The organism is Dactylosporangium sp. NPDC006015 (genome assembly GCF_040614215.1).
In the GTDB taxonomy this organism is placed as follows: Bacteria; Actinomycetota; Actinomycetes; order Mycobacteriales; family Micromonosporaceae; genus Dactylosporangium; species Dactylosporangium maewongense.
In genome coordinates this window covers 123711-234352 of record NZ_JBEXUD010000010.1, presented here as the reverse complement: position 1 = coordinate 234352, position 110642 = coordinate 123711, and the positions used below count along the sequence as shown (strand labels likewise).

Here is a 110642-nt window from a genome sequence, read left to right as displayed (position 1 = left end):
ACCGGAGTTGACGCCCTTCGCGAACGTGATCAGGTCCGGCACCACACCCCACCGGTCGACGGCGAACCACTCACCGCACCGGCCGAACCCGCTCATCACCTCGTCGCAGATCAGCAGCGCCCCGTGCCGGTCGCACAGCTCGCGGACCCCGGTGAGGTACCCGGGCGGCGGCACGAGGATCCCGTTGGTCCCGACGACCGTCTCCAGCACGACGGCGGCGATCGTGCCCGGCCCCTCGAACATGAACACCTCCTCGAGGTGCTGCAGGGCGCGCTGGGTCTCCTGCTCCGGGCTGTCCGCGTGGAAGGAGGAGCGGTAGGGGTACGGGCCGAAGAAACGCACGACGCCCGGCATCGCGGGCTCGTTGGCCCAGCGGCGCGGATCGCCGGTGAGCGTGATCGATCCGGTGGTCGCGCCGTGGTACGACCGGTACGCGGCCAGGATCTTGTGCCGGCCGGTCGTCAGCCGCGCCATCTTGACGGCGTGTTCGTTGGCCTCGGTGCCGCCGTTGGTGAAGAACACGTGCGACAGGTCCCCGGGCGCCACCTCCGCGATGAGCCGCGCGGCCTCGCTGCGCGCCGGGTTGGCGAAGCTCGGCGCGACCGTGCACAGCAGCGCCGCCTGCTCCTGGATCGCGGCGACGACCCGCGGGTGCTGATGCCCGAGGTTCAGGTTCACCAGCTGTGAGGAGAAGTCGAGGTACCTGGTGCCGGCGGCGTCCCAGAACGTGCTGCCGAGGCCGCCGGTGACGACGACCGGGTCCAGCGCCCGCTGCGCCGACCAGGAGTGGAAGACGTGCGCGCGGTCGTCACGGTAGGCGTCCGCGTCGGAGATGTGTCCGGTCATGAGCCGACGCTAATCGCACACGTCCGGCCGTACAATAGCTTCATCGTTACAGGTTGTTACGGGTCCTATGCTGAGGACCATGCAGATCACCTCGACCGCTGAACTGGAGGACCTGCTCGGGTCGCCGATGCCCCGGGCCGCGAGCAAGGAACGCAGCACCCTGGCACAGACCGACCGGGACTGGCTGGCGCTGTCGCCGTTCGTCCTCGTCGGCACCTCCGACGCCGACGGCAACTGCGACGTCTCCCCGAAGGGCGACCCGCCCGGCTTCACCCACGTCATCGACGAGCGGACCATCGCCCTGCCGGAGCGCCCCGGCAACCGGCGCGCCGACAGCTTCCACAACATCCTCGCCAACCCTCACGTCGGCCTGATCTTCCTGATCCCGGGCCGCCGCGAGACGCTGCGCATCAACGGCCGCGCCCGCCTGCTCACCGACGCCCCGTGGTTCTCCTCGATGGTCGTCGAGGGCCACCGGCCGATCCTCGCCCTCGTCGTCGACATCGACACCATCTTCTTCCACTGCCAGAAGGCCTTCATGCGCTCCAACCTGTGGAAGCCCGAGACCTGGACCCCCGAGGACCTGCCGTCCCACGCGAAGCTCATCAAGAGCGTCCTGAACACCAACGAGTCGCTCGAGCAGCTCGAGGAGTACTACGCCGAGGACCGCTACAGCCGCGGCCTCTACACCTCCTGACCCTTCCCCGCCCCCGCGAACAGTTCGGTGAGGTCCGGGTACAGCTTCTCCAGCCGCCCGGCCTCACCGAACCCCGCAGGCCACCGCGCGCCGGGAATCCCGCGCGGCCTGCGCTCGAACGCGTCCGGAAGCTCCACGAGCGCCGCGTACGTCGGATGCAGCTTGGCGAGGACGAGCTCGAACGCGGCCTCACCCACGCCGAGCAGCTCCTCCGCGTGCGGATAGTCCTCGTCCGACCAGCGCTCACCCCGCATGCCCGCCAGCCGCCGCACCTGCGGATGCTCGGCCAGCAGGTCAGGATCGTCCAGCACCCACTCGAACATCTCCCGCCCCAGCGCCACCACCCCCGGCCGGAAGCAGTAGAAGTTGTCCTCCGACACCTCGGCCCCGGTGATGATCTGGGCCGCCTCCCACAGCTCGCAGGTGAGCAACTGGTCGCACTTCTCCACCATCATCGTGTGGAACCGCACGATCTCCGCGACCGGCAACCGCGCCAGCCGCGCCTCCAGCGCCCGGAACCGCCGTTCCCCGGCCGACTCGACCGCCTGCCAGAACGTCTCCTCATCCACCGCCCCATGATCCAGCAGCCCTCGACACAAACCCGCTGGTGTCGGTCGATCATGGTCGCGATACTGCGCGGATGAGCAGATTTACCGAGGTCATCGTGCTGGCGAAGGAAGCGGAGCAGGTGATGGAGCCGCTCACGCTGCCCGACCCGCAGCGGGGCTGGCACCAGTGCTTCGGTCGCGTCGACGAGAACCAGTTCTACGGCACGAACTTCGGCTCGTCCGAGTGCTACGCCTGGGTCATCCAGTTCCAGCGCCAGACCTGGGCGGGGTTGCTGCCGCTCCTCGAGTCGCTGCCCTGGCCGCGGCCGGAGTCGGTGCAGGTGCTCATCCGCGACGAGGAGGACGACTGTTTCGGCCTGTGGATGCTGTACGACGGCAAGCTGGCCGAGGTGCCGCTGCCTCACACGGACCGCTACAACAACGGCCGCACCATCACGGGCGTCCTGTCCCGCACCGACCGGACATGACCCCCTGCGGACTCGTATACGGCCGCGGTCAGGTGGTGGCGTCGTGCATGGACTTGGTGAAGATGGACTCGGCGTCGGCGTGTTCTTCGCTCTGGGGGCCGTTGCGCACCTCGACGAGGGTGCCGTCGTGGAGGGTGAGCTGCCAGTGGAAGCGGAGCTTGGTGGTGCGGACGGCGGCGGTGATCTCCTCGTACGGGATGAAGCGCGCGCCGGGGGTGGTGGCGAGTTCGCGGGGGTTGCCGTCGGCGAGCCAGCGGCGCATCCGGTAGCGGGCCATGCCCGTCTTGTACCGCGGCATCCCCGGCATCACGAGCAGCCCGTGGCTGAGGATGAGCAGGTCCGCGCGGGAGCCGTCGACGATGGCGGTGGTGATGCCGGCGAGGATGCCGGCGTGCTCGGTGCCGACGCGCTGGCGGACGTGGCGGGCGGTGGTGACGTCGACGCCGCGGGCGTGCAGCTGCCGGCGGGCGAGGGCCACGGTCGCCGGGTCGCAGGCGAGGCCGGCGGGCTGGGAGAGGTCGAGGCGGGCGCCGGAGAGGTCGACCAGGAAGGCGGACGCGGTCCAGGACACCTGCCAGCGGGCCACGCCGGAGCGGACGGCGGCGAGGCGGAGCAGGGTCTCCAGCGGCGCGGCGAAGCGGGTACGGGCCTCGCGGCGGGTCGCGTCGGGGAAGAGCGGGCCGGCGAGGTCGTCGAGGCGGCCGGCGGCGACGAGGTCCAGGACGGCGCCGACGTCGGGGACGGGCCGGCCGACGGCGCGGCTGAACGCGCGGAGCATCGTGTCGGACTGCTCCTGCAGGTCGGAGGTCTGCACGGCGGCGCGGAACTCGTCCCAGGGCAGGACCATGGCGGCCGGCAGCGCCACGGCCTGCAGGGCGCGGCCGGCGGCGGCCAGGTCCGCGACGAGGACGGCGGCGGGTCCGGCGGCGGCGGCGGGTCCGGCGGCGGCGGCGGGTCCGGCGGCGGCGGCGAAGGAGGACTCCGGCGCCGCCATGACGGCCTCGACGCGGGCGGCCAGCGGCGGGTGGGTGTCCCAGCGGTCGTGCGGGCGCGCCGCCGTGACGAGCCGGGCGCGCACCGCCGAGACCTCCTCCGCGCGGGCGCGCAGCAGCGGCGGGAAGCCGCCGAACACGTCGTCGGGCAGGTAGCCGGCGTCCAGGCCGGGGCGCACGACGGTGCCGAGATAGAAGCCGAACACCTGGTCCAGGACCTCGACCTCGCGCAGGGCGCTCGCCGCCGGCAGCCGGCCCGCCACCCGTACCGCGGCGAGATCCGCCTCGAGCTCCTGGCGGCGGCTGACGGCGTTGTGCACGAGCAGGAACAGCGCGGCGTAGGCGCGGAAGACCCAGCCGGCGACGTTGGACGTGCCGAGGTGGCCGATGGTGCGGGCGAGGGCGAGGCGGCCGCGGTACGAGATGCCGGCGAACCTCGTGTGGCTGCCGGAGTAGTGGCCGAGCTCGTGCGCGAGGACGAACCGCAGCTGCGCGACGGTCAGCGTCTGCAGCAGCGGCATCCCCACGTACAGGTGGCGGCGCCCGCCGATCAGCCCCATCAGGTGGGCCCGTTCGCTGACGGCGGCGTTGACCTCCGGCACCAGGTGGATCTCGTCTGGGGCGCGGGTGCCGACCGCCGCGGCCAGCTCGCGCACCGTCTGCCACAGCCCGGGCGCGTCGTGCGGGGTGAGCGGGATGCCCTGCGGGCCCGCGCCGTCGGCGCGCAGCGCCTTCCAACTGCCGTAGCCGACGGCCCACACGTTCGCGACGAACACCGCCACGCCGAGCTTCACGCCGATGAAGCCGGTGGTGACGCTCGCCACCCAGATCGCGAGGGCAAGCCCGGCCGCGAACTGTACGAGAGCGAGGACGTAGAAGCCGGCCAGCATGATCAGCGACAGGAAGGCGCGGACGGCGACGGTCATCGTCAGGCCGTGCTGTCTCTGGCGCGCGCCGTCGACCGGGCCCTGGTGAACGCGACGTCGGGGGTCGCGAGGTACGACCAGGGCCAGCGCGTCACCCGGTCGCCGAGCACGTCGAAGCGCTCGGCGGCGGCGGGCCGGTCGCCGTTGAGCGTGAACGCCATCGCGAACGCGTTGTCGCCGGCGGCCCAGCCGGGGCGCCGCTCGTAGCGGTTGTGCCGCACGGAGCGGTCCGCGGCGAGGCGCAGCCGCTCGCCGACCTCGGGGCTGTGCATGTACTCGCCGTCCTCGCCCTCGGGCAGGTCCAGCCAGTGCTCGATGTGCGCGTCGGCGACCAGGACCCCGAGCGGCGAGCCGGGCGGTGCGGCGGCGGCCGCGGACTCGGCGAAGTCGTGCATCAGCTCGTGCGAGCCGCTCCACTTGCGACACAGCTGCTGCAGCATGTGCGAGTGGGCGTCGCGGTGCCACGGGTGCCGGCGGACCGCCTCGTCGAACCGGCGGCGGGTCTCGTCGAGGCCGAGCTGCCTGGCCCGGCCGAGTGTGACGAGCCCCACCCAGGGCGTCGGGTCGTCGGCGTCGAGCTCGGTCGCGTCGTCGAGGCAGTCCTCGGCGAGCTTCAGCCGGCGGAAGAACACCTTGAACGCGTCCTCGCTGACCGTCGAGGCGCTGCCGTTGCCGCGGGCCTGCCACGCCCAGTCGATCGCGTGCAGCCCCTTGACGGTGAGCGGGGTCGCCTTGCCGGGCACCGCGGCGATCCACTCGTCGATCCACGCACCGTCGCCGGCGTGCTCGCCGAGGACGCGGCAGTAGAAGTACCGGTCGTCGGGGTGTTCGACATCACGCAGCGTCTCCGCCGCCGCCTGCCAGTCGCCGCGCTTCGCGGCCGCGATGAGCCGGGTCGCCTCAGGGTCGCCCTGTGCCGGGTCGATGTCCAGGTGTTCGATCCTGTCTGCGGCTCTTCGCCGGAATGGCCACATCGAACCTGTTCCTCCCCGTGACGGTCAACGGCCCAGAACTATAGGGTCCGCCGTCCACGGCTGCTATCGGCCCCGCGACGGTAGGGCTAGGCCCACTGTTTCCGGGCCGGGGCGCCGCGAGAATGGCGACATGAGGGTGAAGGCGTTCGTGCGGGCCGGGGCCGTCGCGATCGGGCGGGTCGCGCTGCTCGGGCTGCTGTCGCCGCCGGTGAAGCTGGTGCTGCTCATCCTGTCCGTGGTGTCGCTGGCGCTCAGCGTGATCGGGCTGGGGCTCGTGCTGGCGCCGCTGGTGGCGATGCTCGTGCGGGCGTACGCCGACCTGCACCGGCGGGCGGCACGCGACTGGTCGTGGGTCGACATCCCCCGGCCGTACCGGCCGCTGCCCGCGGGCGCGTTCGTCGGGACCCCGCGCCGGTGGTGGTGGCTGGTCCGCGACCCGGCGACGTGGCGGGACCTGCTGTGGCTCCTGGCGGGCGCCCCCGTGGGGCTGCTGCTGGGTCTCGCCGGTCCGGTGCTGCTGGTGTACGGCCTGGAGGGGCTCCTCGGGGTGGCGATCATCATCGACGCCGCGACCGGCCGGTACGGCTACGGCGTCACCTGGCCGATCTCCGACACCCTCGACGTCGTCAGCGTCCCGCCGCAGGGTGCGCTCGTCACCGCCGGCGCCCTGTACGCGGGACCGTGGCTGCTGTGGACGCTGGCGCACTTCGACCGGCTGCTGCTCGCCCCGACCCGCGGCGCCGCGCTCGCCACGCTCGCCGAGCGGGTCGACCGGCTCACCGAGACCCGCACCCACGTCGTCGACGCGCAGGCCGCGGAGCTGCGCCGGATCGAGCGGGACCTGCACGACGGCGCGCAGGCGCGGATCGTGTCGCTGTCGATGAGCCTCGGGATGGCCGAGGACCTCGTCGCCCGCGACCCGGCCGCCGCGCAGGCGCTCATCGCCGAGGCGCGGGAGGCGAGCGGGCTGGCGCTCGCGGAGCTGCGGCACCTGGTGCGCGGCATCCACCCGCCGGTCCTCGCCGAACGCGGCCTCGACGGCGGCGTGCGGGCCCTCGCCCTGACGCTGCCCCTGCCGGTGACCGTCACCGTCGACCTGGCCGGCCGCCCCGACGCGCCGGTGGAGTCCGCGGCGTACTTCGCGGTCGCCGAGGCCCTCACCAACGTCGTCAAGCACGCGCACGCGTCGGCGGCCTGGGTATCGTTGACCCACCTCGGCGGCGCGCTGCACATCACCGTCGGCGACGACGGTGTCGGCGGCGCCGAGGAGCGAAGCGGCTCCGGGCTGACCGGGGTCGCGCGCCGGCTGGGCGCGTTCGACGGCGTCCTGCGCGTCGACAGCCCGCCCGGTGGCCCGACCGTGCTGACCATGGAGCTGCCGTGCGCGTTGTCATCGCCGAGGACCTCGCCCTCCTCCGCGACGGGCTGATCCGGCTGCTCAGCTCGTACGGCTTCACGGTCGCCGCGGCCGTCGACACCGGCGAGGCGCTGCACGAGGCGCTGCTGGAGCACCGGCCCGACGTGGCCGTCGTCGACGTGCGGCTGCCGCCGACCTTCACCGACGAGGGCCTGCGCGCGGCGATCGCCGCCCGGGCCGCGGTGCCGGGCCTACCGGTGCTGGTGCTGTCGCAGCACGTGGAGCAGCTGTACGCGCGGGAGCTGCTCTCCGACCGCCGCGGCGGCGTCGGCTACCTGCTGAAGGACCGGGTCGCGACCGTCGGCGAGTTCGTCGACGCGGTCCGCCGGGTCGCCGGCGGCGGCACCGCCATGGACCCGGAGGTCGTGTCCCAGCTGCTGGCCCGCAGCACCCCGACCGCGGCCCTCACCCCGCGCGAGCGCGAGGTGCTCGGCCTGATGGCGGAGGGCCGCTCCAACGCCGCGATCGCGTCCCGGCTCTTCGTCACCGACAAGGCCGTCGGCAAGCACATCAACAACATCTTCGCCAAGCTCGGCCTGCCCCAGTCGGAGGACGACAACCGCCGCGTCCTCGCGGTCCTCGCCTACCTCAACGCGTAGTGCGATCGGGCGCTCGACAACGGGTGATGGGCGGCGCGGCCTGCCCTGATTCGGCGTACATTCACGCTGAGCGACGGGAGGTGACGCGATCGGAGATCGATTAGGAACGCTCCTGTACCGTGCCAAGAAGACGGCCGCGCGGCACCGCCCCCCGTCCGTGACGGTCAACCGGCGGGCCGCGTCAACCGGCGGCCGCGTCAACCAGCGGCCGCCGGGGTAACGGACGCGGCATGGGTGCGGTGGTGGTCGGGCAGCTGGCCCGCGATCTCGTGATGGTCATGGAACGCCTGCCGGACGTGCACGCGTCGGGGGCGGTCCGGCAGCGGCTCGAGCAGCTCGGCGGGAAGGGCGCCAACCAGGCCGTCGGCCTGTCGCAGCTCGGCGTCGCGACGGCGCTCGTCGCGGTGGCCGGCGACGACCCGGTCGGCGACGCGCTGCTGGCCAGGGCCGCGCTCGACGGCATCGACGTGACGCACGTGGTGCGGCGGCCGGGCACGGCGACCGGGCTGATCGTCGAGGCCCTGGAGGACGGCGGCCGGTGGCGCTACCTGGAGCACCTGCCGCAGGGTGTCCTGCTGACCGAGGCGGACGTGCGGGCCGCCGAAGACGTGCTGCGCGCCGCCGGCGCGGTGCTCGTGCAGCTGCAGCAGCCCCTCGACGCGGTCCGTGCCGCCGTGGAACTTTCAGGCGGGCTGACCGTCCTCGACGGTGCCGTCACCGACCGGTCGCTCCTGCACGGCGCCGACGTCCTGCGCGCCGACGCGCACGAGGCGGAGCTGCTGCTGGGGGTGCCGGCGCGGGAGAAGGACGTCCTGGCGGCGGCGCCGGCGCTGCTGGACGCCGGGCTGCGGCTGCTCGCGTTCGCGCTCGCGGACGGCGGTGACCTGTTCGTGTGGCGCGACGGCCACGAGCGGGCCCCCCACGCGGCCGGCAACGCCGTCGACACGACCGGCGACGGCCACGAGCTGGTCCCCCACGCGGCCGGCGAGGCCGTCGACACGACCGGCGGCGGCGACGCGCTCACGGCCGCCCTGACCGCCGCGCTGCTGGACGGGGCGACGCCCCGGGAGGCGGCGCGGGAAGCGGTGGCGGCCGCCGGGCGCGTCGTCACGCACGCCGGCGGCCGCCCGGGACTCACGCCCCGCCGGCGGTCAGCGTGACCGTCTGCGGGGTGAACGAGGTGCCGAGGACGTCGACGCCGGCGGCCTTGGCCGCGTCGATCGCCTTCTGCATGTAGTCGTTGGTGTAGGCCAGGCCTTCGGGCTTCTTCTTCAGGACGGTGTCGCCGACCTGGTTCTTCGTCGTCATCGAGATGTCGACGGTCTGGTTCCAGGCGGCCTCGTCGACGAGCCCGACGCCCTTCGCGGCGGGCCAGACGAGCTTGTTGACCTCGTTCATCTGCCACAGCTGGTGGCTCTTGCCGAGCTTGGAGCCCTTCGCGACGACCATGTCGCGGCACTCCTCCGGCTTGTCGCGGCAGTACGCCCAGCCCTTGATGGTCGCGGTGAGGAACTTGACCGTCTGGTCCTGGTACGCCTTGTCCTTGAGCTTGTCGGTGTTGGCCCAGACGGCGTCCTGCAGCATCGAGGTGCCGACGGTCTTCCAGTCGATGATGGAGAAGTCCGAAGCCTGGTACAGCGCGCCGGTCGCCGGGTTGGTGGCCTCGAGCAGCTGCGCGTACTCGTTGTAGGACATGGCCTGCGCAACGTCGATCTCCTTCTTCAGCAGCGCCTGCATGTCGAACTGCTGCTGCACGAGGGTGACGTCCTTGCCGGGGTCGAGGCCGGCCTTCGTCATGCCGGCGAAGAGCTCGAACTCGTTGCCGAAGCCCCAGTTGCCGACCTTCTTGCCCTTGAAGTCGCCCGGGGACTTGATGCCGCTGCTGGCGAACGCGACCTGGTAGGTGCCGGAGCGGGCGAAGATCTGCCCGACGTCGGTGATGCCGGCGCCCTGCTCACGCGAGGCGAGGGCCTTCGGCACCCAGGCGACGGCGTAGTCGGCCTTGCCGGTCGCGAGGACCGTCTGTGGCACGATGTCGACGCCGCCCTCGATGAGCTGCACGTCGAGGCCCTGCTCCTTGTAGAAGCCCTTGTCGGCGGCGGCGATGTAGCCGGCGAACTGGGCCTGGAAGAACCACTGCAGCTGCAGCTTCACGGTGGTGACGCCGCCGCTGCCGGTGGTGGTCGTCGTCGGTGTGTCGGCGGTGCCGCAGCCGGCGAGCGCGAGGCTCGCGACGGCGGCGCCGGTGATGAGGGACCTGATCCGCATGGGCGCTCCTCGAAAAAACTACGAACGAACTACGAACGGGCCTTCCAGGGCATTGCGAGACGCTCCAGGAGGAGCGTGGTCAGGTAGAAGACGAGGCCGAGGGCGCAGGCGCCGACCACGAACGCCCACGCTCGGGGATACGCGGTGAACGCGGCGGCGGAGGTGATCCGCGCCCCCAGCCCGTCCTGCAGGCCGCCGAAGTACTCGGCGACGACCGCGGCGATGACGGCGAGGGAGGACGCCTGCCGCAGTCCGGTGAACACGTAGGGCAGCGCGCCGGGCAGGCGCACGAGCCGGGCGAACGTCCAGCCGCCCGCCGCGTAGCTGGCCATCAGCTCGCGGTGGGTGGGGTCGACCTCCCGCAGCCCGCGCAGCGTGTTGATGAAGACCGGGAAGAACACGATGATCCCGGCGACGACCCGCCGCGGCAGGCTGCTGGTGGAGTCGAACATGTTGTTGAGGATCGGGGCGAGGGCGATGATCGGCAGCGCGTTGACGACCGCCGCGTACGGCACGGCGACGTCGCTGAGCAGCTTCGACCGGCTGGTGGCGAGCGCGGCGAGGATCGCGACGGCGGTGCCGCCGACGAGCCCGACGAGGGCGTTGGCGCCGCTGGCGAGCGCGGCGTCGAGCACGTTGCCGCGCTGCTCCACCAGCTGCGCCCAGATCGCCGACGGCGCCGGCAGGATGAACGGCGCGATCCGTCCGGCCGTGACGACGACCTCCCAGAGCACGATCGCGACGACGCCGACCAGCACCGGGGGCAGGACCGATCGGAGGTATCTCATGCCCGCAGCGCCTTCCGGACCGCGGTGACGTGCTCGAAGTAGGCCGGGGACTGCCGGGCCGCCTCGTCGCGGGCCGGCAGGTCGATGTCGACGGTCGCGGTGATCCGGCCGGGCCGGGCGGACATGACGACGACCTTGCCGGACAGGAACACCGCCTCGGAGATCGAGTGCGTGACGAAGACCGTGCTGGTGCCGGTCTTGGCACAGATCTGCAGCAGCTCGCCCTGCAGCCGCTCCCTCGTCATCTCATCGAGGGCGCCGAAGGGCTCGTCCATGAGCAGCAGCGGCGGGTGTACCGCCAGGGCCCGCGCGATCGCGACCCGCTGCTGCATGCCGCCGGACAGCTGAGCCGGGTAGTGCCCGGCGAAGTCGGCGAGGCCGACGAGCGCGAGCATCTCCTCGGCCCGCTGCCGGCGTTCCGCCTTGGGCACCTTGCGCAGTTCGAGGGGGAGCTCGACGTTGCGCCGCACGGTGCGCCACTCGAAGAGGCCGGCCTGCTGGAAGGCGATGCCGTACTCCTGGTCGCGGCGGGCCTGCGCGGCCGGTTTCCCTGCGACGGTGACGGTGCCCGCGGTAGGCTCGATGAGGTCGGCGATGAGCCGCAGGAGGGTGCTCTTGCCGCACCCGGACGGCCCGATCAGCGACACGAACTGTCCACTGTCGACGGTCAGGTCCACGTCGGACAGCGCGGTCACCTCGTCGGGGCGACCCGCGTTGAACACCTTGCTGACACCAGCGATCGAGACAGCGCTCATACGACGTTCACCTCGACCCTACGCCTGTGCCGCATGAGGGGAAGCTCGAGCAGGCTGACGGTGCCGGCGACGACGAGGCCGAGGACGGCGGCGCCGAGCATGGCGGTGTAGACCTTCGCGGGGTCAGAGGTGGCCTCCCTGGAGTACTCGATGACGAGCCGGCCGATCCCGCCGCGGGTGCCGGTGGAGATCTCGCCGACGACCGCGCCGACGACCGCGGCCGCACCGGCGAGGCGCAGCGCGGGGAACAGGAACGGCAGCGCGGCGGGCAGCCGCAGCTTCAGGTACGTGCGCCACCAGCCGGCGGCGTAGGAGCGCATCAGCTCCACGCCCGACGCCGACGGGGACTGCAGGCCGCGCAGCAGTCCGACGGCGACGGGGAAGAACGCGAGGTAGGAGGCGATGACGGCGACCGTCATCCAGTCCTGCCACGGGTACGGGCCGAACGACAGGGCGCCGCTCCAGCCCGCGACGAGCGGCGCGAGCGCCACCAGGGGCACGGTCTGCGACAGCACCACGTAGGGCAGCAGGCCCCGCTCCACGACCCGGAACCGTTGCATCAGCGTGGCGAGGACGAAGCCGATCGCCGTACCGGCGAGAAAACCGACGGCGGTGACACCCAGCGTGAACAGGCAGGCGTCGGCGACGACCTGCCACACGGGACGGCCGCCGGTCAGCTCCGGCCGCCCCAGCCGCTGCGCGACCGTCCACAGGTGCGGCATCGACAGGTCGTCGGCGCGGGGCAGCACCTTCACGCCGAGGACCGCGGTGCCCTCGGGGTCGCCGACCGCCTTGTACCCCTCCCACAACAGGGCGAAGACGACCAGCCCCCCGAGAGCACCGAGGACCTTCTTCATGACAGCGCCGGGATGATCTGCTCGCCGTAGGCGCGCAGCGTCGATTCCTTCGCGTCGTGCTGCAGGTACACGGCGAACTGGTCGACGCCGAGTTCCTTCAGCTCGTTGAGCCGTTGCAGGTGTTGCTCGACCGGGCCGAGGACGCAGAACCGGTCGATGATCTCGTCGGGCACGAAGTCGGTGTGCGGGTTGCCGGCCCGCCCGTGCTCCGCGTAGTCGTAGCCCTTGCGGCCCTTGATGTAGTCGGTGAGGGCCGTCGGGACCGCGCCGTCGCTGCCGTACCGCTCGACGATGTCGGCGATGTGGTTGCCGACCATACCGCCGAACCACCGGGTCTGGTCCCGCTGGTGTTCGAGGTCGTCGCCCACGTACGCGGGCGCCGCGACGCAGAACTTGATCGCCGCCGGGTCGCGGCCGGCCTTCTCCGCCGCGTCCCGCACCGCCTTGATCATCCAGGCGGCGATGTCGGGGTCGGCGAGCTGCAGGATGTACCCGTCGCCGACCTCGCCGGTGAGCGCGAGGGCCTTCGGCCCGTACGCGGCGACCCACACCTCGAGGCGGCTGTCGGGCGCCCACGCGAACCGCAGGTCCCGGTCGCGCAGGTGCACCTCCCGGCCGTTGCCGAGCTCGCGGATGACCTGCACGCACTCGCGCAGCTCGGCGAGGGTCGTCGGCCGGCTGCCGAGGACCCGCACCGCGGAGTCGCCGCGGCCGATGCCGCAGACGGTGCGGTTGCCGTACATCTCGTTGAGGGTGGCGAACAGCGACGCCGTCACGGTCCAGTCGCGGGTGCCGGGGTTGGTGACCATCGGCCCCACGATCACCCGCTCGGTGTCGGCGAGGATCTTGCTGTAGATGACGAACGGCTCCTGCCACAGCACGTGCGAGTCGAACGTCCACACGTGGCTGAACCCGGCCGCCTCCGCCTGTTTCGCGAGCTCGACCGTTTGCGTCGCAGGCGGGTCACACTGGAGCACCACCCCTACATCCATACGTCACCTCACCTTGGGGAAGCCCAGGTCGACCTCCGACGTGGCCGGGTCGGGCCAGCGGGAGGTGACGACCTTGCTGCGCGTGTAGAACTGGATCCCTTCGGGGCCGTACATGTGCAGGTCGCCGAAGAGCGAGGACTTCCAGCCGCCGAAGCTGTAGTAGGCGACGGGGACCGGGACCGGGACGTTGACGCCGACCATGCCGCAGACGACGTCGTACTGGAACTGCCGGGCGGCGCCGCCGTCGCGGGTGAAGATGGCGGTGCCGTTGCCGTACTCGTTGTCGTTGACGAGCTTCAGGGCCTCGTCGTAGGAGTCCACGCGGACCACGGACAGGACCGGGCCGAAGATCTCGTCGGTGTACAGCGGGGAGTCGGTGCTGACCTTGTCCACCAGTGACGCGCCGAGGAAGAACCCGGGGCCGCTGCTGACCGGGGCGTCGCGGCCGTCGACGACGACCTCGGCCGTCCCGGGCTCGCTCAGGTAGCCGGCGACCTTGTCGCGGTGTTCGCGGGTGATGAGCGGGCCCATCTCCGCGGCCGGGTCGCTGGCCGGGCCGACCGCGATCCGGCCGATCCGTTCGCTGATCGCGTGCACCAGCGGGTCGGCGACGGCACCGACGGCGACGACGACGGAGATCGCCATGCACCGCTCCCCCGCCGAGCCGTACCCGGCGGACACCGCGGCATCGGCGGCGGAGTTCACATCCGCGTCGGGCAGGACGACCATGTGGTTCTTCGCGCCGCCGAGCGCCTGGACCCGCTTGCCGGCCCTGGTGCCGGCCTCGTAGACGGCCTTGGCGATCGGGGTGGAGCCGACGAAGCTCAGCGCCTGCACGTCGGGGTGGGCCAGGAGGGTCTCGACGGCTTCCCGGTCGCCCTGCACGACGTTGAACACGCCGTCGGGCAGCCCGGCCTGGCGGAGCAGGTCGGCGAGGAGCAGCGAGACGGACGGGTCCTTCTCGCTCGGCTTGAGCACGAACGTGTTGCCGCAGACGAGCGCGTTGGCGAACATCCACATCGGGACCATCGCCGGGAAGTTGAACGGGGTGATGCCGGCGACCACCCCGAGGGGCTGGCGGATCGAGTACACGTCGACGCCGTTGGACGCCTGCTCGCTGTAGCCGCCCTTGAGCAGGTGCGGGGCGCCGGTGGCGAACTCGACGTTCTCCAGCCCGCGGGCCACCTCGCCGGCGGCGTCGGCGACGGTCTTGCCGTGCTCGGCGCTGACGAGCGCCGCGATCTCCTTGCGGTTGGCGTCCACCAGCTCACGGAAGCGGAACATGACCTCGGCGCGCCGGGACAGCGACGCCGCCCGCCACGCCGGGAACGCCTTCAGGGCGCTGGCGACCGCCCTGTCGGTCTCCGCTTTCGTGGCGGCGACGACGTACGCCTGCTGCTCGCCGGTCGCCGGGTCCCAGACCGGCAGCCGGCGGCCGCTGGTGCCTTCCACGGCGGCACCGTCGAGCCAATGCTTGATCTCACGCATGTCTTGTTGCCTCGGTTTCAGATCAGGTAGTCGGAGAGTCCGCGGCGGACGAACTGCCCGTGGCCCTTGCCGCCGTGATACGCGCCGTCGGCGACGATCACGCGGCCGCGGGACATGACGGTGTCGACCTTCCCGGCGATCTCGTAGCCTTCCCAGGCGGAGTGGTCCATGTTCATGTGGTGCGTCTCGACGCCGATGCGGGTGCGGGCCGCCGGGTCGTACAGGACGATGTCGGCGTCGGATCCGGGCGCGATGATGCCCTTGCGGGGGAACAGGCCGAACATGCGCGCGGGGGTGGTCGCGATCGTCTCGACCCAGCGGGCGAGGCTGAGCTTGCCGTCGACGACGCCTTGGTACAGCAGGTCGACGCGGTGCTCGACACTGCCGATGCCGTTGGGGATCTTCGAGAAGTCGCCGATGCCGAGCTCCTTCTGGTCCTTGAAGCAGAAGGGGCAGTGGTCGGTGGACACGACGGACAGGTCGTTGGTGCGCAGCCCCTGCCACAGGTCGGCGCGGTGCGTCTCGTGCTTGCTGCGCAGCGGCGTCGAGCAGACCCACTTGGCGCCCTCGAAGCCGGGCGCGCCGAGCTGGTCCTCCAGCGTCAGGTACAGGTATTGCGGGCACGTCTCGGCGAAGACGTTGCGGCCGAGGTCGCGGGCGGCGGCGACCTGTTCGAGGGCCTTGCTGGCGGACAGGTGCACGATGTAGAGCGGGCAGTCGGCGGCGACCCCGGCGAGCCAGATCGCGCGGCTGGTCGCCTCCGCCTCCAGGGCCTCGGGGCGGGTGAGGCCGTGGTGGATCGGGTCGGTCTCGCCGCGTTCGAGGGCCTGCTTGACCAGGACGTCGATCGCGGGCCCGTTCTCCGCGTGCATCATGATCATGGCGCCGTTGTCGCGGGCCTTCTGCATGGCGCGCAGGATCTGGCCGTCGTCGCTGTAGAAGACGCCGGGGTACGCCATGAACAGCTTGAAGCTGGTGATCCCCTCGTCGGTGACGAGGGTGTCCATGGCCTTGAGCGACTCGTCGTCGACGCCGCCGAGGATCATGTGGAACGCGTAGTCGATGTGGCAGTTGCCCATCGCCTTGCCGTGCCAGGCGGCGAGCCCGTCCTGCACCACCTCGCCGGTGCGCTGCACCGCGAAGTCGATGATGGTGGTCGTGCCGCCCCAGGCGGCGGCGCGGGTGCCGGTGTCGAACGTGTCGCTGGCGAACGTGCCGCCGAACGGCAGCTCCATGTGGGTGTGCGCGTCGACGGCGCCGGGGATGACGTACTTGCCGGTCGCGTCGATCGTCTCGAAGTCGCCCTCGGTCGGCCCCTGCCCGGGAGAGAAGATCGCCGACACCTGCTCGCCGACGACGAGCACGTCGGCGGGGAGCGCACCCGTGGGACCGATCACGGTCCCGCCCTTGATGAGGATCACGGTTTCACCAGGTCCCCGTACGCGTCGGGCCGCCGGTCCCGGTAGAACTGCCATCGGTCCCTGACCTCGGCGAGCAGGCCCATGTCGAGGTCGCGGACGATCAGCTCCGGGTTGTGCGAGTCGCCGACCTCGCCGACGAACTTCCCCTCCGGGTCCACGAAGTACGAGGTGCCGTAGAAGTCGTTCTCGCCCAGGTCCTCAATGCCGGTGCGGTTGATCGCGCCGATGAAGTACTCGTTGGCGACGGCGCTCGCCGGCTGCTCCAGCTGCCACAGGTACGCGGACAGGCCGCGGCTGGTCGCGGACGGGTTGAAGACGATCTGCGCGCCGTTGAGACCGAGCGCCCTCCAGCCCTCCGGGAAGTGCCGGTCGTAGCAGATGTAGACGCCGACCTTGCCGACCGCGGTGTCGAAGACGGGGTAGCCGAGGTTGCCCGGGCGGAAGTAGAACTTCTCCCAGAAGCCCTTCACCTGCGGGATGTGGTTCTTGCGGTACTTGCCGAGATACTTCCCGTCCGCGTCCACCACGGCCGCGGTGTTGTACAGGACGCCGGGCTGCTCCTGCTCGTACATCGGCAGCACCATCACCATGCCCAGCTCGGCGGCGAGGGCCTGGAACCGTTCGGTGGTGGGGCCGGGGATGGACTCGGCGTACTCGTAGTAGGCCTTGTCCTGCACCTGGCAGAAGTAGGGTCCGTAGAACAGCTCCTGGAAGCAGATGACCTTGGCGCCCTGCGCCGCGGCCTGCCTCGCGTACTCCTCGTGTGCCTTGATCATCGACTCTTTGTCGCCCGTCCAGCTCGTCTGGACGATGGCGGCCCGGATCACGTCTGCCATGGCTGCCCCTCTCTGGGCTTCTGCGGCTTCAACAGTGCTGGGCTTTACGTTGACCTTGTCTCGGGTCGGATGCCGTAGGACACTAACGACACAAATCTAGGCGGACAATGGTCCAAGCGTTACAGAATGTTTCGGAGATGTAATTTGCTCGCGCTCATCGCCGGGGCGGTCGACGACCGCAGCGCCCGGGGAATCGCCGCCGCCGTCAGCCGACTGGTGACCGCCGGGACGCTGCCCGCGGGCTCCCGCCTGCCGACCGTGCGGGACGTCGCGCGCGAGCTCGGCATCAGCCCCACCACCGTGTCCGAGGCGTGGCGCAGCCTTGCCCGGGCCGGCGCGATCCAAACCCGGGGCCGCTCCGGCACGTTCGTGGCCACGCCCTCGTTGCCGCGCCAGCGTCTGCGGTACGCGCAGCTCGGCGGCCGCATCGGCGAGCTCGGCCCCTCGGAGCTGCTCCGCGACTTCTCGACCGGCGTGCCCGACTACGACCTGCTGCCGTCGCTCACCGAAGCGCTGCGCCGCATCGGCGACGCCCGCCTGACGACCAGCTACCTCGACGGCGCGGTCCTGCCCTCGCTGGAGGACGTCCTGCGGGCCCGGTGGCCGTTCCCCCCTGACCAGCTCACCGTCGTCGACGGGGCGATGGACGCCCTCGACAGGATCACCGGCACCGTGGTCCGCTTCGGGGACCACGTCCTGGTGGAGAACCCCGCGTTCCCGCCGATGCTGGACCTCCTCGAAGCCGTCGGCGCAACGGTCGTCGGCGTCGCCATCGACGAGCACGGCATGCGCCCCGACGCCCTCGCTCTTGCCTTGACGCAGTGCGAGCCCGTCGCCGTGTACCTGCAGCCGCGCGCCCACAACCCGACCGGCGCGAGCATGACCCAGGCCCGCGCCGACAAGCTCGCCCGCGTCCTGGCCCGCCACCCGGGCGTCACCGTCATCGAGGACGACCACGCCGGCGACATCGCGACCGCTCCCCCGGTCAGCCTCGGCCGCCGCCTGCCCGACCGGACCGTCCACGTGCTCAGCTTCTCCAAGAGCCACGGCCCCGACCTGCGCCTCGCCGCGATCGGCGGCCCCGCCGCCGTGGTCACCGCCGTCGCCGACCGCCGCCTGCTCGGCCCAGGCTGGTCCAGCCGCCTCCTGCAGGCCGTCCTCGTCGAGCTCCTCACCGACCCGTCCACAGTGGACGCCGTGGTCCACGCCCGCGACGAGTACGCCCGCCGCCGCACCGCCCTGCTCGACGCCCTCGACACCCGCGGCGTCACGGCCACCGCCGCCGACGGCATCAACCTCTGGATGGCCGTCGCGAACCAGCAGGTGGCCATGCTCACCCTGGCGGCGCACGGCATCGCGGTCGCCCCCGGCGCCCCCTTCGAGGTGAGCCACCTCGACAGCGACCACGTCCGGATCACGGCCGGCCTGGTCCGCGACGGCTTCGACGACCTCGCCGACATCCTCGCCGAAGCCGCGGGCGCCACAACCCGCGGCAGCGGCCCCCGCACCGCCAACCACCCCCGCGGCTGGCGTTGAGCGCTGTAATACTCCGCGCCTCCCGGCGCGGGGCGGGGGTTCCCACCCGCGGCCCCCATGCTCGCTGCGCTCGCACGGCCTGCGCTGGCGCGCGCCCGCTTCTGCGCATGCGCGGCATCCGGTGGTCGCCCTGGCCAGGAGCGCCCACCCGCCACCGCACCCCCGGCCACACCACCATGCGGCGGCCCTCCCGCCCTTGTGCCGAACGGCCTGGTTCTGCCGGCATCCGAAGGCCCGGCCGCCGCGGCGGTCCCGGAACCCCGCCTGGCCGGTCACGGCGAACACCGTGGACCCGGGTCACGCCCGCCCGCGACGATCATGCACAACAGGCAGCGGCGAAGCACCACCGCGGCCGTCGTTCACGCCTGCTCTAATGTGCGCATGTTGAGCCTGCCCGAGCCGGGGACGCCGTTCCACCGCCTCGCCCGCACCGAGGCGCACCGGTGGTGGCGGCCGGTCGTGGGCACGCTCATCCTGGCCGTCGCCTGGTTCGGAAGCCTCCCCGCCCTCGCCGTCGCCGTCGACGCGGTCAGCCTCATCGTGCACGAGCCGACCGGCGTGAACGGCGCGTTGAGGTTCAGCCCGACCAGCGCGGCCTGGCTGTCCGTGCTGACCGTCGGCCTGCTCCTGCCGGCGGCGCTGTTGGCCGCCCGCGACGTGCAGAACCGCCCGGTCGGCACGCTCGCGTCGGTGACCGGCCGGGTCCGCCTGGGCTGGCTCGGCGGGTGCCTGCTTGTGGCGGCGGTGACGACGGTCGGGTGGATCGCCGGGGGCGAACTCGTCTACGAGGCGATGGGCGACGGAGACAACGGAACGCCGGTCGGCGCCGGCAAGTTCGGGCGCAACGTCCTGATCTTCCTCGCGCCCACGGTGCTCATGGCCGTCGCCCTGGAGTACGCGTTCCGGGGCTGGCTGCTGCAGGCCGTCGGAGGGTTCAGCAAGAAGCTGTGGCCGGCGATCGCCGTCCAGGCGGTCCTCTACGCCGCCGCATTCGGCACCGACGGGCCGTGGTCGTTCGCGGACTGGCTGGTCACCGGGGCAGTGCTGGGCTGGCTGGCGGTGCGCACCGGCGGCCTGGAGGCGGGCATCGCCCTGATGACGTGCCTCTACCTGACCGGCCTCGGCTACGACGCGCTGTACGGCTGGCTCACCTATTTCGGGCCCTATGACGACCTGGACTGGCAGATCTTCGTGCTGAACCTGGTCGTGAACCTGGTGTACGCCGCGGTCGTCACCCGGCTCGCGCGCCGCCGGGGCATCGTCACCGTCAGCGCGGAGCCGGCCGCGGGGTCGTACACCGTGGGGTCGAACGTCGTGGAGCCGGAGCCGGTCTAAAGCCCGTCTGACGCGGTCACGGCCCGGACCTGTTCGGCGATCGCCAGCTCCTCGTCGGTGGGCACGACGCACACCGTCACGCGGGCGCCGTCCGGGGAGATGATCGGGGCGTGGGCGGCGTTGCGGGCCGGGTCGACCGTGATGCCCCAGATGTCCAGGCCGTCGAGGGCGGCGGCGCGGACCGGGGCGGCATGCTCGCCGACGCCCGCCGTGAACGTGATCGCGTCGAGGCGGCCCAGCACCGCGTGGTAGGCGCCGACGTACTTGCGGATCCGGTGGCAGTACACGTCGAAGGCCAGCGACGCGTCGGGGTCGCCTGACGCGCGCCGGGCAAGGACCGTGCGCATGTCGTTGGCGCCGGACAGGCCCTTCAGGCCGCCGTGGCGCTGGAGCTGGTCCTCGGCCTCGGCGGCGGAGAGGCCGGCGGCGCGGTGCAGGTAGCTCAGGACCGCGGGGTCGACGTCGCCGGAGCGGGTGCCCATCACGAGGCCTTCGAGCGGGGTGAGGCCCATCGACGTCTCGACGCTGCGGCCGCCGCGGATCGCCGTGGCGCTGGCGCCGTTGCCCAGGTGCAGCACGATCATGTTCAGGGCGGCGAGCGGGCGGCCGAGCAGCGACGCGGTACGCCGGGAGACGATGTCGCACGAGGTGCCGTGGAAGCCGTACCGCCGGATCCCGAACCGACGAGCGAGGTCGCGGTCCAGGGCGTAGGTGCGCGCCTCCGCGGGCAGGGAGGCGTGGAACGCCGTGTCGAACACCGCGACGTGCGGGACGCCGGGCAGCGCCGCGCGGGCCGCCTCGATGCCGACGATGCCACCCGGGTTGTGCAGCGGCGCGAGGGGCGTGAGCTCCCGCAGTACCGACAACATCGCGTCGTCGACGAGGGCCGGCTCGGTGAAGGTGGAGCCGCCGTGCACGACCCGGTGCCCGACGGCGACGATGCCGGCGGTGTCCAGGCCGCCGAGGATCTCGCCGAGCGCGGCCGTGTGGTCCGCGACCCCGCCGGGCTCGCCGATCCGCTCGACGACACCGTGGGGTCCGGCGGCCGCGGGGTCGGACAGGTCGACGACACGGAACTTCACCGACGACGAGCCGCTGTTGAGCACGAGGATCATGACAGGCAGACTAGCGGTGTGGCTCGCATCGTGTACCTGGTCGAACACGGACCTGGATCCGGCAAGTCCGCCGTGGCGCTCGGCCTCGCCGAGCTCCTGTCGCGGAAGGTGCCCAGGATCGGGGTGTTCCGCCCGTTCGTCGACGGGACGGCGAAGGACTCGACCCTGGCGCTGCTGTGCGAGCGGTACCACATCGACAGCGACCATCAGGAGCTCTTCGGCGTCACGGCGGCCGAGGCCGCGCAGATGCTGTCCGCGGGCGACGGCGAAGGCCTCGTCGGGCGGATCGTGGAGCGGTTCCGGCCGATCGCCCGCGACCACGACGCCGTCGTCGTCATCGGCAGCGACCTCGACGACGAGCAGTCGCCGAGCCTCGCGCTCAACGCCCGCCTGGCCAACGAGTTCGGCGCGGTCGTGGTCGCCGTCGTCAACGGCGCCGGCCTGGACGCCGACACGGTCGAGTCGGTGGCGCGGCAGGCGTACCACGGGCTGGTCGAGCACGACGCCACCGTCGCCGCGGTCGTGGTGAACAAGTCGTCGGAGAAGCCGCCGGCGCTGCCGGTGCCCTGTTACACGATCCCGAACGTGGCGACGGTCGCGGCGCCGACGGTCGCGGAGGTCGCCGCGTCGCTGGGCGCGACCGTCGTCAGCGCCGGCCCCGCGTCGCTCGAGCGTGACGTGCTCGACTACGTCGTCGGCGCCGCCCAGGTGCCGGCCGTGCTCGACCACCTGACCGCCAACTGCCTGCTGATCACCCCCGGCGACCGGGCCGACCTGCTCGTCGCCGCGGCCGCCGCGCACGCGTCGGGGACGGTGCCGCTCGCCGGGATCGTGCTTACGCTCGGGATCGCGCCCGACCCAGCGGCCCTCGCCCTGTTCGAGCGGCTCAACACCGGTCTCGCCGTGTTGTCGGTACCGGCGGCGAGCTATGACACGATCGCGGCCTCGACGCGGATGGAGCACCGGCTCGGCCCCGCCAACCCGCGGAAGGTGGCGGCGGCGCTCGGGGCGTTCGAGTCGAACGTGGACACGGCGGCCCTCGAGGCGGCCCTCGAACTGACGGCGTCGACGCGCGTGACGCCGCTGATGTTCGAGTACGACCTGATCGACCGCGCGCGGGCCGCGAAGCGGCACCTGGTCCTGCCGGAGGGGACGGAGGAGCGGATCCTGCGGGCGGCGGACATCCTGCTGCGCCGTGGCGTGGCGTCGCTGACGCTGCTGGGTGACCCTTCGGTGATCGCCGCGAAGGCGCGGGACCTCGGTCTGGACATCTCGGACGCGGCCGTGATCGACCCCGCGACCTCCCCGCTCCTGGAGCGCTTTGCCCCGGTTTACGCGGATTTACGGGCACATAAGGGTGTAACGCTGGACCTGGCCCGGGACGTGGTCCGCGACGTCAGCTACTTCGGCACGATGATGGTCCACCTCGGCCTCGCCGACGGCATGGTCTCGGGGGCGACGCACACCACCGCCGCCACGATCCGGCCCGCGTTCGAGATCATCAAGACGGTGCCGGGCCTGAGCGTCGCCTCCAGCGTCTTCTTCATGCTCCTGCCGGATCGTGTGCTGGTGTACGGCGACTGCGCCGTCAACCCGGACCCCGACGCGGAGCAGCTGGCCGACATCGCCCTGTCGTCGGCGTCGACCGCGGCACAGTTCGGCATCGACCCGCGGGTGGCGATGCTGTCGTACTCGACCGGGACGTCCGGCGCCGGAGCCGACGTGACGAAGGTGGCCTCGGCGACCTCGCTCGTCCGCTCCCGCCGCCCCGGCCTTCCGGTCGAGGGGCCCATCCAGTACGACGCCGCGATCGACCCCTCCGTCGCCGCCACCAAGCTCCCGGGCAGCGCCGTCGCCGGCCAGGCGACCGTGTTCGTGTTCCCCGATCTCAACACCGGCAACAACACCTACAAGGCCGTCCAACGCTCCGCCGGCGCCGTCGCCGTCGGCCCCGTCATGCAGGGCCTGCGCAAACCCGTCAACGACCTGTCCCGCGGCGCCACGGTCAAGGACATCGTCAACACCGTCGCCATCACGGCGATCCAGGCCCAGGGTTTTTTGTCATACCCGTCGGGCACGATGGAGGCATGACGGCGAAACTTACCTCGGTGGTGCTCGACTCCCCTGATCCGCATGCGCTCGCCCGGTTCTATTCCGAGCTGCTCGACCTGCCCATCACCCGTGTCGACGGCGACTGGGTCGACATCGGCGACGGCACGACGAAGCTCAGCTTCCAGCACGCCCCCGAGTTCCGCCCGCCGCTGTGGCCCGACCCCAACTTCCCTCAGCAGATCCACCTCGACATCCAGGTCGACGACATCGACGCCGCGGAGTCCAAGGCCCTGCGCATGGGCGCCACCCTGCTCTCGACGAAGGAGGCCGGCTTCCGCGTGTACAGCGACCCGTCGGGCCACCCGTTCTGCCTCTGCTACGACTGACCTTCCGCCACGGCGAGGCCCATCCACCCTCTGCGGTGTTGGAGCGGTCCACCGCGACTCCGCCCGGGGTGTGGTCCTGAGCGGCGGGACACCCGAGCGCGGCCTGCCCGGCCTCCGTCCAGGGCTCCGCGACGTCCACGCCTGCTCCTGGATAGTGCCATGCCGAGGACCCGCTCACGACCGCGCTGCAGTGGACTCCCGCGCTGCCCGCCCAGCTCAGTGCCGGGCCATTCCCGCGCCGCACGTCCGCGCAGTTCCGCCTGTGCGATCTCGCCTGCACCGCCCTGCCTGTGCCGCCCTGCCTGTGCCGCCCTGCCTGTGCCGCCCTGCCTGTGCCGCCCCGCCTGCACCGCCCCGCCTGCACCGCTCGCGCGCGTCGCCTCGCTCGTTTGCCGCGTCTCCTGCCGACGCTCCGCCTGCCTGGCCGGCCGGCATCCTGGATGCCACCCACGTCCACACCTGCATCCGGAAAGCTCCGCCCGGCGACTCTTCCTCTGGCGGCCTCCGCGACCTGCATCCGCCCTGGTCGGGCTCATCCCGAAGACATCTGTAGGGCTACTCCCGCGGCCGACTCATACGCCGTCCCGCTCGCCTACTCCCGCAGCTGACTCTCTACAGCCGCTCGCCCATGCCGCCCGCTCGCTCGCCCCTGCTACCCGCCGGCAATCGGCCTGCGTCATCGACTCCCGGGCGCCAACCACGTCCACACCTGCATCCGGAAACCTCGGCACCCCCTCCACCCGGCAGCCTCTGCGACCTCCACCTGCCCCAGGGCGAACTCATCCCGAAGGCACCCTCAAGGTCACTCCCGCAACCGGCTCCCAGGCCGTCCACCTGCACAACCTGATCCTCGCCGGGCCGCGACACGCCAGAGCACCGTCCGGGCAGATCTCGCGCCGGCCTCCCGCGCCGCCTGCGCACCCACACCGTCAGCCGGCCCGCCCCGCCGCCACCTCGGGCGCGGCCGGTGTCCTGGGCGCCGCGAATGTCGACGCCAGCTTCCCGGCAAGTTCGTCCGGACCACCACTGCCGCGACCTGAACCTGCCCCGGACGGCGACCTGCAGAAGTCGCCCCGGGGCCGCTCCCACAGCCAGGCGCCGCACCGCGTCCGCCCGCAGCGCCGCCCGCCTGTCCTGCCTGCCTGCGTGCCTACGCCACACGGCCGACCGCGCCATCTGACCCGCGTCGCCCGCACTGGCTGCCCGGCCTCGTCGCCGCGCCGGCCGCCCACGCAACCACTCCGCGCTCGCCGGCGCCGCCTGCCCGCATCGCCTCCCGCTGCCGCCCGCCAGCGCATTCACGCCACACGCTCGCCCACGCCAGACCAACCACACCGTCCACACCACGCGCCCGACCGCGCCACACGCCCGGCCACACCGCACGCCCGACCGCGCCACACGCCCGACCGCGCCACACGCCCGACCGCGCCACACGCCCGACCGCGCCGCACGTCCGGCCCCGGCGCCATGCTGCCTGCCGCGTCGCACGTCCGGCCCGTGGCCGTGCGGGCTGCCTGTGTCGTCTGGCCGCTCGGCCCGCTCTCGCTCGCTCCCCGCACCGCCTGGCCGTGCCGCCCGCACACCCACACCGCGCGCTCCCCGCGTCGCCTGGTCGCGCGGGGGGCCTTCGCCGCTCCCGTGGATGCTGGCCGTCTCCCGCCGGACGGTGGCGCCGTCAGGCAGTCGGTGCGGCCAGGGGCCGGTGGTGGGGAGGGCGACGGGCCGGGGCTACGGGTTGACCAGGGGTTTGGTGGGGCAGCCGTGTTGTTGCTGCCACTGCTCAACGTCGGCTACCGGGGACTTCTCGGTGCCGGCTTTCCAGGCGTCGAGGTAGGACCAAGGCCAGATCGCGCCGCGGCGGGTCCACCAGTCGGTGGTCTTCTGGCAGGCCGGGGAGATGCCGAAGTGGATGTGGCAGGCGCTGGCGTCGCCGGTGCGGCCGACCTTGGCCACCGGCTGGCCGGCCTTGACCGGGGTGCCGGCCTCGATGCCCTGGTCGATCGTGGAGAAGTGGGACATGTAGTAGCGGATGCCGTCGCCGCCGAGGATGTTGACGGAGAGGCCGCCGCGGGTGGCGCCGTCGTTGACCTTCGCCTGGTAGGTGTCGGTGCGGGTGACCTCCAGGACCGTGCCGTCGACCGGGGAGACGGCGGTGAGGCCGCAGGCGGCCATGATGTCGCTGGCCGGGTAGTCGTGGTGGGTCCGCGCGTAGGAGGCCTTGCCCTGCACCGGGAACGCGTGCTTGACCGGCTGCCCGGCGGCGGCGCCCGCGGTGGAGCCGGCGCTCGGCGCTGCTGCCTGCGAGGACGACGGACCGGATCCCACCTGGCGGCCGGGTGACTCCGACGCGGCCGGGGTCGGCGGGGCGGTCGAGGGGGCGGGGTCGCCGCCGCAGCCGGCGGCGCCGAGCGCCACCAGCGCGACGACACCGGCGAGCCTGGTGCGCAGCGCGAACATCGTCAGCCACCCTACGCCCCCTCGACAACCACCCGCGTCACGGCGCCCGGCCGTGGCGCTTCGAGCGTTCAGACGGGCGCGGGAAGGATGGCGAGGAGCTGGGTGGGGGGTTCCAGGGCGTCGACGAGGGTGTCGCCCTCGAGCCAGAGGCCGCCGGCGCGGCAGACGAGCGCCGCGGCGGCCTCGACGGGACAGGGCAGGAGGGCGCCGCAGGCGCCGCAGCGGGCCGGGTCGTCCGGGTCGCGTTCGAGGTGGCGCGTCTGGAGTTCCGCGGCGGTGGTGACAAGGACGCTGTCAGGGTCGAGGTGCAACATGTCGATGATCGTGCCGCCGGTACCGGCGACGACAGCGCCACAAAACGGGTGAAAAGCCTGCGGAGGGCGGGTCACCCGGGCAGATCAACGGGAGGGCTGGCCGGTCCCGTCGCACTGGCTCGCGGCGCCGGTGACGCCGTCGGGCTGGTGGGCCGGGGTCGGGGAGCCGGCGTTGACGTGGACGCGCGCGCCGCAGACGGGGCAGCGGCTCATGGCCTCGGAAGACATCTCGCTCACCTCACGCAGACAGGAAGGCCGGACGAGGGAGTGATTCCCCCCGTCCGGCCTCTTGGAACATGTCAGCCGCTGACGAGCGCCAGCATCTGGCTGATCTGCTGCGTGCGGGACAGCTCGATACGCTCCGCGAACTGCTTGACGGTGCTGTTCTGGCCGTTCGCCTTCAGCTGCTGCGCCATCTCGACCGCGTTGTGCTGGTGGGCGATCAGCAGGTTGAGGAACTTGGTCTCGAAGTCGGCGCCGGACGCGTCCCGCAGGGCCTTGATCTCCGCCTCGCCGGTGGCGGGCTGGCCGCCGTGCGCGGCGTGGCTGCTGTGGTCGTCGCTGCCGGTGGCCTGCTCGTTCCAGCCGGTGAGCCAGCCCTTCATGCGGTCGACCTCCTCGGCCTCGACGACGTCGATGGCGCCGGCGAGGTTGACGACGTCCTCGCGGACGCCCTTGGCCTTGCCGAGCTTCAGCATCTCCAGGCCCTGCCGCTGGTGGCCGATCATCATCTGCAGGAACAGCACGTCGTAGGCGTTGTGCGGGCCTTCGGCGACGGCGGCGACGCCCTGCGGCGCGGCCGCGGCACCCCGCTGCGGGCCGCCGGCGGGCTGGTCGACGTCCTTGCAGCCGGTGAGCAGGAGCGCGGCGCCGACCAGCAGCGCGACGGCGGTGCGGAAACGCGTCACGGCGGTCACACCGGCAGCCAGAGCGCGAGCGTGTAGATCGGCTCCCAGCTGTAGATCGCGGTGTGGGCCTGGCGGCACTGGTACTTGCGGCCGTCGTACGTGACGACGTCACCGACGTGGTAGGTGACGTCGGCGGCCCAGGCGGCCCCGCCGGGGGCGGGCGTGGTGGTGGGCGGCTTCGAAGCGGTCGGCTTCGGGGAGGCGGACGCGGTGGGTTTCGGAGAAGAGGTGGCGGTGGCGGTCGGTTTGGGAGTCGCCGTGGGGGTGGAGCCGCCGCCGGAGCCGATCTGCAGGTCGACGCAGTTGTAGAACGCGTTCACCGTGTCGGCGATGTTCCACACCGCGAGGACCGTCTGCCGGCCCGAGTACCCGGCGAGGCTCACCTGGTGCGACACGGTCGCGTTCGGCTGCTTGCCGCCGTCGTTGAACTGCGCGATGCGGGTGTTGCCGATGAAGTAGTCCCACGTGCTGGTGGAGTGCCGGGCGGTCAGGACCCAGTTGAAGGTGACCGAGGTGCCGACCTGCGTGGCGGGCCAGTTGCGGCTGTTGTCGTTGAGCACCGCGAACTCGGGCTTGCCGGCGTTGCAGTTCTTCTGCCCCTTCGGGCCTTCGACGCTCTGCGGCTCGTACTGGATGGGACCGCAGTCGGCGACCTTCTTCTGCGCGCACAGCGCCTGCCGGCTCGGCGGTGAGGATACGTATCCGTGCGCCGAAGCGGGCGAGCCGAACCACAGAGTGCCGGCCGTCGCACCCAGTGCGACCAGCGGATACAGCACGGATCTACGCATCGCCAATTTTCCTTCCACACCTTTGTCGAGCAGGTGCGGAAAAACGTATCGGAGGTGCGCTTAACGAGCCCTTCTGCGATTTGCAAATCCCGCCTAACGCGTATTTATGGCGTCGTTAAGCGAGACGGGGGAGGCGAGGCCGAGGCCGACGGCGGGCGGGTGCGAGGCGACGAGCCAGTCGGCGGCGACCCGCGCGCGGTTCGCCGGCAGGGACAGCAGATGGTAGGCGCGGGTGACGGCCTTGGCGGGCAGGCCGGACAGCGGGACCCGCAGCGGGTTCGCCGCGGCGTCCGGGCCGCCGAGGTCGACCAGGAAGCCGAGGTCGTGGTGCTTGTACCGGCGCCGTTTCCCGATCCCGAAGGAGGCGACCACGTTGCGCGCGGCGAGCGCGCCCTGGCGGACGGCGTGCTGCGCGGTCATCGGGGTCAGCCGGCCGGGCCGGGTCAGGTCGGGCACGGCGGCGGCGTCCCCGCAGGCGAACACGTCCGGGAACCCGGGCACCGTCAGGTACTCGTCGACGACGAGCCGCCCCTGCTCGGTGCGTAGCCCGAGGTCCTCGACGAGCGGGTCCGGCCGCACCCCCACGCACCAGATGAGGGTGCGGGTCGGCACGACCCGCCCGTCGGTGAGCCGGACCCGGTCCGACTCGGCGGCGGCGACGGACGCGCCGGTCAGCACCTCGACGCCGCGGGCGCGCAGCACCCGGTCCGCGGTGCGGGAGAGGCGCGGCGACAGCTCCGGCAGCACCCGCGGCGCGGTGTCCAGCAGCAGCCAGCGCACCGGCACGCCGGCGAGGGACGGCTGGTGGCTGACGATGTCGGCGACGGCGAGCCGGCAGTGCGCGGCGACCTCGGTGCCGGTGTAGCCGGCGCCGACCACGACGAACGTCAGCCTGGCCGCGCACTCCGCCGGGTCGTCGGCGGACGCGGCGAGCTCGACCTGCCGGATCAGGTGGTCGCGCAGGTACAGCGCCTCCGGGATGCCGCGGAAGCCGTGCGCGTGCTCGGCAACGCCGGGGATCGGCAGGAGCTTGTTGACGCTCCCGACCGTGATGACCAGCCGGTCGTACGTGAGCTGCCGGGTCCGCGCGGCGCCGTCCTCGAAGCGGACCGTGCGCCGGTGCGGGTCGACGTGCGTGGCGTTGCCGAGCACGAACCGCACCCCCGGCAGGGCGGCGGGCAGCGACACCGCCACCCGGCGGGGCTCCAGGACGCCGGCCGCCACCTCCGGCAGCAGCGGCAGGTACAGGAAGTAGTCAGTCGGGTTGAGCAGCGTGATCCGCGCCCGCCCGCGGGTCAGCCGGGTCAGCCGCCGGGCCGCATGGAACCCCGCGAACCCGCCGCCGACCACCACGATGTGGGGTGCCATACAAGCCTCCGTCGTGAGCGTCACACCGCGATACCCAGCTCGACCCGGGTCACGCCGGGCGCGCATGATCGCTGGCATGCTCACCGTCGTGCTGCGGACCGCTCAGGTCGCCAGGGTCCTTGCCGCGAGCTTGCTGGGCCGGCTGCCGCTCGGTGCCGCACCCGTCGCGCTGCTGCTGTTCGCCCGCGAGACGCTGTCGATCGGCGCGGCCGGCGCGCTCGTCGGCGTCTACACGGCGGGGGTCGCGGTCGGCGGGCCGGTCCTCGCCCGCGTCGCCGACCGGTTCAGGCAGCCGCCGGTGATGCTGGCCGGCGCGGCCGTGTCGACCGCCGGGTTCGTGCTCCTCGCGTCGGGCGTGCCGCTGTGGGCGGCACTGTTCGCGGTGCTCCTGGCGGGCCTGGGCGCGCCGCCGTTCGAGGCGGGCCTGCGGGTGCTGTGGCGGTCGCTGCTGCCGGAGGAGCAGGTGCCCACCGCGTACACCCTGGACATCGCGGTGCAGGAGCTCATCTTCATCTTCGGTCCGCTGGTCGCCGGCGCGTCCGTCGCGGCCGGCGGTCCCGTCACGGGCCTGTACGTGACCGCGGGCCTGCAGTTGGCCGGGACCGTGTGGTTCGTCACGACGCCCGTGGTGCGCGGGTGGCGCGGTGAGCACGCGGAGCGGCACTGGGCCGGGGCGTTGCGCTCGGGCCGGCTGAGGCTGCTGCTCGTCGCGGTGGTCCTCGTCGGTACGGGTGTCGGCAGCCTCCCCGTCGCGGTGATCGACTACGCGGAGTCGGTCGGCGGCCGTGGCTGGTCGAGCTGGATCCTGGCGGCGCAGGCGACCGGTGCGCTCATCGGCGGGCTCGTCAACACCCGGGTGAAGGTCGACGGGCGGCGGCTGCCGCTGCTCGCCCTGTGTCTCGGCCTCGGGTATGCGCCGCTGCTGCTCACCCCGTCCCAGCCGGTCCTGCTGCTGCTCCTCGCGGTCCTCTCGGGGCTGTTCCTGCCGCCGTTCCTGGCCGCGACGTTCGTCACCGTCGACCGGATCGCGCCGGCTGGCACGGCGGCGGAGGCGTTCGCGTGGGTGGCGACGGCGTTCTCGGTCGGCGCCGCGGCGGGCGCCGCCGTGGACGGCGCGATCCTGGACGCGACGACCGGGCCGCGGATCGGGTTCCTCCTGTCGCCGCTGGTCATCGCGCTCGCCGCGCCGCTGCTGGTGCCCCTGGCCAGAAACCTCCGCACGGGCGGCGACCCGGCACCCGCCGAACACGTTCGGGCGGAGACCCCCTGATTTGTCCGAAATAACCGGAAAATCGGGTTTACTGACTAGTGTCGAAAGCAGCGCGACGGCCACCGGTTGAAATCAACGGGGGACGGGGGACGTCGCGGCAGCGGCGGGTCCGGGGCGGCAATGGCGCCACCCGGACCCGTTCGACGTTTCGCGTACAGTTCCGGGGTGACCCCGCACGACCCCACTCTCGTCTCCGCCCCTGCTCCGAGGGCCGGCCACTCCCCCGCCGACGCTCCGAAGGACACCATGCCCCGCCGTGCCGCCGACGCCCCTGTGGGCGTCCCGGTCGACAGCGAGGGCGTGCCGTTCGGGCCCGGGATCGACCCCGACCGGCTCGCGATCTGCCTCGCCGTCTTCGAGGAGCTCGACGAGCTCCCACCGGACCACCCTGACGTGGTGCGGGTGCGCAGGGCGACGTCACACCTGTACAAGAGCGTCAAACGCCAGCGGCGCAGCGACCGCCGCGCGGCCATCACCGAGAACGACCGCATCGTGACGTCCGCCACCGCGACCGGTGCGCCCGGCCGCATCGACGACGAGACGCAGGGCATCGCCCTGGTCTCACCGACCATCGGCGCGACCGCGGGCCGGCTGCTGCGGCCGAGGTCCTGCTACACCTGCAAGAACCGGTATGTCGACGTCGACGCGTTCTACCACCAGCTCTGCCCGGACTGCGCGCGCCTCAACCGGCAGCGCCGCGACGCCCGCACCGACCTCACCGGCCGGCGGGCGCTGCTGACCGGCGGCCGGGCGAAGATCGGCATGTACATCGCGCTGCGCCTGCTGCGCGACGGCGCCCACACGACGATCACGACCCGGTTCCCGAACGACGCGGTGCGCCGCTTCGCGGCGATGCCCGACAGCGCCGACTGGCTGCACCGGCTGCGGATCATCGGCATCGACCTGCGCGACCCGGCCCAGGTCGTCGCGCTCGCCGACGACGTCGCCGCGCAGGGCCCGCTGGACATCCTCATCAACAACGCCGCGCAGACCGTGAAGCGGGCGCCCGGCTCCTACTCCCACCTCGTCGCGGCGGAGTCCACGCCGGTCGAGCTGGACGGCCCGATGCCGGAGCTGCTGACGTTCCACAAGGCCGACCCGCACGCGGAGCTGACCCTGGAAGCCGGCTCGTCGCCGCTCATCCCGCCGGACGCGCTCACGGCCCTGGCCCTGACGAGCCGCAACACCACCGCGGAGAAGGTCGCCGCGCTGACCGCGATCGACGCCGGCGGGCTCGTGCCGGACCTCGCCTCGATCAACAGCTGGACCCAGCGGGTGCACGAGGTCGACCCCCTCGAGCTGCTCGAGGTGCAGCTGTGCAACGTGACGGCGCCGTTCATCCTCGTCAGCCGGCTGCGCCCGGTCATGGCCGCGGCGCCGGCCCGCCGCAAGTACGTGGTGAACGTGTCCGCCATGGAGGGCCAGTTCAGCCGCCGCTACAAGGGGCCCGGCCACCCGCACACCAACATGGCGAAGGCCGCGCTCAACATGCTGACCCGCACCAGCGCGGAGGAGATGCTGACCGAGGGCATCCTGATGACCGCGGTGGACACCGGCTGGATCACCGACGAGCGTCCGCACCCGACGAAGATGCGCCTGCACGAGGAGGGCTTCCACGCCCCGCTCGACCTCACCGACGGCGCCGCTCGCGTGTACGACCCGATCGTGCGCGGCGAGCAGGGCGAGGACCTCTACGGCTGCTTCCTGAAGGACTACAACCCGTCCGCCTGGTGAGGCGGGCGGGTCGCGGCGGGGGTCGCGGACCGGGTCCGGGTCAGCGCAGCTGGTAGGACAGCGTGAACTTGCCGACCTGGACCTCGTCGCCGTCCTTCAGCGTGGCGCTCTTGACGCGCTCGCCGTTGACATACGTGCCGTTGAGGCTGCCCAGGTCGAGCGTCGAATAGCCGAAGCCGCTCGGGTTGCGGTGAAACTCGACGTGCTTGCGGGAGACCGTGTTGTCGTCCAGGACGATCTGGTTGGCGGCGTCGCGGCCGCAGCGGACGATCTCGCCGTCGAGGGCGAACTCGGCGCCCGCCTCGGCGCCCTTGCGGATCAGCAGGGTCGCGCGGCCCGACGGCAGCTTCTCCATGTGGGCGGTCAGGTCGAGCGGCTGCGTGGCGCCCTCGGGGGCGTCGACGGACGCCTGGGCGAGCAGCTCCTCGCTGGCCACGATCGGCACCCGCCAGTGGCGGGCCAGGCCGATCGCCTCCAGGGGAGCGGCCGGCACGCGGATGCCGTCGCCGAGCACCAGCTGGAACGGGCCCGTGGCCGCGACGACCTCGATCGCCCGCAGCGGGGCGCGCAGCGCGGTCAGCGCCCGCTGGAACAGCTCGGCGCTGACCGGCTCGACCATGTCCCGCGGGCCGCCCTCGACCACGAACTGCAGGTGGCGGCCGGTCTGCTCGTCCTTGAGCAGCACCATCGGACGGCTCTGCCAGGTCTGCGCCCGCACACCAACGACGACGAGCTCACGCATCCCCGGGCCTCCCGTGTCCGACGGTCAGTTTTGACGTGCCGCTAACGGTACCGGTCGGTGGCTTGCTTCAGAAATGCCAGCCCCGTCGCTGCGTCGCCTGCTGGATCCAGTTGTTGACCTCGGCGGGCCAGTTGACCGCCCCGGCCTGCGCGTGCCCGACCTGGAACCGGCTGATCGAGTCGGTGCCCTCCGTGAAGATCCCGCCGCGCTTGTCGAACTCGATGATGACCTGCGTGCCGTGCGGGTCGGTCACGAACGTGACCTCGACCTCGTTGATGCGGCTCGCGTACTGGTGCGCGGCGTAGAACTCGATCTCCTGGTAGAACGGCAGCGTCTGGTGCACGCCGTGGATGTGCCCGCGCTCCAGGTCGGCGGCCTTGAACCGGAAACCGAGCTGCCCGAACGCGTCCAGGATGGCGCCCTGCACCGGCAGCGGGTGCACGTTGATCGCGTCGAGGTCACCCTTGTCGATGGCCCTGGCGACCTCGAGCTCGGTGCGCACGCCCATGGTCATGCCGTGCAGGCGCTGCCCGTACATGTGCGTGATCGGCGTCTCCCAGGGGATCGGCAGCTGGAACGGCACCGCGTGCTGCTGCCCCGGGCCGAGCCGGAACCCACCGGTGAGCTGCTGGCGCTGGAACTCGACCGTCGCGTCGTACTCACTGTCGGCGCCCTCGACCTCGACGCGAGTCTGCAGCGCGACGACGATCCGCTCGACCTCGACCTCGTGGTCTCCACCGGCGAACCGGACCTGACCCTGCACGTACCCGCCGGGCTGCACGTCCGGACCGTCCAGGACGGTGTCGACCGTCGGGCCACCGACACCGAGCGCGCGCTTCAGGCTCTTGAAGACCATTCGCGGAGACTAACACGCAACACTGTAGGGTTGGCTGATGTCCAGACTGCTGCGGATCGGGGAGCTCGCACACCAAGCCGGCGTGTCCACCCGCACGGTGGACTTCTACACCGGGCTCGGGCTGATCGCGCCGGCCGACCGGACCGCGGGCAACTTCCGGCTCTACGACCCGGACTGCGTCGACCGGATCGCCGCGATCAGGGCCCTGGAGGCCAACGGGGTCAGCCTCGCCGACATGGCGGGCGCCCTCGTGCCGGGCAAGGGTGACCTGCCCGGCCAGCTGTCGCAGCTGCAGGTCGACCTCGACACGCTCCGGGAGGCGGCCGCGCACTCCGGCCCGGCCGCCCACCAGCTGCTGCTCGCCCTCACCGCCCGGCTGCAGTCGCTGATCGCCACCGCCATCGAGGTCACGGGCAACCTGCCCCCGATGTAGCCGCCGTCAGGCTCTGATCAGCTCGGCCACCCGTACACCGTGCGCCGCCGCCTGCTCGTGCCCCTTCTTCAGCGACTCGGCGGCCAGCCCACGCAGCGGCGCCATCGCGGGGGTCACGTCGGCGAGGGTCAGCTCGGCCTCGGCGATGTGCAGGTCGAGCCCGAAGACCTCGCCGAGCAGGCGGCGCAGGTAGGGCGTGACGTGGTCCCAGCCCTCCTTGGGTGCGCCCGGCCCGTAACCGCCGCCGCGGCTCAGCGCGAGGACCGCGGGCTTGCCCAGCAGCGGCTGGTCACCGTGCACGCCGAGGCGCGGGTGCAGCACGAGCAGGTCGATCCAGGCCTTGACCTGTGCCGGGAGGTTCCAGTTGTACAGCGGGACCGCGAAGACGAACGCGTCGGCGTCCAGCAGCTCCGTGGCGAGCCGGTCCACCAGGTCGCGGGCCTCGTCGGCGGGGGCCGGAGCGGACGGGTCGACGGCGGCGCGGGCCAGGGAGCTCCACGCGTCGGACGGCAGCGGGTGGGCGCCGAGGTCGCGCCGGGTCACGGTGGCGCCGGGATGCTCGGCCAGCCAGGCACGCTCGGCGGTGTCCGCGAGGGCGCGGCTGACCGATCCGGTGGTGCGGATGCTGGCGTCGAGACGGAACAGATGCATGTTCGGGCTCCCCATCAATGCTTGCGCTTCTGTACAGATAGTCTGCACAGCAGAACATCTTCCCGCAAGAGTGAGTGAGCTGCTTATCATTGCTGCATGACGCAGGCGCCGGAGGTTCGCGACGAGCTCCAGTCGGACCTCGGCTGGGCGCTGGGCGTCATGCTGCGCGCCTACGCGAAGGGCGCCGGGCACGTGATCGCCGGCGTCCCGGGTGGCCCCCGCGGCTACCAGGTCCTCGCGGCCGCCGCCTCCGGCGCCGAGGGCACGCAGCTCGCCCTCGCCAACAAGCTCGGCATCGACCGGACCGTGATGACCTACCTGCTGGACGACCTGGAGCAGGCCGGCCTCATCGAGCGGCGGCCCGACCCCGCCGACCGGCGCGCCCGGCGGATCGTGGCCACCGACGCGGGCCGGGCCACGATGTGTGAGCTGCAGGGCAAGCTCGCGCACGTCGAGTCGCGGGTGCTCAGCGCGCTCGACGAGGCGGAGCGGGAGCTCTTCCGGGCGCTGCTACGCAGGGCCGCGACCCGGGTGGACGAGCACGACCCACTCGCCGACGCGTGCACGGTGGTCGACCAGTTCGCCGCGTCGCCCACCGCTTCGGCCGTCGCCGCATCCACCGCTTCCGCCGGCTCGTCACCCACCGCTTCGCCCGCCGGTTCGGCCGGTGCCTCGCCCGCCGCATCGCCCGGCGCCTCACGCCGGCGCCGGAAGGGTCAGATCTGACAACGTTCCGGTCTCATCAGGGCGTTTGACGTGGTGAGGTCGGCATAATTGGAGCTGACCATCCGGCGAGCAGTGAGGAACCCCCGGTCGCGATGATGCTGCAACGCCGGTATCGGCTCGAGCGGCTGATCGGTGCGGGCTCCACCAGCGAGGTCTGGGAGGGGCACGACGAGCTCCTGCGCCGTCAGGTCGCGGTCCGGCTGCTGCGCGCCGACCGCGCCGGGCTCGCCGCGGAGTTCCTCGCCGAGGGCCACGCCGCCGCGCGCCTCACCCACACAGGAGTCGCCGCCGTCTACGACGTCGGGACCGTCGACCTGCCGTCGCGGGGCGACGTGCCGTATGTGGTCATGGAGTTCATCGACGGCGTCACGATCGCCGACCGGCTCCGCCACGGCCCGCTCACCACCCTCGAGGCGGCCCAGACCGGCGCGGAGGTCGGCGCCGCCCTCGCCCACGCCCACGGCCAGTGGGTCACGCACGGCGCGCTCACCGCCGCGAAGGTCGCCCTCACCGACGTCGGCGCGAAGGTCTTCGGCTTCACCGACCGCCGCGGCGACGACCCGCACGACGTGAGCCTCGACGTGTACGCGCTGGGCGCCCTCCTCGCGTCCGCCCTCGACCCCACCGCGTCCGGCTCCGGCTCTGACGCCGCCGCGCTGGCGGTGCTCATCGAGCGGTGCACGGCCCCCGACCCCGCGCTGCGCCCCAGCAGCGACGAGGCCGCGCTCGGCTTCGCCCGGATCGCCCGCACCAGGGTCGACCTGCCCGCCTGGTACACCATGTCCGCCGCCTCCACCTCCTCTGTCGCCGACGAGACCCTCGCCGCCGGCGGTCCGCCGCTGTCACCGGCCCGCCGGTCGTCGGGCCTGCCCTTCTCGGTCCTGCCGTTCTCGGTCCGGGGCCTGTCGGCACTGCCCCGCGCGTTCCCCCCGGTCCGCCTGCGCCGCGACGCCTCCACCGTCCAGTCCGCCACGCCACCGGCCGCGCACCGGCCCTGGGTGCGGCCCGCCACCCACCTCGGCGCCCGCTCGGCGGCGCACACCCGGATCGTGCTGTCGCGGCTGCCGTTCGGCGGGCAGTCCCGCTCCACCGCCCACCTCAACGACGTGACCCTCGTCGACCTGCGCTCGGCCCGCACCACACCGCCGCCACCCGCCACCGCGCCCGCCACCCGCGGCGGCCGGCGCTGGGCGATCCGGGCCCTCGTCGGCTCGGCGGTCGCCGCGGTCGTGTCGCTCGCCGCGGTCGCCGCCATCGGGCAGCCCCAGGCGGAGGGCACGCCTCCCTCGACCGGCCAGCTGCAGACCGCCACCGCCGGCGCGAGCCCCGTCCCCACCGCCACGACCCAGGCCCCCGCCCCACCGCCCCCGGCGACGACACCTCCGCAGACCCAGCCGACGACCCGCCCACCGACGACCAGGCCGACGTCGGCCAAGCCCTCGACGTCTCCCCCGGCCAGCCCGTCCGCGTCCGCCTCCCCGTCGGCGTCGCCCTCCGCCTCCCCGTCGCCCTCGGAGTCCCCGTCGCCGTCGACCTCACCGTCGACCTCCACGTCCCCATCCCCCTCGGCATCCGACACCACCTCGCCGAGCCCTTCCCCCGCCACCCCGTAACCCGCCGCCCCCACCGGCTGCTCCGCGACCCGTCCCTGCGCGAATCGGACGCCCGCCGCACCGTGCCCCAACGCCCCACACCGCTGCGCGACCCGCCACTGCGCGGCCAGGTGCCTTCCACACCACCTCGCCAAGCCCTTCGCCCGCCACACCGTGACCCGACACCCCACACCGGCTGACCCGCGACCCGACTGCGTGGACCGGGCGCCCTCCACACCACCTCGCCGAACCCTCCGCCCGCCACACCGTGGCCCATCGCCCCGCACCGCACCACGACCCGCTGCTCCACGACCCACCGCCGCGCGGACAGGTGCCTCCACACCACCTTGCCGAGCCCTTCGCCCGCCGCACCCGCGGGCCGGCTCCCACACCGTTCCGCGACCGCCACTGCGCGGGCCAGACGTCCTTCACGCACCGCGCCGCGACCCACCGCTCCAAGACCAGGCGCGCCTTCCACCGCCGCCCCACGACTCGCCGCTCCGTGGACCAGACGCCCCTCGCACACCGCTCCGCGACCCGGCGCCCCACGACCCGCCACCGCGCGGACCAGGCGCCCTCCACACCACCTCGCCGAACACTTCGCCCGCCGTGCCCGCGGCCAGCGGCTCCCGCACCGCTCCGCGACCCGCCTCCCCTGATCTGGGTGCGCCTTCCACTCCGCCGCCGCCCCACGACCCGGCACTGCGTGGATCGGGCGCCCTCCACACCACCTGACCGAGCCTTCGCCCGGCGCACCGCGACCCGACACACACCGCTGCGCGACCCGCCACTACCCGGACCAGGAGCCCTTCACGCACCGCGCCGCGACCCACCGCTTCGTGGACCAGGCGCACTCGACACACCGCGCCGCGTCCCGCCACCCCAAGACCAGGCGCGCCTTGCACCCGCCGCCCCACGACTCGCCACTGCGCCGACAAGGCGTCCTTCACGCACCGCTCCGCAACCCGCCGCCCCCTTGACCGGGCGCGACTTCCACCCGCTGCTCCGCAACGCACCGCCCCAGGGCCAGAGGCGCCTTCCACCCGCCGCCCACGACCCGCCACCGCGCGGACCAGGCGCCCCTCGCACACCGCTCCGCGACCCGGCGCCCCACGACCAGGCGCCTTCCAGCCGCCGCTCCGCGATCCAGCGGGCCGTGGCCTGGGGCAATTCATGCACCGCGGGGAAGCTGCTGTCGGGCCCGTGCCGCAGCCCGTCAGCCGGTCAGCTCCTGATAGACGTTGCGCAATCCATCCACACACACCACGCGGGTGATCGCGCGGCGTCGCAGGGCGGTCAGGGGGTCCAGGACGGGTTGCGGCCGCTGAGGCCCAGGGCGCGGGACAGTGGCGGGGCGGCCGAAGGGACGGGGACCTCGGCGCCGTACACGTTCATCTGGCGGCCCATGTCGGCGGTGCGGGCGACCTCCTCGTACACCCGCTGCACAACGACATCGTCCCAGTGCGGGTAGACGCCGGTGGCGCGGGCGAGGTCCCAGCCGTGCAGGACCAGTTCGCCGAGGACCATGCCGCCGACCATGTCCGCGGGCAGGTCCGTCGGGCCGCCCATCCGGGTGGTGCCCGACCACGCCGCGGGGGCGGTCCAGGCCGCGGCGAGCGACTCGAGGTGGGCGCGCAGCAGGGTGCGCCAGTCGCCGGCGGTGCGGTCCTGTTCGGGGCCCGGGTCGACGGTCTCCTTGCGGGCGGCGCCGGTCAGGGGCGGCGCCCAGTGCAGCAGGTGGTTGACGAGCGCCCGGACGTCCCACCCGGCACACGGCGTCGCCGCGTCCAGGGAGTCGATGCCGTCCACGATCTTCAGGGTCACCGGCGTGGCGAGGCCGATGAGCAGGTGTCCTTCCATCCGCGCAACGGTAGGCGCCGCGGCAGGCGCGGGTCTTGGACAAACGCGACGGCTACCCTTGCGGGGTGCGCGACCCGAGGGAGCTGGGCGGTGCGTGGTCGGCGTTCCAGCGGCACGGCGCCGCGTCGCCGTCGCCGGTCCTGGAGGGGGTCGTCGCCCGGTACTGGTGGGCGACCTGGGACCTGACCGGCCAGCCCGGCTACCGCCAGCTGCTCCCGCCGACGCCGAGCGTGCAGCTGACGTTCCCCACCGACGGCGAGCCTCTGCTCCGCGGCGTCCACCGGCGTTGCTTCACCCGGATGCTGCACGGCGCCGGCGGCGTCCAGGGCGTCGCGTTCGTCCCGGGCGCGTTCCGCCGGTTCCTCGGCGCGCCCGTGAGCTCCCTGACGGGGCGCACCGTCCCCGCCGCGGAGGTCTTCCCCGGCATCCCCGCCGCGCCGCCCGGCGACAGCGCGACCGTCGACGCCTTCCTCGCCGGGGCGCTCCCGCCGCCCGACCCCGCCGGTGACGCGGCCGCCGCATGTGTACGCCATGCCGCCGCCACTCCTGGCCTCCGCCGCGTCGACGATCTGGCCGGCGCGTGCGGGCTGGGCGTACGGCACCTGCAACGCCTCTTCGCCGAGCACGTCGGTGTCAGCCCGAAGTGGCTGCTGCGCCGCTTCCGTCTCCAGGAGGTGACCGACGTCCTGGCCGCCGCGCCCGGCGCCCCGGTCGACTGGGCGGGCCTCGCCGCCGACCTCGGGTACGCCGACCAGGCCCACCTCAGCAGGGACTTCGCCGCCATGTTCGGCGAGCCCCCGACCACGTACGCCGCCCGCTACTGACGCCGGTCCGGCGGTGGGAAAAGGCCGCCGGCCGGACCCCACAGAACGGGATCCGGCCGGCAGCTTCTCCGGTCAGCGACGCCGGCGGAACCGCAGCCGCTCGGCGAGCATCTGGCTGCCCGCGACCCGGCTCGCGGCACCGCCCACGATCAGCGCGAGCGCGGCCAGGGTCAGGAGCGTGACCGACGGGCCGGTGACGGGCAGGCCGCCACCGCTGCTCGGCGTGGAGACGTCCGCCGGGGCGGCGCCGACGGTGACCGCCAGCTTCAGCACCCGCAGGGTGCCGGACGGGTCGGTGCCCATCGAGACGAACGTGTGCTGGCCGGCCAGGCCCGCCGGCACGGTCACCTGCTTGCTGAACGACCCGTTCTCGTCGGTGAGGGCGGTGCCCAGCGCGGTCGGGCTGGAGAAGACCAGCAGCTGCACCCACGTCCGCGGCGCGAACCCGGTGCCGACCAGGACCGTCGGCTGACCCGCGCTCGGCAGCGCCGTGCCGGCGCTCGACGTGAGGACGCCGTCGACGGCCGTCGGCGGCACGGTCGCCGGCACCGTCACGGGTGCCGCCGGCGTGACCGCGAGCGGGGCGCTGGCCGTCGCGTCGCCCTCGGCCACCGTCGCGGCCACCGTCACCTGGTAGGTGACCTTGTTGGTCACGCCGGTCAGCTTGTGGCTCGTCGTCGAGCCGCCGGTGACCGTCGCGGTGACCGGTGAGCCCGTCGCGGGGGTCGCCGTCACGGTGTACCCGGTGACCGCGCCGGCCGGCTGGGGCACCGTCCACGTCACGTCGATCGTGGTGTCGCCGGGCACGACGGTCACGACCGGGGCGGTGACCGCCGGCGCCGTGACGGACGCCGTGCCGGTCGGTGAGGCGCCCTTGACGTTGACCGCGGCCACCGAGACGGTGTAGCCGGCGCCGGGGATGCCGGAGAAACTGCAGGTGGTGGCGAGCGGCGACGCGGTGGCGCACTCCGGCGAGGCCGGGCCGGCGCCGCTGGAGCGGGACACCGTCACCGTGTAGGACAGGATCGGCGCGCCGCCGGTCTCTCCCGGCGTCCAGGCCACCTTGATCAGGCCGCCGTCGACCGAGGCGCTGACCGCCGGAGCGGCCGGCACCGCGGCCTCGAGGGTCACCGACGCGGTGCCGCCGACCGAGACGCCGGCGTTGTTCTGCGCCGTGACGGCGACGTCGTAGGTCGCGCCGGGCACGCCCGTGGCGCTGCAGGTCGTGCCGGTCGGGGTCGCGGGCACGCAGGTCAGCACGGTGGCCGGGGTGCCCTGCCGGGTCACGGTGACCTGGTACGCGCTGATCGGCGCCCCGCCGGTGGCGTTCGGGCTCCAGTTGACCGTGATCGTGGTGCCCGACGACGCGGCGGTCACCGTCGGCGCGGCCGGGGCGACCGCGGCGGCCGTGATGGTGCCGGTGCCGGCGGTGGAGCTGCCGGCGCTGTTCACCGCGACGACCGCGACGTCGTAGGTCTCGCCGGGCGTGCCGGTCGCGGTGCAGCTGACCGGCGGCGTCGGCCCGCCGGCCGGCGGGGTGCAGGGCAGCGACGGTGCCGTCGGGTCGCTCTGCGGCACGAGCGTCACCACGTAGCTGGTGATCGCCGCGCCGCCGTTGAAGTTCGGCGTCCACGCGACGGTGATGACGCTGCCGGAGACCGTGGGCGACACGGTCGGCGCCGACGGGGCCACCGCCGCCACCGTCGCCGTGGCGGTGCCGCCCAGGGAGGTGCCGGCGCTGTTCGCCGCGGTGACGACGACGTCGTAGACCGACCCGGGCGCGCCCGTGGTGCTGCAGGTCGTGCTCGTCGGCGTGGCCGGGGTGCAGGTCAGCACCGTCGCCGGCATGCCCTGCCGGGTGAGCGTCGCCTGGTACGCGGTGATCGCCGCGCCGCCGGTGGCGTTCGGGGTCCAGTTGACCGTGATCGTGGTGCCGGACGTGCCGGCGGTGACCGTCGGAGCGGCCGGGGCCACCGCGGCGACCGCGGCGGCGGCGGTGCCGGCGGTGGAGGTGCCGGCGACGTTGACCGCCGAGACCGCGACGTCGTACGTCTGGCCGGGCACGCCGGTCGCGGTGCAGCTGACCGGCGGCGTCGGCGCGCCGAGCGGCGGGGCGCAGGGCAGCGTCGGTGTCAGCGGGGCGCTCTGCGGCACCAGCGTCACCACGTAGCTGGTGATCGGCGCGCCGCCGTCGTTGCCCGGCGTCCAGTTGACGGTGATCGAGCTGCCGGAGACCGACGTCGTCACGGCCGGGGCCGCGGGCGCGTTGGCGAGGACCGCCGTGGTGGTGCCGGCCGTCGACGGGCCGACGGAGTTGTAGCTGCGGACCTCGACCGAGTACGTGGCGCCCACGACGCCGGTGAACGTGCACGACGATCCGCTCACCCAACCGTCCGGGTAAACGACCTCGACCGTCGGCGCCGGCAGCGGGGCGTTGCACGTCACGGGGACCGGGCTCCCGCCGTCGGTCCGGTTGACCAGGACGGTGTGCCCGGTGATCCCGGTGACGCCGAGCTGCTCGGCCCAGGTGACCGTGACGGTGGTGCCGCTGACCGTGGCCTGGGCGGTCGGCGCGGGGGGCACCGGCGGGACGGTGGCGGTGATGGTCTGGTAGCTCGACCAGCCGACGCTGTTGTGGGCCCGGACCTTGACCTGGTAGCTCGTGCCGGCCTGCCCGGCGATGGTGCAGGTGGTGGCGGTGGCCACGGTGCACGGCACCGTCACCGCCGGGTTGCTGCCGGAGACCGTCACGTCCGTCTCGTAGGCGTCGATGCCGGTCTCGCCGACGGCGGGTGCGTAGGTGATCGTGATGTCCGTGCCGGTCCGGGAGGAAGTCACCTGCGGCACGCCGGCCGGGGCCTGCAGCTGAGCCAGCCAGACGGCGCTGGACCGGGGTTGGCCGCCCACGTACGCGTACACGACCACCCGGTTGACGCCGGGAAAGATCAGGTTGGAGAACGTGCACGGGCTGACCGTGCACTGGGAGATGCCGTTGCCGTTGACGCTCACCAGGTAGCTCGTGGCACCGGGGACCGGGGTCCACGCCACCGCGAACGTCGTCGCGGTCTCGACGATCGAGGTGATGATCGGGCCCAGCGGATCGCCGACTCCGCCGGGACTCGGCGTCGCCTCCACGGTCGCCGTCCCCGGGGACGCCAGGGTGTTCTTGCCGAGCCAGGGCGCGGGCGGCGGCGGTGGCGGCTTCAGCGCCGGGGAAGCCGGCCGCGCGTGCGTCGAGAGCGTCCGCGCGAACCCGCGGATGGTCTTGCCGTAGGCGGAGGCGCTGGTGGCGGCCGAGCCTGACCGCGCCGTCGCGGCCGGGCTGCCGGCGCCGGCCGGCGTGCCGGGGTGCCCCTTGCCCGCCGCCCCGCTCTTGCCGGCCTTGTCGCCGGCCTTGAGGTTCGTCTTGTCGCCCGTCTTGTCGCCCGTCTTGGCGTTGGTCTTGGCGCTGGCCTTGATGCTGGCCTTGATGCTGGCCTTGGGGCTGGCCTTGTCGCCCGCCTTGGCGCTGCCGGACCGGCTGGCGGCCGGCTTGCCGCTGGGCTCGCCGGCAGCGGGCGCGGCGACGCGGGCCGCGGCGCCCGGGCTGCGTCCGGTGCCACCGGGGTCCGCTGAGGCGGGCGCGGACAGCCCGATCAGTGCCAGCAATGACGCGACGGCGCATGCCGCCGCCAATCGATGCGATCGGAAATTCCTCGGCGACATCATGCCCCTGGTCCCTGGTGCGCTTGATTGATCTACTCCAGCGGGACGCTATGGCACCTGTCCGACAAAGTGGGTATTTCTCAAAAATCAGACGAATTTGCACCACACCCCGGCGGTCGCCGACCGGCCGACGCCGCCGGACGGCCCGCGTGTACAACAGACGCCATGGACGCGAAGCGGGCGCAGGGGATCGGGTTCGCCGCGGCGATGGGTGCGCTGGCCGGCGCGGCCCTCGGGGCGCACCGCGGGGCGCGCGGCGCGGTCGCGGGTGCGGTGCTGGGCGCCGGCGCCCTTGCGGGCGTCGACGCGCTCGCGCGGGCCAGGCAGCGGCCGGGCGAGATCCCCGCGGTGTGGTCGCGGGTCGCGGCCAGCGGCGCGATCGCGGCACCGGTCGGGTGGGCCGCCGGCAAGGCCGGCGCGAGCCCGCTCGCGGTGGGCGTGGCGAGCGGCGCGGTCGCCGGGGCGATGGGGGTCAGGCCGCACAAGGTGGCGCTCGGGCCGGTGGTCGGGCTCGCCGTCGGCGCGGCGATGCGCGACCGGCCGCCGGCGCAGGTCGCCGCGGCGAGCGTCGTGGCGTTCCGGACGGTGTCGCAGCTGGTGTTCCGGGATCCGCAGGTCAGCCTCCTCGCGGAGCGGGTGCCGGCGGAGCGGCTGCCGTTCGTCGTGCCCCTCGAGGCGCGGACCAGGTATGTGGGCACCGGTTACGTGCGGGCGCTCGCCGAGGCGACCGGTGGCACGTACCGGGAGGCGGCGCCGGACGTCGGCATCGTCGCCGACCTCGACGTCCTCGCGGGGCCCGGATTCGACCCGGGCGCGGTGCCGCCGCTCGTGCGGGAGTTCTACGAGCACACGACCCGGTTCACGCTCGACATCGTGCCCCGCTGGCGGGCCTGGGTGCGGCCCGGGTATCTGCTGTACCGCAACCTCGTCGCCCGGCCGCTCGGGCAGGCGAACGTGCCGATGAACCAGCGGGAGGCGCTGCGCGGGGTCCGCAGCCGCATCGACACCGTCACCACCGGCGACGGCCTGCAGACCCGCGGCTGGATCCGCAGCTACGCCGACACCGACGAGCCGATCTACGTCGGCATCTACACGACGTACCGGCATGAGGGCCGCGGCTATGTCAGCGTCGGGTTTCCGTTGCCGCAGGCGAACTTCACCGCGACGCTCGCGCCACGGCAGCGCGAGCACGGGCTGGTCCTCACCAGCTCCGCGCACGACGGGCAGACCGGGCACTACCTGAGCCACATCGACGCGGAGACGCGCGAGCTGACGACCCTGGCGGTGAGCGGATTCGCCGAGGAGCTCGACGTGTACGTCGAGAACGGTGAGCTGCGGGCCGTGCACGCGTTCGCGGTGTTCGGGCTGCCGTTCCTGCGCCTGGAGTACACGATCCGCCGGAAGAGCCCGCGCTAGCGCCGCCCGCCGGGGTCCTCCGACAGGCCGAAGGCGGCGAGCGCGGAGTCCAGCATCGCCTCCTGTACGGCCGGCGGATACGCCGACGGGTCGGCCGCCGCGAACGCCGCCGCGCCCTCCACCATGGCGATGAGCGCGACGGTGACGGTGGCCGGGTCCTGCGGCGGGCCGCACGCCTCGACGAGCCGGCCGACCCTCGTCCGCCACGCCCGGCTGTTGACCCGGTGCAGGTCGGTGAGCTCCTCGTCGGCGACGGCCGCGGCGAGGAACCCGAGCCAGACGGTGCTCTCCGCGACCGTCTGCGGGTCGAGGGCGAGCCCCTGGTGCAGGATCGCGCGCAGCGCGGCCCGTGGCGAGGCCGCGGTGGCCTCCAGGGTCTCGACGCGGGCCTTGGTCGTCTCGTGCAGCAGCTGCCGGGCGTGCCGCAGCAGCGCCCGCCGGTTGGGGAACCGGTGCATGACGAGGCCGGTCGTGCAGCCCGCGGCGGCGGCCACGGCGCGGATCGTCAGCCGCTCCAGGCCCTGCTCCGCGAGGACGTCCCAGACCGCCTTCGACAGCCGCTCCTCGTGTGGCACGCGTCGCACTCCATCCGTCTCGTAACAACTGTTACGGTACCACCCATGACCGACTGGATCATCGAGGAGCGGGCCTGGGACGACCTGGACGGGGCCGCCCTGCGCGCCGCGCAGCGGGCCGAGCTCGACGCCCGCTACGGCAGCGACGACCACGAGCCGGGCGGCCCGCCGTCCGGCGATGACATCGACCTGTTCCTGGTCGCGACGGCCGGCGGCGGCCCGGTCGGCTGCGGGGCGCTGCGGCACCTCGACGCGACCTCCGCCGAGGTCAAGCGGATGTACGTGGTCCCGGACGCCCGCGGCACCGGCGTCGCGACCGCGATCCTGCGCGGACTGGAGGACGCCGCCCTGGCCCGCGGCTGGACGACGCTGCGCCTGGAGACCGGCACGGAGCAGCCCGACGCCCAGCGCTTCTACCGGCGCGAGGGCTACCACGAGATCCCGCTCTTCGGCGTCTACGCGGGCTCCACCCTGTCCGTCTGCTACGAGCGCGCCCTGCGCCGGTAGCGCGCCCGCCATGGCACACCGCATCGGCGCCGTCGTCAGCATCAACGCCTCGATCATGGTCGTCGCCGACGGCTGGCGGGGCTGAGACAGGGTTCGTCGTGACCGGCGTGCCGGCGCGGCTCAGGCTGTGGATCGAGGAGCCGGTGGAGGCGGCGTGGGGCCGCGCCGCCCGCGCGCTCCTGGTCCGCGAGCCCTGAGCCCGGACCACCAGCACCAGCCCGGGCGCCCCTTGCCGTCCGGGGTGGCAAGGGGCGCCCGGTGGTTCAGGCCGTGACGATCGTGCCGTCGGGCTTACGGGTGCAGGTGACGGTGCGGGCGGTGGCCGTGGCGGCGCCGGTGAGGCACTTGCCGAGGACGGCGTGGCCGGCGGCGCTGGGGTGCCACGACTCCTGGCAGGTCTGGAAGTACGTGACGCAGGTGTTCGCGATCCGCTGGATGGCGATCTTGTCCTTGCCGGCGAGGCTGGTCACGAACACGCCCGAGGCGCCGTCCTGCAGGCGGATCGGGGTGGCCAGGGCGTTGCCGGGGCTGCCGGACCGCTCGCAGAGCCGCGCGCCGTCGAAGGCGTGCTGCACGTCGAGGTAGACCAGGTCGTCGCCGGGGAACTCGGCGGCGAGGGTGTCCCGGGTCGTGCGCACGATCGTGCCGAGGCCCTGCGAGAAGCCGTGCCCGGGCGCGAGGCTGGCCCGGTGGATCGGGCAGCCGGCGGCGTACCGCTCGGCGCCGAGGTCGCGGAACTTGTCCCGGTCGTCCTGCCGGCCGTCCTCCTCCCAGTAGGTCTGGTCGAGGTCCAGCGGCAGCGGGTTCGTGTAGTCCTGGAACACCACCCGGTGCTGCCCGTCGGCGTCGATCTGGTCGAGGGTGGCGATGATCTGTCGGGCGGCGGCGATCGTCTCGGCGGTCGCCGCCTGGACCTGCGCCGCGGTCGCCAGGTCGGCGGCCGTGCACGGCTCCTGCTCGACCGGGCCGTTCAGGTAGGCCCAGAACTCCCACCAACCGGTCCACGCGTCGGCGATGAACCGGTTCGCGCACTTCTCGGCCACGTCGCCGAACGTGAACGAGCTGTTGTTGGAGCCGAGCCCGATCAGCACCAGGTCGATGTCGTGGGTCTGCGCGACGGCCCGGAGCTGGTCGAGCTGCGCGGCGACGGAGCGGCCCTTGTCGCGGGCGCCGGACGGGTTGGCGATGTCGTGCGGACGCCCGCCGGAGCACGCCAGGTTGAAGCGGGCCTGGATGCCGGGCAGCGCCGCCTGGTTGAGCGACGCGTTGGCGGACCGGTGGCAGAAGAAGGCGTTGGTGTTGGGCGCCGACCAGCCGGGGAACGGCTGCGCGACGCCGTTGACGTCGACGACCGGCTGGTAGCTGCCGGCGCCCTCCCCGCTGATGAAGCTGTCGCCGAGGGCGACGGCGGCGGTCGGCAGGGCGGCCGCGGCGGGCAGCGCCGGCACGACCGCCGCGCCGGCGGAGACCAGCACGCCCGCCACGACGAGCGCGGTACGACGGAACACGGACACGGCGGTTTCCTCGATCCCATCGAATGTGAAAAATCCTCTGGGTCGGGATCAGATCACGACGTGCGCACGCCCGTCAATGTTTCGGGGCGATTTCCCTACAAAACAGATCGGGTAACCGTGAACATGAAGCAGCCGTAGGCGACGTTGCGGGAGTCCACCCGTACCACCGCCGCATCCGACAACACGTCGGCGATGACGCCCTCCGGGTCCTCGCCGTCGTGGACCCGGGTCGCGGGATGGATCCATCCGCGCGCGTCATAGGCCCGCAGCACCTGCGACCGGCCGCGCCAGCCCTCCGGGTATCCGGTCCCGGCGGGCCCGTCGCACCGCCGCGTGTGGGCGAAGACGGCGCCGATCTCCCGGTACGGGCTCGCCGGCAGCACCGGTTCGAACCCGAACAGCATCAGCCGCTCCCCCGCCACCGCGTCACGCAGGCAGCACCGCAGCGGCTCGCCCCCGCTCGCGTCCTGCTCCACGACAGGGTTGCCGGAGACGTCGATTCCCTTGCCCCGCACCGATTCCAGGATCGCGGGGTCGATCGCGTGCACTGTGAACATGCCCCGATCCTGTCCCACGCAAGGGGTTCGAGGCTGGCGGGAATCGGCCGTCGCGCTCGCCGTGCGGACCCGCACCGGCGCCCTTACCGTTGCAGGAGTGGAACGCGTACCCCTGGACGAGAACGCCGCCACGCGGCAACGCCTGACCGCCCTCATCGACTCCCTCGGCGACGACGACCTCGCCCGGCCGGTGACCCCCAGCTGGAGCGTCGCCACCGTGCTCGCCCAGCTCGCGTTCTGGGACCGGTGGGCGCAGACCCTGGTGCGGCGCTGGCGCTCCGGCGAACTGCCGCCGCCGAGCGTGCCGCCGTGGTACGACGACGCGCTCAACCACACCCTCCTGCCGACGTGGCAGGCGCTCCCCGGCCGCGAGGCGGCACAGATCGCCCGCGCCGCCGCCGAGGCCGCCGACCGCGAGATCGAGAAGGCCGAGACCCCGGTCGTCGCCGGCATCCTCGCCTCCGGCCAGGCCAACCTCCTGGACCGCGCGACCCCCCGCAACGACGCCCTGGACCGGATCGAGCGCGCGCTGCGCTGAGCGGCACAGGAAGGGGGCGCCGCGAGAAGCGGCACCCCCGGAAAACCTGCGACGAGATCGGGCTACAGACCCGCGCGCGGGTCGTCGCCCCGCCGCTGGCCGGTCTCGGCGCCGTGCTCCTCGACGTACTTCTTGAAGCGCTTCGCGTCCGCCTTCACCTGCAGGTCGTCGACGCCGACGGCGGCGCCGGCCTTCTCCACGACACCCTCGGGCTGCCAGTCGAGCTGGACGGTCACACGGGTGTCCCGGTCGCCGAGGCGGTGGAAGGTGACGACGCCGGCGTGCTTGGTGTCGCCGCCGACGCTCCTCCAGGCGATCCGCTCGTCGGGGTGCTGCTCCGTGATCTCGGCGTCGAACTCGCGCCGGACGCCGCCGACCTTCGTCACCCAGTGGGTGCGGCGGTCGTCGACCTGCCTGATCGACTCGACGCCGCTCATGAACTGCGGGAAGGACTCGAACTGCGTCCACTGGTTGTATGCGGTGCGCACGGGCACGTGGACGTCGATGGTCTCGGTCACGCCACTCATTCGTTCCTCCGAAGAACTCGTGATTGTCGCGTTCGTCCATCTCGTGCCCGCCCTTGAGCAGAGCAAACGGGATTCAGGCCTGTTGTTGCGTGGGTCTCACCAGCAGCTCGTTGACCGCGACGTGCCGGGGCCGGGTGATGATGTAGGTGATCGTGTCGGCGATGTCCTCGGCCTCGAGGCGCTGCATGTCGGCGAAGCGCTGGTTGAGGCCCTCCAGGATCTCGGGGCGGTTGTGGCCGGCGAGCTCGGTGGCGACGGCCCCCGGCTCGACCAGTGACACGCGGACGTAGCGGCCGGTGACCTCCTGGCGGAGTGCCTCGCTGAAGGCGCCGACGGCGTGCTTGGTGGCGTTGTAGACGCCGCTGCCGTTCCGGGCGACCCGGCCCGCGACGGAGCTGACGTTGACCATGTCGGCGACCCGGCGCGGACCGTCGGCCGCCGCGGCGAGCAGGTGCGGGAGCGCGGCGTGGGCGCAGTACATGAGCCCCATGACGTTGACGGAGACCATGCGCTGCCACTCCTCGACGGGCGCGTCGACCACGGGCCCGAGCAGCATCACACCGGCGTTGTTCACGAGGGTGTCCAGGCGACCGAGCTCGCTCACCGTCTGGTGTACCGCGGCGACGGCGGCCGACTGCTCGGTGACGTCCGCCTCGACGACCAGGGCGGTGCCACCGTCGGCGCGGATGCGCTCCGCGAGCGTGGCGAGCCGGTCGGCCCGGCGGGCGGCGAGCGCGACGGCCGCGCCGCGGGAGGCCAGCGAGAGGGCGGCCGCCTCACCGATCCCGCTGGAGGCGCCGGTGACCAGCGCGACGGTTCCTGACAAAGATCCCATACAAGGGAAATTACCCCCTGCTACGCCTCTGCTATGCCTCGAGATCGCGCCGGATCTCCTCGAGGACCTTCTGCGTCTCCGTCGGCGGGCGGGCCTCGACGCACAGCCGCTCCATCGCCTCGGCGTACAGGTCGACGTCGTCGCGCTTGTCGAGGTAGAGGGCGCTGGTGAGCTGCTCGATGTAGACGACGTCGGGCAGGTCCTGGTCCGGGAAGCGCAGGATGGTGAACGCGCCGCCGGCCGCGGCGTGGCCGCCCGCGTTGAACGGGATGACCTGCAGCCGCACGTTGGGCAGCGTGTTGGCCTCCAGCAGCGCGTCGACCTGGCCGCGCATGACGTGGGTGCCGCCGATCGGGCGGCGCAGCGCGGCCTCGTCGACGACGACCCACAGCTTGGGCGCGTCGGCACGGGTGAGGACCTGCTGTCGGGCCATCCGCAGCTCGACCCGGCGGTCGATCTCGTCGGCCTTGGCGCGGCCGTGGCCGAGCAGGACGACGGCCCGCGCGTACTCCTTGGTCTGCAGCAGGCCCGGCACGAACTGGACCTCGTACGTGCGGATGAGGGCCGCGGCGGCCTCGAGCCCGAGATAGGACTGGAACCAGTTGGGCAGCACGTCGCCGAAGCGGTGCCACCAGCCGGGGTTGTTGGCGTCGCGGGCGAGGGCGAGCAGCCGGGTGCGCTCCTCGTCGTCGTCGAGCCCGTACAGGGTGAGCAGGTCGGCGACGTCGCGCTCCTTGAAGCCGACGCGGCCGAGCTCCATCCGGCTGATCTTCGACTCCGACGAGCGGATCTCCCAGCCGGCGTCCTCACGGGTCACGCCCTGCGCCTCACGGAGCCGGCGCAGATGGGCGCCCAGCAGCATCCGGAGGACCGTGGGGCCTCCGGCCGCGCCGCCTTCCGGTGTTCCGGTCGTCACCTACTGCCTCCGAGTCCTGGACACTGCCCTGTCACCCACTGTCCCCGCGGCGATCCGTTCCTGAGCGGTCCGTCCTGGCGAACCGTCCCATGGTGGAGCCGTCCCGTGGGCGAGCCGGAGTAAGCATGCCATGACCCGACAGTAAGCGGGAGTGGGCTCGCATCGATCGGCGGTATCTCCAGCGAGCCCGCCCCGACCGTCACATCCTCAGCCGTCCAGCAGGTTGTCGAAGTCGCCGTCGCGGGCGCCGGCGATGAAGGCGGCGATCTCGTCGTAGGTGTAGATGAGCGCGGGCCCCTGCGGGTCGCGCGAGTTGCGCATCGCGAAGCCGGTCCCGCCGGGCAGCGGGGCCAGCTCGACGCAGTTGCCACTGGGGTTGCTACGGCGGCTCTTCTGCCAGGTGACGCCCGGCAGCTCGCCGGCCGGCATCCCGTTGTACGTCTGTTCCATGGGCATCTCTCTGCAACATGTAGTTGAAAGTTTGCCGAGAATCGGCGTCTGCACGTGCATCGGCTCTTGCGTATGCAGCCGATAACGCGCATGCTAGCGCATGTGCGAATGTGCGGGGACGCTCACAATTTGTGACCAGAACCGGACGTTCGTGCCCAAATGATCGGGTGGCTTCCCCAGCTACGATCTTGGAGGACGCGCGCATGGACCCTCTCGCCTTCCTGGCCGGTGCGGCCGTGGCGGCCGGAGCGTGCGCGGCGTGGGTGTCCCAGCGCCGGGTGACCCGCCTGCGGCGCCAGCTGACCGCGGAGCGCCACGCCGCCTGCCATGACCCGCTGACCGGCCTGCCCAACCGCCGGGCCTTCTACTCACGGGGCGCCGAGCTCGTCGGCGACCCGCACGCGCACCCCCTGGTCGCGGTGGTGCTCGACGTCGACGGGTTCAAGCAGATCAACGACGTCTACGGGCACTCCGCCGGCGACGAGGTCCTGGTCACCATCGGGCACCGCTTCGCCTCGTGCGCGGGCGAGGGCCCGAGACGGGGCATCGTGGCCCGGCTCGGCGGCGACGAGTTCGCCGGCCTCATCCCCGAACGCGACGGGGAGCCCGACGAGCAGGCCGCCCGGCTCGCCGACATGCTCGCCGCCCCGATGCGGCTCGGCGGTCAGGTCGTCTCGGTCAGCACGTCGGTCGGGCTGGTCCCGGTCGAGCCCAGCGCGCACCTCGCCGATGCCGTGCACCGGGCCGACGCCGCCATGTACCGCGCCAAACGCCACACCCAGCGCCGCCGGACCCCCCTGGTGACGCACCAGCACGTCCTGCACACCTCGCTCCGTCGTGAGCTGCCCACCCACCCCACATCGGCGACCTGACAAGGACCCCCCGCGATGGACCTCAAAGAGCTCGTCCGCCAGCGCCGCCGCCACCAGCCCCGTCCGAAGAGCTGGCTGGCCGCCAAACTCCACCGTGCGGAGCAGTGCCGCGACTGCCACCAGCCGTGGCCGTGCGACCAGTACGTCGCCGCCCGCAACTCGGTCCTCGTCTACGCCCTGCGACGCCTCGAGCTCGCCCGGCCCGGGAGTCTGGGGTGACAATCGCGCACATCCCGGCCCGGCCGACCTGGCTGTGCACGGGATGTCGCGAGCCGTGGCCGTGCCAGGCCAAGCGCGACCAGCTCGTCGCGGAGCACGGCGACAGCCCCGCCGCGCTGCGCACGATGATGGCGCTGCGGGTCGCCGACGCCGCCGAGGACCTGCGCCAGCTGGGCGCCGACCAGCTGTGGACGCGGTTTCTGGGCTGGCTGCCCGCACCCGGCCAGGGGCCAGTGATCCACTGGGTCGCGAACCCGCCGCTCGGCGGGCACCGCAGACCGGCGCCGGTCAAGGAGCAGATCGACCCGCGGGGTCCGTCGCGCACGTCGCCAGCACCGGAAAATGGTCCGACGCGGACGCAGTCCCGCCGCCGGTCACCACACGGCACGTCCTGAAGTCCCCGGCGACCGCCGGCGACGCCAGGATGTAGTCCAGCCGCGCCCGCGTGAACTCCTCGCCGCCGAGCGCCGTCGGCACCGTCCAGCCCGGCCCCTCGCCGACCGCCTGGAACACGTCGACCAGGCCGCGGCGGGCCAGCAGCGCCATCGCCCGGGTGTCCACCCCGCCCCGCCCGAACCAGGTGCGGTGCCGCCGCCGGACGTCGCCCGGCGGGCCGGACGACGGGGACAGCGAGTTGAAGTCGCCCATCAGGACGACCCGCTCCCGCCGCCCGGCGAAGGCCGCGAGCAGCCGGGCCTCGTACAGGCGGATCCTGCCCCAATAGGGGAACAGGTGCGTGCTGACCACGGTCAGCGGACCCGCCGCCGTGTCGATCTCCACCCACGCCGCCCCGTGATGGAAGCTTCCCGGCACCGCGCCGCGGCGCAGGATCCGCAGGCGCGGCGCGACCAGCAACCCGACCGGCTGCCCGGTCCGCGGCGGCGCCACGTGCAGGCGCATCCCGGTGCGCTCCGCCAGGGGCGGGTCGCCGCGCAGCTCCTGCACCGCGGCGACGTCGGGCGCCGCGGCATCGACGACCTCGCACACGGCGTCCAGCCGCCCGCCGCTCGCGCCGGTCAGGATGTTGTACGACAGCAGCGTCAACGACATACATTGCCCGGATGGACGTCCACAACGCTCTCCTCAGCTCCCGCGACGAGACCATCCGCACGCTCGTCGACCTGGTCCGCGTACCCAGTGTGGGTGGCACCCAAGCGGAGGGGGAGATCGTGCGTCACGTCGCCGGCCTGCTCGCGGCGGAAGGCGTCGAGACCGACCTGTGGCAGATCCCCGTCGCCGAGCTCGCCGGCCGTCCCGACTTCCCCGGCATGGAGGTCGAGCGGTCCGAGGCGTGGGGGCTCGTCGCCCGGCTGCCCGGCACCGGCGGCGGCCGCACGCTCATGTTCAACGGGCACCTCGACGTGGTCCCGCCCGGTGACCTGTCGACCTGGTCCGACGACCCGTTCTCCGGGCGGGTCGCCGACGGTCACGTGTACGGCCGCGGCGCCTGCGACATGAAAGGCGGCTTCGCCGCGGCACTGGCCGCCCTGCTCGCCCTGCACCGCAGCGGCACCCGGCTGCCCGGCGACGTCCTGCTCGCGGCGGTCGTCGGCGAGGAGGACGGGGGTCTGGGCACCTACGCGACCCTCGACCGCGGCTGGCGCGCCGACGCGTGCGTCATCACCGAGCCGACCGCGCTGGACGTCCTGGCCGCCAACGGCGGCGCGCTCACCTTCCGGCTGCGGGTGCCGGGCCTCGCCGCGCACGCCTGCGCCCGCACCAGCGGCGTGAGCGCGGTCGAGAAGTTCCAGCTCGTCTTCCCCGTGCTGCGGGCCCTGGAGGCGTCCCGGAACCGGTCGGTCGACCCGATGATGCGGCGGTGGGACATCGCGTACCCCCTGGAGATCGGCACCGTGCGGGCCGGCGACTGGGCGTCGACGGTGCCGGACCTGCTGGTCGCCGAGGGCCGCTTCGGGGTCGCGCTCGACGAGCCGGTCGACGAGGCGCGCGCCGCGTTCGAGCGGACCGTCGCGGAGGCGTGCGCCGCCGACCCGTGGCTGAAGGAGCACCCGGTGACGGTCGAGTGGTGGGGCGGGCAGTTCGCGTCCGGCCGCTGCCCCTCCGGCACCGACCTGGTCCGGCGGGTCCTCGACGCGCACACCTCCACCCACGCCGGCTCCCCGTTCGCCGCCGAGCCGGCGGTCGTGGGCGCGCCGTACGGCTCCGACCTGCGCCTGCTGACGAACATCGGGGGCATCCCGGCCGTGCAGTACGGGCCGGGCGTCGGCTACGGGCACTGCCCCGACGAGAAGGTGTCGATCGAGCAGGTCCACGCGTGCTCGGCCACCCTCGTCAACCTCGCCCTGGCGTTCTGACCGTTCGCGCTCATCACGCTACATTTCGTGTTGATAGCGCTCCCGTACCGGCGAGGCATTGACCAAGAGTTGTAAAGACTGTTAACTAATCAGCCAGACGGACGCTGCGATGCGGAACGAGGCTGGTCAATGCGGATCTCTCGCACGGTGCTGCCGGCTCTCACCGCCGCCGGCGCCGCGGTCCTGCTGCTCGCACCCCTGACCGCGGCCGCCGCGGCGGCGTCGCTGACGGCGACGTTCGCGCAGACGTCGGTGTGGGGCAGCGGGTACGGCGCCGAGTTCGCCGTCACCAACCGTGGCGACGCGGCGGCGAGCGGCTGGGTGGTCGAGTTCGACCTGCCGGCCGGGTCGGCGGTCAGCAGCTCGTGGGACTCGACCCGCACCAGCACCGGGCAGCACCACCGCTTCGCGAACGCCTCGTGGAACGGTGCCGTGGCCGCCGGCGCGACGGTCCGGTTCGGGTTCAACGTCAGCGGCACCGGTGTGCCCGTCAACTGCACCGTCAACGGCCTGCCGTGTGCGGGCGGTCCGGCGCCTTCCTCGCCTCCGTCCACTCCGCCTTCTTCCTCGCCCTCTTCCTCGCCCTCTTCCCCGCCTTCTTCTCCACCCTCATCCCCGCCTCCCTCCGGGTCCATTGTGGACGTCTCCACGGCCGCGCAGCTCGAGGCGGCCCTGGCAGCCGCGCGGCCCGGCCAGACGATCCGGCTCGCGCCCGGGGTGTACGACGGTTCGTTCATCGGCACGACGCCCGGCACCGCGGCCGCGCCGATCACCGTCACCGGCCCGCGGACCGCCGTCCTGACCAACCCGGCGAGCGCCGGCAGCGGCCCGTCGTGCCCCGTGCCGACGCCCGGCTGGGACCCCGGCTACGGCTTCTGGCTCGCCGGCGCGCCGTACTGGCGGCTGAGCGGGTTCACCGTCGCGAACGCGAAGAAGGGCGTCGTCGTCGACGACTCGCCGCACGTCACGCTCGACGGCCTGTACGTGCACCACATCGGCGACGAGGGCGTCCACTTCAGACGGTCCTCTTCGGACGGAGTGCTCCGCGGCTCGACGATCGAGTACACCGGCACGGCGCAGCCCGCGTACGGCGAGGGCGTCTACCTCGGCTCCGCGAACTCGAACTGGGCCTGCCACGGCAACACCGGCGGCGTGGACCGCTCCGACCGGGTGCAGGTGCTCGACAACCACATCGGCCCGTACGTGGCCGCGGAGCACATCGACGTCAAGGAAGGCACCCTCGACGGGGTGATCCGGGGCAACACGTTCGACGGCCGGGGCATCGCGGGGCAGAACTCCGCCGACTCGTGGGTCGACGTGAAGGGCACCGGCTACCTGATCCAGGGCAACACCGGCACGTTCGCGCCGCCCGGCACCTTCGCCAACGGGTACGAGACCCACAACCCGGTCGCCGGCTCCGGCTGCGGCAACGTGTGGCGGGACAACAGGTCCGACCTCGGCGGCGCCGGCCGCTACGCGGTCAACGTGACGTCGACCTCGAAGTGCGCCGGAAACCTCAACGTGGTCTACTCCTCCAACAGCGTCACCAACGCCACCGGAGGATTGACGAACATCTCCGTCACGAGCGGATGACCGATCGGTCGATGTCATATATCGATGAGCTGAATATAGTGATGGGCATGACTGGCGTACCGTTACGTGAACCGACATTCCTCGTGCTGACCGCGCTCGCGGCCGAGCCGCAGCACGGCTACAGCGTCCTGGAGGACGTGCGGCGCATCTCCGACGACCGTGTCCGCCTCCAGGCCGGCACACTCTACGGCATCCTCGACCGGCTCCGGGTGGACGGCCTCATCGAGGTCGACCGGGAGGAGGTCGTCGCGTCCCGGCTGCGCCGCTACTACCGGCTCACCGTCCCCGGCCGGGACCTGCTCAGCGCCGAGACCGACCGGCTGCACCGCAACGCCGCCGCCGCCGACCGGCGCCTCCGCCAGCTCCGCCTGGCCACCGACGCCGCCTGACCCCTTCCCCGTTCCCCTCGCCCTGCGGTGATCGGATCGCGGATCCGGTCGCCATGACGACCAGATCCGCTACCTGATCAAGGACGGGCCACTCAGGTGGCACTGATCCGCAGGAGCGACTCGCGGAGGCGGGCCAGCTCGTCCGCGCCCAGCAGGGCCGCGAAGTCACCGTCGACCGCCGCCATCGCCGCCGGCGCGTCGGCGAGGAACGCCGTGCCACGGTCGGTCAGCGCCACGATCACCGCCCGCTGGTCGTTTGGGTCCGGACGGCTCGACACATAGCCGCTCGCCTCGAGCTCCTTCACCAGGCGGCCCGCCATCTGCCGGGTCATGCCAGCCTTCGCCGCCAGGTCCGTGATCCTGATGCCGGCCGGGTCCAGGTTCGTGATCACCGGCACGTGCCCGAGGCGGATCTCGCCGTGCCCGCCCGCCTGCAGCTTGGCCAGGGACGCCGCCTGGGCCCGCCGGTGCGCGTGCAGCAGCAGCCGGCCGAGCGGCAGCGCGCGCAGTTCGTCAGGCGTGAGATCAGACATACGAAACCCCGTTTACAAAGTACGAAACCTGGTTTAGCTTTTGGGGGCAGCCTTCAAGGAGACCTTGCAGGCGACCTTCAAGGGGGACAACTATGAGTATCGTCCGTGCGGCCGACGCGCCGCGATTCGAGCTCGACGGATCCAGGTTCACGGTGTTCTCGGGGCCCAGCAACGGGTCCCACCAGGTGTGCGCGTGGCGGCTGACCGTCGCCGCGGGCCACGAGTCGATGCCGCACAGCATCGACCGCGACGAGGTGTTCATGGTGCTGTCGGGGCAGCTGCGGGTCACGCCCGGCGGTGAGGTGCTCGGCGCCGGCGACTCGGTCGTCGTGCCGGCCGGCTCGCCGATCGCCGCCCACAACCCGGGCAGCGAGCCCGCCGAGGTGTACGTCTCGGTCGCCGCGGGGTTCACCGCCTACCGCGCCGACGGCAGCGTCTTCGGCACCCCACCGTGGGCCGCGTAGCGGGCCGGGGTGACCCCGACGTGCCGGACGAAGTGCCGGTGCAGGTGTGACTGGTCGTGAAACCCGACCTCCGCGGCCACGTCCGCGGGGCGGCGGCCGCTGAGCAGCAGCCGGCGGGCCTGCTCGACCCGGCGGCCCACCAGGTACCGGTGCGGCGGCAGGCCGAAGGTCGCGGTGAACGACCGGACCAGGTGCCCCGGGTGGCACCCCAGCAGCGCGGCCGCCTCGACGAGGGTGATCCCCTCCCGGGTCCGCGCGTCGAGCAGCTCCCGCAGCCCGCCCGCGACTCCCCGTGCGGGCGGGCCCGGCGTGGCGTGCCGGTCGAAATGTCCTTGCAGGCGGTCGCGGATCAGAGTCAGCCGGCTCTCCGCGTCCAGCTCCTCACCCGGCGCGTCCAGGGCCAGGTGGAGCTGGTGGATGCGCTGCCGCAGCAGCGGGTCGTCGACGCCCGGGCGGTCCACGGCGGCGCCGGCGAGGCCCGCGTCGAGGACGGTCGTGTCCAGGTACAGCACCCGCTTGCGGAACCCGTCCCCGGTCGCGGCCCGCCCGTCGTGCGGCACGTCCGGCGGCAGCAGCGTCACCGACGCGCCGGCCGCGCCGCGGTGGTGGCGGTCCAGGTCGAAGCGGATCGCGCCCTCGTCGACGATGAGCAGCGTCCACGCGTCGTGCACGTGCGGCGGGTACGCGTGGTCCACGAAGTGCGCGTGGAACACCTCGGCGATCCCGGGCACGCTGGGCCGCCACGCGGTGACGAGCTCCATGTGCACAACGTACAAGACCACCCCGGCCGGCCCGGGCACGCTGACCGCATGACGTCTCCCACGAAGATCGCCGTGCTGCTGCGGGACGACCTGGCGGTCTGGCAGCGCCTCAACGTCACCGCGTTCGTCGTCAGCGGCATCGCCGGCACCGCGCCGCAGCTGCTCGGCGAGGACTACGCCGACGCCGACGGCAACCGGTACCTGCCGATGTTCGGCCAGCCCGTCATGGTCTTCGAGGGCGACGCGACCACCCTCGCCGTGGCGCACCGCAGGGCCCTGCAGCACGCGGCGCACGCGGAACGGTCGGTCGCGTGTGCAACGTTCACGGAGGAGCTGTTCAAGACCGGCAACGACGAGGACAACCGGGCCGCCGTCCGGGCCGTGCACCAGGCAGATCTCCGGCTCGCCGGGATCGCCGTCCACGGGCCGCGCAACGCCGTCGACAGGATACTGAAAGGTGCGCGCCTGCATCGTTAGGCTCCGCCGCCATGAACCACGCGCCTGTTGAAGCCCACGTCCCGGCCGTCGCTCGTGCCGTGGCCGATCACGTCCCGGCCGTCGCTCGTGCCGTGGCCGATCACGTCCCGGCCGCCGCTCGTGCCGTGGCCGATCACGTCCCGGCCGCCGCTTGTGCCGTGGCCGATCACGTCCCGGTGGTCTTCGAAGGGCCGGGTGCCGGGAGCGGGCCGCTGTCCTGGGGGCAGATCGAGAGCTGGAACGCGGTCACGAGCCTCGGCCACTGGATGCCGATCGGAGGGGCGCTGCCGGTGCGGCCCGGCACGACCGTCGAGGACCTCGCCGGCGAGCTGCGGCACCACCTGAGCCGGCACCCGTCACTGCGGACGCTGCTGCGGATCCCGCCCGGCGGCGGCACCCCGACGCAGGAGGTCCACGCCTCCGGTTCGGCGGCGCTGCAGGTGTACGAGACCCACGGCGCCGACCCGTCCGCCCTGGCCGATCTCGTCGCCGCACGGTTCCGTGACGCGCCGCTCGACTTCACGGCCGAGTACCCGATCCGGATGGCGGCGGTGCTGCACGGCGGCGCGCCGAGTCACGTCGTCGCGCTCATCTCGCACTTCGCGGCCGACGGCGCCGGCGCGCAGGCGATGCTCCGCGACGTCGCCGCGCGGCCCGCCGCGCCGGTCGAGGGCCGGCAGCCCCTCGACCAGGCGCAGTGGCAGCTGTCCCCGGCCGGCCGCCGCCAGAACGAGGCCGCGCAGCGGCACTTCGAGTCCATCCTGCGGACGATGCCGCCGGCGCGCTTCCGCAAGCCTGTTGCGGCGCAGCGGCCGCGGTACTGGCGCGGCGTCCTCGACTCGGCGGCGCTGCCCCTGGCGTTGCGGGCGCTGACCGCGCGGACCGGCGCGGATCCGTCGGCGGTGCTGCTCGCCGTGTTCGCCCTCGCCGTGCACGCGACGTGCGGCGTCGACCCGGTCGTCGTCCGCCCTCTGGTCAGCAACCGCTTCCGCCCCGGCCTCGCCGACGTGGTCTGCACCGCCGTGCAGGCCGGGCTCTGCCAGGTGCCGGTTGCCGCCGGCTCCGCTGCCGCCACCGACGCTGCTTCGGCTGCCGGCTCCGCTGCGGCTGCCGGCTCCGCTGCCGGTTCCGCTGCCGGTTCCGCTGCCGGCGGCGGGGGTTTCGAGGAGGTGCTGGCGCATGCGAAGCGGGCGACGATGGGTGCCTACAAGCACGCGTACTTCGACCAGCGGGACCTGTTCGCGCTCGTCGACCGGGTCGGCGCCGAGCGGGGCGAGCGGCTGGAGATCGGCTGCTTCCTCAACGACCGCCGCGACCCTTCGGCCGGCGCGGGCGGCCCGGCCCCGACGGCGGCGGAGATCGCGGCGGCGCTGCCGGGGACGGTGTTCGACTGGACGGTCCGCCGGGACGCGCCGGGCTTCGAGCCGATGATCCTCGACGTCGAGGACACCCCGGGCGGCCTGCGCTGCACCGCGCACACCGACACGGCGCACATCTCCCCCGCCGACACCGCGGCGCTGCTGCAGCACCTGGAGCGGATCGCGGTCACAGCGTCAGGTGCTCGGCACGGCTGAGGTCGACCAGCTGCGTCATGTCCAGCGGCGGCTCGGGCCGGGTCGTGGTGACGGCGCCGTCCGCGCCCGTCTCGAAGTTCGCGGCGGAGACCCGGACGTGCACGCCGTCCCGCCGGTACGCGTCGACGGTGCGCCGCACGGCTCCGCCGCCGAGGTCGGCCGTGACCCGGACGACGACCGTGCCGTCCGCCTCCACGCTCCGCTCGCAGGTGCTGCCGGCGGCGCACCCGATCCCGGCGGGCTCGGCCTCCTTCGACACCTCGGCGTCGACGCGGGACACTCCGGCGGCGTCGGCGACGACGACCGCCGCCACGAACCGGCCGCCGTCCGCGTGGAACGCCATCCCCCGCTCGCAGCCGATCGCGTCCTGCAGCGTCGCCCCCGGCAGCGCCCGGCCGAGCGGCTCGGCGAGCGCCGGCGTCAGCATGCCCTCGGTCACGGCCTGGAGCCGCCGGGCCGCGTCCTCCGCCTCGGTGCTCGCCGGCGGCCGGGTGGCCGCGCCGGTGGGCTCGCACGTCGCCGGCGGCTGCGCGGCGGCGCCGCCGTCGCGGTCCCGGTCCACGACCAGCGGCACGGACGCCGCCGCGACGACCACCACCGCCGCGACGGCGACGAGCAACCGGGTCCTGGTCCGGTGGCGGCGCGCCCGGCGCACGACGGCGTCGAGGTCGACGCGCGACGGCGGGTGCGGCGGGTCGAGGCGGCGCAGTTCGTCGGTCAGCTGGTCCATGGTGACTCCTCCTGGACGGACATGCGCTCCCGCAGCGTGTCGAGGGCCCGCGCCGCCTGGCTCTTCACGGTGCCGGTGCCGCACCCGAGCTCCCGCGCGGTCTCCTCGACGGAGAGGTCGCAGCAGTACCGCAGCACGACCACGGCACGGCGGCGGGGCGGGAGCTCGTCGAGCAGCGCCAGCAGCGACACCCCGTCACGTACGCGCGATTGCCCTCGACATCCGTTGCCACAACCACCTGACACCGACGGCGGCGTCCAGGGTTGCTCAGGATCCGCTACAGCTCCTGCGCGCGGTCCGCTACAGCTCCTGCGCGCGGAGCAGGTCGGCGAACTCCGGGTACGACGAGTCCGACTTGGGGAGGATGCCGGCGGCGACCATCGCGGGACCGAGTTCCCGGCGCACGTCTTGGTCGTCGCACTCCAGGCCGAACTGGATGACCTCGGCGACGACCTCGGTCGTGCCGGCGCGGAAGATGGTGCCGCTGTCCACCTGGTACAGCCACGCGTCGAACCTGGGCTCGTCGCCGTCGACCACCCGCCACAGCCAGCAGAACCCGCGGAAGCCGGACTCGTCCTGGTCGTCGTCGGACAGCCGGGCCTCCGCGTCGAGGTCCTCGCCGTCGTACAGCCGGCCGGCCGCACGCAGCTGCTCACGCTCGACCGGGCTCAGCTCACCGGCGTCGGTGATCTCCCGCTCGTCCACGAATCGGCTCACCACGCCGCACAGCCAAGCGCACGCGACTTCCCGCGTCAACCGTCCGCGCTCGACCGTCCGCGCTCGACCGTCCGGATGAGGTGGTGCGCGGCTCAGCCGTCGGCGTTCTCCCGCCGTGTCGCCGGGGTGCCGTCGCGGTCCAGGTGCTCCACGGCGTTGAACCGTTCGGGCCGCAGCCGCTCGCCGTCGGAGCGCCAGCTGCTGATCGAGCAGTTGCCGAGCGTGCTGTCCCGGGCGAGCCGCATCAGGGTCGCCTCGTCGAGTCCTTCGACGAGGTACCGCACGAGCATGACGATCGCCTCGTGGCCGAACAGGACGACCCGGCCGCCCGGGTGCGCGGTCCGCACGTCGCCGAGCAGCGACCGCAGCCGCAGCAGCACGTCGGCCCAGGACTCGCCGCCCGGCGGGCGGTAGTAGAACTTGCCGAGCCGGCGGCGCCTGGCGGCCTCCACCGGCAGCCGCGCCTCGACGCCGCGGGTGGTGAGCAGGTCGAGGACGCCGAGCTCGCGGTCGCGGAGCCGCTCGTCGAGCACGGCCGGGACGTCCATCCCGGCCAGCGCCAGCTCGGCGGTCTGCCTCGTCCGCAGGTACGGCGAGACGACCGCCACCTGGGGACGCTCGTGCACGGGCAGGCCGGCGAGCCACCGCCCGACGGCCTGCGCCTGCTCGCGGCCGAGCTCGGACAGTGGGACGTCGGCGTCACGTTCCGGGATGGCGATCTCCTCGAGTCCACCCGCCTCGGCCTGCTCCGCAAGCACGTTGCCGGTCGACTGGCCGTGCCGGACGACACCGAGCCACTGAAGATCCACCATGTCGCCCCTTTGCCCGCCTGGATTCCTTTCACACAAGGACTCTGACAAGATCGGAGCTTCGATCCATGGGGGTTGCGCAACGATGCTCGCGAATGCGGTGTTCACGGTCGGTGTGGTCCTGGTCGTGGCGGGTGTCGTCGGCTGGATCGTCGCGGGGATCCTCAACCGGGGCGGTTCCCGGGGCGCCGTCCCGCAGCCGGGCGAGATCTGGTGGGCCACCGTCCCGTACCGCGACGGCGAGGGCGAGAAGCGCCGCCCCGCGCTCGTGCTGGCGGGCGACGGCCGGTCGTACACCATCCTGAAGATCACCAGTCAGGACAAGAGCCACCGGCATGACCACATCGAGATCCCCACCCGCACGTGGGACCGGCGAGCCACGTACAACAGCTTCCTGGACCTCTCCGCGCCGTTTCAGCTCAACCGTCTGGACTTCGCCAACCGGGCCGGCGTCGTCGACCCGGCGACGTGGCAGCGGGTCGCGCAGCAGCACCGGGTCGGGATGCCGCTGCCGGCCGGTCGGAGCACGCCCTCGCCGGCCATCCGGGTGCTGAGCACCCTCGCGTTCGTGGCCGGCCTGTTCGCCATCTGCGCCGGCACGGTCGCGCCGTGGGTGAACGGGTTCCGCGACGAGATGGCGACGGCGGCGAGGGGCGACATGCCGCTGTACGACGCCGGCCGGACCGCCTCCGACCAGGGCTCCTCGGGCCGCGCCTACGACAGCACCCTCAACGGCGTCCACTTCGCCGACTCGACCGGCTTCTGGGTCGGCTGCGAGGGCAAGCCGTCGGCGGTGACGTTCGCGCTGGACGGCAAGTTCAAGCGCTTCACCGGTACCGCCGGACTCGACGCCGTCACACCGAAGGACGTCGTCGTCAAGCTGGTCGTCGAGGTCGACGGCAAGGACGCGGCGACGGTGTCCGTGAGCCGGACGGCCTCCGCACCGCTCGACGTCGACGTCACCGCCGCCCGCACACTGACCCTGTCCGCACTGCGCATGAAGGGCACCTGCGGCAACGCCACCCGCCCGTACGGCGCCGTCGGCGACGCGCTGCTGCACCAGTCCTGACCTCCGGCACCCGTCCTCACCTGCGCTGCGGCGTCGGCGAGTGCTGCGGGGTCGGCAACTGCGGGGTCGGCGAGTACTGCGGGGTCTGTGACGGGTCCCGCGTCTGCGGCGCGACGATCGTCGCCGGCGTGAGCGGTGCCGGCGTGCCCGGCGGGGGTAACGGCTCGAAGGTCGGCTTCTCCTCACCGTGCTCGCCGCCTTCGACGACCGGCGGCTGCCCGTTCTGCCGGCCGGTGACGGGCGACTGCGACGTCGCCTGCGGCTGCGTCGCCGGCCGCGTCGGCTCCGCACCGCCGGCCCCCTGCGTCACAGCCAGCGCCACGACCGCCCCGACCAGCACGGCGAGCACCACCAGCGAGCCGGCCACGTGTCTGGGTCCGAGCGCCTTCTCGTCGTCCACGCCGAAATTGTCGTACCTCTCGGGCACGATGCTGGCATGCACCTCGTCACGCACGGCGCCGGCACCCCGGTGCTCGCCCTGCACGGCTGGACCGTCGACCACCGCATCATGTCCGGCTGTCTGGAGCCCCTCTTCACCCGCCGCCCCGGCTACCGGCGCCTCTACCCCGACCTGCCCGGCATGGGCCGCACCCCCGCCGGCACCGCCACCACCACCGACGACATCCTCGCCGCCGTCCTGACCCTCATCGGCACCGTCCTGGGCGGCACGCCGTTCCTCCTCGTCGGCGAGTCCTTCGGCGGCTACCTGGCCCGCGCCGTCGCCCGCGCCCTGCCCGACCAGGTCCTCGGCCTGGCCCTCATCTGCCCCGTCGGCCAGACCCTGGACCGCGACCTTCGGGTCCGCCCGCCGCACCAGGTGCTGCGCTCCACCCCAGGCCTCCTCGACGACCTCGACCCCGCCACCCGGGCCGCCTACACCGACGGGGCCGTCGTCCAGACCCCGCAGACGCTGCGCCGCTTCCACGAAGAGATCGCGCCCGCCATCCAGCTCACCGACCACGCGGCGATCGCCCGCTTCGAGCAGCGCTGGCACCTGACCGACGGACCGGAGGGCCCGGCACCGTTCGGACGCCCGACACTGATCCTGTGCGGCCGCCAGGACTCGTCCGTCGGCTACGCCGACCAGTACGCACTGCTCCCCCACTACCCGCGCGCCACGTTCGCCGTCCTCGACGTCGCCGGCCACAACCTCCAGATCGACCAGCCCACCCTGTTCGAAGCCCTGATGGACGAGTGGCTCGACCGCTGCACCGCCGAGCCGCCCATGTGACCACACTCCACACCCCGCTGACCGACCCGTCGAATCAACGCACCCCGGCCACACCCCACCCCGTAATCCACCGATGCACGCCCGAGCTCTTCGGCCGGAGACGGTGTTGCGTGCGCTGCTCCTGCGACGCCCGGCGGGCGGTGCGCGACCACGTGCTGCGGCAGGCCAGCGGCGCCAGAATGCCCAGCCGTGCCACCCGGCCCCAACGGATGGCGCCGGCAATGCTGCCAGCGGGCACCACCTCCAGCAGCGGCATGCGGCAAACGACCTCAGAACGACCGACCGACACCAACGACCCACATCCACAGCGCAACCAACAGGCACCACCTCCAGCAACGGCAGGCAGGCGGCAAACGACCTCAGAACGACCGACCAGCGCCAACAGGCCCCCATCCGCAGTGCAACCAGTGGGCACCACCTCCAGCGGCGGCAGCCGGCAACCGCCCCAGGACGACCGACCGACGCCAACGACCCACGTCCACAGCGCAACCAACAGGCACCACCTCCAGCAACGGCTGACTGCTGGCGGCGGGCAGCCCTCAGGAGGACCGGCGGCGCCGACGGTCCACATCGGCGGCGCGGCCGGCGGGCACTGCCACCGGTAGCGGCTGGCTGCGGCGGCGGGCGCCACAGGAGGACCGGCGGCGACAACGACCTACGTCCGCAGTGCGACCAGTGGGCGCTACCTCGAACAGCGGCTGGTGTGGCGGCTGACTACCGGCGGCAGGCAGCCCCAGGAGAATGGCGGCGCCGACGGTCCACATCGACGGCGCGGCCGGCGAGCACTGCCACCGGTAGCGCCTGACTGCTGACGGCGGCGCCACAGGAGGGCCAGCGGCGACAACGACCCATGTCCGCAGTGCGACCAGTGGGCGCTACCTCGAACAGCGGCTGGTGTGGCGGCTGACTGCTGGCGGCGGGCAGCCTCAGGAGACTGGCGGCGCCGATGGTCCACATCGACGGCGCGGTCGGCGGGCACTGCCATGGGTAGCGGCTGACGGCGGGCGCGGGCCCAGGAGGACCGGCGGCACCAACGGGCACGTCGGCGGAGCGGCCAACGGGTTCTGCCCCGGTAGCGGCTGGCGGGGTCAGGATGACCAACTGTGCCAGCGGGCGCCGGTAATTGGCGTCGGCGGTGCGGTCAGCGGTTGCTGCCTCCAACAGCGGCAGGCGGCAAGCGACTCCCGAGAACCGGCGGCGTCGACAACCCACGTCAGCAGCGCGGCCTCCTGGTGCCGTTTCAGCAATGGCTGGCGGCAGTCGGCCCAAGCGAGCCGGCGGCGCCGACGATCCGTGTCGGCAGTGCGCGACGAGGCCGTCCAATGCCGTGGCCAGTTGGAGGCATGAGCTCAGCCCGGGCACACCGCCACCGTGGAGCATCACGGGCGCCGCGAGATTCTCATGATCCGGAAGACTTTGTGCTGCTATGACGACACAAACTCTTCCGGATCATGGGGAAGGGAGGAGGGCGGGCACCGGATGCGGCGCGCATGCGCCGCTTGGTCTGCCTCGCGCCATAGCGCGGGCAGTGCGTCGCGGAGCGGCGCATTGGGGCTGCGGGTGAGAATCCCCGCCGGGCCCCGCCGCGGCAGCGGTGGGGGGAATTACAGCGTTACAGCGGGCGGGTGGCGGCCGGACGCCTGGTCGCCACCCGCCCTGGGCCCTGACCGTCGGCGTCGGTCAGGGGGGTCGGGGTCAGCCTGTGTAGACGCGGAACTCCGAGATCTGGCCAGCGGGCCAGCCGGTGTTGGCGGTGAAGTTCAGGCGCAGGTAGCGGACGCTGGTGGTGTTGGGCAGGGTGATGGTGACGGTGTTGCCGGTCGACTGGTTGAACGTGTAGGTGGCGGAGCCGACGATCGTCGTGCCGGTGGCGCCGTCGGTGACGGACAGCGTCTGGTTGCGGGTGCCCCAGTTCGACGGCAGCGTGAGCACGACGCGGCGGGCGGCGGTGGCGGCGCCGAGGTCGACCTGGAGCCACTGCGGCCAGGCGTTGTTGGCGCTCTCCCAGTAGGTGCCGGTGTTGCCGTCGACGGCGTTGCCGCTGCCGTACACCTGGGTGTGGCTGCTCTCCGACGTGGGGCGGCCCTGGGCCAGGTTGGTGTTCGTGTTCGGCGGCGGCGCGGTGGTGACGGTGACGGCGTTGGAGGCGCCGGACGTGTTGCCGGCCGCGTCGTAGGCGGCGACGGTGAAGGTGTACGAGGTCGACGCGGTCAGGCCGGTGGCGGTGAAGGCGAGCGTGCCGGTGGTGCCGATCGCGGTCGAGCCGGAGCCGTTGACGCGGGACACGCGGTAGCCGGCGACGCCGACGTTGTCGGTGGAGGCGTTCCAGGCGAGCGCGACGGTGGTGTCGGTGCTGCCGGTGACGCGCAGGTTACCGGGGACGCTCGGCGCGGTCTGGTCCGGGCCGGTCGGGAACGGAACCGTGAAGCGCGTCGCGGTCAGGGCGACCTGGCCCTTCAGCATCCGGCCGCCGTCGTTGGTGAGGCGCAGGTAGTAGTCCGACGAGCAGGGGGTGCCGTCCTCGTCGAGGGCGCGCATCCCGGAGTTCGTCGGCTGCCACGCGGCGCTCTCGGCGGTCTTCGCGATCTGGTTGCCCTCGTTGAACTCGTCGAACATGGAGATGTAGACGCTCGGTACGCCGGCGCGGGTGTGGTTGTAGAACTGGCGCCACATCAGCTCGCCGTGGCGGCGGTGGCCGGCGGCGAGGTCGCCGGGGATGACGCACGGCTGGTAGTCGATGCCGCGGGCGTTGAGGTCGGCGAGGTCGGGAAGGACGCGGTTGGTGTAGAACCAGTCGGCGCCGTTGTTGTCGCTGATCCGGCCGACCATCCACGGCGAGATCATGTTGAACGCGTGGTACACGTCGATGAACCCGGCGCGGGAGTCGTCGGTGCCGAGGCGCCAGTGGGTCGGGACGCCGCCGATCACGTAGCAGCCCTGGCCCTTGAACCAGTTGATGACGTCGAGGCACTGCGCGGGCGTGAACGGGCGGCCGTCGTCGTTGAAGCCGAAGCCCCAGATGCACACGACGGGCTTGCCGTTCTGGCGGGCGTAGGCGGAGGAGGCGGTGTACGCCGACATCTTCGTCGTCCAGTCGGTCTTGATCTCCGACTGCATGGTCAGCCACCAGGTGACGTCGTACATGATGTAGAACTTGCGGCCGGTCGCCTCCGCGGCGGAGCGGACCTTCGCCGCCATCGCGTCACGGGTCGGTCCTTCGCCACCGAACGGGTTGAAGCGCTGCAACGCCGCGACGTCGCAGCCGTTCTGCTGCATCCAGCGGAAGTGGGTGTCCACGGTCTGCTGGTCGTAGGAGGAGAAGAGGTTGGCCGGCTGGCCGTTGCCCAGGTTGGCGAAGTTGCTGCGGTACCCGCGGGTGAAGTCGCGCATGTCGGGCCAGCAGGTGATCGAGCAGGCGCCGGGGGCGGGCGGCTGCGACCAGTTAGGGCTGTAGTGCCACCAGCCGTTGATCGGGGCGCCGTCGCCCGGGGCGGCGAACCAGCCCTGGTAGCCGACGGTGACCTTGCCGACGACGTCGCCGGGCGGGCTCGCGGCCTCGGCCGGTTGGGTGGCGGCCGCGATCGGCAGGGCGGTGGCGGCCGTCCCGGCGAGCGCGGTGGTGATGACGGAGCGGCGGGAAACTCCCATGTGGACTCCTCGGGTGTGCCCGTCGCGGCGTCCGGGGTCCCGCGGGGCACGGTCGACGGCGCCGGCCCGATGGCGGTCGGGCCCGCGAACGGCACCGCGGCCCGTGCCGCGAATGGTGCTGCGGCTGGTGCTCCGGGCTCGCGTTGCGGCTGGTGCTGACGACGGTGCGGCGGGACGGCTGACTGGCGACGGGGCGGGCGGGGGCTTGTATCGGCGGTGCAGCGGGCAGGCGGACCCGCGGACCGGCACTGAGCAGCCCACGCGGTGTCACGGCGCGGTTGGCGGTGCTGCCGATGTCGGCTTCTGGGCTGGAATCCTGCCAGCAACCCGCAGCTTCACGCAATACTTCGATGCGATCCCCGCAAGATTTCGACGACCATAGTGCGATCCAAGGGGGTCTCTTGACACGATCGTGAATGTGCAGCTCAGAGGCACATTGAGAAGGTTCTTCGCCTGTTGGGTAAGATCTTCGATGTGGCAGCCACAGCAGCGCAGCGCTTCGCGGAGATCAACACGCCGCACCCGCCGGCCGAGACGAAAATCCTCATGCGGCGGGCGGTCGTCCTCGGCGGCAGCATGGCCGGTCTGATGGCCGCCCGGGTCCTCGCCGACCACGCCGACGAGGTCGTCATCGTCGAGCGCGACGACACCGACGTCAACGCCGGCCCGCGCCCGGGTGTGCCGCAGGGCAGCCAGGTCCACGCGCTGCTGCCCGCGGGACAGGTGCAGCTCGACCGCTGGTGGCCGGACTTCACCGAGCGCGCGATCGCGGCCGGCGCCCCCGACGAGGGCCGCACCGACGCGAAGATCTTCATCAACGACGAGCTGCGCGTGACCACCGAGCCGCCGCCGGAGAAGCCGATCCTCATCACCACCCGCCCGTTCCTGGAGGCCCAGGTCCGCCGCCGGGTCCTGGAGAGCCCGAAGGTCCGGATGGTGTACGGGCGCGCCGACGGCCTGCTGTTCGCCCCCGGTGAGGGTGGCGGCGTGGTCGGGGCCCGCTACGTCCCGGCGGCGACGGGCACCCCGGCCACCGGAGCCGACGACGGCGGGCGGCAGGGCGCTGCCGGTACCGACGCCGCAAACGCTGACGGAGGACAGGACGCTGCCGTCGAGCTCGCCGCCGACCTGGTCGTCGACGCGATGGGGCGGGCGAGCTCGCTCAACGACTGGCTCGAGGCGCACGGCTGGCCCCGCGCACCGATGCAACGCATGCCGATCAAACTCAACTATGCGTCGGCCCTGTTCGAGCGCGACCCCGCGGTCAGCGACACGTGGATCGCGATCTCGCAGACCACGCCGGCGAAGGACCGGGTCGCCCGCATCGGCGGCATCAACTCCGTCGAGGGCGACCGCTGGATCATGCTGGTCGCCGGCTACGACGCGGACCGGCCCAGCCGCGACGTCGAGGAGTTCGCGAAGCGCTGCCGGCAGTACTTCCCGACGATGTTCGGCGACATCGCCGAGCGCGGGAAGATGATCGGCAACGTCATCACGTATCACCAGGCCGACAGCCGCCGGCGCGACTTCGACCAGGTCGACCGCCTGCCGACGGGGATCATCGCGGCGGGTGACGCGGTCGCGTCGTTCAACCCCGTGTACGGCCAGGGTATGACGTCCGCGACGCTGCACGCGTCGTGCCTCTCGGAGTGGCTGCGCACCGGGCCCGACCTCGCCACCGAGCCGGCCCGCGGCTACTTCGAGCGGGTCCGCGTGGTGGTCGACGCGGCCTGGCAGGTGTCGACGTTCGCCGATCTCGGGCTGCCGCACATCACCAGCGGCCAGCCGCGCGGCTACAAGGTCATCAAGTGGGCCAGCGAGGTCATCCTCAAGGCCTCCATGACGGACTCCGTCACGAGCCAGAAGCTCAACCGGGTGACCACGATGCTGGACCACCCGAACGCGCTCGCCAGCCCGGGGCTGCTGCTGCGGGCGCTGCGGCTGAAGTGGTTCGGCGGCGCCCGCGCCTGACCTCGGAGCGTCAGCTCATCCAGAGCTTCGGAGCGTCAGCTCATCCAGATGACGACGCTGTCGCCGTCGGCCGCGGCGGCGTGGAAGAACGCGACCAGGGTCTCGTAGGACGACCGCAGGTAGTCCAGGGACCCCGGCTCGTGCCAGATCATCGGGTACACGTCGTCGGCGGTCAGCGCCGCCGGCTCGTAGTGCGCGGCGAGGTCGGCGAACGGGGTGACGTCGAGGAACCCGGCGGCGGTCGCGACCTCCTCGGGGGTGAGCACCCGCGGCGAGTCGTAGCCCCACTGCTCGTCGGTGATCGGCACGCCGCCGCTGATCACGTCGACGGGCGCGTCGATCTGGGCGAGCAGGAACTCCAGCCCGCCCCACGCCTTGTCGACGTCGACGTGCGGCCGGTCGGTGATCTGGTCGTTCGCGGCGAAATGATCGGTGCGCAGCAGGACGCGCAGGTCGGCCAGGTCGCCGTCGCGCAGCCGCGCGTACTGCGTGATCATGCTCATGAGGCGCGATCGTAGCCGAGCGCCCGGCGGGCCTCACCGACCTGGCGTGCGACGGCGGCGGCGCCGTGCTCCGCGGCGAGCCGCTCCGCCCGCTCCAGCAAAGACGGCACCTCGTCGTGCCGCCGCGCCGCCGCCTCCAGCTGCGCCAGGGTCAGCAGGCTCGCCGCGACGCCCGCGTGGTGACCGGCCCGTTCCCGCAGCCGCACCGCGTCGAGCAGGTGCTCGCGTGCCTCGTCGAGCCGTCCCGCCAGGTGCGCGGAGATGCCGAGGTGATGCAGTACCGACGACAGGGTGAGCGTGTCGTCCTCGGCCTTCGCGAGGACTCTCGCCCGTTGCAGCGCGGGGACCGCCGCGTCGTCGTCCTGGCGGACCACCTGATGGAAACACCCGATCCAGAACAGCGCCTCACCCTCGCCGCGCGCGTCGCCGAGCTGCTGGTAGAGCTGCGCCGCGCGGGAGAACAGCGGCAGCTCCGCCGGGTCCTCGACCCTGTCCCGCAGGAACCGGGCGTGCACGACCCTTCCGCGGGCCAGGGCGAGGTCCGCCTCGACCGCGTCGAGCTCGCGGTCGGCGGTGGGCAGCGCGTCGTGGTCGTCGCCGAGGACGCTCCGCTCGTACAGCTCCCGGGCCCTCGCCAGGCGGTGCTCCGCGCTCATCCGGCAAGCATAGGACCCGGTGGATCAGATCCGGCTCGTCAGATCCGGGCCAGCCGGCGGGCCCGCACATGACCGATCGCGAGCAGGACCACGGCGATCGCCGCGAAGACGACGATCGTCGGTCCGAGCCGCCACGTCAACGTGTCCGCCGGCCGGTAGGTGTCCAGTGGCGCCGGGAGGTGTACGGAGTTGTCGAGGATCACGACGACGGTCAGGACCGCGACGGCGATCGGCAGGCGCGGGTCCGCCACGACACCGACGGTGATCGCGGCCAGCAGCGCGAGCGGGTAGAAGAGGCCGTACCCCGGGGAGAAGTAGGCGCCGGTGACCAGGAGATAGCCCAGCCACATCAGCAGGCCCACCGGCGCGGCGACCAGCCAGACCGCGGAGATCCTGCGCCGCTCGGGGCTCCGGTCGGCGACACTGAGACCCACGAGCACGACGAGCGCGGTGAGCAGCAGGTGCGAGACGCCGTCGGACGCGAACGGCACGGCGGTCCACAGGCCCGTGAGCACGGTCGCGGTGACCGTCCGGCCCGCGAGCAGCGCGAGGATGGCGCCGGCGCCCAACGCGGCCGTGAGGACCCCCCAGACGACCATGGTCGACAAGTAGACGTCGAGGCGGATGTCGTACAGGAAGTAGAGCAGCGCGAGGAGCGACTGCGCCTGCAGGACCAGGGCGCCGATGCGCAGCCCCTCGGACCAGACCGCGCCGGCGGTGCGGTGGCGCCGCAGGCCGAACCGCTCCTTCGTGCCCTGCACCAGGATGCTCGCCGCCTGCCGCGGGCTCGGCGTCCGGCGGCCGGGCTCGGCGGCGTCGAGCAGGGTGCCGAGCATCTCCTCGCCGCGCCCGGTCCGCCATGCCTTGGGGTACGCCCGCAGCAGCGCCTCGTAGCGGCGGGCGAGGACGGCCTCGGGGCCGGTGCTCGTGCCTGCGCTCGTGCCGGCCTGACTGTCGGCGCTCGTGCCGGGCTCGCCGCCCCCGTGGCGGCGTGCGCTCATGTCGGCCTCGCCGGCGGGTGTGGGCGTGCGGGCCTCGTCGGCGGGTGTGGGCGTGTCCGCCTCGTCGTGGGCGGGTGTGGGCATGCCGGGCTCGCCGCCCCCGTGGCGGCGTGCGCTCGTGCCGGGCTCGCCTGTGCCGGGCTTGTCGTGGTGGTGCGGGGTGCTCATGCGGGGCTCACCGCCGTGTTGATGGCGCGGCGCCGGGCCGTCGCGTTGGTGACGACCTTCGCGGCGGCCGCGAGCCGGGCCGCCTCCTCCTGCAGGGCGGCGCCGCCGTCGGCGGTGAGCGCGTAGTAGCGCCGGGCCCGCCCGTTGACGATCTCCTCGCTGACCACCTCGACCAGGCCTGCCTCGGCGAGCCGGTCCAGCACGGCATACAGCGAGCCGGCGGCGAGGCGGACCGACCCGTCCGACAGTGCCTCGACCCGCTTGATGATGACGTATCCGTGCAGCGACCCGTCCAACAACGCGGCGAGCACGAAGTAGCTCGGTGATCGCAGTTGTATAGTCATGTGAGAAGACTATCCGTGTCACATGTCCATCGCAAGCGACTCATCCACGCAACTCACTGTCAGGGACTCGCTCGCAGTCGCCACCACCGCCGCCCGCCGATACAACCGGTGAACCCGATGCCGGGCAGTTCCGGGTGTTGGGCAATGCGGCGGGCGGCGGGGCGGAGTTTCATCGGGCGCGCCGGCGTTCATGGTTCGGTGCGGCGCGGCAGCTGCACTGCGGCGCGGCATCCTCGCTCAGGCGCGGCAGGCTTCGCTGCCGTGTGACGGCGGCCCTCGCAGGGCTCAGCCGATGATGCGGCGCCCGGCGTAGAACGCGTAGACCTTGGCGATCCGGACGTGGTCGCCGGGGTGCGGTGCATGGATCATCATGCCGTCACCCAGATAGATGCCGACGTGGCCCGAGCTGGGAAACACCAGGTCTCCGGGCTGCAGTTGGGCCCGGGACACCGACCGTCCGCGGCCGATCAGGCCGCCGGTCTGGTGCGGAAGCTTGATGCCGGCCCGGGCATAGCTGGCCACGACCAGCCCCGAGCAGTCGAACGAGTTCGGCCCGGCCGCGGCCCACACGTACGGCTTGCCGAGCTGCGCTCGGGCGTACGCCAGAACGGCGCTCACCGACCCGGCGACGACCGGCGTCTGCACCTGCGGCACCGCGGGCTTCTTGGGCTTCTGCTTGGGTTGCGCCTGGTTGGTGGTCTTGACCTTCGGGGCCTTCACCACGGCTTGGACCGCCTGTGCGGTCTGGATGACCGGCCGGACCGGCGGGTTGCGCCGCTCGAAGAACCGGTCCGCGCGCAGCACCGGTGTGCGTGCGGCGAGCTGTTGCGGGATCTCGGCGGCGGCGGTCGGTTGACGACTGGCGGCGGCCGAGGTGGGTGCGGGCAGGACGACGGCGGACAGGACTATTGAAACCGCGACGAGGCGGAGAACTGAGGACAGAACGTGCTCCAACGCTAGGTCCAGGACTCAGCTGTGCATCCTGTGGCCGCCAGCGCGACCCGCCCTGCGACTGAGGCAAGGGCTTTCCAGGAACCTGGACGAGACCGAACTGTTGTCAACACCCGGAATGAACCGCGGTGTAGTTCGGAACCTATGGCGTCGAAACGAGATCATCGACCGCTCATCATCGATCTCACACGCGATGTCACCCCGCCCTCCGGCGCGTCGGAGCGGTACCGACGACAGCGATGGCAGGCGATTGGACCATCGAGGTCCGTGACGTCGTGGACACTCCAGGGATGCGAAAAGCGCGCGCCACCACCGGAAGCGGCCGGCCGTCAGCCCGCTTCGTCAGTGGTCAGCCCGTCTCGCCGGCGGTCAATCCGGTCTCGTCGGCGGTCAGCCCGTCTCGTCGGTGAACAGGCTGGGGAGGTTGACGACGATGCCTTCCTGGCTGCTGCGGGCGATGACGACGACCGCCTCTTCCGCGCCCGGGTTCTCCTCGCGGTGCGGCACGAACGGCGGCACGAAGACGTAGTCGCCCGGCTCGGTCTCGATCCTGACCTCCCGGCCGCCTTCGGCGAACACGAAGACCGGATGGCCGGACACGACGTAGATGGCGGTCTCGGCCTCGCCGTGGTGATGGTCGCCGGAGCTGGTGGCGGGGGCGACGTGGGTCTGCCCCATCCAGACCTTCTCGGAGCCGACGGTCTTGCCGGAGACCGCCTCCAGGCGGGTCATGCCGGTGGTCTGCCGGGTGTCGCCACTGAGCTCCCTGCCCTTGATGTGCCGCAGCGGTGCGTGCCAGCGATCCTCCATCCTCGAACCCTACCAACAGCTTCAATATGTTCATTACGCTCATCTTTGAGTCATTTAGTCCGTTTTGTCGTTAAGGTCACCAGTGGCTGGGCATGAGGCCCGGCCGGACGGGAGCGACGAAAGCATGAACCGCAGGAGTCTGCTGCTGGGGGCGGGCGCGGTCGGCCTCACGGCCGCCGTCGGCGGCGCCGCGATCGCGGTGGCCGCGCCGGAGGACACCGAGGCGGGACGGCGGCCTCAGCCGCTGCTCACCTGGGAGCTGACCGGCGGGTTCGTCCCCGCCGGCTGGACCGCGCTGCGCCCCGCGCGCCTCGCCGCCTACGAGGACGGCACGCTCATCGCCGACGCCACCCGCCGGCTGAAGATCAGCCAGGGCACGCTGCGCTCGCTGCGCAACCACGCCCTGCTGGTCCTGCGCGACCCCGCGAACTCCCGCCGCCGCCCCGGCGCCCCGATGATCGCCGACGTGCCGTCGACGGTCTTCACCGTCCGTGGCAACGGCCGGCGCTTCCGTGCCCAGTACGAGGGGCTCGAGGAGACCCGGTCGGACAGGGCGTACCCGCAGGCGTCGTACTCACTGCTGGACCACCTGGCCCAGCTGCGCGACCGCACCCTGCGGACGGGTTCGTCCTACCACCCCGACGCGGTGCGGCTCATCGCCGTCAAGCTCGACCCGGCCCAGCAGCCGTCGACCCCACCGCCGTCGACCCGCCCGTCCCCCGTGGCCCAGTGGCCCGCGGACGTGCCGCTGCCCCGCCTGGGCAAGGACGAGTTCGTCGCCCAGCTCGACCTCCGCGGCCGCCAGGCCCGCGCCCTCCTGCGCGCCCTGCCCCACCCCGACCCGTCGAGCTGGCCGGTCCTCGCCACCCCGGACGGCACCCGCTTCCAGGTCAACCACCGCTTCCTGCTCCCCCACGAGTGAGCACGAGCCGCCGGTTTGGGCGGCAATGGAACGCAGCGTAAAGTGGTGATGACGCCATCGAAGATCAATTAGGTGGGCGTTGGTACGGTGCTTAGGTAAGCAGGCGCCGCACCCGCCGGAGTCGTGTGATGGGGTCGCGAGTCGTCGCTCTGCCCGCCCCACCCAAGGGCGACGAGTCCGGCCGGTCCGCCGCCGGCCCGCACTCAGGCCCGCGCCCGGGAAGCCAGGCGCCGGCCACAGCGGGCAGGCGGGGCCACGGAGTTACGCGCTGGGGTTAGTGTCAGGCTGCGGCGCAGAGTTCACCGCGCGACTGCCGTACGGGGCCCTGCGACGCTGCCGCGCGGGGCTCTGCGACGCGAAGTTCACTGTGCGGCTGCCGCGTGAGGCTCTGCCGCGCGGAATTCACCGTGCGGCTGCCGCATGGGGCCCCGCCGCGCGGAATTCACCGTGCGGCTGCCGCATGGGGCCCCGCCGCGCGGAGTTCACCGGCGGCGCGGAGTTCACCGTGCGGTTGCCGTGGGGCCCTGCCGCGCGGAGTTCACCGTGCGGCTGCCGCGTGAGGCCCCGCCGCGCGGAGTTCACCGGCGGCGCGGAGTTCACCGTGCGGTTGCCGTGGGGCCCTGCCGCGCGGAATTCACCGTGCGGCTGCCGCGTGAGGCCCTGCCGCGCGGAGTTCACCGTGCAGCTGCCGCGTACGGCTGCCGCGTGGGGCTCTCAGGGCGGGGCTCAGTGCGGGGCTGCGGCGGTGACGCCGTGGACGACGGTGGCGATCAGGCGGTCGAGGGTGGCGTCGACGGACTGGGGCAGGCCGAAGCCGCCGGAGGTGTGCAGGACCGCGAAGCCGTGCATGGCGGCGCGGGCGATCCGCGTGGCGTGGACGAGCTCGTCGTCGGCGAGGCCGCAGCCGCGCAGCACGGCGAAGCACACCTCGACGAACCTGTCCGCGGCGGCCGTGACCGCCGGGTCGGGGTCAGGGGCCTGCGGCAGCAGCGCGTAGCGGTGCGGGTGGGTCATCGCGTAGCGGTGGTAGGCGCGCATGAGGGCTTCGAGGGCGGTGTCGCCGCTGAGGCCGAGCACGGCGGTGGTGGCGGCGGCGGTGAACTCGTCCAGGAGGCGCACCGCAAGAAGGTTGCGCAGGTCGGTGAGGCTGCCGATGTGCTTGTACAGCGACGGCGTGGCCACCCCAGTCCGAGCCGCGACCGCCGCGAGGGTCAGCGCCGCCGGGCCCTCGGAGTCCACGAGGGCCAGTGCGGCGTCGACGACCGCGTCCCGGCTCAGGCCCGCCCTAGGCATGGGCCGCGTCCACGAGGGCCAGTGCGGCGTCGACGACCGCGTCCCGCCTCAGGGCTGGCCTAGGCACGGGTGGCGGGCTGGTTGAGGAACGCGAGGACGGCCGACGCGGTCTCGGTGGGGAACTCCGAGTGCGGGTAGTGGCCGGCGCCGTCGATCATCGTGACGGTGGCGCCGATGCGGGAGGCGACCAGAGCGGCCTCGGCGGCGGGGTCGGGGAAGTCGGGGTCCTTGGTGCCCATGAGCACCAGGGCGGGCGTGCGGACCTCGCCCATGCGGGCCTCGCACACGGACACGTCGGCGGCGAACATCGCCCGCAATGCTGCCATACGGCCGGGCTCGGCGAGGTTCGCGGCGAGGGCGGCGCGCTCCGCCTTGTGGTTCGCGGGTTTGCGGGTCTTGAACAGGCTCGACCAGTACAGCATCCACAGTGGACGGAAGCGGCCGACGGCGGCGATCGCCAGGCGCATCACGGGGTTCGGCGCGGGCATGACCCTGGCGAACGGGGCGCAGAGCACGATCGCGCGGAAGAGCGAAGGGGCCTCGGCGGCGGCCCAGACCGCGCTGGCGCCGGTGTAGGAGTTGGTGAGCAGCACGGCCGGGCCGGCGTCGAGGTGGCGCAGGAGCGCGACGGCGTCGCGGGCGATCGCCTCCGGTGAGTAGTCGGACCAGACGGCGTCGGAGGAGCCCGCGCCGCGCAGGTCCATCGTGACGACGCGGTGGCCGGCGTCGACGAACAGCGGCCGGATCAGCTCGTACGTCATCCGCGTGACGCCCATCCCGGGCAGGCACAGCAGGAGCGGCCCGTCGTTGCCGCTGTCGTCGTACCCGATGCGGCCACCCTCAACAGCGAAGCTAAGTTCCATAGCTTTAAAGCTAATGCCATTAGCCAACAAACACAAGACCCGGGGCTCAGGCGATCCCCGCCGCCTTGCACGCCTCCGCGTAGGCGCCCGCGCACAGCGCCGAAGGCGTGACGAAGCCGTCCTTCACCACCGTGGACGCGATCGTGTCTCTGGTGACGGTCACCGGGTCGAGCAGGATCGACGGGACCTGGCCGGCGCCGTTGTCGACGCTCGCCGGCGCGGCCGGCCGCTTGCCGCGCACCAGGTCGTTCGCGAGGGCCGCCGCGGTCTCGGCCTCGGTGCGGATCGCCTTGTAGACGGTCATGTACTGGTCGCCGACGAGGATTCGCTGCAGCGCGGCCGTCTCCGCGTCCTGCCCGGTCACCGGCACCTGCGGTAAGCCAAAAGCCTTCATCGCGGCGATCGCGGCGCCCGCGGTGCCGTCGTTCGCGGCGTACACGCCGACGATCGTGCGCCCCCGGAGGGTCGGCAGGGTGCGGGCCGTCCACGCCTTCGCGTTGTCGGGGTTCCACTCGGCGGTGTCGGACTCGGCGGCGACGCGGACCTTGCCGTCGAGACCGGCGTGGGCGCCCTGCTTGAACAGGGTGGCGTTGTTGTCGGTGGGTGAGCCGTTGATCCACAGGATCTCCCCCGCCGCCGCCTTCGGGCCGAGGGCCTGCAGCAGCGCCGCCGCCTGCAGCGCGCCGACCTTCGCGTTGTCGAAGGAGATGTAGTAGTCGACCGCGGTCTTGAGCACCAGGCGGTCGTACGAGATGACCGGCACGCCCTTCGCGGCCGCCGCGGAGACGATCTGGCCGGCGGCGACGCTGTCGACGGGGGTGAGCACGAGGACCTTGGCGCCCTTGGCGAGCGCGTCCTGGGCCTGCTGCAGCTGGGTCGCGGCGTCCTGCTCGGCGTTGCGGTAGTCGACCTCGCAGGCCGGGCACAGCTCCGACAGCTTCTGCGCGAAGTAGGGCTGGTCGCCGGCCTCGTACCGGCTGGCCTTGCGCTCCGGCAACAGCAGCGCCACCCGCGCGGAGAAACCCTCGTCGCCGGTCTTGAGCGCCTCGGTGCAGCCGGACAGCACCGACAGCGAGAGCAGCAGCGCAACAAGGCGTCGCATACGCATCCTCAGTACTTGAAGCGCGACACGAGGCCGCGCATGTCGGAGGCCATCCGGGCCAGCTGGTCGACGGCCTCGCCGGTGCTGGTGACGCCCTCGTTGGTGGACCTGGTGGCGTCGGCGACGCCGGAGATGTTGGTGGCGATGTCGACGGACCCGCCGGCGGCCTCGTCGACGCTGTGGCCCATGGTGCGGGCGGTGACCGCCTGCTCCTCGACGGCGGCGGCGATCGAGTGCTGGTACTCGCTCATCTGCGCGATGACCTCGCCGATCTGGCTGATCGCGTTGACGGCGTCCTCGGTGTCGAGCTGAATCGCCTGGACGCGTTTGCCGATGTCGTCGGTGGCCCGGGCGGTCTCGCGGGCGAGGTCCTTGACCTCCTGGGCGACGACGGCGAAGCCCTTGCCGAAGTCGCCGGCGCGGGCCGCCTCGATCGTCGCGTTGAGCGCGAGGAGGTTCGTCTGCCCGGCGATCGACGTGATGACCTTGATGACCTCGCCGATCTCGCCGGAGGAGGCGCCGAGCTTGCCGATGGTCTCGTTGGTCGTGGCGGCGATCGAGACGGCGGTGGCGGTGACGGTCGCGGCGTGCGCGGTGCTGCGGGAGATCTCCTCGATCGCGGTGCTCATCTCCATGGCGCCGTTGGCCACGGCGGCGACGTGCTCGCTGACCTCGCCGGCGGCGCGGGCGACGAGTGAGGCGCGGGAGTTGGCGTCGGTGGCGCTGGTGTCGATCTGCCGGCTGATCGCGGTGAGCTCCTCCGCGGCCGCGGACAGCGTCGCGGAGTTGTCGCCGAGGCTGCTGACCGCCTCGCGGGTGCTGGCGGTCGCGGCGTTCAACGCGCGGGCCATGTCGCCGACCTCGTCGCGCTGCGGGATGTCGGCCTCGGCGGTCAGGTCGCCGGCGGCGACGGCGGTCAGCACGGCGTGGACGCGGCGGATCGGCCGGACGATGAGCCCGGTCAGGTAGCGGCTGAGCAGCATCGCCGCGGCGAGCCCGGCGAGCAGCGCGACGATCATGGCGATCCGCGCCCGGTTGTAGGCGTCGGCGGCGTGGCCGGCGCCGGACCGGCCGCTGGCCTGCTCGTAGGCGAGCAGGTCGGTGAGGGCCGCCATCGCGTTCGCGGAGACGGTGGCGCCGTCGCCGAGGTACGCGGCCTGGAAGCCGGGGATGTCACCGGCGGCGACGAGCGGCAGCAGCCGGTGGTCGCGGATGTTGCGGAACGCGCCCCACCAGATCTCGAAGCGGGCGAGCAGGTGCCGCTGCCTCGTCGTCGTGACCGTCGACCGGTACGCGGCGAGCTCCTTGTCGACGGCGGCGTCGGAGGCGGCGATGCCGTCCTGGAACGCCTTGCTGGCCACGGGCCCGTTGGACAGTGCGAGGTTCGCGACGTCGCCCTGGACCTTCATCGCCGACTGGCTCATCGCCGCGAGGTGCGACGAGGGCACGAGGTTGTTCCGGTACAGGTCGCCGGCCTTGGCGTTGACCTCGCCGAGGCTGCTGACCCCGACGCCGAGGACGACGGCCCCGACGGCGCAGCACACCAGCACCAGCAGCAGGAGTTTCCTGGCCACCGGCTGGTCGGCCAGCCACCGCCGTTTCGAACGCCGCGACTCTGCACGCTCCACGGATTCACCGATCGGCGGCGATACGTCCGACCTGAGCGGAACGACGGCCCGCGGCACGGTTCACAGCGCGCGGCGCAGCCACTCCTCCACGCCCGCGACGTGGATCGTCGCCCAGGAGCGGGCGAGCTCCGGCTGGCGGGCGCCGATCGCGTCGACGATCGCCTGGTGCTGCTCGCGGGTCCGTTCGGCGGCGCCCTCCTGGGTGAGGCCGCGCCAGATCCTGGCCCTGGTCGTGGGGCCGGACAGCCCGTCGATGAGGGAGCACAGCACAGCGTTGCCGGAGCCGGCCGCGATCTGCCGGTGAAACTCCAGGTCGTTGGCGACGAGCGCCTCGATCGTCGGGTCGTCGCCGAGCTGGTCGAGCACCGTCTGCAGCTTCGCGACGTCGGCGGGGGTCATCCGCTCGGTGGCGAGGGCGGTCGCGGCGGGCTCCAGGATCCGGCGCACCTCGAGGAACTGCAGGACGGTGTCGTCGCGGTGGAAGTCGACGACGAAGCTCAGCGCGTCGAGGAGCAGGTCCGGGGCGAGGCTGGTGACGTAGGTGCCGTCGCCCTGCCGGACGTCCAGGACGCGGATCATCGACAGCGCCTTGACCGCCTCGCGCAGCGAGTTGCGGGACAGGCCGAGCCGCTCGGCGAGGTCGGCCTCCTTCGGCAGCCGGTCGCCGGGGCCGAGCTCACCGGAGGTGATCATGCCCTTGATCTTGTCGATCGCCTCGTCGGTCAGTGCCATGTTTCCCTCATGGATTCCTCCGGGGCGACTGTATCGCCCGCCGTGCCGATGTCCAGCCGGTAGACCGCGGTGGCGGTCCCGGCGAAGATTGCCGCGCGACCCGCGTCGTCCGTGTCCAGCAGCACGTCGCGCAGCAGGTCCCGCATGGTGTCGAGGACGCGTCGGTACGAGGCTGCGAGCAGACAGACGGGCCAGTCCGACCCGAACATGAGCCGTGCGGGTCCGAACAGTTCGACGGCGGCCCGCACGTACGGGGCCAGGTCCGCCGCGGTCCAGGTGGTCCGGTCGGCCTCGGTGACCAGCCCTGACAGCTTCGCCGTGACGTTCGGGCACCCGGCCAGGAGCGCCAGGTCGCGCCGCCACGGGTCGAGCCCGCCGGAGCTGATCGCGGGCTTCCCGAGGTGGTCCAGGACGAACCGGACGTCGGGCAGGTCCCGGGCGAGGCGGGCCGCCTCCGCGAGCTGGTCGTGCCGGACGACCAGGTCGAAGGCGAGGCCGGCGGCACCGATCGCCAGCAGCCCGTCGCGGACGTCCGGCCGGTCCAGGTAGCCGGCCGGCTCGGCCTGCACCTGTGCGCGCAGCCCCACCAGGTGCTGCGCGCCCGGCAGCTCCCGGTACCGCGACAGGGGCAGGTCCACGGGGTCGGCCCAGGCGACCACGCCGGCGATCGACGGGGTGTCGAGGGCGTGCCTGAGCAGCACCGCGGCCTCGTCGGCGTCGCAGCGGCCGCCCTCGACGAGGACGGTGTGCGACACCCCCGCCGCGGCCAGCTCGGCCTCCAGGTCCGCGGGGGTGAACGTGCGGCGGATCGGGGCGAGCGAGGGGTCGTCGAGCCAGGTGTACCCGCCGTCCAGGTCCCACAGGTGGTGGTGCGCGTCGATGACCGTCACAGCAGCCCGGCCTCCCGCAGCGCCGGCCACAGCGACGCGGGCGGCGGGGTGCCGGCGAGCGCGGCGTTGCGGCGCACCTGCTCCGGGGAGTCGGCGCCGACGACGACGGCGGTGACGGCCGGGTCCGTGGCGGCGAAGGCGAGCGCCGCCGCCGGCAGCGTCGTGCCGTGCCGGTCGCAGGCGGCGGCGAGCTCGCGGGCCTTCGCGACGAGCGCGGCGGGTGCGGTGGCGTACTCGTAGGGCAGGTCGGCGCGCGGGTCGGGCAGCGCCAGGAGCCCGCTGTTGAACACGCCCGCGTTGTACACCTGGACCCCCGCCGCCTTGCACGCCGGCAGCAGCCGCTCCTTGGCGGTCTGGTCGAGCAGCGTGTGGCGGCCGGCGACGAGGACGACGTCTGGGGTGCACTCGACGACGACGCGGGTCAGCACCGCGGCGTCCTTCGACCCGGCGCCGATGGCGCCGACGACGCCTTCCGCGCGCAGTTCGGCGAGAGCCGGGAAGCCGGTGCGCAGCGCGACCTCCGGATGCTGCTCGGGGTCGTGCAGCAGCGCCACGTCGATCCGGTCGAGGCCGAGCCGGGCCAGGCTGGCCTCCAGGGAGCGGCGGATCCCGTCGCGGCTGAAGTCCCAGACCCGCCGGTGGGTGGCGGGCACCACGAACCCTTCGGTGTCCATGCCGCCGGCGTAGGACGGGTCGCCGACGAGGAGCCTGCCGACCTTGGTGCTGACGGTGTACTGGTCGCGGGGCCGCCCCCGCAGCGCCTCGCCGAGCCGCCGCTCCGACAGGCCGAGCCCGTAGTGCGGCGCGGTGTCGAAGAGCCGCACCCCGGCGTCCCAGGCGGCGTCGACGGTCGCGTGCGCCCGCTCGTCGTCGATCTCGTGGTACAGGTTGCCCAGCTGGGCGCAGCCGAGCCCGAGCTTCACGCCGGGGGTCGCAGTCGCAGGCCGTGCATGCCGCCGTCGACGGACAGCACGGTGCCGGTGGTCGCCCCGGCGAGGGGGCTGGCGAGGTAGGCGATGGCGTGCGCGACCTCCTCGGCGCTGACCAGGCGGCCGGTCGGCTGGCGGGTCTTGAGCGCCGCGAGCTCCGCGGCGGGGTCCGCGGCCTGGTCGAGGAGCCGGCGCACCCAGGGCGTGTCGGCGGTGCCGGGGTTGACGCAGCAGACCCGGATGCCTTCGCGGACGTGGTCGGCGGCCATCGCCGCGGTCAGCGCCTGCACGGCGCCCTTGCTGGCGCTGTAGAGGGCCCGGTCGGGCAGGCCGGCGTGGGCGGCGATCGAGCAGGTGTTGACGATCGCGGGGTGCGCGGAGCGGCGCAGGTGCGGCAGCGCGGCCCGGCTCACCCGGACCAGGCCGACGACGTTGACGTCGAGGACCCGGTGCCACTCGTCGTCGGGGTTGCTCTCCACGGTGCCGATGGCCCCGATGCCCGCGTTGTTGACCAGGATGTCGATGCCGCCGAGCCGTTCGGCGGCGGCGGCGATGCCGGCCCGCACGGTGGCGTCGTCGGACACGTCGGCGGTGATGCCGATCAGCGGCTCGGGCAGCTCGCCGGGCCGCAGGTCGAGGCAGGCGACGCGGGCGCCGCGCTCGGCCAGGTGCAGCGCCGTGGCGAGCCCGATCCCGGACGCGCCCCCGGTGACGACGGCGGCGAGCCCGTCGAATTCTCCTCGCACAAGACCCCCAAATACATCGGAGGTTTGATGTGTATCAGGCGCAAGCCACGAAACACAAGGGCTGGCCTTTCGAGATTCATCCGATGACATCGGTCGCGAGCGTCGGGGCGTCCAGCGCGTGGGGCAGCGGGCGCGGCCGGTGCGTCAGAACCGGCGGGACGTGGACCGACACGTCGACGGCGGCGGCCAGGATCAGGGCGAGGGCGACCGCCGTCGGCCGGCACTCGGGGACCTTCGACAGGCATGACGTGCACAGCTCGGCGATCTCCGGGGGCAGGCCCGGGATCGGCGGCAGCGCCTCCGGCGGGGTGAACCGGTGGGCGCGCAGGACCTGCTCGTCGGTGCTGGCCGGCCACGGGATGCGGCCGGTCAGGCACTGGTAGAGCAGGACACCGAGGGCGTAGACGTCGGTGGCGGGGCTGGCGGGCCCGGTGTCGAGGCGCTCCGGGGCCAGGTACGCGGGGGTGCCGAACACGATCCGCTCCGACGGGTGGCCGACGGGGACGGCGACCCCGAAGTCGAGGATCTTCGCGCCGGCGGGGGTCAGCACGACGTTCGCCGGCTTCACGTCGCGATGGACGATGCCGTGGCCGTGCGCGGCGGCGAGGCCCGCGCCGACCTCGGCGCAGATCCTGACCGCGACCTGCCAGTCGAGGGGGCCGGCGCGCATCGCGTCGACGAGCAGCGGGCCCTCGACGAGCTCCATCACCAGGTACGCGGTGCCCCGGCCGCCGCGGCGGGACGTGCCGAAGTCGTAGACGGCCACCACGTTGGGGTGGGCGAAGCGGGCGCCGGAGCGGGCCTCGTTGCGGGCGCGGTCGAACGCCTCGGGGTCGGCGGCGTGCTCGGGGGTGAGCAGCTTGACCGCGACGTCCCGGTCGAGGACGTCGTCGTGCGCCCGCCAGACACTCGCCATGCCGCCCTCGCCGAGTTTCGCGCCGAGGTGGTACCGCCCGCTCAAGCACCGCATGTGTATTCCATGCCCGCTTCACCGCGGAACCACACGGCAACGACCTGGGCAACCGCGCCGCAACCACCCGCGGGTGCACTCGACGTAACCCGATCACCGAGCGGAGGCGCGCGTGCACACGACGAGATGGGTGCTGCTCACCGCCGGTGCGGCCGGGATCGCCGCATCGGCGGTGACCGACGGCCGGCTCGGGCGGGTGATCTGGCTGCTCACCGCGCTCGTGTGCGCGTCGCCCCTGCTCGCGCGCATGTGGCGGGAGCGCGCCCGGGCACGCGGGCCGTGGCGGCTGGTCGCGGCCGGGTTCGCGGTCCGGCTCGGCGCCGACCTGGCATGGGGCGCCGAAGGGCTGAGCAAGGGCACGGTCCCGTTCCCGTCCTGGAACGACATCGGCTACCTGGCGTCCTACGGCCTGCTGATCGCCGGCCTGATCCGCGCGGCGGGCGGGCGGGCCCGCACCGCCCTGCTGGACGCGTCGATCATCGCGGCCGGGCTGGCGCTCGTCGACTGGATGATGCTGCTGCACCCGTACCTGCACCACGCCGACCCGGGCGGGCCGGGCGCGACGGCGCTGGCGCTGCTGTACCCGGTGTGCGACCTGGTGCTGTTCGCGGCCGGGGTGCGGGTGCTGTTCGCCGGCGCGATGCGCGACCCGGCGAACCGGCTCGTGCTGCTGGCCCTGGGCCTGCTGCTGGCGGCGAACTTCATCTTCTTCGCGCACGCCGCGACCGGCGCGACCCGGTCGGTGGCGCTGCTGGACAACGTGCTGTGGCTGCTGTCATACCTGGCGCTGGGCCTCGCCGCCCTGCCGCGGCACCGGCCGGAAAAGCAACCGCAGGAGCGGCAGACGCAGGAGCGGCGGCCGCAGGAGCGGCGGCCGCAGGAGCGGCGGCCGCAGGTGGACGCCGAGGTGGCCTCCCACCCCCGGATCCTCATGTTCGCCGGCGCCGCGGTGATCGGGCCGGTCGCGTTCGTCGTGCAGCGGGGCACCGCCGGCAACGACCACCTGTACGTGCCGGCGCTGCTGTCCGCCGCCCTGTCGCTGCTGCTGGTGCTGCGCCTCGGCGGCCTGGCCAGGGTCGCGCAGCGGCGCTCCGGCGAGCTCGACGCGCACGCGGGCGAGCTGGAGCGGCGCGGGCGGGAGCTGTCCGACGCGCTGGTGGAGCGCGAGGCGCTGGAGCACCAGCTGCGGCACGGCGCCCTGCACGACCCGACGACCGGCCTGGCCAACCGGGCGCTGCTGACCCAGCGGATGGAGTGGGCGCTGACCCGGGCCGAGCAGGGCCGGCACGCGCTGATCCTGTTGGACCTGGACCGGTTCACCGACGTCAACGACGCGCACGGGCACGCCTTCGGCGACGAGGTCCTCGTCGCGGTCACCGCCCTCCTGCGGCAGCTCGCCGCGCCCTCGGACACGCTCGCGCGGCTCGGCGGCGACGAGTTCGCGCTGTTCGTCGAGGACGTCGAGCAGCTGCGGGCCGCGCACCTCGCCGAGCACCTGCGAGCGGAGCTCAAGGCGCCGCTCACCGTCGGCGGGCGGACGGTGCACCTGACGGCGAGCCTCGGGCTGGTGCACCTCGCGGCGAAGGCCGCGCCCCGCGACGCGGTCGCCGACGCCGAGCTGGCGCTGCGGGCGGCGAAGCGCTCCGGGCGGGACCGGGTCAGCGTGTACCGGCCGGAGCTGCGCACGGCCCGCGAGACGTTCACCCGCATCAGCGCCGGGCTGCGGCACGCGATCGACCGCGGCGAGCTGGCCGTGCACTACCAGCCGGTGGTGGAGCTGCCGTCGGCGCGGATCGTGGCGGTCGAGGCGCTGCTGCGCTGGACGCCGGCGGGCGGGCCGGTGCCGCCGCTGGACTTCATCCCCGTCGCCGAGGAGACCGGGATGATCGTGCCGATCGGCGCGTGGGTCCTGGACCAGGCGTGCCGGGACGCGAAGGCGTGGCACGACCGGCACGGCGCGTCGCTGACGGTGAACGTGTCGGTGCGGCAGCTCGCCGAGCCCGGCTTCGCCGAGCAGGTGCTGCGGACCCTCGCCCGGACCGGGCTGCCGGCGTCCGCGCTCGTCCTGGAGATCACCGAGTCGGTGTTCGTCGGTGTCGCCGACGACGCGGCGCCGCTGCTCGCCGCCCTCGACGGGCTGCGCGAGCACGGGATCCGGGTCGCGATCGACGACTTCGGCACCGGGTACTCGTCGCTGTCGTACCTCACCCAGCTGCCCGTCGACATCCTGAAGATCGACCGGTCGTTCGTGCCGGCGGACCCCGCCGACGCCGCGGGCGGCGACCACGCGTTCACCCGCGCGGTGCTGCAGCTGGGCACCAGCCGGCAGCTGCCCGCGATCGCGGAGGGCATCGAGACCCAGGAGCAGGCGCGGCTGCTGCACGACCTCGGCTGCCGGCTCGCGCAGGGCTACCACTTCGCCAAGCCGGGGCCGGTCGCGCACGTCGAGGCCGCGTTCCTGCGCCTCAATCCGGCGCTGACCCCGTGATCGGGCACCTGCGGCGCGACCGTGCCCTGCTCGCGATCGCCGCGGCCGCGGTGGTCGTCGTCGGCTGCCTGCTGACCGGCGCCGGCGGGGTCCGGCTGTTCTGGACCGTGCTGCCGGTGTCCGACCTGCTGATCTGGGTGTTCGCGCGGCGGGTCGCGGCGCTGCCGCAGCTGTCGGGGGACGCGCGCCGGTTCTGGCGGCAGGCGGCGAACGCCGCGGTGTTCTTCGTCGCCGGCGACCTCAGCCAGACCGTCGTCGCGTGGACGCACCCGGGGCCGGCGGCGGCGGTGCCGAACTCGTTCCAGGCCGTGGCGATCCTCGCCGGTGCCGGCTGGCTCATCTGGGTCATGCTCAGCCACCCGGCGCCCCTGACGACGCCGCGGTTCTGGCTGGACGCCGGGTCGGTGATGATCGGCGCCGTGGTGCTCATCTGGCTGCTGTTCCTGCCGCAGGCCGGCGGCTCCCCGGTCGCGCTGCTGCTCGGCACCGTGATCATCGCGTTCGCCGGGTTCGCGGCGGTGAAGCTGGTGCTCAGCGGCAACGCGCCGCTGAGCGTGCTGGCGGCGGCGCCGATGGTGGCCGCGGCCGTGATCCAGGGGTTCGTCGGATCGCTCGTCACCGCCGACGGCCGGCACCTGCGGCTGCTGCTGGCCGCGCAGGTGCTGCCGGCGCTGCTGCTCGCCGTCGCGCCGCGGCTGCAGGAGCACTCGGTGCGGCTGGACCAGCGGTCCACGCAGCGGACCCGGCGGCCCTACAGCCTGCTGCCGTACACGACCCTCGCCGGGCTCTTCGCGGCGCTGCCGGTCGTGCTGCGCGACGGGCTCGGCCCCGACGTGTGGCTGCTGCTCGGCGGTCTCGCCGCGACCACCGTCCTGGTCGTGACCCGGCAGCTGCTGGCGTTCCGGGAGAACGCGGCGCTGCTCGCGGAGCTCGGCGCGCAGCAGGAACGCTTCCGGTCGCTGCTGGCCCACTCGACCGACATCACCTCGGTCGTCGACGCCACCGGCGCGCTCACCTACGTGACCCCGGCGACGGAGCGCCTGCTGGGCAAGTCACCCGCGGCGGTGCTCGGCACGACCGTCATGTCGCACGTGCACCCCGACGACCTGCCGGCGTTCGCGGCGGCGATGGACACGCTGCGGGCCGCCCCGAACGCGTCGGTGAGCTACCAGGTGCGGTACGCGCACGCCGACGGCTCGTGGCGGTGGCTGGACGTCGTGAGCCGCAACCTGCTGCACCTGCCGAGCGTCGGCGGCTACGTCAGCAACGCCCGCGACGCCACGCAGGCCCGGCTGCTGCAGGACGAGCTGCGGCACCAGGCGACCCACGACGGACTGACGGGCCTGGCGAACCGGGCGCTGTTCGACGCGCGGCTCGCCGCCGCGGCGGCGCCCTCCCTCGACAACACAGCCGGCAACACAGCCGGCCACACGGTCGCGGCGGTGCTCCTCGTCGACCTCGACGACTTCAAGATGATCAACGACACCCACGGCCACCACGCCGGGGACGCGGTGCTCGTGGCGGTCGCGGAGCGGCTCGCCGCCAGCGTGCCGGCCGGCGGGACGGCGGCCCGCATCGGCGGCGACGAGTTCGCGGTGCTGCTGCCGGGCTCCGGCGCGCGGGCCGCCGAGGCCGTCGCCCGCAGGTTCCTGGACCTGCTGGACGTGCCGGTGCCCGTGCAGGGCCACCGGCTGCTGGTGCGGGCGAGCGTCGGCGTCGTCGACGGCGACCCGCGGGCCGCGGAAGCGCTGCTGCGGCGCGCCGACGCCCGCATGTACGCGGTGAAGCGCGAGACCCGCCTGGCTCAGATGTCCTCGTCGAGCTGAGTCGCCCGGCGCGGCTCGCGGACCAGCTGGCCGGTCGAGTCGACCGCGCCGTCGTCGATGCGCCCACCGCGCTGCTCGTGCACGGCGCGGCTCTGCGCCTGTTCGTACTCGCGCCGCGCGGCCGCCCTGGCCTGGCCCTCGGGGCTGTCGGGATCCACCCCGGTCGGGTCCTGTGCGTTCATGACATCACTCCCAGCGGTCGGCGTGACTCCCAGGCGGTTGGCGTGAGGAGGGTCACCTTACCCATACCTCTCCGCGCTAATCCAGCCGTACTTCGCCACAGCGCTACGTTTGGACGGTTGCCTGCCATACCGTTCTGAGGAGAGCCATCCGCATGTCAGAGCAGACCAGCGTGCACGCCGCGGCGGCGGCCGGGACCATCGACCTCGGCGGTGACCTGACCGTCAACCGGCTCGGCTTCGGCGCCATGCGCGTCACCGGCACCGGCATCTGGGGCGACCCGCCGAGCCGCGCCGACGCGGTGGCGGTGCTGCGCCGCGCCGTGGAGCTCGGCGTCAACTTCATCGACACCGCCAACTCCTACGGGCCCGACGTGAGCGAGGAGCTGATCGCGGAGGCGCTGCACCCCTACGCCGACGACCTCGTGATCGCCACGAAGGGCGGCCTGGAGCGGCCGGGGCCCGGCGAGTGGACGTCGAACGGCGACCCCGCGCACCTGCGCCGCGCGCTCGACGGGAGCCTCCGGAAGCTCCGGCTGGAGCAGATCCCGCTGTACCAGTTCCACCGGCCGGACCCGAATGTGCCGTTCGAGGACTCGGTCGGCGCGCTGGTCGAGCTCAAGGACGCCGGCAAGATCCGCCACATCGGCCTGTCGAACGTGACGGAGGAGCAGCTGCGGGTCGCGCAGCGGCTGACCCCCGTCGTCTCGATCCAGAACCGCTACAACGTCGACGACCGCGGCTCCGAGTCGCTGGTCGACCTGTGCGAGCAGGAGAGCATCGTGTTCCTGCCGTGGGCGCCGATCCAGAACCTCGACGGGGTGACGGCGGTGGAGGAGATCGCCGCGCGGTACGGCATCACGACCCGGCAGCTCGTGCTCGCGTGGCTGCTCGCCCGGTCGCCGGCGATGCTGCCGATCCCGGGGACGGGGTCGGTGGCGCACCTGGAGTCGAACGTGGCGGCGGCGTCGGTCGCGCTGACCCCGGCCGAGGTCGCGACGATCACCGCCGCCACGTCCTGAGGCTCAGGCGCTGACGTCGCCCGCCCGGTCGGCGGGCACGACCACGTACTGGCGCAGCGACAGGTCGCGGAAGGTCACCGGACCGCGCGGCCCCGGCACCCGGTCGATGTTGATGCCCGTCTCCGGCAGCGCGAGGAGCTTGAACCCGTCGAGGAGGCGGGTGGTCGCGTTCCAGAAGGCGCCGGTGCCGGCGTAGGCGGCGAGGAACTCCCGTGCGGCGGCGGTGGACTCGGTGACGATCCCCGCCGCCAGCCCGGACGTCTCGTCGTTGGCGATGCGGGCCGCCTCCTGGACGTCGGAGACCGGGGCGATCGTGACGGTCGCCTCGCCGGCGGAGTCGAGGGCCCACTCGTAGCCGAGGGCGTGGCTGTGCGGCGGCAGCGACGCGGCGATCGCCGGGGTGCGGGCGGCGAGCGCGTCGACGACGCCGGGGACGGTCGCGTCCCAGATCGCCTGGTGGACCAGCAGCAGGTTGAGCCGGTTGCACACGCCGAGCCGGTCGAGGCCCGCGTCGATGAGCGCGGCCGCCTTGGCCGGGTCGGCGGCCTCGTCGAGGTAGAGGACGCCGCCGCCGTCGGCGTGGGCGAGGGTGCGCACGCCGTGCAGGGCGGCGCGCTCGGCGAGGCTGCGGGTGCTGTCGCCGCTGCCCCGGAGGATGACGAGCGGGATGAGGCCGGGCTGCGACACGAGCGCCTCGGCGCTGTCGCGGCCCTTCGCCCGCACCAGCTGCACGGCGGCGGGGTCGAGGCCGGCCTCGGCGAGGGCGGGCGCGACGACGGCGTCCATGAGCGCGACCGCGGACGCCAGGGCCGCGGAGCCGGTCCGCAGCACCCCCGCGTTCTGCGACTTGACCAGCTGCGACGCGACGTCGACGGTCACGTTGGGACGGGCCTCGTAGTTGGCGCCGATGACCCCGACGGGCCGGCGCCACTCCTGCAGGACCAGGCCGCCGTCGAGGGTGCGGATGGTGCGCTGTGCCGGCTCGGCCTCGACCCCGGCGAGGATGTCGAGCTGGGCCGCCATCGCGGTCAGCCGGGCCTCGTCGAGCTTCAGCCGGTCCAGCAGCCCGCCGCTCATCCCGCCGGCCCGCGCCGCCGCATGGTCCTCCTGGTTGGCGGCGAGGATCGCCTCGCGGGCGCCGCCGCCGAGGCGGCGGGCCATGCCGCGCAGCGCCTCGTCGATCGTCTTGGCCGGCGCCGCGGCGAGTGACGGCGCGGCGGCCCGGGCGGCGCGGGCAGCCTCGGAAACGGCCTCGGACGACGGCGAAGCGGACACGCGGCACTCCCGGGGAACGACGACTGGTGAAGCCCAGATTCTAGAGCGTCACCGTTTCCGGGCCTGGAGGGTGTACGTCTGCGGCAGCCGCCACGGCCGGTCGGTGAGGCGGTGTTCGCCGTGCTCGTCGGCGGTGGTGCGGCCGGGCAGGGCGTCCCACGGCGCGCTGTCGTGCTCCCGCAGCATGGTGAGGTCCAGGCCGGCGTCCATGACGGCGGTGACGATCTCGCCGAGGCCGTGGTTCCACTGGTGGGTGGTCGTGCTCTGGAAGACGGTGTCGGTCTCGACGTAGGTGCCGTCCTCGTCCCACACGAGGGGGTCCTCCCGTTCGAAGTACGCCTGGTCGATCGCGAGGAGACCGTCGGGGCGGGTCTCGTCGACGGCCCACAGCATCGGGTGGCCCTCGCGGATGAACAGCCGGCCGCCGGGCTTCAGCAGCGCGGCGACGACCCCGGCCCAGCGGCGGACGTCCGGGAGCCAGCAGAGCGCGCCGATGCCGGTGTACACGAGGTCGAAGGAGCCCGGTTCGAGCACCCGCGGCGCGTCGTACACGTCGGCCTCGACGTAGCCGATGTCCGCCCCGGTCGCGGCGGCCAGGGCGCGGGCCTCGGCGAGCGACGCGCCGGAGAAGTCGAGACCGGTGACCGCCGCGCCGAGGCGGTGCAGCGACAGCGTGTCGGTGCCGATGTGGCACTGCAGGTGCGCGGCGCGCAGGCCGCGGATGTCGCCGAGCCGCGGCAGGTCGAAGCGGACGACGTCGCTGAGGAAGGCGGGGTCGTCGAGGAACCGCTGCCGGGAGTAGCCGGGCGACGCGGCGTGGGCGGGGGCCCGCTCGTCCCACTGGGCGCGGTTCAGGTGCAGGTATTCGGAGGCTGCCGAGAGGGCGCGACTGGGCTGATTCACACGGTCGAACCTGCCACGCCCGCCGGCGCCCCGACAGCGGTTTTCCCCGGCCGCAACCACACCGCCGCGAGGACCAGCAGAGCGACGCTGACCAGGGTGTACGTGTCGCCGACCAGCCGTTGCACGCCGTGCCAGGTCGCGGGGTCCTCGATGTCGGGTAGATGCCACAGCAGGCCGCGCGGGGCGGCGATCCGATCGCCGCGGCCCTGCATCGGCCAGGCGAGGAAGGCCATCGCGAGCAGCCCGGGCAGCCCCGCGGCGAGCCACCGCAGCCGGGCGGGGACCTGCGCCACGACGGCGGCGGTCGCGACCAGCACCGGCACGATCCAGGCGTAGTGGTACGTCCACGACACCGGCGAGACGAGCAGGCCGGTGAGCGCGGTGCAGGCGACGCCGGCCAGCTCCTCGCCGCGGAGGTGGGCGGTGCGGGCGACGGCGAACCCGAGGACCCCCACGACGGCGGCCAGGGCGTAGTAGACGGCGGTCGAGCCGGTCCAGCGTTCGGCGAGGGTGTGCAGCGACTGGTCCAGCGACCCCCCGAGCGCGCTGTCCTGCGTGACCCGGCCTGAGCTGGCGAACATGCCGGTGAACCAGTACTGGGCCGAGTCGCGCCCGTCGGTGGCGAAACCGAGCAGCGTCAGCGCGGCGAACGTCCCGGTGGCCGTCGCGGCGGCCCGGAACCGGCGGGTGACCAGCAGGTACACGATGAAGATCCCGGGCACGAGCTTGGCCGCGGTCGCCACCCCGACGGCCACACCCCGCAGCCGGTGCCCGTCCGGCAGCGCGAAGTCGGCGAGGACGAGCAGCACCAGGATCATGTTGATCTGGCCGTCGTTGAGGTTCGCCTGGACGGGCTCCAGCCACAGGGCGCCGGCGGCGAGGGTGAGCGCGGCACCGGCGACGCCAGGCCCGCCGCGCAGCCCGGCCATCCGGAGGCTGAGCAGGCAGACCCCGACGAGCGAGGCGACGGTCAGCGCGTTGAGCGCGACGAGGGCGTGGGCGCTGCCGAGCCGGGACAGCGCGTCGAAGGCGAGCAGCGTCACCGGCGGGTAGGTGAACGGCCAGTGCCCGGCGGTGAACGCCAGGTCGTAGACGTGCGCGTGGTGCCGGAACGCGGCGCCGGCCTGCACGTACACCTCGATGTCGCGGTCGTCCAGCTGCGGGCCCTCGATCCTGGCCACCTGCAGGTAGCTGGCCAGCGACACGACGAACGCCAGGGCCCCCGGCAGGGCCAGCCAGTTCGGGACGTTGCGCTGCACGGCCGCAGCGTCCCACACCGGGGTGCCGCCGCGACGCGGCCCAACGGACGGGATCCGCGGGTCGGCCGGGCGTCCGCCGCCAGCCGTCCGGCCGGTGCCGGCGTCACCGTTCCGGGCGTCTGGGTGCGTCTGGGTGCGTCCGGGTGCGTCCGGGAGGTGGATCATCCGTCCCGCTCACCCCGGTCGATGGTACGGATATGAACCGTGCCACGTTTCGCGCGGTTCCGGCCCGCCGCGCCGATAGGACAGCGTCGGACCGGTGACGCGACGGGAGGTGTGGCGCATGCGTTCGCGTGAGACCGTGGTCGTCGCCGTCCTCACCGCCGCCCTGCTCGTCGTCGTGCTCCAGCACCCCGGTGCCTCGTACACCGGCTGGGCGACGTGCGTGATGACCTTCGGTGTCGGGCTGCGCTGGCTCCAGTCGGCGGTGCCGGCGCGCGGGCGGATGCGGATCGGGCTGCGGCTGCTCGCCGCCGGGTTCATGGTCTGGTCCGGCGGTCAGCTGGCGTGGCTGGCCGACGCGCCGCAGCTGGCGACGGCGACGTTCAACACGGCGATGCTGCTGATGGCGGCCGGCGCGGCGTGGATGGCGGCGACCCGCCGCCTCGGCTCGGTCCGCGCCGTCCTCGACGGGCTCATCATGGCCACCAGCCTGTGCTTCATCAGCTGGGCCGTCGCGCTCGGGCCGCTGTACCGGGCGAGCGACGGCGGGACGGCCGCGTTCAGCGCCGCCACGTACCCGCTCGGCGACGTGCTCATCGGCAGCATCACCCTGCTGATGCTGTACGAGACCCGCGGACCCCGCCGCCGTTCTGTGGCGATCGCGGCGGCCGGGCTGCTGACCGTGTTCGCCGCCGACACCGCCTACGCCTCGCAGGTGTTCGCCGGCACGTACCGGCCCGGCGGCCCCACCGACCTCGGCTGGTTCCTCGGCTTCGCGATCGTCGGGATCGGCGCGCCCCGGGCCGACGAGATCGACGGCACCGTCTCCATGGTCACCGAGGAGCGGACCTGGGACCACCTGCCGTACCTGCCGTTCGGGGCGGCGCTGTGCGTCGGCGTCGGCGAGCTCGCGCTGCGCGGCGGCCGCGTCGACGGCGTGCTGTTCCTGCTCATGATCCTGATGACGGTGCTGATCCTGGTCCGGCAGGTCCTCGCGCTGCGCGACAACCGGCTGCTCAACCGGCGCCTCGCGGAGCTCGTCGACGACCTGCGCCACCGCGCCTACCACGACCCGCTGACCGGCCTGCCCAACCGGGCGCTGCTGCTGGACACCCTGGAGCGGCGGCTGGAGACGGGCCGGCCGGTGGCGCTGCTGTACGTGGACCTCGACGGCTTCAAGCCCGTCAACGACACCCACGGCCACGAGGCCGGCGACCGGGTCCTCGCCACGATCGCGGCGCGGCTCGCCGAATGCGCCGGCGACGAGGTCGTGGCGAGGATGGGCGGCGACGAGTTCGCGCTGCTCGTCCCGCCGGCCGCCGCCGAGGACCTGGCGGCGGCCGTGATCGCCGCCGTCGGCGTCCCCGTCCCCATACCCGGCCCCATGCCCGGTCACGGCCACGGCCACGGCACCATGGTCATCACCGGGGCGGGCGGCGGCAGCCCCGATCCGGCCGCCACGGTCACCGTCGGGGCGAGCGTCGGGATCGCCGTGGGCGGCACCGGGGCCGGCGACCTGATGCGCCACGCGGACGTCGCCATGTACGCGGCGAAGCTCCGCGGACGCAACCGTGCGGTCACATTCACGCCGCGGCTCGAACCCATGGCGCCGCTGACGACGGCGTCTGCCGCATAATCGGCGGTCGTGGACGTTCGCGACACGGTCGAGGCGGTCTTCCGGATCGAGTCGGCCCGGCTCGTCGCCGGGCTGGCCAGGATCGTGCGCGACGTCGGCCTCGCCGAGGAGCTCGCCCAGGACGCGCTGGTCATCGCCCTGGAGCAGTGGCCGGTGCGCGGCGTGCCCGACGATCCCGGCCCGTGGCTGATGGCGACGGCGAAGCACCGCGCCGTCGACGCGCTGCGCCGCCGCGCCAACCACGACCGCAAGCTCGCCGTCATCGGCGTCACCGACGTGACCCTCGACGAGGAGCCCGACGTCGACGACCACGTGCGCGACGACCTGCTCCGCCTCATCCTGACCGCCTGCCACCCGGCGCTGACCACCGAGTCGCAGGTGGCGCTGATCCTGCGGACGCTGGGCGGGCTCAGTACCGCCGCCATCGCCCGCTCCTTCCTGACCACCGAGGCGACCGTGTCGCAGCGGATCCTGCGGGCCAAGCGGGCCCTCACCGGCGTCGCGTTCGAGCTGCCCGCCCCCGCGGAGCTGCCGGCCCGCCTGACCGCCGCCCTCGGCGTGATCTACCTGATCTTCAACGAGGGCTACTCGGCGTCCGCCGGCGACGACTGGGCCCGCCCGCAGCTGTGCGAGGAGGCGATCCGGCTCGGCCGGGTCATGGCCGGGCTGCTGCCGTCGGAGCCGGAGGTGCACGGGCTGTGCGCCCTCATGGAGTTGCAGGCCGCCCGGATCCCGGCGCGGACGGCGGCGGACGGCTCGCCGGTGCTGCTCATGGACCAGGACCGGCGGCGGTGGGACCGGCTGCTGATCCGCCGCGGGCTGGCGGCGCTGTCGGCGGCGGAGACCCTCGGCACGCTCGGGCCCTACGGGCTGCAGGCCGCGATCGCCGCCTGCCACGCCAGGGCGCCGCGCCCCGCGGACACCGACTGGGACCGCATCGTCGCCCTGTACCGGCTGCTCGCTCACGTCGCGCCGTCCGCCGTGGTACGGCTGAACCTCGCCGTCGCGGTCGGCATGGCCTCCGGCCCGTCGGCGGGGCTGGCCCTGCTCGACGAGCTCGACGGCGCCCTGGCGAACTACCCCTACCTGCCGGCGGCCCGCGGCGACCTGCTCGAACGCCTCGGCCGCCACGAGGAGGCCCGGGCCGAGTTCGCCCGGGCGGCGGCCCTGACCCGCAACGAGCGCGAGCGGAGCCTGTTCCTGGCTAGGGCCTCAGCGTCCTGAGGATCCGCCCGAGGGTCTCGCGGTCCTCGGCGTCGAGGCCGGCGAAGAAGCGCTCGGCCTCGGCGTGCCGGGCGGCGCGGATCGCCTCGGCGGTCGCCTGCCCGGCGTCGGTGAGCGCGACCAGGGTGGCGCGCCGGTCCGCCGGGTCGGGGCGCCGCTCGACCAGGCCGCGCTCCTGCAGCCCGTCGACGACCTCGGTGGTCGAGCGCGGCGCGATCCGCAGGTGGTCGGACAGCTCGCTCAGGCGCATGACGCCGTGCCGCATGAGCACCGCCACCGCGCGCGACTGCCCGGGCGTGATCCCGATCGGCTCGAGGGTCTCGTGCGTCATGTGCCGCAGGCGGCGGGCCACGCTCCAGAACACCTCGGCGAGACTCTCGTCACCGGACCGGTCGGCATCTTTCACGGGAATACGGTAGCAGGGGTTGGTGTTGCTGCCTCATAGTGAGGTAACCTCACCATTACCCGAAAGAAAGCGAGCCCCCTTGGAACCCCAGCACCGGACCCGGCCGCCGCGCGAGATCAGCACCGCTGACAAGGCCCGCGCCAAGAACGTCTCCCTGACCCGCATCGGCCGCCTCTTCACCGCACACCGCGGCCCCCTCGCCACGGTCGTCGCCATCATCGTCGTCTCCTCCGCGCTCGGCGGGGCGACCCCGTTCCTGCTCCGCGAGGTCATCGACGTCGCGCTCCCCCGGCGCGACACCACGCTGCTCGCCTGGCTCGTCGCCGGCATGGTCGGCGTCGCCGCCGTCACCTCCGCGCTCGGCGTCGTGCAGACCTGGATCTCGACCAAGGTCGGCCAACAGGTCATGCACCGGCTGCGCACCGACGTGTTCACCCACCTGCAGCGCCAGTCCGTCGGGTTCTTCACCCGCACCCGCACCGGCGAGGTGCAGTCCCGCATCACCAACGACATCGGCGGCATGCAGAGCGTCGTCACCTCGACCGCGACCTCGGTCGCGTCCAACCTGACCACCACCGTCGCCACCGCCGTCGCCATGGCCGCGCTGTCGTGGCGGCTGTCGCTGGTCTCCCTCATCGTGCTGCCCCCCGCGATCTACGTGACCCGCAAGGTCGCCGGGATGCGCCGCGACATCACCGCGCAGCGCCAGCGGGAGCTCGCCGACCTCAACGTCACCATCGAGGAAGGTCTCTCCGTCAGCGGCGTGCGCCTCAGCAAGACCATGGGCGCCGGCGCCGCCGTCGTGGACCGGTTCACCGCCTCCTCGACCCGGCTCATCGACCTGGAGCTGCGCTCCGAGCTCGCCGGCCGCTGGCGGATGGCGTCCATGAACATCATCTTCGCGGCCATCCCCGCCGTCATCTACCTCAGCGCCGGCCTGCCGCTGACCGCCGGCTCGCTGAGCATCGGCACGCTGGTCGCGTTCACCGCGCTGCAGTCCGCGCTCTTCCGGCCGCTCATGGGCCTGCTCGGGGTCAGCGTCTCCATCGCCAGCAGCCTGGCGCTCTTCGCGCGGATCTTCGAATACCTCGACCTGCCCGTCGAGGTCGACGACCCCGCCGACCCGGTGCCGCTGCCCCGCGCCAGCACCCGCGGCCACCTGCGCTTCGAGGACGTCACCTTCACGTACCCGGGCAGCGACGCCGCCGCCGTCGCCGGGGTCAGCCTCGACGTGCCCGCCGGCACCTCCCTCGCCCTCGTCGGCGAGACCGGCTCCGGCAAGAGCACGATCGCGTCGCTCATCGCCCGCCTGCACGACCCCACCGGCGGCCGGATCACCATCGACGGCGTCGACCTGCGCGACGTCCGCCTCGCCGACCTCGCGGCGGTCGTCGGCGTCGTCAGCCAGGAGACGTACCTGCTGCACACCACCATCCGCGAGAACCTGCGCTACGCGAAGCCCGGCGCCACCGACCTCGAGGTCGTCGAGGCGGCGAAGGCCGCGCAGATCCACGACCTCATCACCCGCCTCCCCGACGGCTACGACACCATGGTCGGCTCCCGCGGCTACCGCTTCTCCGGCGGCGAGCAGCAGCGCATCGCGATCGCCCGCACCCTGCTGCGCGACCCGCGCATCCTCGTGCTCGACGAGGCCACCAGCGCCCTGGACACCGAGACCGAGCGCGCCGTCCAGCGCGCCTTCGACACCCTCGCCGAGGGCCGCACCACGATCACCATCGCCCACCGCCTCTCCACCGTCCGCGACGCCGACCAGATCCTCGTCGTCGACCACGGCCGCGTCGTCGAGCGCGGCACCCACACCACCCTCCTCCAGGCCGACGGCCACTACGCCGCCCTCTCCGCATAAATTCGGTGACATCCCCGATGCGCGCACCGCCCCGGCGGGCGCACATTGGATGCATGGGTCGATTCCTCGCAGCGGCCGCCGCCGTCATCGTCGGGCTGTTCGTCGTCGGCGCGCTCGCCATCTGGCTGTTCAAGGTGCTCATGAGCGTCGCGTTCTACCTCATCGTCGGCGCGGCCGTGGTCGGCGGAGGCATCTGGCTCTACAACAAGGCCCGCCGCGGCCTGAGCAGCGGCGGCCGCAACCAGCGCCGCATCGAGGCCTTCCTCGCCACCCGCCGCGGCCGCATCCGCTGACACCCGCCGCACGCCGGTGCGCGCCGCCGCTCCGCTGGGTGCGCCCTCACCGACGCGCGGCTTGTGCCGCCCCGCATCCGCCTGCTCCCGATGTACGGCCTGGGTCGCCGCGCGGCCGAGCCCTGTCCGCCACGCGGCCTCGGGCCGCCAGACCCCCCGGCTCTGACCCGGCGCAGGGTCGGGTCGCCGCCCGGCCGGGGGCTGGCCGATACGCAGGCTCGGGCCGCCACGCGGCCGGGGCCGGTCGACGCGCCGGGCGCAGGCCGACGCGCAGGGCTCAGGCCGACGCGCAGGGCTCAGACCGACGCGCAGCCGGGCCGGCCGACGCGCGGGGTGCTAGCCGACGTGCAGGGTCGGGTCGAGTGCCAGGGTCGTCGCGGCGAGGGCGAGGAAGCCGATCGCCAGGGCGAACTGGGCGGACAGGTCAGCGGCCCGCAGGTGCGTGTACACGGCGCAGACGAAGAACAGCACGAGGCCCGCGGCCGCGGCGGTGCCCAGCACCGCGGGACCGGCGAGACCGGCGAGCAGCCCCACGGCGCCGGCGAGCTTCAGCACGCCGATCGGGAACGTCAGCCACGACACCGGCACGCCCGCGGCCGCCATGCCCGGCAGGATCGGCCTGAAGCGCAGCACCGCGCAGGTGCCGGAGAACAGGTTCGCCGCGGCCGTGACCAGGGCGACCGTGACGTATGCGGCGCTCATGTCAGAACGCGTCCGCGTGGTCGGCGACCCACGTCGCGAACGGGGTCGCGGGGCGGCCGAGCACCTCGTCCACCACGCCGGTCGGCGGGTGCTGCGGGGCGGCGAGGTGGCGCTCGTAACGCTCCATGAGCGCCCCGGCGAACCGCTCCGGCAGGCCGGCGACCGTCAGCCGCCACGCGGCGACCTGGGCCGGCACCTCCTCGAAGGTCAGCGGGCGGCGCAGGACCGCGCCGATGGTCGCGACCTGCTCCCCGTGCGTCAACGACTGCGGGCCCGTCAGCTCCAGCACCCGCCCGGCCAGGGTGTCGTCGCGCAGCGCCCGCGCCGCGACCTCGGCGATGTCGCGCTCGTCGACGAGGGACTCCTCGAAGGCGCGGAACGGGTACCGCACCGTCGCGCCCGCCCGGACCTGCGGCCCGAACGCGCGGGCGGTGTTGCCGGCGAACGCGGCGGGGCGCAGGCACGTCCAGGCCATGCCGCTGTCCCGGGTGGCGAGGTCGAGCTCCTTGTTGCGGTCGCCGGCGTACCGCGACGGCTGCTGGTCTTCGGGGTCGCCGACGTTCATCGCGGTGAGCGCGACGACCCTGCGGACCCCGGCGGCGCGCGCGGCGGCAAGGATCTCCGGCGCGTCCTCACCGGCGACCCGCGGGTGCAGGAACAGTCCGGTGGCGCCCGCGAGGCCGTCGCGGACGGTGCGGACGCAGTCGGCGCCGGGCAGCGGGGCGCCGCGGGTGACGGCACGGACGGGCTCACCCGCGTCGGTCAGCGTCCGCAGCAGGTGCCGGCCGATGGCGCCGGTCGCGCCGGTAATGAGGATCATGAGGGTCCCTCCCGGGTATCGTGTCATCGACAACCGATATCGTATGGATCTCATAATATTTGGGTCCGGGATCGAGATGGTATGAGTTCCGTATCACAGTCGCGTGACAACCGGCAGCGGCGGCGCTCGACGACCGCGATCAAGGAGTCGCTGCGGGAGCTGTCGATCCAGCTGTCGCTGCTGAACCACCAGGTCGGCGGGCGGCTCGGGGTCAAGGACGCCGACTTCGACTGTCTCGACCTGATCAACCGGCACGGCCCGATGAGCCCCAGTGCCCTCGCCCGCCGCGCCGGTCAGCACCCGGCGACGATGACCGGCGTCCTGGACCGCCTGGAGCGCGCCGGCTGGATCACCCGCGAACGCGACCCCGCCGACCGCCGTGCGGTGCGGGTCCGTGCGCTGAAGGAGCGCAACGCGGAGATCTTCGGCCTGTACGCGGGGATGAACGAGGCCATGGACGACCTGTGCGCCGGCTACGACGAGGCGCAGCTGGCGCTGCTCGCCGAGTTCCTCGACCGCGCCACCACCGCCGGCCGCCACGCCACCGACGCCCTCGCCGAGGGGCCGTCAGACGGGTGACCGGGCCGCCGGCCCGGGGGCGTCAGACGGGAAGGCGGGCCGCCGCGGCCTGAGCCATCAGGTAGAAGGACTGCGCCTCGGCGGAGGTGCCGGGGCGGTCGAACACGGGGGCGCCGCACACGCCCGTGACCAGGCCGTCCGGGGTGACCAGCGGCGCGGCCGCGGCGATCAGCGACCGGCCCACGGCCGCGTAGGACGGCGGGAGCCAGCCGTCCGCGACGCCGGTGCAGGTGGTGTACGCGAGCATCTGCGCGACGTTCGCCTCCGGGAACGACGCGGGGTCGTCCAGGACGTTGCCGAACAGGCCGTCGGGGCGGCGCAGCGCCAGGCACGCGTCGACGATCTCCCGGGCGTGGCCGGCCAGGGCGGGCTCCAGCGACGGGTCGTGGCGCAGCGCCCGGGCGATGCCGGCGGCGACCCAGCCGCTGCCGGTGCCCCAGTGCTCCGGCCCGGTGAGGGCGGCGGTGTCCTCGTCCCAGCGGGCCGCGTACAGGCCGCCGCTGCACAGGCGCTCACGATGGCCGGCGACCTGCCGGACGGCCTCGCCGGGGTGGCCGGCCGCGGCGAGCAGCGGCACCACCATGTAGACCGTGTCGGCCCACACCTCCCGGGAGCCGATCACGTGGAAGAGCGTGCCGTCCGCGGCCCGCGGCGCCCGCGCCAGCAACCAGTCGAGCTGCGCCGCCAGCGCCGGATGGGCCGCCACCGCCCGCGCGCCCGCCGCCGGGTCGTCCGGGGCGGGCCGGCCGATGAGGGCCTCGCCGCAGGCGGCGCCGTTGACGGAGCCGGACTCCTCCCCCACCGTGCCGAGGCGGCCGTCGGGACTCTGGTGCACGACCGCGTCGAGGGCGAGCAGCCGCGCCAGGTCCGTGTGGCCGAGGTCGAGCAGGGCGTGCGAGGCGACGCCCTGCTCCCACGAGTGACGCTGCATGGCCAGCAGCGCGAACAGCACCGGATGCTGCCGGGAGGGACCGGCGGCGGGGTCGGTCAAGTCAGCTCACGGGGGTGAGCACGAAGACGGGGATCTCCCGGTCGGTCTTGGTCTGGTAGCTGTCGTAGTCGGGCCAGGTCTCGTTGGCGCGCTTCCACCAGGCGGCACGCTCGTCGCCGGTGACGAGCCGGGCGGTGTAGTCCTTGCGGACCGGGCCGTCCTGCAGCTCCACCCGCGGGTGCGAGACGAGGTTGTGATACCAGACGGGGTGCTTCGGCTGCCCGCCGGCGGAGGCGACGACCGCGTACTCCCCGTCGTGCTCGATCCGCATCAGCGGGTTCTTGCGGATCTTTCCGGTCTTGGCGCCGAGCGTGGTGAGCAGGATGATCGGCCGGTCGCGCAGCGTGTTGCCCTCGGCGCCGTTGGTCCGCTCGAACAGCTGGGCCTGCTCGTTGGCCCAGTCCGCGGCGCCCGGTGCGTACTCTCCGGTCAGCGGCATGTCAGCTCCTCCTGGGTGGTCGGTGCGCGACCAACCCTACTCGCGCGAGCGGGTGCTCCCGGAGGTTTCCGCGTCCGGCAGGTCCTCGCCCGGCGGGGGCGGGGTGGGCTCGGCCGGCTCGGACGCGATCGGGCCGCCGTCGGACTCGTCGGAGGGCTCGGTGCCCGGTGGCTCCTTGTCCGGTGTCGGCTCGCCGTCGGGATGGTCGACGAGGTACCGGATGGCGGTGTTGCCGACCGCCAGCAGCGGCACCGCGACGAGCCCGCCGACGATGCCGGCGGCGACCACCCCGGTGGTGATCGCGAGGATCACCGCGAGGGGGTGCAGGGAGACGGCCCGGCCCATGATGAGCGGCTGCAGCACGTGCCCTTCGAGCTGCTGCACGGCGATGACGATGGCGAGGACCAGCAGCGCGTGCAGCGGGTCCTTGGTGACGAGGGCGACGAGCACGGCGACCGCGCCGGACAGGGTCGCGCCGACGACGGGGATGAACGCGCCGAGGAACACCAGCGCCGCGAGCGGCAGCGCGAGGGGGATGCGCAGGATCGCCAGCCCGATCCCGATGCCGACGGCGTCGACGAACGCGACGAGGACCGTCGCCCGCACGTACGACACCAGCGTGAACCACGAGTAGTGCCCGGCGCGGGCCGCGGGCAGCCGCGCGGGGCGGGGCAGCAGGCGGCACAGGAACTCCCAGATCTGCCCGCCGTCGCGCAGGAAGAAGAACAGCGTGAACAGCACCACGAAGAAGCCGGTGAGGACCTCGCCGAGTGTGGTGGCGGTGGTCAGCGCCCCGGAGGTGAGCGCGCCACGGTTGGTCTTCAGCTGGTCGCCGAACCCGGCCATGGCGCTGTCGACCTGCTCCTTCGACACGTGCAGCGGGCCGCGGGCGAGCCAGTCACGGATCTCGTTGACGCCCCCGGCGACCTGTTCGGAGAGGCTGTCGAACTGGGCGATGAACGTCTGCACGATGACGCCGAGCCCGCCGAAGACGATGACGAGCCCGGCGACGAGCACGATCCCGGCGGCGAGCGAGCGGTGCACGCCACGCTTGCGCAGCGCGGCGGCGGCGGGCTCGAGCAGGGCCGCGAGCAGCAGGGCGACGACGACCGGGATCACCATCAGCCGCAGCGCGCCGATCAGCCGCAGCAGGAGGTACGCCGCGAGGATGAACAACACGATCCGCCACGCCCACGCGCCGGCGACGCGGACGCCGTGCGGGATGCCGTCGTCCACTGTGGAACGCTGGTCGACGACCAGGACGTCGCGGTCCGGGACCTCGCGGCGGAACTCGGGGACCACGCCGGTGCGGCGGGCCGTCGTCAGCCGCGCCCTGGCACGGTCGGACACTTGCGCGATCCAGGTCATGCTGGTCGCTGTACCCCTCGACGGGCATCGCCAATCGAGGGGTTTCAGCCAGGTGTCAGATCACTTGACCTTGTCGTAGCGGGCGAACGTGTCGTCGGACTCGCCCTGCGTGCGCCACACGTCGGAGACGCAGGTGTACGTCACGGGGTCGAGGTTGGGCTCGAGGTTGATCGTGCCGGCCTTGCGGCCGTCGACCGAGATGACGACCGACGACGTGCTCTCCTTGCCGGCGAACTCGATCTTCCGGTCGACCGTCTTGACCTGCCAGTCGGTCTTGCCGGAGAACGTGGCGTTGATCGTGCGGCCCTTGTCGTCCTTGCCGCTGTACACGGTCTTGGTGTCGTCCTCGACCGCGGTGCCGTCGGCGTTGATCGTCCACTGCTTGCCGCCGCCGGTCATCTTGACCTTGCCGATGCCCTCGCGCTTGTCGATGTCGGTGCCGCCCAGGTCGACGATCTTCTGGTAGCTGGTCTGGTTCCACTTGCCGACCAGGCAGGCGTCGACCGGGCCCGACTGGGACGCCGACGCCGCGACCGTGGGCCCGGCCGCGGGCTTCTTGTCCTGGTTCAGCGCGACGACGACGATCGCGACCACCAGCACGACGACCAGGACCCCGCCGATCGCGAGGATCGGCACGAGCCGGTTGCTGCGCGACCGCGGCGGGGCGGGCAGCGGCGTCGACGTCATGTACGGACCGGGCGCCGCATACGGGTTGGCGGGCGGTCCGCTGTACGGCGCGGCGGAGTTGGGCGCGATGTTGTACGGCTGCGCCGAGTACGGCTGGTTCGGGTACTGCGGCTGCTGCTGCGGGTACGACGGCTGCTGCGGCTGCTGAGGCTGCTGCGGGAACTGCGTCGTGTGTTGCGGGTACTGCGGCTGCTGCCCCTGCGGCGGGTACTGCGGACCCGGCTGCGGGTACTGCGGCTGCTGCCCCTGCTGCGGGTGCTGCCACTGCTGCGACGGATCCACGATCGTCCTCCCCGATGCCTGACGTGTTCGCCGTAGAGAATCGCACACCGGACATCAGCTCGCAGGTCGCCAGAAGTGACAAATGGGGCATTTGCCTGTTCAGGCAGCAACCCCGCAGGCTGGGAGTTTCTCACTGGCGCCGATCGACCGACCCTAAACCCGCCGAAGTGTGTGACCATCGAGCGGAGCGGGTACACGTCGCGCACCGGGCAGGCCCGTCGGAGGAGGTTGAGCATCATGCTCAGCGAGAGCGAGCAGCAGCGGCTCGCGGACATCGAAGCCGCACTGCGCAATGACACGCGGTTCGTCAACGGGTTCAACCGGGCGATGACCCGCCGCGTCACACCCCGTCGCATCACCGCGGTCACCATCGCCGTCGCCGGAGTCCTCGGCGTCGTCGTGGGCCTGGCCGCCACCAGCGTCGCGGGCACCGTCCTGGCGATCTGCGCCGTCGGCGTCGCCGGAGGCGTGTGGACCTGGCGCCCGCCACACCGGTCAGATCCCCCCGTCACCCCATAACCGTCTCCGCACGCGCACATCGACCCCCGAAGGCCCGCCGGCCGTCGGGGGTCAGTGCACCGCGCGCAGACTTTGTCCGGTGTTGCACCCGATCGCCCGGATCAAGGTCCGCTGAACGCCGGCCGGCGGTGTGGTCGCCCTCCTGATCGTCGTCGCGGCGTCAGTACGAGGGGTCAGGCGGCCAGCCCGGCCAGGTGCGTCAGGGTCTTGCCGAGCGGGGCGTCCACCAGTACAGCTGCCAGGTCGTCGCTCTTCGTCGGCCCCTGGTTCACGATGGCGATCGGCACGCCCAGCTTCGCGGCCCGGATCACGAAGCGCCGCCCGGACAGGACGGTGAGCGACGAGCCGAGCACCAGCAGCGCCGCCGCCCGCTCCACGAGCGCGAACGCCGCCTCCACGCGCGGCATCGGCACCTGCTCGCCGAAGAACACGACGTCGGGCTTGAGCATGCCGCCGCAGTCCTCGCAGCCGACCGTGACGAAGTCCGCCGCCTGCTCGTCGGTCAGGTCGACGTCGCCGTCGGGGTTGATGTCCCCGCCGGCCTGCGCATAGGCCGGGTTCGCGCCGCGCAGCCGCCCGTCGAGGGTCGTGCGGGCGGTCACGTCGCCGCAGTCGAGGCAGACCACCCGGTCCAGGCCGCCGTGCAGCTCGATTACCGGATCCGCGCCGCCGGCCTGGTGCAGGCCGTCGACGTTCTGCGTGACGATCCCCGTGACCAGGCCGCCGCGCTGCAGCCGGGCGACCGCGCGGTGCCCGTCGTTGGGCGACGCCTCCGCGATCGTGCGCCAGCCCAGGTAGCTGCGCGCCCAGTAGCGCCGCCGGGCCACCGGGTCGCCGGTGAACGTCTGGAACGTCATCGGCGACGCGTTTCGCTGCAGCCCGCTCGGACCGCGATAGTCCGGAATGCCCGACTCCGTCGACAGCCCGGCGCCGCTGAGGACGACCACGCCACCGCCTTCGACGAGCCTGCTCAACTGTTCCACTCCACGATTGTCGCTCGGCTTCCCGGTGGCGCCGCCAAGTGACGGTGATGGGGCGCACATGTCCGGCGGGCGGGGACGTATCGTGGGGGCCATGGGTTTGGTGAGCAAATTCAACGCGTGGCGTCGCAAGCTGCAGGAGCAGCCCGGCACCACGATCGACCTCGAGCCGATGCGGGCACTCCTGCCGGAGATCGAGGAGCGCGAGGCCGAGCTGTCCGAGCTCACCGACGACGAGCTCCGCGCCGCCGCCACGGCGCTGCACCAGCGGGAGGACCCGCAGGACTTCGTCGAGGCGTGCGCCCTCGGCCGGGAGGCCGCGAAGCGCGCCCTCGACGAGCGCCCCTATGACGTGCAGCTGCTCGGCGCCCAGGTGCTCCTGGCCGGGCACGTCGTCGAGATGGCCACCGGTGAGGGCAAGACCCTGACCGCCGCGATCGCCGCCGCCGGCTATGCCGCGCAGGGCCCGGTCCACGTCATCACGGTCAACGACTACCTCGCCCGCCGCGACGCCGAGTGGATGCGCCCGGTCTACGAGCTGCTCGACCTGACCGTCGGCTGGGTCAACGAGTCCTCGACCCCCGAGGAGCGCCGGGCGGCGTATGCCTGCGACATCACGTACGTCTCCGTCAGCGAGGCCGGCTTCGACCTGCTCCGCGACAGCATCGTGACCGACACCGAAGACCGGGTGCACCGCGAGTTCGGCACCGTCATCATCGACGAGGCCGACTCGATCCTCATCGACGAGGCCAAGGTCCCGCTGGTCCTGGCCGGCTCGACCATCGACGAGAAGGACTCGCCGGTCGCGATCGCCGAGATCGTCAGCGGACTGCGCCGCGACCACGACTACGAGGTCGTCGACGAGGGCCGCACCGTGCATCTTTCAACGTCCGGCCTGGCGAAGGTCGAGGCGCTGCTCGACCTGGACCTCTACGCCGCCGAGCACATGGACTCGCTCACCGCCGTCAACCTGGCGCTGCACGCCGAGGCGCTGCTGGTCCGCGACGTCGACTACATCGTCCGCGACGAGAAGGTCGAGCTCATCGACGAGTTCCGCGGCCGGGTCGCCCAGCGGCGGCGCTGGCCCGACGGCCTCCAGGCCGCCGTCGAGGCCAAGGAGAAGATCCGCAGCAGCGGTGGCGGCACCGTCCTGCAGACCATCACCGTCCAGGCGTTCCTCACGCAGTACAAGAAGATCTGCGGCATGACGGGCACGGCCCTGCCCGTCGGCGACCAGCTCCGCGAGTTCTACAAGCTGGAGGTCGCGGTCATCCCGCCGCACCTGCCCAATGTCCGCAAGGACTGGCCCGACCGCGTCTACGCCTCCGCCGAGGAGCGCGACATCGCCGTCGTCAACGAGATCGTCGCGATGCACGCCACCGGCCGTCCCGTCCTCGTCGGCACGCTCAGCGTCGCGGAGTCCGAGCAGCTCGCCGCCACCCTCGCCGAGGAAGGCGTCGAGTGCGTCGTGCTCAACGCCAAGAACGACGAGAAGGAGGCCGGCATCGTCGCGGAGGCCGGCTCGTTCAACGCCGTCACCGTCTCCACCCAGATGACCGGCCGCGGCGTCGACATCCGCCTCGGCGGCAGCGACGAGAAGGACCGCGAGCGGGTCGAGGGCCTCGGCGGCCTCTTCGTCATCGGCACCGCCCGCAACGACAGCCGCCGCATCGACGACCAGCTCCGTGGCCGCGCCGGCCGCCAGGGCGACCCCGGCGAGTCCATGTTCTTCGTCAGCCTCGAGGACGAGCTGATCGAGCGCTACGGCCCCGAGCCCATGCCGATGGGCAAGGCCGACGCCGACGGTGCCATCGACGACGAGGACGTCCGCTGGGCGATCGGCTCCGCCCAGCGCGTCGCGGAGACCGTCAACCTGGAGATCCACCGCAACACCTGGCGCTACAACTACCTGCTGGACCAGCACCGCCAGCTGCACGCGAAGCGCCGCGAGGAGCTCCTCACGACCGATGCCGCCGGCGAGCTCCTCGCCGAGCGCGCCCCCGACCGCTACAACGAGCTGGCCGAGGAGCTGGGCGAGGAGGCGGTGCTCCACATCGCCCGCACGATCGCCCTCTTCCACGCCGACTCCGCCTGGTCGGAGCACCTCGCCGACATGAGCGAGCTCCGCGAGGGCATCCACCTGCGCGTCCTCGGCGCCCAGGACCCGCTCGACGAGTTCCACCGCGAGGCGATCCCCGCGTTCCGGGGCCTGCTCGCCGAGATCGACGACCGCACCGTCAAGGAGTTCGAGGAGCTGGAGATCGACGGCCCCGACTGGGAGCCCGCCGACGCCGGCCTCGTCCGCCCCAGCGCCACCTGGACCTACGTCGTCAGCGACAACCCCTTCGGCTCCGAGATGGAGCGCTTCTTCGCCGGCATGGTCAAGCTGTTCCGCAGCGGCAAGGGCGTCAAGAAGGGCTGACCCGCGTTCCACGGTCCCCGCGGCCGCCACCGGTTCCTTCCCGGTGGCGGCCGCCACTGTTTCAGGCCGGCAGGTGGCGCAGGGCTTCCGCGGCGGCCTCGTCCGCGGTCCGCAGGCGCCCCCGCTGCCACGCCTCGTCGGCGGTGTCCGCCGGCAGCCGGAGCCGCACCGCCGCGAGCGCCTGGGCGAGCCGGGAAGCCTCCGCGCCGTACACCCCCGACGGCACGTCCAGCGCCCCGGCGAGCTCGACCGCGGGCACGTCGCGGCCCGTACGCGCGAACAACACCACCAGATTGCGCAGCGCGATGATCAGCATCGGCCGGCCGCCGGTCGTCCGCCAGTGCCTGATCGCGTCGGCGAACAGGGCGAGCGCCGGCTCCGGCGGCCCGTGGCGGCCGCGCAGCGCGACCATGGCCGTGCGGGCGACGCCCATGACGAACCGGCCGCCGACCGCCGTCGCGAGCCGCAACGACTCGTCGAGCGCGGCGATCGCGGCCGCGGGGTTGCCGTCGCCGTGGGCCTCGGCGAGGGCGAAGAGCGCGAACGCCGTCGCGGACGGGTTGCCGGTGGCGCGGGCCGCCGCGAGACCCGCCTCGGCGGCGGGAAGCGCGGCCAGGTCCTGCCGGTACGCCAGCGGCAGCGCGAGGTTGGCCGCCGCGATCGCCTGCGCCGCACCGCCCGCGGGAAGCACGGCGACCGCCCGCTCGTACTGCGTGCTGGCCCCGTCGACGTCGCCCTGGATGAGGGCGATGTCGCCGAGCAGGTCCGCGGCGCCGGCGTGGCCCGCGTCGAGGGCCTCGCGGGCGATCCGCGCGGCCGTGGTGAAGTCGCCGTCGAGCCAGGCGGCGTACGCCGCGCCGGTCAGCACCCCGGGCGCCTGCCGGGCGGCGCGCAGCGGCAGCGTCAGCGTCGACCAGGCGAGCAGGTCGGCCCGCAGGTGCCAGAACCCGACGAACGCGACCGCCCCGGCGATCCGGGCCGCGAGCGCCGGCGCGTGCGTGCGCGACCAGTGCCACGCCTGCCGGGCGTCGTCCAGCGCGCCCTCGACGACCGC

General features: G+C 73.1%; 109 protein-coding genes and 1 pseudogene (2 of these 110 cut by a window edge). 40 read left to right on the top strand and 70 right to left on the bottom strand.

The genetic code is table 11. The annotated features are described in order from the left end of the window. Positions 1 to 846: the 5' portion of an aspartate aminotransferase family protein gene (locus ABZ321_RS20370; RefSeq protein ID WP_354893260.1), read on the bottom strand. 501 nt of this gene lie to the left of the window's left edge; only the first 846 of its 1347 coding nucleotides appear in the window; it begins with the start codon at positions 844 to 846; its stop codon lies off the left edge, out of view. 67 nt (positions 847 to 913) lie between these two features. Between ABZ321_RS20370 and ABZ321_RS20365 the strand changes: the two genes are divergently transcribed. Continuing rightward, the gene (locus ABZ321_RS20365; protein WP_344502573.1) at positions 914 to 1543 is read left to right on the top strand and encodes a pyridoxamine 5'-phosphate oxidase family protein; all 630 of its coding nucleotides are present in this window, start codon (positions 914 to 916) and stop codon (positions 1541 to 1543) included. Here ABZ321_RS20365 and ABZ321_RS20360 read toward each other — a convergent pair. Continuing rightward, positions 1531 to 2112, bottom strand: coding sequence for a DUF4240 domain-containing protein (locus ABZ321_RS20360; protein ID WP_354893258.1), 582 nt, complete (start codon positions 2110 to 2112; stop codon positions 1531 to 1533). The genes ABZ321_RS20365 and ABZ321_RS20360 overlap by 13 nt on opposite strands. A 71-nt stretch (positions 2113 to 2183) precedes the next feature. Between ABZ321_RS20360 and ABZ321_RS20355 the strand changes: the two genes are divergently transcribed. Then, positions 2184 to 2579: a hypothetical protein gene (locus tag ABZ321_RS20355; protein WP_354893255.1), complete on the top strand. Its 396-nt coding sequence runs from the start codon at positions 2184 to 2186 to the stop codon at positions 2577 to 2579. A gap of 28 nt (positions 2580 to 2607) precedes the next feature. On the opposite strand, the gene ABZ321_RS20350 is transcribed toward ABZ321_RS20355, so the two are convergent. Both ABZ321_RS20350 and ABZ321_RS20345 read right to left on the bottom strand, forming a co-directional pair. Then, the gene (locus tag ABZ321_RS20350; protein WP_354893252.1) at positions 2608 to 4497 is read right to left on the bottom strand and encodes a M48 family metallopeptidase; all 1890 of its coding nucleotides are present in this window, start codon (positions 4495 to 4497) and stop codon (positions 2608 to 2610) included. A 2-nt stretch (positions 4498 to 4499) separates the two neighbouring features. Further along, positions 4500 to 5471 (bottom strand): hypothetical protein, encoded by a 972-nt coding sequence (locus tag ABZ321_RS20345; RefSeq protein ID WP_344502577.1) that lies wholly within the window; start codon positions 5469 to 5471, stop codon positions 4500 to 4502. Positions 5472 to 5601: 130 nt separating this feature from the next. Here ABZ321_RS20345 and ABZ321_RS20340 point away from each other — a divergent pair, with 130 nt between their 5' ends. The 3 genes from ABZ321_RS20340 to ABZ321_RS20330 all read left to right on the top strand — a co-directional run bounded on the left by ABZ321_RS20340 (position 5602) and on the right by ABZ321_RS20330 (position 8647). Beyond that, entirely contained in the window at positions 5602 to 6900 is a 1299-nt protein-coding gene (locus tag ABZ321_RS20340) for a sensor domain-containing protein (protein ID WP_354893248.1), read from the top strand. After that, entirely contained in the window at positions 6852 to 7487 is a 636-nt protein-coding gene (locus tag ABZ321_RS20335) for a response regulator transcription factor (protein ID WP_354893245.1), read from the top strand. Before ABZ321_RS20340 ends, ABZ321_RS20335 begins: the two co-directional genes overlap by 49 nt. A 230-nt stretch (positions 7488 to 7717) precedes the next feature. After that, positions 7718 to 8647, top strand: coding sequence for a PfkB family carbohydrate kinase (locus ABZ321_RS20330; protein WP_354893242.1), 930 nt, complete (start codon positions 7718 to 7720; stop codon positions 8645 to 8647). Here the strand turns inward: ABZ321_RS20330 and ABZ321_RS20325 are convergent. Genes ABZ321_RS20325 through ABZ321_RS20290 form a run of 8 tightly spaced genes read right to left on the bottom strand, consistent with a single transcriptional unit; the run spans position 8622 to position 16892 of the window. Beyond that, positions 8622 to 9755: an ABC transporter substrate-binding protein gene (locus ABZ321_RS20325; protein WP_344502581.1), complete on the bottom strand. Its 1134-nt coding sequence runs from the start codon at positions 9753 to 9755 to the stop codon at positions 8622 to 8624. The genes ABZ321_RS20330 and ABZ321_RS20325 overlap by 26 nt on opposite strands. A 29-nt stretch (positions 9756 to 9784) precedes the next feature. Continuing rightward, positions 9785 to 10543, bottom strand: a complete 759-nt coding sequence (locus tag ABZ321_RS20320) for an ABC transporter permease (RefSeq protein ID WP_344502582.1) — start codon at positions 10541 to 10543, stop codon at positions 9785 to 9787. Then, positions 10540 to 11298 (bottom strand): ABC transporter ATP-binding protein, encoded by a 759-nt coding sequence (locus tag ABZ321_RS20315; RefSeq protein ID WP_344502583.1) that lies wholly within the window; start codon positions 11296 to 11298, stop codon positions 10540 to 10542. Before ABZ321_RS20315 ends, ABZ321_RS20320 begins: the two co-directional genes overlap by 4 nt. Beyond that, the gene (locus ABZ321_RS20310) at positions 11295 to 12155 is read right to left on the bottom strand and encodes an ABC transporter permease subunit (RefSeq protein ID WP_354893238.1); all 861 of its coding nucleotides are present in this window, start codon (positions 12153 to 12155) and stop codon (positions 11295 to 11297) included. Before ABZ321_RS20310 ends, ABZ321_RS20315 begins: the two co-directional genes overlap by 4 nt. After that, the gene (locus ABZ321_RS20305; protein ID WP_344502585.1) at positions 12152 to 13147 is read right to left on the bottom strand and encodes a TIGR03842 family LLM class F420-dependent oxidoreductase; all 996 of its coding nucleotides are present in this window, start codon (positions 13145 to 13147) and stop codon (positions 12152 to 12154) included. Before ABZ321_RS20305 ends, ABZ321_RS20310 begins: the two co-directional genes overlap by 4 nt. Positions 13148 to 13150: 3 nt before the next feature. Beyond that, positions 13151 to 14635 (bottom strand): CoA-acylating methylmalonate-semialdehyde dehydrogenase, encoded by a 1485-nt coding sequence (locus ABZ321_RS20300; protein ID WP_354893234.1) that lies wholly within the window; start codon positions 14633 to 14635, stop codon positions 13151 to 13153. Positions 14636 to 14652: 17 nt separating this feature from the next. Continuing rightward, positions 14653 to 16056, bottom strand: coding sequence for a dihydropyrimidinase (gene hydA, locus ABZ321_RS20295; RefSeq protein WP_354893226.1), 1404 nt, complete (start codon positions 16054 to 16056; stop codon positions 14653 to 14655). Beyond that, positions 16053 to 16892: a nitrilase-related carbon-nitrogen hydrolase gene (locus ABZ321_RS20290; protein WP_344502589.1), complete on the bottom strand. Its 840-nt coding sequence runs from the start codon at positions 16890 to 16892 to the stop codon at positions 16053 to 16055. The genes hydA and ABZ321_RS20290 overlap by 4 nt, the downstream gene beginning before the upstream one ends. Before the next feature lie 144 nt (positions 16893 to 17036). Between ABZ321_RS20290 and ABZ321_RS20285 the strand changes: the two genes are divergently transcribed. Together ABZ321_RS20285 and ABZ321_RS20280 are read left to right on the top strand one after the other, a co-directional pair. Then, entirely contained in the window at positions 17037 to 18428 is a 1392-nt protein-coding gene (locus ABZ321_RS20285; protein ID WP_344502590.1) for an aminotransferase class I/II-fold pyridoxal phosphate-dependent enzyme, read from the top strand. Positions 18429 to 18809: 381 nt separating this feature from the next. Continuing rightward, positions 18810 to 19763 (top strand): CPBP family intramembrane glutamic endopeptidase, encoded by a 954-nt coding sequence (locus tag ABZ321_RS20280; RefSeq protein ID WP_354893221.1) that lies wholly within the window; start codon positions 18810 to 18812, stop codon positions 19761 to 19763. On the opposite strand, the gene ABZ321_RS20275 is transcribed toward ABZ321_RS20280, so the two are convergent. Beyond that, positions 19760 to 20878 carry an acetate kinase gene (locus ABZ321_RS20275; RefSeq protein WP_354893218.1) on the bottom strand — a complete coding sequence of 373 codons (1119 nt, stop codon included), beginning with the start codon at positions 20876 to 20878 and terminating at the stop codon, positions 19760 to 19762. The two genes, ABZ321_RS20280 and ABZ321_RS20275, sit on opposite strands and share 4 nt — an antisense overlap. A gap of 18 nt (positions 20879 to 20896) precedes the next feature. Here ABZ321_RS20275 and pta point away from each other — a divergent pair, with 18 nt between their 5' ends. Together pta and ABZ321_RS20265 are read left to right on the top strand one after the other, a co-directional pair. Next, entirely contained in the window at positions 20897 to 22969 is a 2073-nt protein-coding gene (pta, locus tag ABZ321_RS20270) for a phosphate acetyltransferase (protein ID WP_344502593.1), read from the top strand. Continuing rightward, entirely contained in the window at positions 22966 to 23316 is a 351-nt protein-coding gene (locus ABZ321_RS20265; RefSeq protein WP_344502594.1) for a VOC family protein, read from the top strand. The genes pta and ABZ321_RS20265 overlap by 4 nt, the downstream gene beginning before the upstream one ends. Positions 23317 to 25044: 1728 nt before the next feature. Here the strand turns inward: ABZ321_RS20265 and ABZ321_RS20260 are convergent. The 6 genes from ABZ321_RS20260 to ABZ321_RS20235 form a co-directional block, all read right to left on the bottom strand. After that, on the bottom strand, positions 25045 to 25773 hold the full coding sequence (locus tag ABZ321_RS20260) for a M23 family metallopeptidase (protein WP_344502595.1): 729 nt from the start codon (positions 25771 to 25773) through the stop codon (positions 25045 to 25047). Between the two features lie 68 nt (positions 25774 to 25841). Further along, a complete protein-coding gene (locus ABZ321_RS20255; protein ID WP_344502596.1) occupies positions 25842 to 26087 on the bottom strand; it encodes a hypothetical protein in 246 nt (81 codons plus the stop codon). An 84-nt stretch (positions 26088 to 26171) separates the two neighbouring features. After that, entirely contained in the window at positions 26172 to 26315 is a 144-nt protein-coding gene (locus ABZ321_RS20250; protein ID WP_344502597.1) for a hypothetical protein, read from the bottom strand. A 71-nt stretch (positions 26316 to 26386) separates the two neighbouring features. Beyond that, entirely contained in the window at positions 26387 to 26995 is a 609-nt protein-coding gene (locus tag ABZ321_RS20245; protein ID WP_344502598.1) for a DUF305 domain-containing protein, read from the bottom strand. 5 nt (positions 26996 to 27000) lie between these two features. Then, complete coding sequence (locus ABZ321_RS20240; RefSeq protein WP_354893212.1) at positions 27001 to 27789, bottom strand: lytic polysaccharide monooxygenase; 789 nt, start codon at positions 27787 to 27789, stop codon at positions 27001 to 27003. An 87-nt stretch (positions 27790 to 27876) separates the two neighbouring features. After that, complete coding sequence (locus tag ABZ321_RS20235; protein WP_344502600.1) at positions 27877 to 29151, bottom strand: NAD(P)/FAD-dependent oxidoreductase; 1275 nt, start codon at positions 29149 to 29151, stop codon at positions 27877 to 27879. Positions 29152 to 29227: 76 nt separating this feature from the next. On the opposite strand from ABZ321_RS20235, the gene ABZ321_RS20230 reads away from it, so the two are divergent. Together ABZ321_RS20230 and ABZ321_RS20225 are read left to right on the top strand one after the other, a co-directional pair. Further along, on the top strand, positions 29228 to 30421 hold the full coding sequence (locus ABZ321_RS20230; RefSeq protein ID WP_344502601.1) for an MFS transporter: 1194 nt from the start codon (positions 29228 to 29230) through the stop codon (positions 30419 to 30421). A 165-nt stretch (positions 30422 to 30586) separates the two neighbouring features. Next, positions 30587 to 32155, top strand: a complete 1569-nt coding sequence (locus ABZ321_RS20225) for an SDR family NAD(P)-dependent oxidoreductase (RefSeq protein ID WP_354893208.1) — start codon at positions 30587 to 30589, stop codon at positions 32153 to 32155. A 40-nt stretch (positions 32156 to 32195) separates the two neighbouring features. Here the strand turns inward: ABZ321_RS20225 and ABZ321_RS20220 are convergent, their stop codons facing one another. Then, on the bottom strand, positions 32196 to 32897 hold the full coding sequence (locus ABZ321_RS20220; protein ID WP_344502603.1) for an FHA domain-containing protein: 702 nt from the start codon (positions 32895 to 32897) through the stop codon (positions 32196 to 32198). A 67-nt stretch (positions 32898 to 32964) separates the two neighbouring features. Then, the gene (locus tag ABZ321_RS20215; RefSeq protein ID WP_344502604.1) at positions 32965 to 33753 is read right to left on the bottom strand and encodes a sporulation protein; all 789 of its coding nucleotides are present in this window, start codon (positions 33751 to 33753) and stop codon (positions 32965 to 32967) included. Between the two features lie 37 nt (positions 33754 to 33790). Here ABZ321_RS20215 and ABZ321_RS20210 point away from each other — a divergent pair, with 37 nt between their 5' ends. Next, entirely contained in the window at positions 33791 to 34186 is a 396-nt protein-coding gene (locus ABZ321_RS20210) for a MerR family transcriptional regulator (protein ID WP_344502605.1), read from the top strand. A gap of 6 nt (positions 34187 to 34192) precedes the next feature. Here the strand turns inward: ABZ321_RS20210 and ABZ321_RS20205 are convergent, their stop codons facing one another. Next, positions 34193 to 34837 (bottom strand): NAD(P)H-dependent oxidoreductase, encoded by a 645-nt coding sequence (locus ABZ321_RS20205; RefSeq protein ID WP_354893203.1) that lies wholly within the window; start codon positions 34835 to 34837, stop codon positions 34193 to 34195. A 96-nt stretch (positions 34838 to 34933) separates the two neighbouring features. On the opposite strand from ABZ321_RS20205, the gene ABZ321_RS20200 reads away from it, so the two are divergent. Further along, complete coding sequence (locus tag ABZ321_RS20200; RefSeq protein WP_344502608.1) at positions 34934 to 35563, top strand: MarR family winged helix-turn-helix transcriptional regulator; 630 nt, start codon at positions 34934 to 34936, stop codon at positions 35561 to 35563. A 92-nt stretch (positions 35564 to 35655) separates the two neighbouring features. Beyond that, positions 35656 to 37176: a hypothetical protein gene (locus tag ABZ321_RS20195; RefSeq protein ID WP_354893199.1), complete on the top strand. Its 1521-nt coding sequence runs from the start codon at positions 35656 to 35658 to the stop codon at positions 37174 to 37176. A 1275-nt stretch (positions 37177 to 38451) separates the two neighbouring features. Here the strand turns inward: ABZ321_RS20195 and ABZ321_RS20190 are convergent. Then, complete coding sequence (locus ABZ321_RS20190) at positions 38452 to 39015, bottom strand: TIGR03086 family metal-binding protein (RefSeq protein WP_354893196.1); 564 nt, start codon at positions 39013 to 39015, stop codon at positions 38452 to 38454. Positions 39016 to 39080: 65 nt separating this feature from the next. Between ABZ321_RS20190 and ABZ321_RS20185 the strand changes: the two genes are divergently transcribed. Next, positions 39081 to 39839 carry a helix-turn-helix domain-containing protein gene (locus ABZ321_RS20185; RefSeq protein ID WP_354893193.1) on the top strand — a complete coding sequence of 253 codons (759 nt, stop codon included), beginning with the start codon at positions 39081 to 39083 and terminating at the stop codon, positions 39837 to 39839. Positions 39840 to 39911: 72 nt separating this feature from the next. On the opposite strand, the gene ABZ321_RS20180 is transcribed toward ABZ321_RS20185, so the two are convergent. Next, the gene (locus ABZ321_RS20180; RefSeq protein WP_354893190.1) at positions 39912 to 43487 is read right to left on the bottom strand and encodes a fibronectin type III domain-containing protein; all 3576 of its coding nucleotides are present in this window, start codon (positions 43485 to 43487) and stop codon (positions 39912 to 39914) included. A gap of 222 nt (positions 43488 to 43709) precedes the next feature. Between ABZ321_RS20180 and ABZ321_RS20175 the strand changes: the two genes are divergently transcribed. After that, on the top strand, positions 43710 to 44960 hold the full coding sequence (locus ABZ321_RS20175) for a hypothetical protein (protein ID WP_354893188.1): 1251 nt from the start codon (positions 43710 to 43712) through the stop codon (positions 44958 to 44960). Here the strand turns inward: ABZ321_RS20175 and ABZ321_RS20170 are convergent. Beyond that, positions 44957 to 45535 carry a TetR/AcrR family transcriptional regulator gene (locus tag ABZ321_RS20170; RefSeq protein ID WP_354893185.1) on the bottom strand — a complete coding sequence of 193 codons (579 nt, stop codon included), beginning with the start codon at positions 45533 to 45535 and terminating at the stop codon, positions 44957 to 44959. The two genes, ABZ321_RS20175 and ABZ321_RS20170, sit on opposite strands and share 4 nt — an antisense overlap. 45 nt (positions 45536 to 45580) lie before the next feature. Between ABZ321_RS20170 and ABZ321_RS20165 the strand changes: the two genes are divergently transcribed. Further along, positions 45581 to 46042, top strand: coding sequence for a GNAT family N-acetyltransferase (locus tag ABZ321_RS20165; protein ID WP_354893182.1), 462 nt, complete (start codon positions 45581 to 45583; stop codon positions 46040 to 46042). Between the two features lie 263 nt (positions 46043 to 46305). Here ABZ321_RS20165 and ABZ321_RS20160 read toward each other — a convergent pair whose 3' ends face one another. Together ABZ321_RS20160 and ABZ321_RS20155 are read right to left on the bottom strand one after the other, a co-directional pair. Further along, positions 46306 to 47556: a hypothetical protein gene (locus ABZ321_RS20160; protein WP_344502618.1), complete on the bottom strand. Its 1251-nt coding sequence runs from the start codon at positions 47554 to 47556 to the stop codon at positions 46306 to 46308. Positions 47557 to 47651: 95 nt separating this feature from the next. Beyond that, the gene (locus ABZ321_RS20155) at positions 47652 to 48113 is read right to left on the bottom strand and encodes a DUF1203 domain-containing protein (RefSeq protein WP_344502619.1); all 462 of its coding nucleotides are present in this window, start codon (positions 48111 to 48113) and stop codon (positions 47652 to 47654) included. Positions 48114 to 48210: 97 nt separating this feature from the next. On the opposite strand from ABZ321_RS20155, the gene ABZ321_RS20150 reads away from it, so the two are divergent. Beyond that, positions 48211 to 48651, top strand: coding sequence for a maleylpyruvate isomerase N-terminal domain-containing protein (locus ABZ321_RS20150; RefSeq protein ID WP_344502620.1), 441 nt, complete (start codon positions 48211 to 48213; stop codon positions 48649 to 48651). Between the two features lie 62 nt (positions 48652 to 48713). Here ABZ321_RS20150 and ABZ321_RS20145 read toward each other — a convergent pair whose 3' ends face one another. From ABZ321_RS20145 to ABZ321_RS20130, 4 genes are all read right to left on the bottom strand, one after another. Then, complete coding sequence (locus tag ABZ321_RS20145; RefSeq protein ID WP_344502621.1) at positions 48714 to 49178, bottom strand: SRPBCC family protein; 465 nt, start codon at positions 49176 to 49178, stop codon at positions 48714 to 48716. Positions 49179 to 49251: 73 nt separating this feature from the next. Next, complete coding sequence (locus tag ABZ321_RS20140; RefSeq protein ID WP_344502622.1) at positions 49252 to 50013, bottom strand: SDR family NAD(P)-dependent oxidoreductase; 762 nt, start codon at positions 50011 to 50013, stop codon at positions 49252 to 49254. A gap of 31 nt (positions 50014 to 50044) precedes the next feature. After that, positions 50045 to 50875: a helix-turn-helix transcriptional regulator gene (locus ABZ321_RS20135; RefSeq protein ID WP_344502805.1), complete on the bottom strand. Its 831-nt coding sequence runs from the start codon at positions 50873 to 50875 to the stop codon at positions 50045 to 50047. Between the two features lie 261 nt (positions 50876 to 51136). Continuing rightward, on the bottom strand, positions 51137 to 51379 hold the full coding sequence (locus ABZ321_RS20130) for a DUF397 domain-containing protein (RefSeq protein WP_344502623.1): 243 nt from the start codon (positions 51377 to 51379) through the stop codon (positions 51137 to 51139). Between the two features lie 203 nt (positions 51380 to 51582). On the opposite strand from ABZ321_RS20130, the gene ABZ321_RS20125 reads away from it, so the two are divergent. Both ABZ321_RS20125 and ABZ321_RS20120 read left to right on the top strand, forming a co-directional pair. Continuing rightward, positions 51583 to 52251, top strand: a complete 669-nt coding sequence (locus tag ABZ321_RS20125) for a GGDEF domain-containing protein (RefSeq protein WP_344502624.1) — start codon at positions 51583 to 51585, stop codon at positions 52249 to 52251. 15 nt (positions 52252 to 52266) lie between these two features. After that, the gene (locus ABZ321_RS20120; protein ID WP_344502625.1) at positions 52267 to 52470 is read left to right on the top strand and encodes a hypothetical protein; all 204 of its coding nucleotides are present in this window, start codon (positions 52267 to 52269) and stop codon (positions 52468 to 52470) included. Between the two features lie 288 nt (positions 52471 to 52758). On the opposite strand, the gene ABZ321_RS20115 is transcribed toward ABZ321_RS20120, so the two are convergent. After that, positions 52759 to 53514: an endonuclease/exonuclease/phosphatase family protein gene (locus ABZ321_RS20115; protein WP_354893176.1), complete on the bottom strand. Its 756-nt coding sequence runs from the start codon at positions 53512 to 53514 to the stop codon at positions 52759 to 52761. 17 nt (positions 53515 to 53531) lie between these two features. Between ABZ321_RS20115 and ABZ321_RS20110 the strand changes: the two genes are divergently transcribed. The 3 genes from ABZ321_RS20110 to ABZ321_RS20100 all read left to right on the top strand — a co-directional run bounded on the left by ABZ321_RS20110 (position 53532) and on the right by ABZ321_RS20100 (position 56767). Further along, complete coding sequence (locus ABZ321_RS20110) at positions 53532 to 54785, top strand: ArgE/DapE family deacylase (RefSeq protein WP_354893173.1); 1254 nt, start codon at positions 53532 to 53534, stop codon at positions 54783 to 54785. A 129-nt stretch (positions 54786 to 54914) separates the two neighbouring features. Continuing rightward, entirely contained in the window at positions 54915 to 56378 is a 1464-nt protein-coding gene (locus ABZ321_RS20105) for a cellulose binding domain-containing protein (protein ID WP_354893170.1), read from the top strand. A gap of 47 nt (positions 56379 to 56425) precedes the next feature. Then, complete coding sequence (locus ABZ321_RS20100; RefSeq protein ID WP_344502630.1) at positions 56426 to 56767, top strand: PadR family transcriptional regulator; 342 nt, start codon at positions 56426 to 56428, stop codon at positions 56765 to 56767. A gap of 92 nt (positions 56768 to 56859) precedes the next feature. Here ABZ321_RS20100 and ABZ321_RS20095 read toward each other — a convergent pair whose 3' ends face one another. After that, positions 56860 to 57300, bottom strand: a complete 441-nt coding sequence (locus tag ABZ321_RS20095) for a MarR family transcriptional regulator (RefSeq protein ID WP_344502631.1) — start codon at positions 57298 to 57300, stop codon at positions 56860 to 56862. A 92-nt stretch (positions 57301 to 57392) separates the two neighbouring features. Here ABZ321_RS20095 and ABZ321_RS20090 point away from each other — a divergent pair, with 92 nt between their 5' ends. Further along, positions 57393 to 57764: a cupin domain-containing protein gene (locus ABZ321_RS20090; RefSeq protein WP_344502632.1), complete on the top strand. Its 372-nt coding sequence runs from the start codon at positions 57393 to 57395 to the stop codon at positions 57762 to 57764. On the opposite strand, the gene ABZ321_RS20085 is transcribed toward ABZ321_RS20090, so the two are convergent. Next, positions 57716 to 58525, bottom strand: a complete 810-nt coding sequence (locus ABZ321_RS20085; protein ID WP_354893166.1) for an AraC family transcriptional regulator — start codon at positions 58523 to 58525, stop codon at positions 57716 to 57718. The genes ABZ321_RS20090 and ABZ321_RS20085 overlap by 49 nt on opposite strands. Before the next feature lie 48 nt (positions 58526 to 58573). On the opposite strand from ABZ321_RS20085, the gene ABZ321_RS20080 reads away from it, so the two are divergent. Further along, the gene (locus ABZ321_RS20080; protein WP_344502634.1) at positions 58574 to 59002 is read left to right on the top strand and encodes a DUF2000 domain-containing protein; all 429 of its coding nucleotides are present in this window, start codon (positions 58574 to 58576) and stop codon (positions 59000 to 59002) included. On the opposite strand, the gene ABZ321_RS20075 is transcribed toward ABZ321_RS20080, so the two are convergent. Beyond that, a complete protein-coding gene (locus ABZ321_RS20075; protein ID WP_354893164.1) occupies positions 58999 to 59172 on the bottom strand; it encodes a hypothetical protein in 174 nt (57 codons plus the stop codon). The two genes, ABZ321_RS20080 and ABZ321_RS20075, sit on opposite strands and share 4 nt — an antisense overlap. Here ABZ321_RS20075 and ABZ321_RS20070 point away from each other — a divergent pair. Then, positions 59161 to 60576 (top strand): condensation domain-containing protein, encoded by a 1416-nt coding sequence (locus ABZ321_RS20070; RefSeq protein ID WP_354893161.1) that lies wholly within the window; start codon positions 59161 to 59163, stop codon positions 60574 to 60576. The two genes, ABZ321_RS20075 and ABZ321_RS20070, sit on opposite strands and share 12 nt — an antisense overlap. On the opposite strand, the gene ABZ321_RS20065 is transcribed toward ABZ321_RS20070, so the two are convergent. The 4 genes and pseudogenes from ABZ321_RS20065 to ABZ321_RS20050 form a co-directional block, all read right to left on the bottom strand. Then, positions 60548 to 61306, bottom strand: a complete 759-nt coding sequence (locus ABZ321_RS20065; RefSeq protein ID WP_354893158.1) for a hypothetical protein — start codon at positions 61304 to 61306, stop codon at positions 60548 to 60550. The genes ABZ321_RS20070 and ABZ321_RS20065 overlap by 29 nt on opposite strands. After that, positions 61294 to 61494: pseudogene (locus ABZ321_RS20060) on the bottom strand (sigma-70 family RNA polymerase sigma factor); the annotation flags it as partial. The pseudogene ABZ321_RS20060 and the gene ABZ321_RS20065, both read right to left, overlap by 13 nt. Positions 61495 to 61606: 112 nt before the next feature. After that, entirely contained in the window at positions 61607 to 62023 is a 417-nt protein-coding gene (locus tag ABZ321_RS20055; protein WP_354893155.1) for a hypothetical protein, read from the bottom strand. 92 nt (positions 62024 to 62115) lie between these two features. Beyond that, the gene (locus tag ABZ321_RS20050) at positions 62116 to 62835 is read right to left on the bottom strand and encodes a histidine phosphatase family protein (RefSeq protein ID WP_354893152.1); all 720 of its coding nucleotides are present in this window, start codon (positions 62833 to 62835) and stop codon (positions 62116 to 62118) included. 82 nt (positions 62836 to 62917) lie between these two features. On the opposite strand from ABZ321_RS20050, the gene ABZ321_RS20045 reads away from it, so the two are divergent. Next, on the top strand, positions 62918 to 63901 hold the full coding sequence (locus ABZ321_RS20045; RefSeq protein WP_354893149.1) for an NPCBM/NEW2 domain-containing protein: 984 nt from the start codon (positions 62918 to 62920) through the stop codon (positions 63899 to 63901). Between the two features lie 16 nt (positions 63902 to 63917). Here ABZ321_RS20045 and ABZ321_RS20040 read toward each other — a convergent pair whose 3' ends face one another. Next, complete coding sequence (locus ABZ321_RS20040) at positions 63918 to 64301, bottom strand: hypothetical protein (protein WP_354893146.1); 384 nt, start codon at positions 64299 to 64301, stop codon at positions 63918 to 63920. Between the two features lie 36 nt (positions 64302 to 64337). Here ABZ321_RS20040 and ABZ321_RS20035 point away from each other — a divergent pair, with 36 nt between their 5' ends. Then, positions 64338 to 65132 (top strand): alpha/beta hydrolase, encoded by a 795-nt coding sequence (locus tag ABZ321_RS20035; RefSeq protein ID WP_354893143.1) that lies wholly within the window; start codon positions 64338 to 64340, stop codon positions 65130 to 65132. Between the two features lie 34 nt (positions 65133 to 65166). Here ABZ321_RS20035 and ABZ321_RS20030 read toward each other — a convergent pair whose 3' ends face one another. Continuing rightward, positions 65167 to 65388, bottom strand: a complete 222-nt coding sequence (locus ABZ321_RS20030; protein ID WP_354893140.1) for a hypothetical protein — start codon at positions 65386 to 65388, stop codon at positions 65167 to 65169. A gap of 1439 nt (positions 65389 to 66827) precedes the next feature. Continuing rightward, positions 66828 to 68780: a discoidin domain-containing protein gene (locus ABZ321_RS20025; RefSeq protein ID WP_344502641.1), complete on the bottom strand. Its 1953-nt coding sequence runs from the start codon at positions 68778 to 68780 to the stop codon at positions 66828 to 66830. Between the two features lie 474 nt (positions 68781 to 69254). On the opposite strand from ABZ321_RS20025, the gene ABZ321_RS20020 reads away from it, so the two are divergent. Beyond that, complete coding sequence (locus tag ABZ321_RS20020; protein WP_344502642.1) at positions 69255 to 70751, top strand: FAD-dependent oxidoreductase; 1497 nt, start codon at positions 69255 to 69257, stop codon at positions 70749 to 70751. A 35-nt stretch (positions 70752 to 70786) separates the two neighbouring features. Here the strand turns inward: ABZ321_RS20020 and ABZ321_RS20015 are convergent, their stop codons facing one another. The 6 genes from ABZ321_RS20015 to ABZ321_RS19990 all read right to left on the bottom strand — a co-directional run bounded on the left by ABZ321_RS20015 (position 70787) and on the right by ABZ321_RS19990 (position 75184). Next, on the bottom strand, positions 70787 to 71254 hold the full coding sequence (locus ABZ321_RS20015) for a YfbM family protein (RefSeq protein ID WP_344502643.1): 468 nt from the start codon (positions 71252 to 71254) through the stop codon (positions 70787 to 70789). Then, positions 71251 to 71910 carry a tetratricopeptide repeat protein gene (locus ABZ321_RS20010; RefSeq protein WP_344502644.1) on the bottom strand — a complete coding sequence of 220 codons (660 nt, stop codon included), beginning with the start codon at positions 71908 to 71910 and terminating at the stop codon, positions 71251 to 71253. Before ABZ321_RS20010 ends, ABZ321_RS20015 begins: the two co-directional genes overlap by 4 nt. 38 nt (positions 71911 to 71948) lie before the next feature. Next, complete coding sequence (locus tag ABZ321_RS20005) at positions 71949 to 73079, bottom strand: hypothetical protein (RefSeq protein ID WP_354893136.1); 1131 nt, start codon at positions 73077 to 73079, stop codon at positions 71949 to 71951. After that, positions 73076 to 73423, bottom strand: coding sequence for a PadR family transcriptional regulator (locus tag ABZ321_RS20000; RefSeq protein WP_344502646.1), 348 nt, complete (start codon positions 73421 to 73423; stop codon positions 73076 to 73078). Before ABZ321_RS20000 ends, ABZ321_RS20005 begins: the two co-directional genes overlap by 4 nt. Before the next feature lie 285 nt (positions 73424 to 73708). Next, complete coding sequence (locus ABZ321_RS19995) at positions 73709 to 74377, bottom strand: NlpC/P60 family protein (RefSeq protein ID WP_344502647.1); 669 nt, start codon at positions 74375 to 74377, stop codon at positions 73709 to 73711. Positions 74378 to 74764: 387 nt separating this feature from the next. After that, on the bottom strand, positions 74765 to 75184 hold the full coding sequence (locus tag ABZ321_RS19990; RefSeq protein WP_354893133.1) for a cupin domain-containing protein: 420 nt from the start codon (positions 75182 to 75184) through the stop codon (positions 74765 to 74767). A 124-nt stretch (positions 75185 to 75308) separates the two neighbouring features. Here ABZ321_RS19990 and ABZ321_RS19985 point away from each other — a divergent pair, with 124 nt between their 5' ends. Continuing rightward, on the top strand, positions 75309 to 76106 hold the full coding sequence (locus tag ABZ321_RS19985) for a hypothetical protein (protein WP_354893130.1): 798 nt from the start codon (positions 75309 to 75311) through the stop codon (positions 76104 to 76106). 726 nt (positions 76107 to 76832) lie between these two features. Here ABZ321_RS19985 and ABZ321_RS19980 read toward each other — a convergent pair. The 9 genes from ABZ321_RS19980 to ABZ321_RS19940 form a co-directional block, all read right to left on the bottom strand. After that, on the bottom strand, positions 76833 to 77399 hold the full coding sequence (locus ABZ321_RS19980; RefSeq protein WP_354893127.1) for a TetR-like C-terminal domain-containing protein: 567 nt from the start codon (positions 77397 to 77399) through the stop codon (positions 76833 to 76835). Positions 77400 to 77458: 59 nt separating this feature from the next. Next, complete coding sequence (locus ABZ321_RS19975) at positions 77459 to 78262, bottom strand: alpha/beta hydrolase (RefSeq protein ID WP_354893124.1); 804 nt, start codon at positions 78260 to 78262, stop codon at positions 77459 to 77461. Between the two features lie 46 nt (positions 78263 to 78308). Further along, entirely contained in the window at positions 78309 to 79364 is a 1056-nt protein-coding gene (locus ABZ321_RS19970) for a substrate-binding domain-containing protein (protein WP_354893121.1), read from the bottom strand. Positions 79365 to 79372: 8 nt separating this feature from the next. Then, the gene (locus tag ABZ321_RS19965) at positions 79373 to 80992 is read right to left on the bottom strand and encodes a methyl-accepting chemotaxis protein (protein ID WP_354893118.1); all 1620 of its coding nucleotides are present in this window, start codon (positions 80990 to 80992) and stop codon (positions 79373 to 79375) included. A gap of 60 nt (positions 80993 to 81052) precedes the next feature. Continuing rightward, positions 81053 to 81724 (bottom strand): FadR/GntR family transcriptional regulator, encoded by a 672-nt coding sequence (locus ABZ321_RS19960; RefSeq protein WP_344502654.1) that lies wholly within the window; start codon positions 81722 to 81724, stop codon positions 81053 to 81055. Beyond that, positions 81715 to 82614, bottom strand: coding sequence for an amidohydrolase family protein (locus ABZ321_RS19955; protein WP_354893115.1), 900 nt, complete (start codon positions 82612 to 82614; stop codon positions 81715 to 81717). Before ABZ321_RS19955 ends, ABZ321_RS19960 begins: the two co-directional genes overlap by 10 nt. Beyond that, positions 82611 to 83537: an aldo/keto reductase gene (locus ABZ321_RS19950; RefSeq protein ID WP_354893112.1), complete on the bottom strand. Its 927-nt coding sequence runs from the start codon at positions 83535 to 83537 to the stop codon at positions 82611 to 82613. The genes ABZ321_RS19955 and ABZ321_RS19950 overlap by 4 nt, the downstream gene beginning before the upstream one ends. Next, positions 83534 to 84289: an SDR family oxidoreductase gene (locus tag ABZ321_RS19945; RefSeq protein ID WP_344502657.1), complete on the bottom strand. Its 756-nt coding sequence runs from the start codon at positions 84287 to 84289 to the stop codon at positions 83534 to 83536. Before ABZ321_RS19945 ends, ABZ321_RS19950 begins: the two co-directional genes overlap by 4 nt. Positions 84290 to 84365: 76 nt before the next feature. Beyond that, positions 84366 to 85259, bottom strand: coding sequence for a serine/threonine-protein kinase (locus ABZ321_RS19940; protein ID WP_354893109.1), 894 nt, complete (start codon positions 85257 to 85259; stop codon positions 84366 to 84368). Positions 85260 to 85371: 112 nt separating this feature from the next. Between ABZ321_RS19940 and ABZ321_RS19935 the strand changes: the two genes are divergently transcribed. After that, on the top strand, positions 85372 to 87747 hold the full coding sequence (locus ABZ321_RS19935) for a bifunctional diguanylate cyclase/phosphodiesterase (RefSeq protein ID WP_354893106.1): 2376 nt from the start codon (positions 85372 to 85374) through the stop codon (positions 87745 to 87747). Continuing rightward, a complete protein-coding gene (locus tag ABZ321_RS19930) occupies positions 87744 to 89573 on the top strand; it encodes a diguanylate cyclase (RefSeq protein ID WP_354893103.1) in 1830 nt (609 codons plus the stop codon). Before ABZ321_RS19935 ends, ABZ321_RS19930 begins: the two co-directional genes overlap by 4 nt. Here the strand turns inward: ABZ321_RS19930 and ABZ321_RS19925 are convergent. After that, positions 89552 to 89755, bottom strand: a complete 204-nt coding sequence (locus tag ABZ321_RS19925; RefSeq protein ID WP_344502661.1) for a hypothetical protein — start codon at positions 89753 to 89755, stop codon at positions 89552 to 89554. The genes ABZ321_RS19930 and ABZ321_RS19925 overlap by 22 nt on opposite strands. Before the next feature lie 152 nt (positions 89756 to 89907). On the opposite strand from ABZ321_RS19925, the gene ABZ321_RS19920 reads away from it, so the two are divergent. Then, on the top strand, positions 89908 to 90774 hold the full coding sequence (locus ABZ321_RS19920) for an aldo/keto reductase (RefSeq protein WP_354893099.1): 867 nt from the start codon (positions 89908 to 89910) through the stop codon (positions 90772 to 90774). 3 nt (positions 90775 to 90777) lie between these two features. Here the strand turns inward: ABZ321_RS19920 and ABZ321_RS19915 are convergent, their stop codons facing one another. Genes ABZ321_RS19915 through ABZ321_RS19905 form a run of 3 tightly spaced genes read right to left on the bottom strand, consistent with a single transcriptional unit; the run spans position 90778 to position 94211 of the window. Then, entirely contained in the window at positions 90778 to 92049 is a 1272-nt protein-coding gene (locus tag ABZ321_RS19915; protein WP_354893096.1) for an aldehyde dehydrogenase family protein, read from the bottom strand. A gap of 48 nt (positions 92050 to 92097) precedes the next feature. Continuing rightward, entirely contained in the window at positions 92098 to 92952 is an 855-nt protein-coding gene (locus ABZ321_RS19910; RefSeq protein ID WP_354893093.1) for a methyltransferase domain-containing protein, read from the bottom strand. Continuing rightward, the gene (locus ABZ321_RS19905; protein WP_354893090.1) at positions 92949 to 94211 is read right to left on the bottom strand and encodes a glycosyltransferase 87 family protein; all 1263 of its coding nucleotides are present in this window, start codon (positions 94209 to 94211) and stop codon (positions 92949 to 92951) included. The genes ABZ321_RS19910 and ABZ321_RS19905 overlap by 4 nt, the downstream gene beginning before the upstream one ends. 283 nt (positions 94212 to 94494) lie before the next feature. Here ABZ321_RS19905 and ABZ321_RS19900 point away from each other — a divergent pair, with 283 nt between their 5' ends. Together ABZ321_RS19900 and ABZ321_RS19895 are read left to right on the top strand one after the other, a co-directional pair. Then, the gene (locus tag ABZ321_RS19900) at positions 94495 to 96009 is read left to right on the top strand and encodes a GGDEF domain-containing protein (protein WP_354893087.1); all 1515 of its coding nucleotides are present in this window, start codon (positions 94495 to 94497) and stop codon (positions 96007 to 96009) included. A 9-nt stretch (positions 96010 to 96018) separates the two neighbouring features. Continuing rightward, positions 96019 to 97233: a sigma-70 family RNA polymerase sigma factor gene (locus tag ABZ321_RS19895; RefSeq protein WP_344502668.1), complete on the top strand. Its 1215-nt coding sequence runs from the start codon at positions 96019 to 96021 to the stop codon at positions 97231 to 97233. Here ABZ321_RS19895 and ABZ321_RS19890 read toward each other — a convergent pair. After that, positions 97214 to 97564 carry a MarR family transcriptional regulator gene (locus ABZ321_RS19890; protein WP_344502806.1) on the bottom strand — a complete coding sequence of 117 codons (351 nt, stop codon included), beginning with the start codon at positions 97562 to 97564 and terminating at the stop codon, positions 97214 to 97216. The two genes, ABZ321_RS19895 and ABZ321_RS19890, sit on opposite strands and share 20 nt — an antisense overlap. A 154-nt stretch (positions 97565 to 97718) precedes the next feature. On the opposite strand from ABZ321_RS19890, the gene ABZ321_RS19885 reads away from it, so the two are divergent. Further along, positions 97719 to 99506, top strand: coding sequence for an ABC transporter ATP-binding protein (locus ABZ321_RS19885; protein ID WP_354893084.1), 1788 nt, complete (start codon positions 97719 to 97721; stop codon positions 99504 to 99506). A gap of 53 nt (positions 99507 to 99559) precedes the next feature. Further along, positions 99560 to 99799 (top strand): hypothetical protein, encoded by a 240-nt coding sequence (locus ABZ321_RS19880; RefSeq protein WP_344502670.1) that lies wholly within the window; start codon positions 99560 to 99562, stop codon positions 99797 to 99799. Positions 99800 to 100135: 336 nt separating this feature from the next. Here the strand turns inward: ABZ321_RS19880 and ABZ321_RS19875 are convergent, their stop codons facing one another. Then, entirely contained in the window at positions 100136 to 100501 is a 366-nt protein-coding gene (locus tag ABZ321_RS19875; protein WP_354893081.1) for a DoxX family protein, read from the bottom strand. A gap of 1 nt (position 100502) precedes the next feature. Beyond that, a complete protein-coding gene (locus ABZ321_RS19870; protein ID WP_354893078.1) occupies positions 100503 to 101321 on the bottom strand; it encodes an NAD(P)H-binding protein in 819 nt (272 codons plus the stop codon). A gap of 81 nt (positions 101322 to 101402) precedes the next feature. Here ABZ321_RS19870 and ABZ321_RS19865 point away from each other — a divergent pair, with 81 nt between their 5' ends. After that, a complete protein-coding gene (locus ABZ321_RS19865; RefSeq protein ID WP_344502673.1) occupies positions 101403 to 101900 on the top strand; it encodes a MarR family transcriptional regulator in 498 nt (165 codons plus the stop codon). Between the two features lie 22 nt (positions 101901 to 101922). On the opposite strand, the gene ABZ321_RS19860 is transcribed toward ABZ321_RS19865, so the two are convergent. Genes ABZ321_RS19860 through ABZ321_RS19845 form a run of 4 tightly spaced genes read right to left on the bottom strand, consistent with a single transcriptional unit; the run spans position 101923 to position 105667 of the window. Next, positions 101923 to 102891: a glycoside hydrolase family 88 protein gene (locus ABZ321_RS19860; RefSeq protein WP_354893075.1), complete on the bottom strand. Its 969-nt coding sequence runs from the start codon at positions 102889 to 102891 to the stop codon at positions 101923 to 101925. A 1-nt stretch (position 102892) separates the two neighbouring features. Beyond that, the gene (locus ABZ321_RS19855) at positions 102893 to 103330 is read right to left on the bottom strand and encodes a nitroreductase family deazaflavin-dependent oxidoreductase (protein ID WP_344502675.1); all 438 of its coding nucleotides are present in this window, start codon (positions 103328 to 103330) and stop codon (positions 102893 to 102895) included. 36 nt (positions 103331 to 103366) lie between these two features. Further along, positions 103367 to 104698 (bottom strand): AI-2E family transporter, encoded by a 1332-nt coding sequence (locus ABZ321_RS19850; protein WP_344502676.1) that lies wholly within the window; start codon positions 104696 to 104698, stop codon positions 103367 to 103369. 60 nt (positions 104699 to 104758) lie between these two features. Further along, positions 104759 to 105667, bottom strand: coding sequence for a hypothetical protein (locus ABZ321_RS19845; protein ID WP_354893072.1), 909 nt, complete (start codon positions 105665 to 105667; stop codon positions 104759 to 104761). 237 nt (positions 105668 to 105904) lie between these two features. Here ABZ321_RS19845 and ABZ321_RS19840 point away from each other — a divergent pair, with 237 nt between their 5' ends. After that, on the top strand, positions 105905 to 106186 hold the full coding sequence (locus ABZ321_RS19840; RefSeq protein WP_344502679.1) for a DUF3040 domain-containing protein: 282 nt from the start codon (positions 105905 to 105907) through the stop codon (positions 106184 to 106186). Between the two features lie 173 nt (positions 106187 to 106359). Here ABZ321_RS19840 and ABZ321_RS19835 read toward each other — a convergent pair whose 3' ends face one another. After that, the gene (locus ABZ321_RS19835) at positions 106360 to 107169 is read right to left on the bottom strand and encodes an NAD-dependent protein deacetylase (protein ID WP_344502680.1); all 810 of its coding nucleotides are present in this window, start codon (positions 107167 to 107169) and stop codon (positions 106360 to 106362) included. A 91-nt stretch (positions 107170 to 107260) separates the two neighbouring features. Here ABZ321_RS19835 and secA2 point away from each other — a divergent pair, with 91 nt between their 5' ends. Next, positions 107261 to 109588 (top strand): accessory Sec system translocase SecA2, encoded by a 2328-nt coding sequence (secA2, locus tag ABZ321_RS19830; RefSeq protein WP_344502681.1) that lies wholly within the window; start codon positions 107261 to 107263, stop codon positions 109586 to 109588. Between the two features lie 61 nt (positions 109589 to 109649). Here the strand turns inward: secA2 and ABZ321_RS19825 are convergent, their stop codons facing one another. Then, positions 109650 to 110642: the 3' end of a BTAD domain-containing putative transcriptional regulator gene (locus tag ABZ321_RS19825; protein WP_354893067.1), read on the bottom strand. The gene runs 1806 nt beyond the window's last position; 993 of the gene's 2799 nt are visible here — the last part of the coding sequence; the start codon falls outside the window, past its right edge; the stop codon is at positions 109650 to 109652.

Excerpts from the sequence above, each read along its gene's own strand:
- ABZ321_RS20365 (WP_344502573.1), top strand. The coding sequence starts at position 914 with ATGCTGAGGACCATGCAGATCACCTCGACCGCTGAACTGGAGGACCTG.
- ABZ321_RS20355 (WP_354893255.1), top strand. The coding sequence starts at position 2,184 with ATGAGCAGATTTACCGAGGTCATCGTGCTGGCGAAGGAAGCGGAGCAG.
- ABZ321_RS20350 (WP_354893252.1), bottom strand. The coding sequence starts at position 4,497 with ATGACCGTCGCCGTCCGCGCCTTCCTGTCGCTGATCATGCTGGCCGGC.
- ABZ321_RS20345 (WP_344502577.1), bottom strand. The coding sequence starts at position 5,471 with ATGTGGCCATTCCGGCGAAGAGCCGCAGACAGGATCGAACACCTGGAC.
- ABZ321_RS20340 (WP_354893248.1), top strand. The coding sequence starts at position 5,602 with ATGAGGGTGAAGGCGTTCGTGCGGGCCGGGGCCGTCGCGATCGGGCGG.
- ABZ321_RS20330 (WP_354893242.1), top strand. The coding sequence starts at position 7,718 with ATGGGTGCGGTGGTGGTCGGGCAGCTGGCCCGCGATCTCGTGATGGTC.
- ABZ321_RS20325 (WP_344502581.1), bottom strand. The coding sequence starts at position 9,755 with ATGCGGATCAGGTCCCTCATCACCGGCGCCGCCGTCGCGAGCCTCGCG.
- ABZ321_RS20320 (WP_344502582.1), bottom strand. The coding sequence starts at position 10,543 with ATGAGATACCTCCGATCGGTCCTGCCCCCGGTGCTGGTCGGCGTCGTC.
- ABZ321_RS20315 (WP_344502583.1), bottom strand. The coding sequence starts at position 11,298 with ATGAGCGCTGTCTCGATCGCTGGTGTCAGCAAGGTGTTCAACGCGGGT.
- ABZ321_RS20310 (WP_354893238.1), bottom strand. The coding sequence starts at position 12,155 with ATGAAGAAGGTCCTCGGTGCTCTCGGGGGGCTGGTCGTCTTCGCCCTG.
- ABZ321_RS20305 (WP_344502585.1), bottom strand. The coding sequence starts at position 13,147 with ATGGATGTAGGGGTGGTGCTCCAGTGTGACCCGCCTGCGACGCAAACG.
- ABZ321_RS20300 (WP_354893234.1), bottom strand. The coding sequence starts at position 14,635 with ATGCGTGAGATCAAGCATTGGCTCGACGGTGCCGCCGTGGAAGGCACC.
- ABZ321_RS20290 (WP_344502589.1), bottom strand. The coding sequence starts at position 16,892 with ATGGCAGACGTGATCCGGGCCGCCATCGTCCAGACGAGCTGGACGGGC.
- ABZ321_RS20280 (WP_354893221.1), top strand. The coding sequence starts at position 18,810 with ATGTTGAGCCTGCCCGAGCCGGGGACGCCGTTCCACCGCCTCGCCCGC.
- ABZ321_RS20275 (WP_354893218.1), bottom strand. The coding sequence starts at position 20,878 with ATGATCCTCGTGCTCAACAGCGGCTCGTCGTCGGTGAAGTTCCGTGTC.
- ABZ321_RS20265 (WP_344502594.1), top strand. The coding sequence starts at position 22,966 with ATGACGGCGAAACTTACCTCGGTGGTGCTCGACTCCCCTGATCCGCAT.
- ABZ321_RS20260 (WP_344502595.1), bottom strand. The coding sequence starts at position 25,773 with ATGTTCGCGCTGCGCACCAGGCTCGCCGGTGTCGTCGCGCTGGTGGCG.
- ABZ321_RS20255 (WP_344502596.1), bottom strand. The coding sequence starts at position 26,087 with ATGTTGCACCTCGACCCTGACAGCGTCCTTGTCACCACCGCCGCGGAA.
- ABZ321_RS20250 (WP_344502597.1), bottom strand. The coding sequence starts at position 26,315 with ATGTCTTCCGAGGCCATGAGCCGCTGCCCCGTCTGCGGCGCGCGCGTC.
- ABZ321_RS20235 (WP_344502600.1), bottom strand. The coding sequence starts at position 29,151 with ATGGCACCCCACATCGTGGTGGTCGGCGGCGGGTTCGCGGGGTTCCAT.
- ABZ321_RS20230 (WP_344502601.1), top strand. The coding sequence starts at position 29,228 with ATGCTCACCGTCGTGCTGCGGACCGCTCAGGTCGCCAGGGTCCTTGCC.
- ABZ321_RS20220 (WP_344502603.1), bottom strand. The coding sequence starts at position 32,897 with ATGCGTGAGCTCGTCGTCGTTGGTGTGCGGGCGCAGACCTGGCAGAGC.
- ABZ321_RS20215 (WP_344502604.1), bottom strand. The coding sequence starts at position 33,753 with ATGGTCTTCAAGAGCCTGAAGCGCGCGCTCGGTGTCGGTGGCCCGACG.
- ABZ321_RS20210 (WP_344502605.1), top strand. The coding sequence starts at position 33,791 with ATGTCCAGACTGCTGCGGATCGGGGAGCTCGCACACCAAGCCGGCGTG.
- ABZ321_RS20205 (WP_354893203.1), bottom strand. The coding sequence starts at position 34,837 with ATGCATCTGTTCCGTCTCGACGCCAGCATCCGCACCACCGGATCGGTC.
- ABZ321_RS20200 (WP_344502608.1), top strand. The coding sequence starts at position 34,934 with ATGACGCAGGCGCCGGAGGTTCGCGACGAGCTCCAGTCGGACCTCGGC.
- ABZ321_RS20195 (WP_354893199.1), top strand. The coding sequence starts at position 35,656 with ATGATGCTGCAACGCCGGTATCGGCTCGAGCGGCTGATCGGTGCGGGC.
- ABZ321_RS20190 (WP_354893196.1), bottom strand. The coding sequence starts at position 39,015 with ATGGAAGGACACCTGCTCATCGGCCTCGCCACGCCGGTGACCCTGAAG.
- ABZ321_RS20175 (WP_354893188.1), top strand. The coding sequence starts at position 43,710 with ATGGACGCGAAGCGGGCGCAGGGGATCGGGTTCGCCGCGGCGATGGGT.
- ABZ321_RS20165 (WP_354893182.1), top strand. The coding sequence starts at position 45,581 with ATGACCGACTGGATCATCGAGGAGCGGGCCTGGGACGACCTGGACGGG.
- ABZ321_RS20155 (WP_344502619.1), bottom strand. The coding sequence starts at position 48,113 with ATGTTCACAGTGCACGCGATCGACCCCGCGATCCTGGAATCGGTGCGG.
- ABZ321_RS20145 (WP_344502621.1), bottom strand. The coding sequence starts at position 49,178 with ATGAGTGGCGTGACCGAGACCATCGACGTCCACGTGCCCGTGCGCACC.
- ABZ321_RS20140 (WP_344502622.1), bottom strand. The coding sequence starts at position 50,013 with ATGGGATCTTTGTCAGGAACCGTCGCGCTGGTCACCGGCGCCTCCAGC.
- ABZ321_RS20135 (WP_344502805.1), bottom strand. The coding sequence starts at position 50,875 with ATGCTGCTGGGCGCCCATCTGCGCCGGCTCCGTGAGGCGCAGGGCGTG.
- ABZ321_RS20130 (WP_344502623.1), bottom strand. The coding sequence starts at position 51,379 with ATGGAACAGACGTACAACGGGATGCCGGCCGGCGAGCTGCCGGGCGTC.
- ABZ321_RS20125 (WP_344502624.1), top strand. The coding sequence starts at position 51,583 with ATGGACCCTCTCGCCTTCCTGGCCGGTGCGGCCGTGGCGGCCGGAGCG.
- ABZ321_RS20120 (WP_344502625.1), top strand. The coding sequence starts at position 52,267 with ATGGACCTCAAAGAGCTCGTCCGCCAGCGCCGCCGCCACCAGCCCCGT.
- ABZ321_RS20110 (WP_354893173.1), top strand. The coding sequence starts at position 53,532 with ATGGACGTCCACAACGCTCTCCTCAGCTCCCGCGACGAGACCATCCGC.
- ABZ321_RS20105 (WP_354893170.1), top strand. The coding sequence starts at position 54,915 with ATGCGGATCTCTCGCACGGTGCTGCCGGCTCTCACCGCCGCCGGCGCC.
- ABZ321_RS20100 (WP_344502630.1), top strand. The coding sequence starts at position 56,426 with ATGACTGGCGTACCGTTACGTGAACCGACATTCCTCGTGCTGACCGCG.
- ABZ321_RS20095 (WP_344502631.1), bottom strand. The coding sequence starts at position 57,300 with ATGTCTGATCTCACGCCTGACGAACTGCGCGCGCTGCCGCTCGGCCGG.
- ABZ321_RS20090 (WP_344502632.1), top strand. The coding sequence starts at position 57,393 with ATGAGTATCGTCCGTGCGGCCGACGCGCCGCGATTCGAGCTCGACGGA.
- ABZ321_RS20085 (WP_354893166.1), bottom strand. The coding sequence starts at position 58,525 with ATGGAGCTCGTCACCGCGTGGCGGCCCAGCGTGCCCGGGATCGCCGAG.
- ABZ321_RS20080 (WP_344502634.1), top strand. The coding sequence starts at position 58,574 with ATGACGTCTCCCACGAAGATCGCCGTGCTGCTGCGGGACGACCTGGCG.
- ABZ321_RS20065 (WP_354893158.1), bottom strand. The coding sequence starts at position 61,306 with ATGGACCAGCTGACCGACGAACTGCGCCGCCTCGACCCGCCGCACCCG.
- ABZ321_RS20050 (WP_354893152.1), bottom strand. The coding sequence starts at position 62,835 with ATGGTGGATCTTCAGTGGCTCGGTGTCGTCCGGCACGGCCAGTCGACC.
- ABZ321_RS20045 (WP_354893149.1), top strand. The coding sequence starts at position 62,918 with ATGCTCGCGAATGCGGTGTTCACGGTCGGTGTGGTCCTGGTCGTGGCG.
- ABZ321_RS20035 (WP_354893143.1), top strand. The coding sequence starts at position 64,338 with ATGCACCTCGTCACGCACGGCGCCGGCACCCCGGTGCTCGCCCTGCAC.
- ABZ321_RS20030 (WP_354893140.1), bottom strand. The coding sequence starts at position 65,388 with ATGCCGCTGCTGGAGGTGGTGCCCGCTGGCAGCATTGCCGGCGCCATC.
- ABZ321_RS20025 (WP_344502641.1), bottom strand. The coding sequence starts at position 68,780 with ATGGGAGTTTCCCGCCGCTCCGTCATCACCACCGCGCTCGCCGGGACG.
- ABZ321_RS20015 (WP_344502643.1), bottom strand. The coding sequence starts at position 71,254 with ATGAGCATGATCACGCAGTACGCGCGGCTGCGCGACGGCGACCTGGCC.
- ABZ321_RS20010 (WP_344502644.1), bottom strand. The coding sequence starts at position 71,910 with ATGAGCGCGGAGCACCGCCTGGCGAGGGCCCGGGAGCTGTACGAGCGG.
- ABZ321_RS20005 (WP_354893136.1), bottom strand. The coding sequence starts at position 73,079 with ATGAGCACCCCGCACCACCACGACAAGCCCGGCACAGGCGAGCCCGGC.
- ABZ321_RS20000 (WP_344502646.1), bottom strand. The coding sequence starts at position 73,423 with ATGACTATACAACTGCGATCACCGAGCTACTTCGTGCTCGCCGCGTTG.
- ABZ321_RS19990 (WP_354893133.1), bottom strand. The coding sequence starts at position 75,184 with ATGGAGGATCGCTGGCACGCACCGCTGCGGCACATCAAGGGCAGGGAG.
- ABZ321_RS19985 (WP_354893130.1), top strand. The coding sequence starts at position 75,309 with ATGAACCGCAGGAGTCTGCTGCTGGGGGCGGGCGCGGTCGGCCTCACG.
- ABZ321_RS19980 (WP_354893127.1), bottom strand. The coding sequence starts at position 77,399 with ATGCCTAGGGCGGGCCTGAGCCGGGACGCGGTCGTCGACGCCGCACTG.
- ABZ321_RS19975 (WP_354893124.1), bottom strand. The coding sequence starts at position 78,262 with ATGGAACTTAGCTTCGCTGTTGAGGGTGGCCGCATCGGGTACGACGAC.
- ABZ321_RS19970 (WP_354893121.1), bottom strand. The coding sequence starts at position 79,364 with ATGCGACGCCTTGTTGCGCTGCTGCTCTCGCTGTCGGTGCTGTCCGGC.
- ABZ321_RS19960 (WP_344502654.1), bottom strand. The coding sequence starts at position 81,724 with ATGGCACTGACCGACGAGGCGATCGACAAGATCAAGGGCATGATCACC.
- ABZ321_RS19940 (WP_354893109.1), bottom strand. The coding sequence starts at position 85,259 with ATGCGGTGCTTGAGCGGGCGGTACCACCTCGGCGCGAAACTCGGCGAG.
- ABZ321_RS19925 (WP_344502661.1), bottom strand. The coding sequence starts at position 89,755 with ATGAACGCACAGGACCCGACCGGGGTGGATCCCGACAGCCCCGAGGGC.
- ABZ321_RS19920 (WP_354893099.1), top strand. The coding sequence starts at position 89,908 with ATGTCAGAGCAGACCAGCGTGCACGCCGCGGCGGCGGCCGGGACCATC.
- ABZ321_RS19900 (WP_354893087.1), top strand. The coding sequence starts at position 94,495 with ATGCGTTCGCGTGAGACCGTGGTCGTCGCCGTCCTCACCGCCGCCCTG.
- ABZ321_RS19890 (WP_344502806.1), bottom strand. The coding sequence starts at position 97,564 with ATGACGCACGAGACCCTCGAGCCGATCGGGATCACGCCCGGGCAGTCG.
- ABZ321_RS19880 (WP_344502670.1), top strand. The coding sequence starts at position 99,560 with ATGGGTCGATTCCTCGCAGCGGCCGCCGCCGTCATCGTCGGGCTGTTC.
- ABZ321_RS19875 (WP_354893081.1), bottom strand. The coding sequence starts at position 100,501 with ATGAGCGCCGCATACGTCACGGTCGCCCTGGTCACGGCCGCGGCGAAC.
- ABZ321_RS19870 (WP_354893078.1), bottom strand. The coding sequence starts at position 101,321 with ATGATCCTCATTACCGGCGCGACCGGCGCCATCGGCCGGCACCTGCTG.
- ABZ321_RS19865 (WP_344502673.1), top strand. The coding sequence starts at position 101,403 with ATGAGTTCCGTATCACAGTCGCGTGACAACCGGCAGCGGCGGCGCTCG.
- ABZ321_RS19855 (WP_344502675.1), bottom strand. The coding sequence starts at position 103,330 with ATGCCGCTGACCGGAGAGTACGCACCGGGCGCCGCGGACTGGGCCAAC.
- ABZ321_RS19850 (WP_344502676.1), bottom strand. The coding sequence starts at position 104,698 with ATGACCTGGATCGCGCAAGTGTCCGACCGTGCCAGGGCGCGGCTGACG.
- ABZ321_RS19840 (WP_344502679.1), top strand. The coding sequence starts at position 105,905 with ATGCTCAGCGAGAGCGAGCAGCAGCGGCTCGCGGACATCGAAGCCGCA.
- secA2 (WP_344502681.1), top strand. The coding sequence starts at position 107,261 with ATGGGTTTGGTGAGCAAATTCAACGCGTGGCGTCGCAAGCTGCAGGAG.